This window comes from Rossellomorea sp. YZS02, assembly GCF_033963925.1.
GTDB lineage: Bacteria > Bacillota > Bacilli > Bacillales > Bacillaceae_B > Rossellomorea.
In genome coordinates this window covers 1-114,779 of the sequence record NZ_JAXBLY010000013.1, presented here as the reverse complement: position 1 = coordinate 114,779, position 114,779 = coordinate 1, and the positions used below count along the sequence as shown (strand labels likewise).

At 43.6% G+C, this 114,779-nt stretch carries 119 protein-coding genes and 2 pseudogenes; 73 read left to right on the top strand and 48 right to left on the bottom strand.

Annotated features, from left to right (window positions below; translation table 11 throughout):
* Positions 1-95 precede the first annotated feature (95 nt).
* The 5 genes from SLH55_RS14100 (at position 96) to SLH55_RS14080 (ending at position 3,077) form a co-directional block, all read left to right on the top strand.
* Entirely contained in the window at positions 96-293 is a 198-nt protein-coding gene (locus SLH55_RS14100) for a hypothetical protein (RefSeq protein ID WP_320323743.1), read from the top strand.
* A complete protein-coding gene (locus SLH55_RS14095) occupies positions 290-592 on the top strand; it encodes a hypothetical protein (RefSeq protein ID WP_320323742.1) in 303 nt (100 codons plus the stop codon). Before SLH55_RS14100 ends, SLH55_RS14095 begins: the two co-directional genes overlap by 4 nt.
* The gene (locus SLH55_RS14090) at positions 589-885 is read left to right on the top strand and encodes an RNA polymerase alpha subunit C-terminal domain-containing protein (RefSeq protein ID WP_219167552.1); all 297 of its coding nucleotides are present in this window, start codon (positions 589-591) and stop codon (positions 883-885) included. Before SLH55_RS14095 ends, SLH55_RS14090 begins: the two co-directional genes overlap by 4 nt.
* Before the next feature lie 151 nt (positions 886-1,036).
* Positions 1,037-1,870: a hypothetical protein gene (locus SLH55_RS14085; RefSeq protein ID WP_320323741.1), complete on the top strand. Its 834-nt coding sequence runs from the start codon at positions 1,037-1,039 to the stop codon at positions 1,868-1,870.
* Positions 1,871-1,910: 40 nt separating this feature from the next.
* Entirely contained in the window at positions 1,911-3,077 is a 1,167-nt protein-coding gene (locus SLH55_RS14080; RefSeq protein ID WP_320323740.1) for a hypothetical protein, read from the top strand.
* Positions 3,078-3,141: 64 nt separating this feature from the next.
* Here SLH55_RS14080 and SLH55_RS14075 read toward each other — a convergent pair whose 3' ends face one another.
* A complete protein-coding gene (locus SLH55_RS14075; RefSeq protein ID WP_320323739.1) occupies positions 3,142-3,921 on the bottom strand; it encodes a class I SAM-dependent methyltransferase in 780 nt (259 codons plus the stop codon).
* A 57-nt stretch (positions 3,922-3,978) separates the two neighbouring features.
* Between SLH55_RS14075 and cidR the strand changes: the two genes are divergently transcribed.
* The 3 genes from cidR (at position 3,979) to SLH55_RS14060 (ending at position 5,969) form a co-directional block, all read left to right on the top strand.
* A complete protein-coding gene (cidR, locus tag SLH55_RS14070) occupies positions 3,979-4,872 on the top strand; it encodes a cidABC operon transcriptional activator CidR (RefSeq protein ID WP_219167859.1) in 894 nt (297 codons plus the stop codon).
* 189 nt (positions 4,873-5,061) lie between these two features.
* Entirely contained in the window at positions 5,062-5,598 is a 537-nt protein-coding gene (locus SLH55_RS14065; protein WP_320323738.1) for an acyl-CoA thioesterase, read from the top strand.
* The gene (locus SLH55_RS14060) at positions 5,595-5,969 is read left to right on the top strand and encodes a hypothetical protein (RefSeq protein WP_320323737.1); all 375 of its coding nucleotides are present in this window, start codon (positions 5,595-5,597) and stop codon (positions 5,967-5,969) included. Before SLH55_RS14065 ends, SLH55_RS14060 begins: the two co-directional genes overlap by 4 nt.
* Before the next feature lie 164 nt (positions 5,970-6,133).
* Here the strand turns inward: SLH55_RS14060 and SLH55_RS14055 are convergent, their stop codons facing one another.
* The gene (locus SLH55_RS14055; protein WP_320323736.1) at positions 6,134-7,504 is read right to left on the bottom strand and encodes a PLP-dependent aminotransferase family protein; all 1,371 of its coding nucleotides are present in this window, start codon (positions 7,502-7,504) and stop codon (positions 6,134-6,136) included.
* 143 nt (positions 7,505-7,647) lie between these two features.
* Between SLH55_RS14055 and blaOXA the strand changes: the two genes are divergently transcribed.
* The 5 genes from blaOXA to SLH55_RS14030 all read left to right on the top strand — a co-directional run bounded on the left by blaOXA (position 7,648) and on the right by SLH55_RS14030 (position 9,851).
* Positions 7,648-8,430: a class D beta-lactamase gene (gene blaOXA / locus SLH55_RS14050; RefSeq protein ID WP_320323735.1), complete on the top strand. Its 783-nt coding sequence runs from the start codon at positions 7,648-7,650 to the stop codon at positions 8,428-8,430.
* 233 nt (positions 8,431-8,663) lie between these two features.
* Positions 8,664-8,873, top strand: a complete 210-nt coding sequence (locus tag SLH55_RS14045; RefSeq protein WP_320323734.1) for a hypothetical protein — start codon at positions 8,664-8,666, stop codon at positions 8,871-8,873.
* Between the two features lie 12 nt (positions 8,874-8,885).
* A complete protein-coding gene (locus SLH55_RS14040; protein WP_320323733.1) occupies positions 8,886-9,326 on the top strand; it encodes a GNAT family N-acetyltransferase in 441 nt (146 codons plus the stop codon).
* Between the two features lie 34 nt (positions 9,327-9,360).
* On the top strand, positions 9,361-9,549 hold the full coding sequence (locus SLH55_RS14035; protein WP_320323732.1) for a hypothetical protein: 189 nt from the start codon (positions 9,361-9,363) through the stop codon (positions 9,547-9,549).
* Positions 9,550-9,560: 11 nt separating this feature from the next.
* Entirely contained in the window at positions 9,561-9,851 is a 291-nt protein-coding gene (locus tag SLH55_RS14030) for a phosphatase (protein ID WP_320323731.1), read from the top strand.
* A 24-nt stretch (positions 9,852-9,875) separates the two neighbouring features.
* On the opposite strand, the gene SLH55_RS14025 is transcribed toward SLH55_RS14030, so the two are convergent.
* Entirely contained in the window at positions 9,876-11,069 is a 1,194-nt protein-coding gene (locus tag SLH55_RS14025; RefSeq protein WP_320323730.1) for an MFS transporter, read from the bottom strand.
* Positions 11,070-11,280: 211 nt separating this feature from the next.
* On the opposite strand from SLH55_RS14025, the pseudogene SLH55_RS14020 reads away from it, so the two are divergent.
* Positions 11,281-11,490 (top strand): annotated as a pseudogene (locus SLH55_RS14020) (KGG domain-containing protein); the annotation flags it as partial.
* Between the two features lie 133 nt (positions 11,491-11,623).
* On the opposite strand, the gene SLH55_RS14015 reads toward SLH55_RS14020, so the two are convergent.
* The 5 genes from SLH55_RS14015 to coxB all read right to left on the bottom strand — a co-directional run bounded on the left by SLH55_RS14015 (position 11,624) and on the right by coxB (position 15,838).
* Complete coding sequence (locus tag SLH55_RS14015) at positions 11,624-11,860, bottom strand: hypothetical protein (protein WP_219167539.1); 237 nt, start codon at positions 11,858-11,860, stop codon at positions 11,624-11,626.
* 154 nt (positions 11,861-12,014) lie between these two features.
* A complete protein-coding gene (locus tag SLH55_RS14010; RefSeq protein WP_219167538.1) occupies positions 12,015-12,281 on the bottom strand; it encodes a hypothetical protein in 267 nt (88 codons plus the stop codon).
* Positions 12,282-12,283: 2 nt separating this feature from the next.
* On the bottom strand, positions 12,284-12,868 hold the full coding sequence (locus tag SLH55_RS14005) for a cytochrome c oxidase subunit 3 (protein ID WP_320323729.1): 585 nt from the start codon (positions 12,866-12,868) through the stop codon (positions 12,284-12,286).
* Positions 12,865-14,739, bottom strand: coding sequence for a cytochrome c oxidase subunit I (locus tag SLH55_RS14000; protein ID WP_320323784.1), 1,875 nt, complete (start codon positions 14,737-14,739; stop codon positions 12,865-12,867). Before SLH55_RS14000 ends, SLH55_RS14005 begins: the two co-directional genes overlap by 4 nt.
* A 106-nt stretch (positions 14,740-14,845) precedes the next feature.
* The gene (coxB, locus tag SLH55_RS13995) at positions 14,846-15,838 is read right to left on the bottom strand and encodes a cytochrome c oxidase subunit II (RefSeq protein WP_320323728.1); all 993 of its coding nucleotides are present in this window, start codon (positions 15,836-15,838) and stop codon (positions 14,846-14,848) included.
* A 235-nt stretch (positions 15,839-16,073) separates the two neighbouring features.
* Here coxB and SLH55_RS13990 point away from each other — a divergent pair, with 235 nt between their 5' ends.
* Positions 16,074-16,646, top strand: coding sequence for a CBO0543 family protein (locus tag SLH55_RS13990; RefSeq protein WP_219167535.1), 573 nt, complete (start codon positions 16,074-16,076; stop codon positions 16,644-16,646).
* Positions 16,647-16,720: 74 nt separating this feature from the next.
* Positions 16,721-17,482, top strand: a complete 762-nt coding sequence (locus tag SLH55_RS13985) for a PAS domain S-box protein (protein ID WP_219167534.1) — start codon at positions 16,721-16,723, stop codon at positions 17,480-17,482.
* 52 nt (positions 17,483-17,534) lie between these two features.
* Here SLH55_RS13985 and SLH55_RS13980 read toward each other — a convergent pair whose 3' ends face one another.
* Positions 17,535-17,930: a DUF3243 domain-containing protein gene (locus SLH55_RS13980; RefSeq protein ID WP_374939762.1), complete on the bottom strand. Its 396-nt coding sequence runs from the start codon at positions 17,928-17,930 to the stop codon at positions 17,535-17,537.
* A gap of 66 nt (positions 17,931-17,996) precedes the next feature.
* Here SLH55_RS13980 and SLH55_RS13975 point away from each other — a divergent pair, with 66 nt between their 5' ends.
* From SLH55_RS13975 to SLH55_RS13945, 7 genes are all read left to right on the top strand, one after another.
* Positions 17,997-18,374, top strand: a complete 378-nt coding sequence (locus tag SLH55_RS13975; protein ID WP_320323727.1) for a hypothetical protein — start codon at positions 17,997-17,999, stop codon at positions 18,372-18,374.
* A 72-nt stretch (positions 18,375-18,446) separates the two neighbouring features.
* Positions 18,447-19,328 (top strand): DUF6843 domain-containing protein, encoded by an 882-nt coding sequence (locus tag SLH55_RS13970; RefSeq protein ID WP_320323726.1) that lies wholly within the window; start codon positions 18,447-18,449, stop codon positions 19,326-19,328.
* An 86-nt stretch (positions 19,329-19,414) separates the two neighbouring features.
* Positions 19,415-19,867: a nuclear transport factor 2 family protein gene (locus tag SLH55_RS13965; protein ID WP_219167531.1), complete on the top strand. Its 453-nt coding sequence runs from the start codon at positions 19,415-19,417 to the stop codon at positions 19,865-19,867.
* Positions 19,868-19,911: 44 nt separating this feature from the next.
* Positions 19,912-20,304 carry a DUF5412 domain-containing protein gene (locus tag SLH55_RS13960; protein WP_320323725.1) on the top strand — a complete coding sequence of 131 codons (393 nt, stop codon included), beginning with the start codon at positions 19,912-19,914 and terminating at the stop codon, positions 20,302-20,304.
* A gap of 182 nt (positions 20,305-20,486) precedes the next feature.
* Complete coding sequence (locus SLH55_RS13955; RefSeq protein WP_219167529.1) at positions 20,487-21,167, top strand: diphthine--ammonia ligase; 681 nt, start codon at positions 20,487-20,489, stop codon at positions 21,165-21,167.
* A gap of 64 nt (positions 21,168-21,231) precedes the next feature.
* A complete protein-coding gene (locus tag SLH55_RS13950) occupies positions 21,232-22,080 on the top strand; it encodes a protein phosphatase 2C domain-containing protein (protein ID WP_219167528.1) in 849 nt (282 codons plus the stop codon).
* A gap of 218 nt (positions 22,081-22,298) precedes the next feature.
* Positions 22,299-23,942 carry a CoA-disulfide reductase gene (locus tag SLH55_RS13945; RefSeq protein ID WP_219167527.1) on the top strand — a complete coding sequence of 548 codons (1,644 nt, stop codon included), beginning with the start codon at positions 22,299-22,301 and terminating at the stop codon, positions 23,940-23,942.
* Between the two features lie 183 nt (positions 23,943-24,125).
* Here SLH55_RS13945 and ahpF read toward each other — a convergent pair whose 3' ends face one another.
* Together ahpF and ahpC are read right to left on the bottom strand one after the other, a co-directional pair.
* Complete coding sequence (gene ahpF / locus SLH55_RS13940; RefSeq protein ID WP_320323724.1) at positions 24,126-25,652, bottom strand: alkyl hydroperoxide reductase subunit F; 1,527 nt, start codon at positions 25,650-25,652, stop codon at positions 24,126-24,128.
* 12 nt (positions 25,653-25,664) lie between these two features.
* Positions 25,665-26,228 (bottom strand): alkyl hydroperoxide reductase subunit C, encoded by a 564-nt coding sequence (ahpC, locus tag SLH55_RS13935; protein WP_206855898.1) that lies wholly within the window; start codon positions 26,226-26,228, stop codon positions 25,665-25,667.
* Between the two features lie 139 nt (positions 26,229-26,367).
* On the opposite strand from ahpC, the gene SLH55_RS13930 reads away from it, so the two are divergent.
* Positions 26,368-26,826, top strand: coding sequence for a geobacillin-26 family protein (locus tag SLH55_RS13930; protein WP_320323723.1), 459 nt, complete (start codon positions 26,368-26,370; stop codon positions 26,824-26,826).
* 29 nt (positions 26,827-26,855) lie between these two features.
* A complete protein-coding gene (locus SLH55_RS13925) occupies positions 26,856-27,275 on the top strand; it encodes a DUF3139 domain-containing protein (RefSeq protein ID WP_320323722.1) in 420 nt (139 codons plus the stop codon).
* Positions 27,276-27,320: 45 nt separating this feature from the next.
* On the opposite strand, the gene SLH55_RS13920 is transcribed toward SLH55_RS13925, so the two are convergent.
* The gene (locus SLH55_RS13920; RefSeq protein WP_320323721.1) at positions 27,321-27,785 is read right to left on the bottom strand and encodes a UPF0158 family protein; all 465 of its coding nucleotides are present in this window, start codon (positions 27,783-27,785) and stop codon (positions 27,321-27,323) included.
* Positions 27,786-27,944: 159 nt separating this feature from the next.
* On the opposite strand from SLH55_RS13920, the gene SLH55_RS13915 reads away from it, so the two are divergent.
* The 3 genes from SLH55_RS13915 to SLH55_RS13905 all read left to right on the top strand — a co-directional run bounded on the left by SLH55_RS13915 (position 27,945) and on the right by SLH55_RS13905 (position 30,480).
* Entirely contained in the window at positions 27,945-29,210 is a 1,266-nt protein-coding gene (locus tag SLH55_RS13915) for an MFS transporter (protein ID WP_320323720.1), read from the top strand.
* The gene (locus SLH55_RS13910; RefSeq protein WP_320323719.1) at positions 29,164-29,784 is read left to right on the top strand and encodes a TetR/AcrR family transcriptional regulator; all 621 of its coding nucleotides are present in this window, start codon (positions 29,164-29,166) and stop codon (positions 29,782-29,784) included. The genes SLH55_RS13915 and SLH55_RS13910 overlap by 47 nt, the downstream gene beginning before the upstream one ends.
* A 144-nt stretch (positions 29,785-29,928) precedes the next feature.
* Positions 29,929-30,480, top strand: coding sequence for a DUF3231 family protein (locus SLH55_RS13905; protein ID WP_320323718.1), 552 nt, complete (start codon positions 29,929-29,931; stop codon positions 30,478-30,480).
* A 141-nt stretch (positions 30,481-30,621) separates the two neighbouring features.
* Here SLH55_RS13905 and SLH55_RS13900 read toward each other — a convergent pair whose 3' ends face one another.
* Entirely contained in the window at positions 30,622-31,209 is a 588-nt protein-coding gene (locus SLH55_RS13900) for a TetR/AcrR family transcriptional regulator (protein WP_320323717.1), read from the bottom strand.
* A 142-nt stretch (positions 31,210-31,351) separates the two neighbouring features.
* On the opposite strand from SLH55_RS13900, the gene SLH55_RS13895 reads away from it, so the two are divergent.
* Entirely contained in the window at positions 31,352-32,347 is a 996-nt protein-coding gene (locus SLH55_RS13895; RefSeq protein ID WP_320323716.1) for an acryloyl-CoA reductase, read from the top strand.
* Between the two features lie 41 nt (positions 32,348-32,388).
* Here SLH55_RS13895 and SLH55_RS13890 read toward each other — a convergent pair whose 3' ends face one another.
* Genes SLH55_RS13890 through SLH55_RS13880 form a run of 3 tightly spaced genes read right to left on the bottom strand, consistent with a single transcriptional unit; the run spans position 32,389 to position 36,161 of the window.
* Entirely contained in the window at positions 32,389-33,486 is a 1,098-nt protein-coding gene (locus SLH55_RS13890) for an endospore germination permease (protein WP_320323715.1), read from the bottom strand.
* A gap of 21 nt (positions 33,487-33,507) precedes the next feature.
* A complete protein-coding gene (locus SLH55_RS13885) occupies positions 33,508-34,677 on the bottom strand; it encodes a Ger(x)C family spore germination protein (RefSeq protein ID WP_320323714.1) in 1,170 nt (389 codons plus the stop codon).
* Positions 34,674-36,161 (bottom strand): spore germination protein, encoded by a 1,488-nt coding sequence (locus SLH55_RS13880; RefSeq protein WP_320323713.1) that lies wholly within the window; start codon positions 36,159-36,161, stop codon positions 34,674-34,676. The genes SLH55_RS13885 and SLH55_RS13880 overlap by 4 nt, the downstream gene beginning before the upstream one ends.
* 259 nt (positions 36,162-36,420) lie before the next feature.
* Here SLH55_RS13880 and SLH55_RS13875 point away from each other — a divergent pair, with 259 nt between their 5' ends.
* Positions 36,421-37,434 carry a cyanophycinase gene (locus SLH55_RS13875; protein WP_320323712.1) on the top strand — a complete coding sequence of 338 codons (1,014 nt, stop codon included), beginning with the start codon at positions 36,421-36,423 and terminating at the stop codon, positions 37,432-37,434.
* A gap of 99 nt (positions 37,435-37,533) precedes the next feature.
* Here SLH55_RS13875 and SLH55_RS13870 read toward each other — a convergent pair whose 3' ends face one another.
* Positions 37,534-38,109: a type 1 glutamine amidotransferase family protein gene (locus SLH55_RS13870; RefSeq protein ID WP_320323711.1), complete on the bottom strand. Its 576-nt coding sequence runs from the start codon at positions 38,107-38,109 to the stop codon at positions 37,534-37,536.
* 212 nt (positions 38,110-38,321) lie between these two features.
* Between SLH55_RS13870 and SLH55_RS13865 the strand changes: the two genes are divergently transcribed.
* From SLH55_RS13865 to SLH55_RS13855, 3 genes are read left to right on the top strand one after another with little or no spacing between them, the layout of a single operon-like run.
* Positions 38,322-38,747: a DMT family transporter gene (locus SLH55_RS13865; RefSeq protein WP_320323710.1), complete on the top strand. Its 426-nt coding sequence runs from the start codon at positions 38,322-38,324 to the stop codon at positions 38,745-38,747.
* Positions 38,748-38,762: 15 nt separating this feature from the next.
* A complete protein-coding gene (locus SLH55_RS13860; RefSeq protein ID WP_320323709.1) occupies positions 38,763-39,458 on the top strand; it encodes a Crp/Fnr family transcriptional regulator in 696 nt (231 codons plus the stop codon).
* A 12-nt stretch (positions 39,459-39,470) separates the two neighbouring features.
* On the top strand, positions 39,471-39,947 hold the full coding sequence (locus SLH55_RS13855) for a DMT family transporter (RefSeq protein ID WP_219167512.1): 477 nt from the start codon (positions 39,471-39,473) through the stop codon (positions 39,945-39,947).
* Between the two features lie 331 nt (positions 39,948-40,278).
* On the opposite strand, the gene SLH55_RS13850 is transcribed toward SLH55_RS13855, so the two are convergent.
* The 3 genes from SLH55_RS13850 to SLH55_RS13840 all read right to left on the bottom strand — a co-directional run bounded on the left by SLH55_RS13850 (position 40,279) and on the right by SLH55_RS13840 (position 43,958).
* Positions 40,279-41,055 carry a phosphatidylserine decarboxylase gene (locus tag SLH55_RS13850; RefSeq protein ID WP_320323708.1) on the bottom strand — a complete coding sequence of 259 codons (777 nt, stop codon included), beginning with the start codon at positions 41,053-41,055 and terminating at the stop codon, positions 40,279-40,281.
* A 320-nt stretch (positions 41,056-41,375) separates the two neighbouring features.
* Positions 41,376-43,592, bottom strand: coding sequence for a catalase/peroxidase HPI (gene katG, locus SLH55_RS13845; RefSeq protein WP_320323707.1), 2,217 nt, complete (start codon positions 43,590-43,592; stop codon positions 41,376-41,378).
* A gap of 150 nt (positions 43,593-43,742) precedes the next feature.
* Complete coding sequence (locus tag SLH55_RS13840) at positions 43,743-43,958, bottom strand: hypothetical protein (RefSeq protein WP_257475021.1); 216 nt, start codon at positions 43,956-43,958, stop codon at positions 43,743-43,745.
* A 140-nt stretch (positions 43,959-44,098) separates the two neighbouring features.
* Between SLH55_RS13840 and SLH55_RS13835 the strand changes: the two genes are divergently transcribed.
* From SLH55_RS13835 to SLH55_RS13805, 7 genes are all read left to right on the top strand, one after another.
* Positions 44,099-45,721 (top strand): spore germination protein, encoded by a 1,623-nt coding sequence (locus SLH55_RS13835; protein ID WP_320323706.1) that lies wholly within the window; start codon positions 44,099-44,101, stop codon positions 45,719-45,721.
* Entirely contained in the window at positions 45,711-46,934 is a 1,224-nt protein-coding gene (locus SLH55_RS13830; protein WP_320323705.1) for a Ger(x)C family spore germination protein, read from the top strand. Before SLH55_RS13835 ends, SLH55_RS13830 begins: the two co-directional genes overlap by 11 nt.
* 21 nt (positions 46,935-46,955) lie before the next feature.
* Positions 46,956-48,059, top strand: a complete 1,104-nt coding sequence (locus tag SLH55_RS13825) for a GerAB/ArcD/ProY family transporter (RefSeq protein ID WP_320323704.1) — start codon at positions 46,956-46,958, stop codon at positions 48,057-48,059.
* 178 nt (positions 48,060-48,237) lie between these two features.
* Positions 48,238-49,128 carry a DMT family transporter gene (locus SLH55_RS13820; protein ID WP_320323703.1) on the top strand — a complete coding sequence of 297 codons (891 nt, stop codon included), beginning with the start codon at positions 48,238-48,240 and terminating at the stop codon, positions 49,126-49,128.
* Between the two features lie 232 nt (positions 49,129-49,360).
* The gene (locus tag SLH55_RS13815; RefSeq protein WP_320323702.1) at positions 49,361-50,068 is read left to right on the top strand and encodes a DNA alkylation repair protein; all 708 of its coding nucleotides are present in this window, start codon (positions 49,361-49,363) and stop codon (positions 50,066-50,068) included.
* A gap of 100 nt (positions 50,069-50,168) precedes the next feature.
* Complete coding sequence (locus tag SLH55_RS13810) at positions 50,169-50,546, top strand: YciI family protein (protein ID WP_320323701.1); 378 nt, start codon at positions 50,169-50,171, stop codon at positions 50,544-50,546.
* A complete protein-coding gene (locus tag SLH55_RS13805; protein WP_320323700.1) occupies positions 50,540-51,565 on the top strand; it encodes an aminoglycoside phosphotransferase family protein in 1,026 nt (341 codons plus the stop codon). The genes SLH55_RS13810 and SLH55_RS13805 overlap by 7 nt, the downstream gene beginning before the upstream one ends.
* 21 nt (positions 51,566-51,586) lie before the next feature.
* Here the strand turns inward: SLH55_RS13805 and SLH55_RS13800 are convergent, their stop codons facing one another.
* Positions 51,587-51,784 (bottom strand): hypothetical protein, encoded by a 198-nt coding sequence (locus SLH55_RS13800; protein ID WP_320323699.1) that lies wholly within the window; start codon positions 51,782-51,784, stop codon positions 51,587-51,589.
* 239 nt (positions 51,785-52,023) lie between these two features.
* Here SLH55_RS13800 and SLH55_RS13795 point away from each other — a divergent pair, with 239 nt between their 5' ends.
* Entirely contained in the window at positions 52,024-53,115 is a 1,092-nt protein-coding gene (locus SLH55_RS13795; RefSeq protein ID WP_320323698.1) for a hypothetical protein, read from the top strand.
* A 104-nt stretch (positions 53,116-53,219) separates the two neighbouring features.
* On the opposite strand, the gene SLH55_RS13790 is transcribed toward SLH55_RS13795, so the two are convergent.
* The 5 genes and pseudogenes from SLH55_RS13790 to SLH55_RS13770 form a co-directional block, all read right to left on the bottom strand.
* Positions 53,220-54,302, bottom strand: a complete 1,083-nt coding sequence (locus SLH55_RS13790) for a Ger(x)C family spore germination protein (RefSeq protein WP_320323697.1) — start codon at positions 54,300-54,302, stop codon at positions 53,220-53,222.
* Positions 54,295-55,380: a GerAB/ArcD/ProY family transporter gene (locus SLH55_RS13785; protein WP_320323696.1), complete on the bottom strand. Its 1,086-nt coding sequence runs from the start codon at positions 55,378-55,380 to the stop codon at positions 54,295-54,297. The genes SLH55_RS13790 and SLH55_RS13785 overlap by 8 nt, the downstream gene beginning before the upstream one ends.
* Positions 55,381-55,399: 19 nt before the next feature.
* Positions 55,400-55,585, bottom strand: a complete 186-nt coding sequence (locus tag SLH55_RS13780) for a hypothetical protein (protein WP_320323695.1) — start codon at positions 55,583-55,585, stop codon at positions 55,400-55,402.
* Positions 55,586-55,697: 112 nt separating this feature from the next.
* Positions 55,698-56,864 (bottom strand): annotated as a pseudogene (locus SLH55_RS13775) (spore germination protein); the annotation flags it as partial.
* A 188-nt stretch (positions 56,865-57,052) separates the two neighbouring features.
* Positions 57,053-57,907, bottom strand: coding sequence for a zinc-dependent metalloprotease (locus tag SLH55_RS13770; protein WP_320323694.1), 855 nt, complete (start codon positions 57,905-57,907; stop codon positions 57,053-57,055).
* 345 nt (positions 57,908-58,252) lie between these two features.
* On the opposite strand from SLH55_RS13770, the gene SLH55_RS13765 reads away from it, so the two are divergent.
* On the top strand, positions 58,253-58,699 hold the full coding sequence (locus SLH55_RS13765; RefSeq protein ID WP_320323693.1) for a Gmad2 immunoglobulin-like domain-containing protein: 447 nt from the start codon (positions 58,253-58,255) through the stop codon (positions 58,697-58,699).
* A 474-nt stretch (positions 58,700-59,173) separates the two neighbouring features.
* On the opposite strand, the gene SLH55_RS13760 is transcribed toward SLH55_RS13765, so the two are convergent.
* Positions 59,174-60,007, bottom strand: a complete 834-nt coding sequence (locus tag SLH55_RS13760; protein WP_219167493.1) for a YitT family protein — start codon at positions 60,005-60,007, stop codon at positions 59,174-59,176.
* Positions 60,008-60,169: 162 nt separating this feature from the next.
* Here SLH55_RS13760 and SLH55_RS13755 point away from each other — a divergent pair, with 162 nt between their 5' ends.
* The 3 genes from SLH55_RS13755 (at position 60,170) to SLH55_RS13745 (ending at position 61,818) form a co-directional block, all read left to right on the top strand.
* A complete protein-coding gene (locus tag SLH55_RS13755) occupies positions 60,170-60,655 on the top strand; it encodes an RNA polymerase sigma factor (RefSeq protein ID WP_320323692.1) in 486 nt (161 codons plus the stop codon).
* A complete protein-coding gene (locus SLH55_RS13750) occupies positions 60,652-61,335 on the top strand; it encodes a zf-HC2 domain-containing protein (RefSeq protein ID WP_320323691.1) in 684 nt (227 codons plus the stop codon). The genes SLH55_RS13755 and SLH55_RS13750 overlap by 4 nt, the downstream gene beginning before the upstream one ends.
* A gap of 63 nt (positions 61,336-61,398) precedes the next feature.
* Complete coding sequence (locus SLH55_RS13745; protein ID WP_320323690.1) at positions 61,399-61,818, top strand: RidA family protein; 420 nt, start codon at positions 61,399-61,401, stop codon at positions 61,816-61,818.
* A gap of 260 nt (positions 61,819-62,078) precedes the next feature.
* On the opposite strand, the gene SLH55_RS13740 is transcribed toward SLH55_RS13745, so the two are convergent.
* Together SLH55_RS13740 and SLH55_RS13735 are read right to left on the bottom strand one after the other, a co-directional pair.
* Positions 62,079-63,692, bottom strand: a complete 1,614-nt coding sequence (locus tag SLH55_RS13740) for a glycoside hydrolase family 43 protein (protein WP_320323689.1) — start codon at positions 63,690-63,692, stop codon at positions 62,079-62,081.
* 30 nt (positions 63,693-63,722) lie between these two features.
* The gene (locus SLH55_RS13735) at positions 63,723-64,907 is read right to left on the bottom strand and encodes an ROK family transcriptional regulator (RefSeq protein WP_320323688.1); all 1,185 of its coding nucleotides are present in this window, start codon (positions 64,905-64,907) and stop codon (positions 63,723-63,725) included.
* Positions 64,908-65,064: 157 nt separating this feature from the next.
* Between SLH55_RS13735 and SLH55_RS13730 the strand changes: the two genes are divergently transcribed.
* From SLH55_RS13730 to SLH55_RS13720, 3 genes are all read left to right on the top strand, one after another.
* Positions 65,065-66,363 (top strand): extracellular solute-binding protein, encoded by a 1,299-nt coding sequence (locus tag SLH55_RS13730; protein WP_320323687.1) that lies wholly within the window; start codon positions 65,065-65,067, stop codon positions 66,361-66,363.
* Positions 66,364-66,450: 87 nt separating this feature from the next.
* Positions 66,451-67,329 (top strand): sugar ABC transporter permease, encoded by an 879-nt coding sequence (locus tag SLH55_RS13725; protein ID WP_320323686.1) that lies wholly within the window; start codon positions 66,451-66,453, stop codon positions 67,327-67,329.
* 13 nt (positions 67,330-67,342) lie between these two features.
* Positions 67,343-68,164, top strand: a complete 822-nt coding sequence (locus SLH55_RS13720) for a carbohydrate ABC transporter permease (RefSeq protein WP_320323685.1) — start codon at positions 67,343-67,345, stop codon at positions 68,162-68,164.
* A 38-nt stretch (positions 68,165-68,202) separates the two neighbouring features.
* On the opposite strand, the gene SLH55_RS13715 is transcribed toward SLH55_RS13720, so the two are convergent.
* Complete coding sequence (locus tag SLH55_RS13715; RefSeq protein WP_320323684.1) at positions 68,203-68,817, bottom strand: YesL family protein; 615 nt, start codon at positions 68,815-68,817, stop codon at positions 68,203-68,205.
* Between the two features lie 327 nt (positions 68,818-69,144).
* Between SLH55_RS13715 and xylA the strand changes: the two genes are divergently transcribed.
* From xylA to SLH55_RS13700, 3 genes are all read left to right on the top strand, one after another.
* Positions 69,145-70,470 carry a xylose isomerase gene (xylA, locus tag SLH55_RS13710; protein ID WP_320323683.1) on the top strand — a complete coding sequence of 442 codons (1,326 nt, stop codon included), beginning with the start codon at positions 69,145-69,147 and terminating at the stop codon, positions 70,468-70,470.
* A gap of 25 nt (positions 70,471-70,495) precedes the next feature.
* Positions 70,496-71,995: a xylulokinase gene (gene xylB, locus SLH55_RS13705; protein ID WP_320323682.1), complete on the top strand. Its 1,500-nt coding sequence runs from the start codon at positions 70,496-70,498 to the stop codon at positions 71,993-71,995.
* 89 nt (positions 71,996-72,084) lie between these two features.
* The gene (locus SLH55_RS13700) at positions 72,085-73,068 is read left to right on the top strand and encodes an aldo/keto reductase (RefSeq protein ID WP_320323681.1); all 984 of its coding nucleotides are present in this window, start codon (positions 72,085-72,087) and stop codon (positions 73,066-73,068) included.
* 405 nt (positions 73,069-73,473) lie between these two features.
* Here the strand turns inward: SLH55_RS13700 and SLH55_RS13695 are convergent, their stop codons facing one another.
* Positions 73,474-74,067 carry a YitT family protein gene (locus SLH55_RS13695; RefSeq protein WP_320323680.1) on the bottom strand — a complete coding sequence of 198 codons (594 nt, stop codon included), beginning with the start codon at positions 74,065-74,067 and terminating at the stop codon, positions 73,474-73,476.
* Positions 74,068-74,180: 113 nt separating this feature from the next.
* Here SLH55_RS13695 and SLH55_RS13690 point away from each other — a divergent pair, with 113 nt between their 5' ends.
* The 3 genes from SLH55_RS13690 to SLH55_RS13680 are packed head-to-tail and all read left to right on the top strand — an operon-like array spanning position 74,181 to position 75,810.
* Positions 74,181-74,633: a MarR family winged helix-turn-helix transcriptional regulator gene (locus tag SLH55_RS13690; protein WP_320323679.1), complete on the top strand. Its 453-nt coding sequence runs from the start codon at positions 74,181-74,183 to the stop codon at positions 74,631-74,633.
* A 25-nt stretch (positions 74,634-74,658) separates the two neighbouring features.
* Entirely contained in the window at positions 74,659-75,177 is a 519-nt protein-coding gene (locus SLH55_RS13685; RefSeq protein WP_320323678.1) for a GNAT family N-acetyltransferase, read from the top strand.
* Positions 75,178-75,198: 21 nt separating this feature from the next.
* Positions 75,199-75,810 (top strand): FMN-binding negative transcriptional regulator, encoded by a 612-nt coding sequence (locus tag SLH55_RS13680; protein WP_320323677.1) that lies wholly within the window; start codon positions 75,199-75,201, stop codon positions 75,808-75,810.
* 242 nt (positions 75,811-76,052) lie between these two features.
* Here the strand turns inward: SLH55_RS13680 and SLH55_RS13675 are convergent, their stop codons facing one another.
* Both SLH55_RS13675 and xylE read right to left on the bottom strand, forming a co-directional pair.
* Positions 76,053-77,090, bottom strand: coding sequence for an aldose epimerase family protein (locus SLH55_RS13675; protein WP_320323676.1), 1,038 nt, complete (start codon positions 77,088-77,090; stop codon positions 76,053-76,055).
* Positions 77,091-77,171: 81 nt separating this feature from the next.
* A complete protein-coding gene (gene xylE, locus SLH55_RS13670; RefSeq protein WP_320323783.1) occupies positions 77,172-78,587 on the bottom strand; it encodes a D-xylose transporter XylE in 1,416 nt (471 codons plus the stop codon).
* Positions 78,588-79,111: 524 nt separating this feature from the next.
* On the opposite strand from xylE, the gene SLH55_RS13665 reads away from it, so the two are divergent.
* A complete protein-coding gene (locus SLH55_RS13665) occupies positions 79,112-79,849 on the top strand; it encodes a hypothetical protein (protein ID WP_320323675.1) in 738 nt (245 codons plus the stop codon).
* Positions 79,850-79,963: 114 nt separating this feature from the next.
* Here SLH55_RS13665 and SLH55_RS13660 read toward each other — a convergent pair whose 3' ends face one another.
* Entirely contained in the window at positions 79,964-80,455 is a 492-nt protein-coding gene (locus SLH55_RS13660; RefSeq protein ID WP_320323674.1) for a DinB family protein, read from the bottom strand.
* Positions 80,456-81,006: 551 nt separating this feature from the next.
* Between SLH55_RS13660 and SLH55_RS13655 the strand changes: the two genes are divergently transcribed.
* The 6 genes from SLH55_RS13655 to SLH55_RS13630 all read left to right on the top strand — a co-directional run bounded on the left by SLH55_RS13655 (position 81,007) and on the right by SLH55_RS13630 (position 86,074).
* A complete protein-coding gene (locus SLH55_RS13655) occupies positions 81,007-81,519 on the top strand; it encodes a hypothetical protein (protein WP_219167487.1) in 513 nt (170 codons plus the stop codon).
* 170 nt (positions 81,520-81,689) lie between these two features.
* Complete coding sequence (locus tag SLH55_RS13650; RefSeq protein ID WP_320323673.1) at positions 81,690-82,568, top strand: hypothetical protein; 879 nt, start codon at positions 81,690-81,692, stop codon at positions 82,566-82,568.
* Positions 82,565-83,167 carry an ABC transporter ATP-binding protein gene (locus SLH55_RS13645; RefSeq protein ID WP_320323672.1) on the top strand — a complete coding sequence of 201 codons (603 nt, stop codon included), beginning with the start codon at positions 82,565-82,567 and terminating at the stop codon, positions 83,165-83,167. The genes SLH55_RS13650 and SLH55_RS13645 overlap by 4 nt, the downstream gene beginning before the upstream one ends.
* Complete coding sequence (locus SLH55_RS13640) at positions 83,164-84,357, top strand: hypothetical protein (protein ID WP_320323671.1); 1,194 nt, start codon at positions 83,164-83,166, stop codon at positions 84,355-84,357. The genes SLH55_RS13645 and SLH55_RS13640 overlap by 4 nt, the downstream gene beginning before the upstream one ends.
* 123 nt (positions 84,358-84,480) lie before the next feature.
* The gene (locus SLH55_RS13635; RefSeq protein ID WP_320323670.1) at positions 84,481-85,005 is read left to right on the top strand and encodes a DinB family protein; all 525 of its coding nucleotides are present in this window, start codon (positions 84,481-84,483) and stop codon (positions 85,003-85,005) included.
* A 508-nt stretch (positions 85,006-85,513) separates the two neighbouring features.
* A complete protein-coding gene (locus SLH55_RS13630; RefSeq protein ID WP_320323669.1) occupies positions 85,514-86,074 on the top strand; it encodes a GNAT family N-acetyltransferase in 561 nt (186 codons plus the stop codon).
* Between the two features lie 73 nt (positions 86,075-86,147).
* On the opposite strand, the gene SLH55_RS13625 is transcribed toward SLH55_RS13630, so the two are convergent.
* Positions 86,148-86,561, bottom strand: coding sequence for a MerR family transcriptional regulator (locus SLH55_RS13625; protein WP_219167482.1), 414 nt, complete (start codon positions 86,559-86,561; stop codon positions 86,148-86,150).
* Between the two features lie 209 nt (positions 86,562-86,770).
* Between SLH55_RS13625 and SLH55_RS13620 the strand changes: the two genes are divergently transcribed.
* From SLH55_RS13620 to SLH55_RS13595, 6 genes are all read left to right on the top strand, one after another.
* Positions 86,771-87,811, top strand: coding sequence for an NAD(P)-dependent alcohol dehydrogenase (locus tag SLH55_RS13620; protein WP_320323668.1), 1,041 nt, complete (start codon positions 86,771-86,773; stop codon positions 87,809-87,811).
* A gap of 199 nt (positions 87,812-88,010) precedes the next feature.
* Entirely contained in the window at positions 88,011-89,768 is a 1,758-nt protein-coding gene (dhaK, locus tag SLH55_RS13615; RefSeq protein ID WP_320323667.1) for a dihydroxyacetone kinase subunit DhaK, read from the top strand.
* Between the two features lie 177 nt (positions 89,769-89,945).
* On the top strand, positions 89,946-90,404 hold the full coding sequence (locus SLH55_RS13610) for a VOC family protein (protein ID WP_320323666.1): 459 nt from the start codon (positions 89,946-89,948) through the stop codon (positions 90,402-90,404).
* Between the two features lie 192 nt (positions 90,405-90,596).
* Entirely contained in the window at positions 90,597-91,364 is a 768-nt protein-coding gene (locus tag SLH55_RS13605) for a nucleotidyltransferase domain-containing protein (RefSeq protein ID WP_320323665.1), read from the top strand.
* 226 nt (positions 91,365-91,590) lie between these two features.
* Positions 91,591-92,631 (top strand): thermonuclease family protein, encoded by a 1,041-nt coding sequence (locus tag SLH55_RS13600; protein WP_320323664.1) that lies wholly within the window; start codon positions 91,591-91,593, stop codon positions 92,629-92,631.
* Positions 92,632-92,753: 122 nt separating this feature from the next.
* Positions 92,754-93,242: an LURP-one-related/scramblase family protein gene (locus SLH55_RS13595; RefSeq protein WP_320323663.1), complete on the top strand. Its 489-nt coding sequence runs from the start codon at positions 92,754-92,756 to the stop codon at positions 93,240-93,242.
* A gap of 30 nt (positions 93,243-93,272) precedes the next feature.
* Here SLH55_RS13595 and SLH55_RS13590 read toward each other — a convergent pair whose 3' ends face one another.
* From SLH55_RS13590 to SLH55_RS13560, 7 genes are all read right to left on the bottom strand, one after another.
* Complete coding sequence (locus SLH55_RS13590) at positions 93,273-93,800, bottom strand: hypothetical protein (RefSeq protein ID WP_320323662.1); 528 nt, start codon at positions 93,798-93,800, stop codon at positions 93,273-93,275.
* 85 nt (positions 93,801-93,885) lie between these two features.
* The gene (locus SLH55_RS13585; RefSeq protein WP_219167473.1) at positions 93,886-94,074 is read right to left on the bottom strand and encodes a hypothetical protein; all 189 of its coding nucleotides are present in this window, start codon (positions 94,072-94,074) and stop codon (positions 93,886-93,888) included.
* A gap of 15 nt (positions 94,075-94,089) precedes the next feature.
* Positions 94,090-94,266 (bottom strand): hypothetical protein, encoded by a 177-nt coding sequence (locus tag SLH55_RS13580; protein ID WP_320323661.1) that lies wholly within the window; start codon positions 94,264-94,266, stop codon positions 94,090-94,092.
* 402 nt (positions 94,267-94,668) lie between these two features.
* Positions 94,669-95,142 carry a hypothetical protein gene (locus tag SLH55_RS13575; protein WP_320323660.1) on the bottom strand — a complete coding sequence of 158 codons (474 nt, stop codon included), beginning with the start codon at positions 95,140-95,142 and terminating at the stop codon, positions 94,669-94,671.
* A 78-nt stretch (positions 95,143-95,220) separates the two neighbouring features.
* Positions 95,221-95,394, bottom strand: a complete 174-nt coding sequence (locus SLH55_RS13570; RefSeq protein WP_320323659.1) for a hypothetical protein — start codon at positions 95,392-95,394, stop codon at positions 95,221-95,223.
* Between the two features lie 11 nt (positions 95,395-95,405).
* The gene (locus SLH55_RS13565; RefSeq protein ID WP_320323658.1) at positions 95,406-95,594 is read right to left on the bottom strand and encodes a hypothetical protein; all 189 of its coding nucleotides are present in this window, start codon (positions 95,592-95,594) and stop codon (positions 95,406-95,408) included.
* Between the two features lie 90 nt (positions 95,595-95,684).
* Positions 95,685-96,500: a nuclease-related domain-containing protein gene (locus SLH55_RS13560; RefSeq protein ID WP_320323657.1), complete on the bottom strand. Its 816-nt coding sequence runs from the start codon at positions 96,498-96,500 to the stop codon at positions 95,685-95,687.
* Between the two features lie 94 nt (positions 96,501-96,594).
* On the opposite strand from SLH55_RS13560, the gene SLH55_RS13555 reads away from it, so the two are divergent.
* Positions 96,595-97,620: an HNH endonuclease gene (locus SLH55_RS13555; protein WP_320323656.1), complete on the top strand. Its 1,026-nt coding sequence runs from the start codon at positions 96,595-96,597 to the stop codon at positions 97,618-97,620.
* Between the two features lie 245 nt (positions 97,621-97,865).
* On the opposite strand, the gene SLH55_RS13550 is transcribed toward SLH55_RS13555, so the two are convergent.
* Positions 97,866-98,129 carry a helix-turn-helix transcriptional regulator gene (locus SLH55_RS13550; RefSeq protein WP_320323655.1) on the bottom strand — a complete coding sequence of 88 codons (264 nt, stop codon included), beginning with the start codon at positions 98,127-98,129 and terminating at the stop codon, positions 97,866-97,868.
* Positions 98,130-98,386: 257 nt separating this feature from the next.
* Between SLH55_RS13550 and SLH55_RS13545 the strand changes: the two genes are divergently transcribed.
* Together SLH55_RS13545 and SLH55_RS13540 are read left to right on the top strand one after the other, a co-directional pair.
* Complete coding sequence (locus tag SLH55_RS13545) at positions 98,387-98,710, top strand: nucleoside triphosphate pyrophosphohydrolase (protein WP_320323654.1); 324 nt, start codon at positions 98,387-98,389, stop codon at positions 98,708-98,710.
* A gap of 120 nt (positions 98,711-98,830) precedes the next feature.
* The gene (locus SLH55_RS13540) at positions 98,831-99,208 is read left to right on the top strand and encodes a helix-turn-helix transcriptional regulator (protein ID WP_320323653.1); all 378 of its coding nucleotides are present in this window, start codon (positions 98,831-98,833) and stop codon (positions 99,206-99,208) included.
* A 62-nt stretch (positions 99,209-99,270) separates the two neighbouring features.
* On the opposite strand, the gene SLH55_RS13535 is transcribed toward SLH55_RS13540, so the two are convergent.
* Genes SLH55_RS13535 through dndB form a run of 5 tightly spaced genes read right to left on the bottom strand, consistent with a single transcriptional unit; the run spans position 99,271 to position 105,465 of the window.
* Positions 99,271-100,389, bottom strand: coding sequence for a cysteine desulfurase family protein (locus SLH55_RS13535; RefSeq protein WP_320323652.1), 1,119 nt, complete (start codon positions 100,387-100,389; stop codon positions 99,271-99,273).
* A gap of 14 nt (positions 100,390-100,403) precedes the next feature.
* Entirely contained in the window at positions 100,404-100,775 is a 372-nt protein-coding gene (gene dndE, locus SLH55_RS13530; RefSeq protein WP_320323651.1) for a DNA sulfur modification protein DndE, read from the bottom strand.
* Positions 100,772-102,757 (bottom strand): DNA sulfur modification protein DndD, encoded by a 1,986-nt coding sequence (dndD, locus tag SLH55_RS13525; RefSeq protein WP_320323650.1) that lies wholly within the window; start codon positions 102,755-102,757, stop codon positions 100,772-100,774. Before dndD ends, dndE begins: the two co-directional genes overlap by 4 nt.
* A 19-nt stretch (positions 102,758-102,776) precedes the next feature.
* Positions 102,777-104,366 carry a DNA phosphorothioation system sulfurtransferase DndC gene (dndC, locus tag SLH55_RS13520; RefSeq protein ID WP_320323649.1) on the bottom strand — a complete coding sequence of 530 codons (1,590 nt, stop codon included), beginning with the start codon at positions 104,364-104,366 and terminating at the stop codon, positions 102,777-102,779.
* A 1-nt stretch (position 104,367) separates the two neighbouring features.
* On the bottom strand, positions 104,368-105,465 hold the full coding sequence (gene dndB, locus SLH55_RS13515) for a DNA sulfur modification protein DndB (RefSeq protein ID WP_320323648.1): 1,098 nt from the start codon (positions 105,463-105,465) through the stop codon (positions 104,368-104,370).
* 193 nt (positions 105,466-105,658) lie between these two features.
* Here dndB and dptF point away from each other — a divergent pair, with 193 nt between their 5' ends.
* From dptF to dptH, 3 genes are read left to right on the top strand one after another with little or no spacing between them, the layout of a single operon-like run.
* Positions 105,659-107,947: a DNA phosphorothioation-dependent restriction protein DptF gene (dptF, locus tag SLH55_RS13510; protein WP_320323647.1), complete on the top strand. Its 2,289-nt coding sequence runs from the start codon at positions 105,659-105,661 to the stop codon at positions 107,945-107,947.
* Positions 107,948-107,950: 3 nt separating this feature from the next.
* Entirely contained in the window at positions 107,951-109,354 is a 1,404-nt protein-coding gene (dptG, locus tag SLH55_RS13505; protein ID WP_320323646.1) for a DNA phosphorothioation-dependent restriction protein DptG, read from the top strand.
* Positions 109,335-114,674, top strand: coding sequence for a DNA phosphorothioation-dependent restriction protein DptH (gene dptH, locus SLH55_RS13500; protein WP_320323645.1), 5,340 nt, complete (start codon positions 109,335-109,337; stop codon positions 114,672-114,674). Before dptG ends, dptH begins: the two co-directional genes overlap by 20 nt.
* The last annotated feature ends 105 nt before the right edge of the window (positions 114,675-114,779 follow it).

Genomic DNA, 114,779 nt, shown 5'->3' with positions numbered 1-114,779 from the left:
AGGTGGTACCCTAAAGGTATTCCATTATTATTTATCATGGGAAAGGATTGAAGAATATTGAATATTTTGGAATAATAAAGAGGAGGAGGGATGGTATGAAGATCAATGTCTATCTCATTCGTTTATCCTTTTCCATCATGCTGATCTTTGGTGGGACGCTTTCGATCTATTATTTGAAGTCAGGAGATATTCTTGTATATAACCTAATTGCCACGTGTGCAGGGGTAATCCTTCTTTTGGCTTCGTGGATGTGGAGAATCTCCAATCATAATGAGAAGGGGGAATTGGTATGATCGTTTGGCTGAATGTCGGTAGCCTGCTACTAGGGCTTCTAGCTTGGATGCTTCCACTGGTGGACTTTGTGAAGAAGCAGAGAAATGTGCAAACCCTTGCCGTCATGAGCATGGGCGCATGTGCCCTGTCTTTATCTTTCCAGATATTCTATCACTATCATCTGGTCCAAATCGGGGATTGGTCAGCGATTATGGACATAACAGGCTCCACGGCGTTCGCTTCTGCGGTGCTGATCATCGTAACGATTTTCTTAAATGCTGTGACCCTGATTCGGCATAGGAAAGGGGTAGCAGCATGACATCTAACGGAAACGAGAGAGTATGTGACAACGGACATAGCTATGTGAAGAAGAGTGATTGCCCGACCTGCCCGATTTGTGAAAGGGAACGGAAACCTGACAAAGGATTTCTGTCGATTCTCTCAAGTCCTGCGAGAAGAGCGTTGGAGAATAATGGGATTACGACGCTTGATGAGCTGGCTGGATTCAGTGAGAAAGAGATTCTTGCTTTTCATGGGATGGGGCCTTCTTCCATTCCAAAGCTTAGGAAGGCGCTTGGGGAGAAGGGATTGTCGTTTAAAGATGGGAATTAGAAGAATGTAAACTACATAAAGATTTTTCTTTCTAAACCGATTTTCAAACTGAAAATCGGTTTTTTTTACATGAAAGAAGGTGGAATTACCGACAAAAATAAACAGAAAATGTCGAATAGTGTCTATGGAATAGTTGAAAGGAGGTGACATCATGAACATCAAGCCATTCCTTTTAATCAGTATTTTGATAGGGGCAGCGGCAATCCTGCCGATTCATACATATGCACAGGATCATAGAGGGAGCGACCATCGATCCGAGAAAGCAGAAGTACATACGGATGCAAAAGATAAAGAAATGAAAATGGAAAAAACGATCCCTGATCCTAAAAAGCAGAGTGACCAAGGCAACCTGGTGAAGAATCCTGGTCCACCTCAGGGGATGCCGGCGAAGGCTCACGTGCCCAAAGAGGATAAACGGCCAAAGAAGGCTGTGCCTCCTGGTATCAATCAAAGGGCTGAAGCTCAGAAAAATCGATTTGTGAAAGCAGTAGCAGTGGAAAAAGGGACAGCGGATACAAGAAATGTGAAAAAAGAGAATCCAATCAAGATCACTACTCCCAAAGCCCATTCTGAACCTCTCACTGCCGAAAGATATAGAGTGAAAGAATCAGTTGAGAAGCTGTCATACGGCGTTTCACAGGTGGTAGAGAAAGAGATTGAATCTCTTCCCGAAAAAAAGAAGACAACGCCTCAAATCCCTGTTCAAAAACCGATGCAAAAACCGGATGATCAATCACCGTCCGGGAAACCGGTCGATATTGAGGTTATCCACACCTCATCGAATCGGAACCAGCCTTCTGGAGGGAAAACACAAGATATTCCCGGCACGGGAGCAAGTTCGAGCTTCATTGCAGGGAGCTTCCATTGGGAAACAGGATTGTACCTTGGCAACATCTATCATGACTCTGAAGTGCAGTACTGGTACCATTGGATGAATGCCCCGCCATCACCGCCACCCGAGAAATCTCCTTTTCTTACCGTTTAAATGTACATAAATAACGATAATGAAGAGGAGAAAAATGAACATGAAAAACTCAAACAAATGGATGAAATCACTGGTTGTGACAACAGCATTGTCATTTGGACTTATGTCTGGAGGCACGTTCGCTCAAGCGGCGGGAATGGATAAAGAAAAAGGGGAAGACGTAAAGGCAGAACAAGCCGTCCACTCCCAAAAGACCCATGATAAGGAAGCTCATGTGAAGCCACAGGCTCCTGAACAGTCGAAAGCAGAAGAAAACCAACAAAATGCAGAGAAGCAGCGGGAAGAAGCTAAAGGGCAAGCTGAAGAAAAAGCCAACGAAAAGGCCGATTCTATTAAGCCTGAAGTGAAGCCTAATGTGGAAAAAAAAGCCGACCAACCGGAAAAAGCCGAAAACAGAAGGGTGAATTCACAAGCGAGTGAGCATGCCAGTGAAACAGCTGTACAACATGCAAACACGAACTCAGCGATTTTATCCCCTGCTCCTACAGAAGGATCAGATGAACAGACAGAAGAGCCTGGTGAAGAATCTGAAGTCGTGACTGACTCGAATGAGTCTGATGAGGCAGAATACACATACGGATCAGACTCTGCTTCTACAGCAAATCCTGAAGGTCAGGATTTTTATATCGGGAAGTTAGGATATGGAAGCAAGGTGCAATTCGATACGACCACTGGCGGCGGCATTTACTTCAGTAGTGACAGAGCAGAGGAAGCGACGTACCTTTACGGATACTGGTTCCTTTCCGGAATGCAAACCGCGCCGGACGGAATTTCTCCAATAGAGTGGGGAGAGAATCAGGCGGCCCTTGCTCTGGAGACGTATGAAGCGATGAAAAGTGTTTATGGGACAAAAGTTAAACCTGTCATTTTCATTGATGTCGAGCCTGCTTACACGGGCATGAATAGCTATGATTATGCGAACAATCAATTGATTTACAGTGCATTCATTGATTACCTTTTGAAGAATGGGGAAGGGATCACACCTGGTACGTATTCTTCTCCCTGGAGCTGGGAAGTGTCTATGGGGGAATACTCTCCAAGCACGCCTGGTGCCTATTGGGTTGCCTATTACCCGATGGATATGCCGACAGATCTGACAACGGACAACTTGGAATGGATCGCATTCCCGGGTACCGACGAACAGGCTCAGATTTGGCAATACTACGGGGGACAAGATGACTATAATGTCTCTTGGATGCTTCCTTAATGTAGGAGTTTGGGAGAATACTAGTTTCATAAAAAATCCCGGAGCGTGTCTGCTCCGGGATTTTTTACTTCCTTCCACATATGATCATCCCATGACCGAGAACTTTTTTATTTAATAGAATCCTTGGCAATGGAATGGTGTCTGACAGTTTACAGTCTTGTATGGAGGACACGTTTTTCTTCAAGAAAAGCCCGTTTACATCCCCGAATGTTTTCTCATCCAGAAATAAATCCATAAAGACAAATGTACCGCCGGGCTTTAAGGTTCTCAGCGCCTCCTTGACAACTGCTGTCTTATCGATGGAATCCTTCACTTCATGAAACGTGAGGCAGCTGACCACGACATCGAATTCCCCGTCCTGGAAAGGGAGCTTCGACGCACTTGCTTTCAAAAAATGAATCCGATCTGAAACCCCTTCGATATCAGCGTTCCTTTCGCACTGATCTTTCGAATATTCCCAGTTTTCTCCCCAATAATCAATGCCGGTAAGGGAGGAATGGGGAAACTTCTTCGCGAGTTTGATGATCAGGGATCCGCTTCCTGTCCCGATATCTAGGATGTTCCCCCCGCGATTATCCACTTTCGAGACGATGACATCATGAATCTTCGATTGATAGTTTCCGCCAATTCCCGCAAATTGATAGATAGAATAGGAGAGGATAAAGACGATGTAAAGAAACGGTAACGCAAGCAATCCTGACAAGACGCGTAGGGGAGTCGGGATGGGAAAGAATGTGACCATCAGAAAAAGAAGGGAAATCCCCAGGAAAATAAGAAGTTTATTCATTCGAATCCACGTTTGATACTTTGGTTTGGTTGTCAATCGATTCGCCGTCCTTAACATTTAAAGTGAGTTTGATATGATTATAAAGGAATGACCATTGAAAGAGAAGGTGAACAAGTGGATATCAGGCACTTGAAATATTTTATAGAAGTAACGAGATTCAAGAGTTTCACCCGTGCAGCGGATCATTTGTTTGTGACCCAGCCGACGATCAGTAAGATGATCCGGAACTTGGAGGATGAGCTTGGTGTTGAGCTGTTCGACCGTTCCCGGAAGCAGCTTGTGCTGACGGATGCGGGGCGGGCGATCTTGACTCAGGCTCAGACGATCGATAAGGCGTTCGAGAACGTTCAGCATGAGCTCGATGACCTGATTGGACTGCAACGGGGACATATTCGGATCGGTCTGCCGCCGATCATGGATGCGGGTCAGTTCATCAAGGTGCTTGGGGAATTCCATAAGTTGTATCCAGGCATTACATTCCAGCTCATCGAGAATGGGACGAAGCGGATTGAAGAAGATATCCTTGCCGACCAGCTGGATGTCGGTGTCGGGGTGCTTCCGGCTTCAGAGGAAGACTTTCATCATTTTTCGTTTATGAGAGAAGAACTGAGGATTGTGGTTCCTCGTGGCCACCGGTTGGCGGGGAGGAAACAGGTGAAATTAAAGGAGCTTGAGGACGAGCAGCTCATTCTTTTCAATAAGGATTTTGCCCTGAATGACCGGATCCGTGAGGCGTGTAAGGAAGCGGGGTTTCTTCCGAAAGTGGTATCCGAAAGCTCTCAGTGGGATTTTATCGGGAAAATGATTGAAGCGGAACTTGGGATATCAATCCTGCCATTCAGTGTGTATGAGCAGTTGAAGGAGGATCTGGTCGCGATCCGGGTAGTGAAGCCTGTCATCGAATGGGACCTCGCCATCATCTGGCGAAAAAATCAATACTTGTCGTATGCCACGAAAGAATGGCTGACCTTTACCCAGGAACGATTAATGGGGAGCATTTCCGAGTGAGGAATGCTCTTTTTTTTGTCCCGATTCAGGAAAAATGGGGATTGATACCATTCAATTGTAAGCCGTTGCATAGACAGTGTCTATGGTGGTGATGAGGAACATTCATTTCACTTATTGTGATGACGGGCGTACACTTTGGGTATCAAACGTTTGAAATACCATTTACAAAACAGAAGGGACTTGTTTCTCATGCCAAACAAGAAGCATCCGAAAGAGAGTCTGGTCGTCAGTACGGACCAGGTCATGATCAATGATTTGAACAACTACAACACCCTGTTCGGCGGGGTGTTGATGAAGAAGCTCGATAATAATGCGACGTTATCGGCGAGACGTCATGCACGGGTGAAGGAATGTGTGACGGCATCGACCGATTCTATCGACTTTCTGTATCCGATCCATCAAAGTGATTCCGTATGCGTTGAATCCTTCGTTTCCTATGTTGGAAATAAATCGATGGAAATCTTCTGCAAGGTGATCGCAGAAGACATGATCACAGGGGAAAGGCGGATGGCGGCGACAGCATTCCTGACCTTCGTCGCACTCGATGAAAATAAAAAACCTGTTAAGGTGGCGGAAATCGTACCGGAAACAGAAGAAGAGAGATTCCTGTTCGAATCCGGGAAGGAACGAGCCGAAAGAAGACGGGTCCGCCGCAAGCAAAGCAAAATCCTGAATGACATCATCGGTCTCGAAAAACCTTGGAACATGGGAGGGGAAGCATCATGACCACAATGATTGCAGGAATGAACGAACTCCACGAAGCCAAAAAAGACGTGGAAGCACTGAAACAGGACTACCCGGAACTGAATGAACAGCTCGTCCACGTCACGAGCCTGACGCGACAGCTGCAGCTGAAGTACGGATACATGGGGTCCCTGATACGGGATAAGGAGCTGCCGGATTACGAACCGCAGTTTGTGCGGGACTCGATCCTCTCACTCTATCAGGAAGAGGTACAGAAACTGAAAGCTCATCCGAATATCGTTCAGTTGAAAGACATTATGAAAAAGCACAGACAAATCAGTGACTCGAAGTTGTTCTTATTGATCCTTGGTGCGAAGCCGGAACTGCTGCAGGGATCGACGATTATAAAGTAATCGAGAGTGGAGCCGGAAGAGGGGAGTCTTCCGGCTTTTGATTATGGTTATTGTTAGGAAGTGGCACAAGTTTTCGTGAAAGTGGCACGAGTTCGGGACTGACTTGGCTAAGATTCGTTATATATGACGCCGTTCAAGTCCCACCACAGTCTACATATGGCCGATTACCTCCAAATTACTCCTTTTTTTCTCTCAATCATCATTTCTTGAATGGTTTCTGCCATAAGCGCAACCCCTCCTCCAATCATGTCATCCTCCACATGGGATACACTGAGCCGGAGCTCGTCATGTCTCATGAAAGCCTCTAAATACATGGATTTGGTACTCTGCACGGATACATGTTTCTCCTTTAATCGTTGAATCAGCTCTTCGGCTTTCAATGGAGATGGCAGTCTGACCGTTGAGTAGAAGCCGGATGGTGGGCACGTATAAATCGTCCCATCGGGCATGAGGGTTTGATACGCCTGGCGAAGCATTTCCCCTTTTTTCCTGTACAGCTTCCGAATCTTTTTGATATGGGCAGCAAACATCCCATTTTTCAAATAGATTTCCAGTGCCCCCTGAGTGATGACCGGCGTATGGACGTCTGCTGCAAACTTCGCCTTTGTGAAACGTTCAATCAACTCAAGGGGCAGGACAGCAAGTCCGAGACGGAGACCGGGGAGAAGTGTTTTGGAAAAGCTCTTCGTGTAAATGACCCTTCCATTCGGCTGATAGGCAAACATGGGATCCTGCTTCAAATCTGGATCCAGGTCCCCCATATAATCGTCCTCCAAGATGTATACATCATACCGTTCGGCGAGCTCGACGATTTTCCTTTTTTCTTCATTGGTATAGCCGTGCCCTGTGGGATTATGAAACCGTGAGACTACGTAGAAAAATTTGATGTCTCCTTTTTGAAAAATGGTCTCGAGCTCCTGGAGGTCAGGTCCGTCCCTCCCGATGTCGATACCGGCGCTGGGCTGGTGCTTCAAGGATTCTATGAAACTTGGATGAGCAGGCTGTTCGGTCAGGATGGTTTGTTTTCCATTAGGGAATGGGAGGCGGATCAATAGATGGAGAGCCTGCTGTGATCCTGTTGTCACCGCGATTCGTTCCGGTGTCGTGAACACCTGGAGATCCCGCAGGTGCCGGGCGAGTTCTTCGCGGAGGGAGAAGAGACCGAGAAGTTCGGAGTAGGTGAACATATCTTCTTTGTACCGGTCAATCGCCTGATTCATGCAGTGCTTGTAATCGAGGTAAGGCATGGCGTGCTTATCGGGTCCGGCAGATAAGAAGTCATAGATGGTTTCTCCAGCACCGCGTTGTTTTTTATAAGGAAAATCTTCTACCAAATAATATCCGCTTTTTCTAACGGCATAGATCTTGTGGCCGAACTCCAATTCTTTATATGCTTTGATGACGGTATTCAAGCTGCAGGAGAACGTATCGGCAAGGGATCTGATCGACGGTAAGCGGCTTCCGAGCTTTAGTTCTCCAGACTCGGCCAGCTCCTCGATGTGATGGATGATTTCTTCAAATTTGGCACGGGACATCTTGGTTTCCTCCCATCTGTATGGGTACAGTCAGTGAAAAATGGCGTGTGGTCGTTCCTTTTCTGTCAGTATACTAGAAATCGAGAACGGTGGGCATGGACGATTGGCCTGTCATTCTAGTAAATCAAAAGGAGTGGAATACAATGAAGCGAATTGCAGCACTCGTCATGAGTATAGTTCTGATCGTCATGGGAGGGACATATGCCGACGCCAAAACTAGTGTTCAATCGGAAATCACCGACATGCTGAATGGAAAAGACGCGACCATCGTCATCCGCAATCTGAAGACAGACAAGGAATTCATTTACAACAAGAAGAGAAGCGAGCGGCAGTATACTCCGGAATCAACGTACAAAGTACCACACGCCCTGATTGGATTATCGACGGGTGCCGTCAGGGATGAATATGAGGTGAAACGATGGGACGGAACGGTGAGGGAGTTTCCGGATTGGAACCGGGACCACACCCTCGCATCCGGCATGAGGTACTCCGTCATCTGGTACTACAAGTCCATGGCCCGTGATATCGGGGAAGAGAGGATGCAGGAAAACATTGAAAAGATGGACTATGGGAATGAAGATATCTCTGGTGGCATCGACTCCTTCTGGCTCGACAGCAGTCTGAAAATATCGGCCCGGGAGCAGGCCGACTTTTATGAAGATCTGGTAGAAGAGAGTCTCCCTTATGATATACAGCAGATGAGAACGGTGAAGCGGATCATGATCAATGATGAGCAGGATGACTATATCATCCACGGCAAAACCGGTACCCGGTTGTCGGATTTTGGACTCGGCTGGTACACGGGGTATGTGGAAACCGATAAGGGAGAATGGGTATTCGCCGTCAATCTGGACGGAAGCGGGACAGAAGCCAAGAATCTGACGGTAGAGGTGTTGGAGAAGCTGCACATCATTCCGGAAGAATAAGGAAGAGAGCTTACCTATGGCAGGTAAGCTCTTTTCCTGCTTCTAAAAAAGGATTGAGAAATATCCCATTATTTGAAATAATTAGAAAAAAGTCATCTGGAGGATTCGATATACATGATCTATCTTGTGAATGGCATCTACGACATCCTGAGTGGGGTCGGGATCGTTTTTTTGATTTTGATATCCTTTTTGATTTTTACGATTTTGAAAGAGAAAAAATGAGGTGGATCTTGATGAAACGTTTGTTAGAGAGGCTCATTTACCTTGTCTTTACGATGTTCATCTTCCTCGTGTTGTGGAAGGGGACGGCGTATTTATGGGAGGCTTATGTGCCGTGGAATTTTAAAACCGATATGGCCATGCTGTTTATTGTTACACCAACTCTACTCGGTTTGTCGTTCATTTTATCAAGTCTTGCCTTTCAATATACGAAAGACTCTTAAGGAGGAGCAGAGATGAAAGCAGACATCATTCCCTTCGACCAGCAGTATGCCGAGGAAGTCGTGACCATGTGGCGGGAAAGCAAGGAGCGGGCCATTGGACAGAAGGAAATACATAGTGTGGAAAGCCACCTTTACTTTTTAACCGACATCCTGCCTGAAGAATTCACAATCGAACTGGCCATGGTAGATGGAAAAGTAGCAGGTATGGCCGCATATAATGAAATAGAAATCAGCCAGCTTTACATTCATATAGATTATCAAGGACTCGGAATTGGTCAGATGCTATTGGAGAGAGCGAAGGCGAAGTCCAAAGGGTACCTGACCCTGTATACTTTTGAAGTCAATGAGAACGCCCAGAAATTTTATGAAAAGAACGGATTTGTGGTGATCGGAAGAGGTCACGAAAATGAGGAAAACCTGCCGGATATTCAGTATGAATGGAGGCGGACATAGGAAAATACTTTGTGAAATCGGAGAGGTAAAGGATATGGCTGAACCCACAAATGAAAAGCAAAAGCGAGTTCAAGAAATCTACAAAAAGCGAAAGAGAGAGGAATCTTCGAATCGAATCTGGCCATTGATTCTGATTCTTTTCATGATTCCAGTGGTCATCCTTCTTGTCACGAGCGCTTTATTCGATCTGGGGATTGAACTGCCTGCTTTTTTTGGAAGGTAGGAGAGGTAACGATGAAACCATTATGGATTGGATTAACATGCATATTGATCAGTTCGATTCTGTATGGCTCCACGCTGATAGCGGCAGCAATCTATTCCCAGGTGCTTGGGGGAACGGATGGACTCGGCTGGAGCAGTGAGTACGGAATATTCGGGACGGCCATGCGCGATATTGGGACCGTTCCATTGTTGTTGGCTGTTATAGTTGGGGTCACAGGAACTATGTTGATTGTGATGGACCTGAGAGGGCAGTTCCTGAAGAAAAAGGAGACAGATGCCAGGAATCCCGGAGTGAAAGGATAAGAGGACTTCATGTGAAGTCCTCTTTTATGTGGATCGAGCAGATTCCCTTTTTCCCAATTGCATCGAAATCCCAATCGATATAACAGAAAGACTGACGATCATCCAAACCACACCCGGCCAGTTCCACTGATGATAGAAGCTTCCACTGACGGTCCCGCCCACGCTTGAACCGGCGTAATAGGCGGACAAGTAGAGGGCAGAGGCCTGGGCTTTGTCATGGACGGCAAGGCGTCCGACCCAGCTGCTGGCGATGGAATGGCCGGCGAAGAAACCGTATGTGAAGACGGCAATTCCAATGATTTTTACCCAAAGATTTGGGTGCAGGGTCGTCAGGACGCCTGTCAGCATGATGACGAGGGATAATGGCAGGATGTTCTTTTTTCCATATTGATCGGCGAGCATCCCCATCCAAGTGGAACTGAACGTACCAACGATATAGACGATGAAGATGAAGCCGACGACGGTCTGGCTGAGTGAGTAGGGTGGTGCGATCAGCTCGAAACAGATGTAATTATAGAGAGAGACGAATCCGCCCATCAACAGGAATCCGATGGTGAAGAGGCTGAGTAGTCCCGGCACTTTGAATTGACTGAATAAGGAGCGGGTCAGACTAGTAAGTTTGAAGGCTTGGGGTTCAAAATGGGCTGACCGGGGGAGCAGGACCATAAAGATGATGCTTGAACATAAGCTGATGACCCCGATCCCCATCAGTGCGACGTGCCAGCTGAAATAATCAGTGAGTACGCCGCTGATGATCCGCCCTGACATTCCGCCGATGGAGTTGCCACTGATGTATAGCCCCATGGCCATCCCGAGGCTCTTCCCTTCAATTTCCTCACCCAGATACGCCATGGCGACAGCGGGGAGCCCGGCAAGCGTAATTCCCTGAAGGATCCTGCCGGCGACCAGCATATGAAATCCCGTGGCAAACCCCGTGCAGATGGCGAGGATGGATGAAGTCAGTAACGAAAAGGTCATCACCGATTTCCGGCCATACACGTCCGACAGTGATCCAGCGATCAACAGGCTGATGGCAAGGGCGATGGTGGTGGAGGACTGGCTGAGACTTGAAGTGGCAGGTGAAACATCGAACTCCCGGGCGATTTCCGGCAGCAGCGGTTGCGTTCCCCACAGGATGGCAAACGTGCTGAAGCCCCCTGCAAAGAGGGCAAGGTTCGCGTTCTTGAAAGCGGGAGTTCCCCGCTTGATGTAGTCCATATGGCAAGTCTCCTTCGCACAATATTCGTAACCACATCATACACCTACCGGCACATCACTTCTATTAAAAGGCATCATCCTCGCCAGAGTATAAATTAAATTACAAAAATGTTAAAAACCCCCAAATTTGTTTATCTTTCATATCTCGAGGTATATAACCAATGTACAAACGTACAACACCATTTTACTAAACTTAAGGAGGATTTTATTTATGTCAAACAGTAACAACAGCAACAATAACAACAACGGAAACAAAATGAGTTACGAGGAAGCTGGTCGTAAAGGCGGCGAACAAACAGCGAAGAACCACGACAAAGAATTCTACCAAGAGATCGGTGAAAAAGGTGGAGAAGCAACATCAGAGAATCACAACAAGAAGTTCTATCAGGAAATCGGTGCAAAAGGCGGACAATCCAGTAATTCAGGCGGCTCCAACAGCTCGAATAACTCTAACAACTAAATTCATAGCCGGATGACTTCCGGAAACGAGAAAAGACCTGTCAATGGAAGACGGGTCTTTTCTTCGTGGAATGACCAAACTCCACGGATCTCCTCTAAACGGAAGGATGTTTGAAATCGTGTAACAGAACTTCTAACCTGGCAAGAGCGGAAGGCAGACCCTGATAAGTTTCTACAGAGCCATGCTGGGTAACCACAAAGGATTTGAATTCATGGGAGTAAGAAACCTTTAAGAGGTCGGTATTATGTTCAGAAAATGAATGGGTAATGTCACATTCGGAATAGGTTTGAAGGGTTCTCAAAATGGTGTACAGCTCATTATTTTCTGACATTAGCTACAATCTCCTTTCATAAAAGGGAAGAAACTTGTCTGATTTTGGATAATTTTAGCATATTGGAAAGAATGATGTAAGGGGAGAAAGTCGCGTTTTAGGGGATTGAATGATAGCAGAAATGAAAAAGGGAGCAAGTTCGCTCCCTGTATCTTTAGGTTAAAAGAAATAAATAGAGAAAGGTGAGTCCGCCGACCAGCAGGCCGCTTGACAAGGAGAGCCACTTCCACTTGGTAAGGGGTGCTCTCGTGTTCATTAATACCGTCAACTGAAGGCTGATAGATAAAAAGGCAAGGGATAAGAGTATGAGAAGAATCGATGAAGCCTCAAGCTGTTCCCTCGAAAATTCAACAAGAATAGATCCGGCGATGGCTGAGCCGATAACGACTACATATAGTAAGATAAATCTCGTTTTTTTCACATTTATCCCACCTTTCCATACAGATAGACGAGAGTAAAGATCAACACCCACACGAGATCGACGAAATGCCAATAAAGGGAGAATACAGAAAGTCTCGAAGTTGTTTCCCGGCAGATCCCTTTCATCCGAAAATGTATGAGTAAGATTCCTATCCAGACGACTCCTGCGAAGACGTGAAGACCATGGGTCCCGACCAATAAATAGAAGGAAGACAGAAATGGGCTGGAATCCACTTCGAATCCTTGTTCATAGTAGTGAATGAATTCCCTTGATTCCATCAGTAAAAAGGAGCCGCCAAGTAAAAAGGTCAGGAGTAAAAGGAGAAATGTCTTCCCCATTTTTCCACTGTCACTCGCTTGAAGGCAGGAATAAATCGTAAAGCTGCTTGATAGGAGCAGGACCGTTGATAGCGTGACGCTTTTTAACTCAAGCATCTGAGCGCTTGATGGTCCTTCAGAAATATGGGATTTAAGTGTCAGGTATACTCCAAATAAGGACGCAAAGATCACAACCTCTGCAGCAATAAAAAACCACATGGCCAGCTTCTTATCCTCTTCTTGTTCCATACTGAAAACGTGTGAAGTCATAGGGAACGTTTCCTCCTTTCTGCCCATAATTCTTCAGTTGTATAAACGGTCCATGTGCGCCCGGCCGTGAAAGAACGAAGGATCATCAATCCTGTTACACTGACAAACCCGAACCATTGCAAGAGCTCGACATCAAAGATGAAGCCAAAGGATGAGACGAACAGCACTCCTGCCAGCATCAGGGGCTGAGACGTATGGTTCGATACGAAAATGGCGTCCTCTTCACCTGAGGTTCGGATGGTGCCATCCCCTTTCCGCTTTTCATGCCAAAGTTGATCGATGGTGGTGACAAGGGGCCGCTTTATGAAATTCCCGAGGGGAGGTGGTGACGGGATAGCCCATTCCAAGGTCCGTCCCTCCCAAGGATCCCCTGTGAGATCCCGCTTTCCGTGCCGGTAACTCCAGAAGATATTCCATAGAAAGACCAGTACGGCAAGAGCCATGAGGAAGGCTCCGATTGTACTGATGAGATTCAATGTTCCTAATCCATCGCTTTTTAAATACGTAAATACTCGGCGCGGCATCCCATTCAATCCCATGAGATGCATGGGGAAAAAGGTGATGTGGAACCCGAGGGTAAATAACCAGAAATGCCATTTTCCCCAGGTTTCGTTGAGTAAGAAACCGAACATCTTTGGCCACCAATAATACACTCCGGCAAAGATGCCGAGAATTGTGCCGCCGACGATCACATAATGAAAGTGCCCGACGACAAAGTAACTGTCATGGTACTGATAATCGGCAGGAGCGGAAGACAGCATCACTCCTGTGGCACCTCCGATCAGGAACGTGGGAATGAACGCCAGGGAAAATAACATAGCGGTCTTAAAGCGGATGACTCCTCCCTGAAGCGTAAAGAGCCAGTTGAACACCTTGATGCCTGTTGGAACCGCGATAGACATGGTGGAAAGGGCAAATATAGCATTGGAAATAGGTCCAAGCCCAACGGTGAACATGTGATGGATCCACACCATGAACCCTAGAAAGCCAATTAATACAAGTGCAAACACCATGGCAGGATAGGCAAACAGGTTCCTCCTTGAAAAGGTGGTGATCACATCAGAGAAGATGCCAAACGCAGGCAGGATCAATATGTATACTTCCGGATGACCGAAGATCCAGAATAAATGCTGCCAAATGATGGGGTTCCCTTCCGCTCCGGTAAGAAAAGCCGTTCCGTACACCCGGTCCAGCGTCAAGAGCAGAAGAGCAATAGTCAGCGCAGGAAAGGCAAAGAGTATCAAGATTGATGTGACAAAGGAAGACCAGGTGAATAAGGGCATTCTCATAAAGGTCATACCCGGAGCCCGCTTTCGTATAATCGTCACCAGGAAGTTAATTGCGGACAGGATCGTACCGGCACCGGCGATTTGGAGCCCGATGGCATAATAATCCATACCGGGGCCCGGGGTATACACATCGAGGTTTAAGGGGGCATAGCCCGTCCACCCTGCTGAAGGAGATCCCCCAAGCACGAAGCTGATATTGACCAATGCACCACCGGTGAAAAAGAGCCAGAAGCTTAGCAAATTAAGATATGGAAACGCCAGGTCCCTTGCCCCAATTTGAAGGGGGACAGCGACATTCATGAGCCCGATCAATAAAGGCATAGCCACAAAGAAAATCATCGTCGTACCGTGTGTGGTCATCATCTGGTTATACTTTTCCCCCTGAAAGACCCAGAACTGGTTCTCAGGAAGTGCAAGCTGCAGTCGGATAATGAGAGCATCAAGACCACCACGAAGGAAGAAGGCTCCTCCTGCAGCCAGGTATAGAATGCCGACTTTATGATGATGAGTGGAGGTTGCCCAATCCCACGCCCACTTCCACTTTTTATATCGTGTCAACAAGAACAAGGCAGTCACTGCCATGAGAAAGAGTGAGATGTCTGCTGCAACGATATCGGTGGGGAATACGAATTCCCGTCCGAAAAGGGTATATTTGATATCCATATTCTCCACCTCCTTGAGGGATGATTTATTCTTCTAATTGTGAAAGATACGTGCTTAATGCGTTGAGATCCTCTTCTGTCAAATCAGGGAAAGGTGGCATGTTGACATCCGGCTTGATGGAAGAAGGGTCCCTGATCCACCTCTCCATATTTTCATCGCTGTTCAGAAGGACATTCCCAATTCGCTCTTTATCAGAAATACCGGAAAGATTCGGTCCCTTGCTCCTTTCTGCAGGCGAAATAGCATGACAGGTTAAGCAGTTTGATATGAATAGTTTCTTTCCTTCTTTAGCAGTTGGAGTCAGTTGATCGGCTGCCTCTCCATTCGTTTCTTTCTCAATCCACTTAGTGAACTCCCGATCTCCGACTGCGTGGACCTGAAATCTCATATAGGAATGGGAAGCTCCGCATAGCTCGGCACATTGTCCTTTATATTCCCCTTGTTTGGAGGCATTCAGGGTCAAGGTGTTCGTTTTGCCTGGTATGAGATCTTTTTTTCCTCCCAGTCGCGGCATCCAAAAGGAATGAATGACATCAGCCGAGGTTAATTGGAATGCGACAGGCCGATTCACTGGTATGTAGGCTTCGTTGGTCAGGGTAATGCCTTGCTCGGGATAGTGGACTTCCCACCAGTATTGATGTCCAGTCACCTGGATCACGAGCGGATCTTCACCATTTGCCTTTAATTCTTCAAGGGAAAAGGTTCCCTTGATGGTAGGAATAGCGAGGATCACTAATAAAAGAATCGGTATGACGGTCCACGTCACTTCCAGCTTTTTATTCCCTTTCACATACGGGGGGATAATTTGTCGGCGCTCAGGTGTCTCTCTGTATTTCCAAGTGAAGTACACAAATATAGAAAATACGACAAAAAAGACCAACAGCATGATCACTGTGGATAGCTGAAACAAGTTTAATTGAAGGTCAGCAACGGTCCCTTTAGGGTCGAGGACCTTGAAAGAACTGCAGCCGGTGAGGAAAAGAACGGTCAGTAAGACGCTTAAAGATAGTAATTTCATAAAATCCCCCACATTTTTAGGATATTTCGAATATATGTAGACAATCATCCATGATAGTAAGCCTTTTCATAAGTACACTACCTCTCATCCAGGTTCATTAAACGAAATATTTCGATTATATGAAAGGAGGGGACCTTTGAACCAGATGGAAGAATACATTTTCATGATTGGCAAACACTATCATTCAAGATAACATGCTGAAAATTGAAGGGTATTTTTCAAAAGGGGATAACATATGAAGGAACAATACGATCAAATACAAGAAAAGGTAAAGGAAATCAAACTTCAAAATATCAACTATTGGTTGGATGATTGTTTTCTGTCTCTTCAATGGTGGTTTATCCTCACACTCTTCATCTTGACTTGGGTGGCGTTTATCCGCCTAACAAAAAATGCAGGAAATAAACCTAAACTATTCTTCCTGGGTTTGGTATGGATCATTGTCGCGGCGAATTTGGACGGAATGGGGTATGAGCTTGGGTTATGGGGGTACCCCTGCCAATTGATTCCCCTTCTACCGAAAGCATACGTATTTGATTATGCCTTGATACCAGTCACCTATATGCTGCAATATCAATACTTTCCTAAGGGGAAGGCGTTTTTCTATAGCACTCTCATGATCTCGGGAGGGGCATCCTTTATAGCGGAACCATTCTTTCGCTGGCTCCACATTTACACCATTTATAAATGGGAAGTGTGGTGGTCTTTTATCATCTATTTCATTTTGGCTTATCTGATTAGATGGGTGGTAGAGTATGTGTTCAGAAGCAGAAAAATAGGAGAAGTTTGGGAGAATCAGGGTCAATAAGGAGTTCCTTTTGGATACAACATTCTTGATATCTTATCACTCAACCTGTAACGTAGGTGAAAAGGAGTGATAATGTGAATGTTTTGGTTGCAGAGATAGATTATTTGGAAGTTATGGAATATTCACGGGATCCACTCATTCTCCACACGGACTATAAGGTCCTGTACGTTAATCATGCAGCGGAAGCATTCTTCCGGAGCAACAAAGAAAGTATGATCGGTGGGAGTCCCCTTGATTTATTCCAGGAAACCTCAAAGGCAGCCATCCGTCAGAGAATACAATCAGCTTATGAAGCACCAGCGGATGTCATTGAAGAAAAGGTCTACCGAATGGATGGGACACCTGTAGAGGTCGAATTGTATTGTCATCCAGTGAAAGTGGGGGACAGAAGGGCCATTCAGACCTATATCTGGGATATTACAAAGCGGAAAGAAACGGAGAAGAATCAATTTAAGATGAATGATGAAATCAATGAATTATCCGCGAACCTTGTACCGTTACTTAATGATGTGGCAATTCTTCCATTGAGGGGGAAGATAAGCCAGGAGAAAGCCATGACCTTGCTAGAATTAATCCCCTCTAAAGTAAGGGAACAAGACGTCAATCGCCTGATCATTGATTTCTCCGGTGCTTATGCACTGGATCGCATGGTTATCGATTATCTCTTTAGAATTACCAATGTGTTAACCCTTCTCGGTGTTCGATCAATCATAACCGGTATCAGGCCGGATTTGGCAACGGAAGCAATCGAGGTGGGGATTGATTTATCTGCTATTCCAACGGTGGCTACCGTGAAGGAAGCCTTGACTCAAATCGGTATGACATTACAAGAATAACGTTCTACCATAAAGAAAGCCCCCATAGATGGCTGGGGGCTCGGAACCGTGGTCAGTCGTTTGTTTGATCAGCAAGTTTTACTAACACATGCGCCATATGCTCGCGCTCTTCCTTATTCGCTACATGCCACATCTCATTCAGTATTTTCTGCTCCCGGTTTCGCGGTTCCTCATGCTCCGCTAAATAATCGGCTACGCGCTTAGCACCTTTTGCTAGTGCTTCCTCACTAAGACCCAGCTTCTCTCCCTTATGAACCTGATTCCCTAAATAATTTTTGAAAGAATCAAAATGTTGCATAATCTCTTCCTTTTTGTCTTCATTCATTTGAGCGACGGCCTGTTTTGGATCGTGTGCGATAATGAATTCCTCCTTTAAGTGATTGTAGTAGTGTGTTTCCCTTGTGAGAGGATAGTAAACAATGGATGGCACATTGAAGACAATTTTCAAGAAAACCTTGGAAAATAATTCTTTTTCGGTGTAAAATTACACTATGTTGAAACGAGGAGGAGTCGAATGAAGAAGATATTGTTTTCCATTGTCGGGGTACTTCTTATGTGCGTTTGTCTGTTCTGGTTCACTGATATCCTCAGCTCTACGCTTTCCTTTGGCCCCATCCTAATGGGGGTATTCGTGTCAGTGGTGTGGAATGGATTCTTTGTCAGAGTGTTGATCCGTGAGGGAACCTTATATAAGAGCAGATTATATCCTGTGGCTGTTTATCAGATCTTCTTTTTGCTCCTTGCTGGAATCATGTTCATCGTTTCCTCTGATAAAACGTATAGAGTGGATGCGTGGGATGGGGTGATCCCATATGTAATGCTTGCGTTGGTGGCGTTGATTCATGGGTTTGTGCTGTTGGTAGTAGTGAAGTGGAGCAAGGAGCTTGTTTGATGAAAATCACAAAATATGGTAAGGTTAAAATGTGAATTTATTCACAATCTCTATTTTTTGGAAGTTGGCATGATGAAAAAAGTGAAAGCAGCATGTTATACGAGTCTTACACTTTCTGTGATCATCCTCATCTTTAGTATAGCAGACGGGGGACTCTGGATCTTTCCTATTGTCCTGATGTACGCCCTGGCTGGGAATCTTGCGTATGGAATTCCGGTATCCATCCTTTCTGACTGGCTGACGAAAAGGATGGGAAGGGGACGGATGTTGGCTGCAGGAATCATCCACGCTTCATTCGGGGGACTCACTTATTTGGTCATCGACGGGTTTGCCTGGTTCGCAGTGATCTGTGCTGTGATCTTTTTCTTCGTGGATGAGTGGTTGAAAAGGAAGGATTCATCTGAGGTAGATGGAGACAATAAGCGGTTTTATTTAAAAGCAGGAAGTGTCGTTGTCGTTTTGGCCATTGTCATTGTGGCAGTCAATTGGATACCGGGAAGGAATGAACAACCGGCAGGTAAATACCTCTATCTGATTCCTGAGGGATATGAAGGGACGATTGTTGTGTTCCACGGCGCAGAGGATCGGCCGCCTTTGAAAAATGATGAAGGCTATTCATTGATCCCTGTTGAAGTGGAGAGTCTGCCTACGCTTATGAGAACGGATATTGAGCGATATGGCATATATCGGACGTCTACTCGCGATCGGAGTTATAATCTTAGTCAGAATCGGTATGTGTATGTTGATAATGTGGGAAATCGAACCCCTATGGCAGATGAGTGTATTCATCACAGCGGCGGTGGAAGTATAAGCGGCACTGAGATCTTCTATGATGAAATACAGGTAACGGAAACCTCTTGCGGAGAGCACTTCTCTACATATGGAAACGAACGATTCTCTGCACAGGGCAGGGAAATCGGCAAATATTATGAAGATCAAAGGAAGCTTGACTGAAAAAGTCAGGCTTCTATTTTTGTAGGCATTGAGTTTAGGAGTGGTATTTGAAATAATTGGTAGTATCGAAGTTTAGGAGGTTTATCATGAATGACCAAACAGTGAGAGAGACCCTGGATGCATTTTTACAAGCTTGGGAGAATTCATCCCTAATTGAGTTGGAAAGCTTCATCTCTACGAATTATCAAGCCAGGGAAGTCAGGGATGGAGACATCGCAGAGTTCGGATATGAGGGATCGATAGAGGGCTGGAAACAGGGATTCGAATACGTGAAAGGCAGTCAGGGAGAATGGGAAATCCATGAAGTGGGGGTCATTCCAATGAAAGACCATGAATTCATGGCTGTTCTCTATGCCACCATCAAAATAAACGGCAAACCAATGGAAACCGGCAACCTGTTCTTCGACACCTTCAAAAAAGTAGAAGATGGGTGGAAGTTGGTAAGAAGCTACATCGAGACAGGAGTTAAAGGAGACCTTGTGGGTGGAGCTTTGAGAGGGACGGACCTCAAAATTGGCTTGGGTGAAATGAATCGTTAGGAGATTTGAGGTCCGTCCCTCCAAAGGTGAAAGGAGTACATCTTATGGGAAGCTATACAGGTGTAGAAACGGAAAAGAAGGTTGTTTTTACTGTGTTAGGTATCTTTTTGTTATGTGTATTGGCATTCGGGATCTATGTGGTCTATTGGGCATTTTATGATTTGAACAGGCTGCCGGAAGGGGAGTTTCTGACAGAGGAGTCGTCACCGGATGGGAAGTATACGCTGCGGGCGTACGTAACGAATGGGGGAGCGACGACTTCTTATGCTGTGAGAGGCGAGTTGGTTTATAACGAGAAAGAGTACGAGACGAAAAATATTTACTGGAACTACCGGGAAGAGACGGCCGAGATTTCGTGGACGGATAAGGATACTGTGGTGATTAATGGGGTGTCGTTGGAAGTACCGGGTGAGTCGTTTGATTTCAGACATCAATAGAAGGGTAGGGACAGCAGGCAGTCTGAAACTGAGATGAAATGAAAGAAAACCTTAGCCATAATACAGTCTTAAGGAATCATGGCAAGCCTGGTGCCCTTACAGGCCACTTTTAATGTTTGAGTTATAGGTGTGGGGTTGGAATAATGAAGAGTGAGAATACTCATGAAAAACGGAGGTATCAAATGAAAACAGTCATCGCATACAGTGGTGGTAAAGATTCCACCCTGGCATTATATGAAATTCAAAAAAATCCTGATTACGAGGTGGATTCACTTCTTGTGACCTTAACTGAAGGGTTCGACCGGGTTTCAATCCATGGGGTCCGGTATGAAATGTTGAAGAGGCAGTCGGAATCACTCGGTATTCCACTGCGTGAGGTTTGGATTCCCCAGGATTGCCCGAATGAAGTATATCAGGAACGGATGGAGAAGGCAGTCTCCGGTATGCTGGATGACGGGGTCACGCATATGGTCTTCGGGGATATCCATCTTGCGGATGTACGGGCGTATCGGGAAGAGATGCTTGAAGGGACGGGTATCACACCGATTTTCCCGTTGTGGGGTCGCCCTGTCGCAGAACTGGGACGAGAGTTCATCGAGCTCGGTTTCAAAACCGTCCTCACTTGCATTGATCTGGAGAAGTTGGAACAATCCTTCGCAGGCAGAGTGTATGATGAAGAATTTCTAGCAGACTATCCTGAAAGTTGCGATGTGTGCGGGGAAAATGGGGAGTTTCATACGTTTGTGTTTGACGGACCGAACTTTGAATTTCCGTTAAGATATGAGCTAGGAGAGGAGAGAGTGACGCCGGACATGATGACTGGGCGTGACCGGTTCTTATATCGGGATGTGGTGCCGAAGTGAGTGGCATGGCGACATCCCAATATATTCGTAGATTCGATGATTTAGAAAATAAGGAAGTGTTCATATGAAACTTCATCATGTCACCATCAAGGGGGACGGAACTCTAAATGAGGATGCACTGATAATCAATGAACAGGGCTCCCTGTTCGGGGTCGCAGACGGGGTATCGTCCTTTGTTCCGTTTACCTCAAGCGAAAACCTGACAGGTGGATACATCGCTTCCCACATGGTAAAGGAAGCATTTGAATCCCTTGAAGAAGAAGGGAAAACACTATTTCACACCTTAGTAAAGGTTAATGAAAGTTTACATGAGAAAATGTATACATACGGCATCGACATCAATCGGAAAGAGAAACTTTGGGGTACGGCCGTTGCCGTGATACGGTTGATGGAGAATGGGGTTGAATTCATTCAAACGGGGGACTGTATGATCCTCGCTGTGTATAAGAGCGGTGAAGTCCGTTCCTTGACGAGGCTGCAGGTGGAGCATTTGGAAGAGTACGCCATTGAAATATGGAGGAAGTGCATCCGAAGGGGAGTACGGACTAGGGATGACATCATGCCTCATGTGAAAGAACAGTTAATTGCCAACCGTAAGATGAGTAATACGGTAGAAGGGTACGGTGTCCTGAACGGTGAAGAGGAGGCGGCCGATTATTTCGAATACGGGAAGATCAATAAGGTGGGTTTGACCCATCTGATCCTGATGACGGACGGATTGTTCCTGCCGACGGAATCGATACCCGAAGGAGAATCTTATTGGGAATATACCGCTAACAACATCCTCCGAAAAGGAATCGAGCAATATGCCCAAGACCTTATCACCCTGGAAGAATCAGATCCGGAATGCATCACTTACCCCAGATTCAAAAAAAGCGACGATAAAGCCGGCATCGTGCTGGAATTTTGTTGAGTGACTTTTTAGAGGGACGGACCTCCAAACTAGCCTGAGCTAATCTGTATTCGAGGCGTATGGAGGTTCGTCCCTCAATGTGTCACAGAATATACACATGGGGGTATATTGATTTCCGGAAAAAGAGTCATATAATAAAAGTATAGGAAGTACTTCTACTTAAAACTTAACTTGTGAAATTTTTAACAAACTTTGTTCGGAGAGAGAGGGAAAGGGCCATGAAGAAGAAAATCGTGATTGTAGGTGGGGTTGCCGGAGGAGCCACTGCAGCAGCTAGGCTTCGCCGTATAAGTGAGGAAGATGAGATCATCATGGTGGAAAAGGGAGAATACATTTCTTTTGCTAATTGCGGGCTCCCGTATTATATCGGGGAAGTCATTACGAATCGGGACGCTTTACTGGTTCAAACGGTAGAGGGGATGTCTAAGAAATTCAATCTTGATATTCGGAACCTGAGTGAGGTGGTGGAAATTCACCGTGACCGTAAGACCGTTTCAATTAAGAAAGTGGACACCGGAAAGGTGTATGAAGAAAGCTATGATAAGCTGATTCTTTCTCCAGGTGCTCGTCCGATTGTTCCTCCGTTAGAAGGGTTGACGGAAGCAAAGAAAGTCTTCACTCTGAGAAATATCCCTGATACAGATCGAATCAAAGCATGGGTCGATGAAACGAAACCAGAAGAAGCGGTGATCATCGGCGGAGGATTCATCGGCCTCGAAATGGCAGAGAACCTCCATCATCGTGGAGTTAAAGTGACAGTGGTGGAACTCGGTAATCAGGTAATGGCGCCAATCGATTATGAAATGGCAGCGATCGTCCACCGTGAACTGAAGAATGCAGATGTCGATTTGTACTTAAATGATGGAGTAAAGGCATTTAAGGATAACGGACGTACCATCGTCCTTCAAAGCGGAAAAGAACTGCGGAGTGATCTGACCATTCTGTCTATCGGGGTCAGACCTGAAAACGAACTGGCCGGTAGAGCTGGGTTCACGCTTGGCGAACGCGGAGGCATTGTCGTCAATTCCCATCTTCAAACCGATGACCCTGACATTTATGCCATCGGGGATGCAATCGAAGTGAAGGATTATGTCCAGGGTGTTCCTGCGATGATCCCACTTGCCTGGCCGGCGAATCGCCAGGGACGTCTGGCAGCGGATCATATCAATGGAAAAGCTACGGAGTATAAAGGCAGTCTCGGAACTTCTGTCGCCAAAGTATTCGATTTGACCGTGGCGGCAACTGGGAATAACGAGAAAGTGTTGAAGCGACTCGGAGTAGCGTATGAAGCCGTGCATATTCATCCAAGTTCCAATGCAACATACTATCCAGGAGGAAGCCAACTTTCACTGAAGCTACTATTCCATCCTGAATCTGGTGAGATATTCGGTGCCCAGGCAGTCGGATTCAAGGGAGTAGAGAAACGGATCGACGTTATCGCAACCGCCATTAAAGGAAAGTTGAACGTATGGGATTTGGCCGATCTTGAGCTTGCCTATGCACCTCCTTATTCCTCTGCGAAGGATCCAGTCAATATGGCAGGGTATGTAGCAGGGAATGTTGTTGATCGGGAACTGAGCATCGTCCATCATCATGAGATTGATGACATCCTCAAAAAAGGCGGATATCTCCTGGACGTAAGGGAGCCGGAAGAAATAGAGTGTGGCTTTATCATGGGATCAGTAAATATCCCACTGGGAGAGCTGCGAGATCGGTTGGGCGAACTCCCTGAACAGCAACATATCTACATCAACTGCCAGGTAGGATTAAGAGGTTATCTCGCAACCAAAATCCTGACCAACCACGGGTTCCAAGCCAGCAACCTGAGCGGCGGATACAAAACCTATGTATTAGGGAAATAATATAGGAGGGACGGACCTTCTGTTTCGGTGAAACAGAGGTCCGTCCCTCTCTTTATAATAGTAAATAACAATATAGATATGTTAAAATTTAGTAGATTAATAACGTATTTCAAGAAAAAGGATCGCGAAAACAGAAAGAGGTCTGTCCCTCAAAACGAGGGACGGACCTCCAGTAAAGTCATCTTAGTTCCGAATCAAATAATCAAACGCGCCAAGTGCGGCGGTTGCTCCTGATCCCATGGAGATGATGATTTGGTTGTAGGCACTGTCTGTACAGTCTCCTGCGGCGAATACGCCAGGTACGTTGGTGGCACCGTGTTTGTCGACGATGATTTCACCGAATTTTGTACGTTCCACAAGGTCGCCGAGCCAGTCTGTGTTTGGCACAAGACCGATTTGGACGAATACACCTTGTAGTTCGACGTGCTTCTCTTCAAGAGTTTCACGGTCTTTATAAGTGATACCATTCACTTTATCTGTACCTGTGATCTCCTGTGTTTGAGCGTTCGTGATCACCGTTACGTTCGGCAGGCTGTATAGACGTTTTTGCAGCACGTCGTCGGCTTTTAGCTCAGAGTTGAACTCAAGGACTGTAACGTGCTTGACGATTCCTGCAAGGTCAATGGCTGCTTCGATACCGGAGTTTCCTCCGCCGATGACAGCGACATCTTTCCCTTCGAATAGAGGTCCGTCACAGTGAGGGCAGTAAGCCACTCCTTTGTTCTTGAACTTCTCTTCACCAGGAACGCCGATGTTGCGCCAGCGAGCACCTGTCGAGATGATCAAACTCTTACTCTTCAGGACCGCACCGCTTTCAAGCTCAAGCTCCACAAGGTCTTTCTTCTCGAGGCGCTTGGCACGCTGAAGGTTCATGACATCGATGCCATAGTCCTTCACGTGTTCTTCAAGGCTCGCCACAAGTTTCGGACCTTCCGTCTGCTTCACGCTGATGAAGTTCTCGATGCTCATCGTGTCAAGGACCTGACCGCCGAAGCGTTCAGCGACAATTCCTGTACGAATTCCTTTACGTGCAGCATAAATCGCCGCACTGGAACCAGCAGGTCCGCCACCTACGACAAGGACGTCATAAGGTTCTTTACCCGATAACTCATCGGCACTTGGGCCTTCTACGATCTTAGATAGAATTTCTTCTAACGTCGTACGACCGCCGTTGAAGAATTCCGCATTCAGGTAGACTGCAGGAACAGCCATGACGTTCTTCTGTTCCACTTCTTCCTTGAAGGCAGCTCCGTCGATCATCGTGTGCGTGATGTTCGGGTTCAGGACACTCATGATATTCAGTGCCTGTACGACATCAGGACAGTTATGACAGCTTAGGCTGACATACGTCTCAAAGTGGTGGTCGCCTTTGACGCTCTTGATCTGGTCGATGACGCTTTGGTCCACTTTCGGTGCTCTGCCGCTCACTTGAAGAAGGGCAAGGACCAAGGATGTGAATTCATGCCCAAGAGGGATCCCGGCAAAAGTGATGCCGGTTTCCTCACCAGGACGATTCACGCTGAAGCTTGGTGTTCTTGTCAGTTCTGCTTTTTCCACTGAGATGCGGGATGACATGGATGAAAGCTCTTCAACAAGAGCCAGCATATCCTTTGAGATGTCATCTTCCCCTGCGCTGACTTTCAGGACGATGTCGCCTTCCATCATCTGCAGGTATTGTTCTAATTGTGCTTTAATATCTGCTTCGAGCATGCCTAGCACTCCTTATAATTTACCAACTAAGTCAAGGCTTGGCTTAAGTGTTTCAGAACCTTCCTGCCATTTAGCCGGGCAAACTTCGCCTGGGTTGTTGCGCACATATTGTGCAGCCTTGATTTTGCTAACTAAGATGTCTGCGTCACGGCCGATTCCGCCAGCGTTGATTTCAACTGCTTGGATCACGCCATCTGGATCGATGATGAATGTTCCGCGGTCAGCAAGACCATCTTCTTCATTTAATACGTCGAATCCGCGAGTGATGCGTTGTGACGGGTCACCGATCATCGCGTATTTGATTTTACCGATTTTTTCAGAGCTGTCGTGCCAGCCTTTATGTGTAAAGTGCGTGTCCGTAGAAACAGAATATACCTCTACGCCAAGCTCTTTAAGTGTATCGTAGTTATTTTGAAGGTCTTCAAGTTCTGTCGGGCAAACAAATGTGAAGTCTGCAGGGTAGAAGCAGAAAATGCTCCATTGACCTTTTAGACTTTCGTCTGTAACAGTGATGAACTCACCGTCTTTGAATGCTTCTGCTTTAAATGGTACGACTTGTGAACCGATTAATGACATAGTGTAAATTCCTCCTAAGTATGTGTTTGATTGAGAATCATTAACAGATTGTAATAATTCTAATTCGATATTCATTATTATATATTTACGGTTTTTTGTCAAGGGATAAGCTTCTGTTTTAAAAAAGGGGATGTTGAAGTTGAAAAAAGCAATGGTCATAGTATTCCTGCTTGGTTTGATTCCTATGCAGGTGAATGCTGAGTCAACCGAGGTCATAACAAAAGGAGATGCAGGGGGTTTTTATTATAAAGTTATAAAAGAAGGCAATTCTTTCACCTGGAAAATCGGCGATGAAGATTATAAACAGACGATAAAGGAAAACAGTGAGAATGACCAAAGCTTGGATGATTTTCGGGTAGCCGTCAATGAAGCGGACGGTCATCGATTCACCATGATCATATCGGCCGTTTATTTTGCCATTGTCGTCCTGACAACTTTCATTACATATAAAAAACGCAAGCATATCCCGATGACAGCCATGGTGATTCTTGGCTGTCTTGCTGGCGGAGCGCTATTTGCTGCGATTACAAATTATATTGATATGCAGGCGGCTCTTCAGGATGCAGGGTATTACTATGGGACACTGCTAGCGGAGTAAATTCCATTATGATGAAAGGAGTAGAACAGATGAATAGAAATCGGCTTTCAGCTTTGATCACAATCATCATCGTACTGGCTATCTTTGCTATTCCAGCCGTTTTTTTGTATGTCCTGAACAATGGAAACCCGTACACGAAGTATATTGTGAATCAGCATGTTCCGGATTATTTAAAGGAAAAAAGGATTTCACAGGAAATGATAAAAAAATCGCATTACATAGAACCGAAATACCTGATCAATCGGGAATTCTATCATGGGCATTATATGGTCATTTTCAAAGATGAACCGGACATTACCTATTATTATGGAGTGACGAAGAAAGGAAAGCAGGTAAGGCAATTTTGTGAGAAAGATAAGGTATCATCGGATGTGACCAATATCATTGAAGGTAGCACCAAACATACGGAAAAGAAGTGTGACAGTATGTTTGATAATCGGGAGTCATAAGGTGCAGAGAGGCTCATGGTGATCATGAGCTCTCTTCCAACGTCTTCACTCATACTTCACCCCATGAAACTCACACCAATCCTTCGCTTCCTCCCTGTAGCACTGCTTCCTGAACGCAAACCATTCATTCCTTTTTCCTAACTGATCTACCAGATCCTTAAATCTCCTAAATGCTCCCCGTCCTTGAATGGCTGAGATCAGCCGTTCTTTGTCGGGACCCTCTTCCAGGGAGATGCAGAAGTTTTCCATCATTGGATACTCATTGACCTCATCCCGATCGGGCAGGTCCAGATAGAGGGAAGGATGCTCGAGAATACCCACCGCATTGGCATATTCAGTCAGCTCCCAGTCCTCAAGCCCGTCTATCGGCTCTTCATCTTCCGCTTGACTTAAAATCCCCGTGGACACCGTGACCACCTCCATCGTCTCTAAATGGAGAAAATAGTGAAATCCTTCAAATTGTGATTCCAATTCTTCGGTCAACATATCAAGATTTACTGCGCTAGGCACGTGAATACCTCCGTTCATTGAATGAATAATGAGTAACCATCGTAGGTTAAGTATAACAATTTTTTTATTTTTCTAAAAACGGTTGCAAAATGACATCAGTGTCGATATAATAAAATTAACAAAACGACACTAATGTCATTTTTAAAAGGGGAGATTCACATGGAGAACTCTTTACGTAAAAACAAACCGTTCATCACATTGATGACGGCGCAGGCGATTTCGGGACTTGGGGATTGGTTGAGTATAGTGGCGATCATTACGCTTGTCGGGTTAAAATGGGAAGCAACACCGATGCAGATGTCATTGATCATCTTAAGTCTTGCTTTGCCGATGGCTTTACTTGGACCGGTCACGGGTACAATTGCCGACCGGATGGAGCGGAAGACGCTGATGGTGTTTTCCGATCTGGTGAGGGGTGTATTGATCCTGCTTCTGACCCTCGCCACGAACGTGTGGATGGTGTATGGATGCCTGTTCCTGACGGGGATGTTCTCGTCGGTCTTCATTCCGGCGAAGAACGGGAAGTTGAAGGAACTTGTGCCTGATAAGCAGATCAAAGGGGCCATGTCACTATCTTCCACCATCGATTCGGGTACGAAGGTCATAGGTCCGCTTGTGAGCGGAATTCTCGTATCACTGATCGGAACCTACAACGTCTTCTATCTGGACTCAGCTACCTTCTTCCTATCGGCCATCCTCATCTTCATGCTGCCTAAAGCCGTCAAGGAAGTGGAAGCGGAAGCAGAGAAGAGGGACGGACCTTCCTTCAAGGAAGAAATCAAGGTCGGCTTCACGTTCATTAAGAAAAGTAGTTTCTTATTATATGGACTGTTTTTACTAGGGGTCAGCTTGTTGATCCTGCAGTTATCGGATTCCCAGTTTATCGTCCTGTTACGCCAGTTGACAGACGTTTCGCCCAATCTACTTGGGTACCTGGTAGCAAGTGCAGGTGTCGGGATGCTCTTAACAGGTATTTATCTTTCTAAGAAAACGGACTACAACGCATTTGTCTATATGTGTGTCGGGGTACTTGGAATCGGCATGGGATTTGGATCGATGGGGGTTTTGACCCATTTTGATCTAAACCTGTCGATGGTATGGGTCCCGGCCCTTGGCTTAATGGCAGGGGCATCTGCCGGTCTCGTATTCATCCCGTTCCAGGCAGCGACCCAGGAGAAGACGCCGGTTCATATGACGGGTCGGGTCTTTGGTGTCGTAAATAGCACGACGACAACGGCAACGATCGTCGGGCCGTTGGCAGGAGGAGCCCTTGCGACCATCATCGGAATCATCCCGTCTTTTATTGTGACGGGTTCACTATTAATCGTATTATTCTTTATATCAATCGCAGTTAGAAATAAAGTAGAGGAGGAGACTGATGTCACCGAAAGTCAGTCAGGAACACAAGGAGCAGCGCCGCTCTAACTTATTAAAGGCAGCACGGGAAGTCTTTAGCGAACACGGCTATGAAAATACGACCATGAAGCTCGTCATGGAACGTGCCGGTGTGAGCCGTGGCGGTTTGTACCAATATTTCGAAAACAAAGACGATCTCTTTGAAGCGTTGATCGAATCTGAGCAGGTGGAAGTCATCGAAGGGAGTATAGAGGCCATGCTGAAGCAACAGGGAAGCTATTGGGATGTCTTGCTCATGAGCTTCCTTGGTGAGAGCAAAAAAGCAACGAATGAAATGGATGCCCTTGCTCCTTCCAAACTTGAATACTTCATCACTGGGAGGAACGATGAAAGCAGACAGGAGCATGCAAGGAAACGTTTCTCCCAGGCGTATCAAATGACCATCAACATCATCGAAGAAGGGGTGAAAGCAGGGGAGTTTACACCGAAATTTGACCCAGAGGTGATGGCCAAGGCTATCATCTCCCATATCGACGGAATGGCGATGGACCATGCCATTCTGGATTCTGAGACGATTCAGTTGAAGGAGCAGACGGAGTTATTGATAGGCTATTTGAAGTGGGGATTGGGTGTAGTCGAGTAGAGAGGATTTCGCTGATTAAAGCTGCATAATGGGACAGATACCTCGGACCAATCCAAGTCCGAGGTATCTGTCCCTTTGGGTTTTCTGTATGCCTGACAAATATAGAGGAATAATAGGAGGAACAAGTAATCAGGAGGAACAAAGATGACCCATGTATTCGAAGCCATTTCAGCCATCATGAAGAACTTTACAGATGAAGCGCCCAAACCTCCTCTTCACGTCGGTGAGGTGATGGATCTTTGGACGGCTTTCACTGCCTTTCATGAAGCCCACGCCCTCTATCAGATAGGACTTAACACGACGACGGACAAGGATATGCTTCATGTATTGCAGAACGCACTGGAAGGGAGTTTGGCCGATACGAAAAAGATAGAAAAACTCCTTTTAAAGGAAGGCGTTCCCCTGCCACTGGTCAATCCTGATAAACCCCAATCCGAACAAAGCGCCGTGCCGGAAGGGGTGAAGCTGAACGATGATGAGATCGCCAACCTCATTTCTGCCAAAGTGGCAGCTTCCATCACTTTTTGCGCTCAGGCCATGGCGAAGACCGTCCGGACCGATGTCGGATTGATGTTCTTTTCCATCCAGATCAATCTGATGAAATTCGCTGCGCCGTTAAAGAACCTGATGATTTCGAGGGGATGGCTCCGGATTCCACCGAAGTATAACCCTCCAGGTTCTCCTGGGAGAGAGTAGGCGCCGGATCTGTGCTTTGTGCAAATGTCGGAGGAAATGAAGATCGCTGATATAGTTGAAATTTCGCCGGTGAAAATCAAAAAAAAGTAAGGGGACAGGTACCCCGGCCAAAAAAGGCCACGGTACCTGTCCCCTTGGCTTCTAACGTGACAGAATACGGAGGATAGAGTCATAACACATCTTCCGGTAATCCTTGTGCAATTCATCATCATCCCTCATCAGCCACTGAATCAGGCTGCCGTCGATCATGGCCCTGATGCTTTTGGCGGCTTGTTGGATATCCTCGACTTGAAAGGCATCCTCTTTGATTCCCTGTTGGATGATCTGCTCGCCTATGGACCAGCAGTTTTCATAGAAACGCTGGTTGATTTCTTTGTATCGGTCATCGTTTTTGACCTGTGAAAGAAAGTCCAGGTACACCCGGTAAAAGGTCCGGTTTTCAGAAGGACTGATGAAGACTTGTGAAAGATAGGCGTCCAGTTTCTCCAAGGCAGTGTTTTTTTCCTCTACGGATTCTGCTTCTTTTTCATAAATCCTGGTGGTGATCCATTCAAACAGGTGGGCGAAGACATCGCCTTTATTTTTAAAATAGTAGTTGGTGACCCCTTTACTGACGTCGGCGTAATCGGCGATATCCTGCAGGGTGACGGATTCGTATCCTTTTTCCGATGCAGCTTGAAAGGCGGCCTTTAGTATTTGTTTGCGTCTTTGTTCAGCTTTTTTAGCCATTGTGACATACAACCTCCAGTTGAAACTACACTCATTATACAAAATGCGAGGGTGTTTTTAAACTGGCCGGATAAAATAAATTGACCGGTCAGTATAAAATATACTATGATGAACGTAATTCATTCGAAAGGGGAAGATTCAGATGTCAAATTCATTTAAAGCACTTGTTGTAAATAAAACGGAAGAAGATTTCTCGTTGAACGTTGAATCGCTCACACATGATGATCTGCCGGAAGGGGATGTGACGATCCGCGTCCATTATTCGAGCGTGAATTATAAAGACGGGCTGGCGAGCATTCCGAAGGGGAATATCGTGAAATCCTATCCGTTTGTACCGGGGATCGATCTCGCAGGTGTGGTGACGTCATCAGAAGATTCCCGTTATCAGGAGGGAGACGAGGTGGTCGTGACCAGCTATGAGCTGGGTGTTTCCCATTACGGGGGATACAGCGAATATGCCAGGGTCCCGGCTGAATGGGTCATCCCGCTTCCGGAAGGCTTGACGATGAAAGAAGCGATGACGTTCGGGACGGCAGGATTTACAGCGGCCCTGTCCATCCATCAATTAGAGAAGAACGGATTGTCTCCTGATAACGGGCCCGTATTGGTGACGGGAGCCACGGGCGGAGTCGGGAGCATGGCGGTTTCCATGCTTGCCAAACGGAATTATGACGTTATCGCCAGTACAGGAAAAGAATCGGAACATGATTATTTGAGAGACTTAGGCGCGAAGGAAATCGTTTCACGTGATGACGTAAATCCGGAGAAGATTCGTCCAATCGGGAAACAGCGTTGGGCAGGAGCCATCGATCCGGTCGGCGGTAAGACGCTTGCCGCCGTATTGAGCAACACCCAGTATGGAGGATCTGTTGCGGTCAGTGGGTTGACCGGCGGCGGGGATGTACCGACGACGGTGTTCCCGTTCATCTTAAGGGGCGTTAACTTATTGGGAATTGATTCGGTATATTGTCCGAAAGACCTGAGAGTCAAGCTATGGGAGCGCATGGCGACGGACTTGAAGCCGGATGGACTACAGGACATTCAGCATGAAGTCTCATTTGATGATCTGCCTGAGGCACTGTCGGGAATCCTTGCTGGAAAGGCAAGAGGGAGAACGGTTGTGAAGGTTTCAGAATAAAGGGAAGAGGCTTATCTTTAAAACGGATAAGCCTCTTTTTTTTATGATGCTCTCTTTCTCGTTTTCCAAAACACCACAATCCCCAATAAGAAGGGAATGACGAGTTGAAGCGGGATATGGAGATAGTAGGGGACGAGCTTCAATCCCACGTATAAATGCTCGGCTATGTCTCCGCTTCGATGGAGGGAGAGGAGGTACACGACCGCCATTAAGATGAAGACGTGCCTATTCTTTTGCTTCACCTTGAACAGTTGGCTGAGAACGACCCGTGAAGCGTATATGAATACGGATACTTTGATGAACCCTCCTCCGATCAGAAGGAGGTAGGTGAAGATTTCCATATGCTCAATGATTCCTAAATACGAAACCAATTCCATCGCTTTCACAAATGGAAAGTAATAGGTATTGGCGAAGGGGGCATGAAGGATCCCAATGACCAGTTCCATGGTGATCATAATAATCACGCCGGCAATGACGATGGGCATCCAAACCACCTTTTGTACCTTCTCTTTATTGGCAATGTACGGTAGGAAGACAAGAAATACAACAAGTTCCCCATATGGGAAAGTCAGACCAGTAGGAAAGATCATGTGCCCGAGCGGTTTCCATCCGTGTGAGAAGAGAGGCATGAGGTATCTTACCTGGAATTCTTCTGAAAGGAAACCGAGCAGCCATAATATGACCAGGATCAGTAGAAAAAAGAAGGTCATGATGACAGCGCTTCTGGCAATCGCTTCGATCCCGAGCATCGTACTATAGCCGACAACGAGTAAGAACGGGACGGCGGCAATCCAGTTCGGGGCATCCGGATAAAGGATCTGGGTAGTGAAAAAGGCAAAATCATTCATGACCCTGGCGGCAATGTATAGAAAGTAAAAACTGAAGATGACAGCCAGGATCCTGGCCAAAAGGGAACCGAACCCCGTCTCCAAAAGGGGGACGAATTCCTTCCACGAGCTCTTCTTCAATACAAGAAGATAGAAGTAGAATAAAAGGATCCCGAATCCTACTTCCATGGCAGTCGCCAGGATACTGTCTTCCATGGCGGTAAAGTTCAAACCTACTACGATCGTGCTCCCGGTAAGGAAAAGAAGCATCATGGAACATAACTCAAGTGCGGACATGGATACCTTATTCATGACTTCTGCCCCCTTTCTGGATTATTGTTTGACGTGACCGAATCGAATGAACTCCACATGGACACTTGTGTTCACATTCACCGTCGATAGAAAATCTTTCTCGTTCTTTTTCTTTTTCCAAAGCTTTGGTTCTTGCCGGTATAGGGCATCCTTTAATCCAAGCACGTCTGTCCCATCTTCCTGAGACTTTTTGATGACGGCATCCATATTGGATTTGATCTTTTTTTCCAATTGAGATTGCAGTGTTTTTCGTGAAGCAAGCTTCGTAAGGTCTTTCCCACACCCGATTTGTTCAAGGTTTCCTTTGATCTTTACCTTCAGGCGGAAGGAAACCGGTTGAGTGTCTGCTTTCAGGGAGGAGGAGGTGGAGATGGTTTCAATTGTAAATTCATCGTGTGAATCTGCACATGGTGCCGAGATGTTTACAACCTGATCAACTCCCTTCATAAGGGCCAATGTATTGCTTTCCTCGTTGGTTAAAAAGGAATACAGCTTCTCTCTTTTAAACGTCGCAAATCCTTCTAGGGAAACATGGGAGGCGGGGGAGAAACTCTCAATATTCCCCTTGGACATCCCTTTATCGATATCACCGTGAATCTCCACATATGGGATAATAATGTCCGAAGTCTTGTCTGTTAAGTAGCTTCGAATGCGCTCGGATGAAGAGTTCACAAGATTTCCCCAGACCTGTTTTGAATTTCTCAGCATCGTATTCGTATATAAGGCAGTTAATTTCTCCTGGGGGGTAAACAACTTCAAAAATGATTCTGGACTTTGCCCTTTGATGACGATGGTATTGATGCTCGCCGGAACACGGGGATTGCGCACAAGGAAATCCAGCGTTTCGTTCAAACCCTCCTCTTTCACCAGCCCTTCGCTCAAGGTGACCACTTGCAAGGTGTCAAGAATCGGATCTTTAAGCGTTTCTTTTCTAATTTTTTCAATGGCTTCCGGTATGGTTCTGCCCATTTGGGTATAGGTGAACCCGCCTGTCGGGTCTACGGCATTCTTCTGATTGGCAGAAGGATTGAAGATCTGCAGGGTCACCGCATATTGACCGTCCAATTGATCAATCCCGAGACCGGATACGAGTTCGACCTCATTCAATTGTTTCGTTTTTATATAACTTACGATAATCGATCCCAGCAGGACGAACAAAATGGTGATGAGACGTAACTTGGATAGATTCACGAACCATTCTCCTTTTTCGACTGATCTTCCATCTGCTCCTCCTTATGAAATACAGGAACGGTTTGGTTGATTTCAGGTATCGGTTTCCGGATGAAGACATCCTTCTTCATGTCCCTGCGCGAATAGGGTGAGACCGGGGCAAGATACGGGACCGAGAACGATCTCAGGTAGCAGAGATGAACCAAAAGCATTAACGTGAATAAAGCGATTCCGTATAATCCAAGCAATGCTCCGATCAAGATCAAGCTGATCTTAATGATCCTGACGGAATAGTTCAAGGAGGCAATCGGGATGATGCTTGAAAAGATGAACGAAATACTGATGATCACCAGGGTGATGGGCTGTACGAGCTGTGCTTCCACAGATGCCTGGCCGAAAACGATGGCACCAAAGAGAGAGATGGTGATGACGAGATTCTGTGGGAGACGGCTTGATCCCTCATAGATGGCATCGGTCAAGGTCAATACAAGAAGTGTTTCAAAAACGGTGGGAAACGGTACGGATTGCTGTTGGGCCGTGAATCCCACCAATAAATTCACCGGCAAGAGACCTTTGTGGAAGGTCGTGAAGGCCACATACAAGCCGGGTATGTAAAGAGATAACCAGAAGAAAATAAACCGCAATGGCCGCACATATTTCGTGGCTTCGCTGCTTAAATAATAATCATCGGGCGACTGGAAGAACTGGATGAGCACAGCCGGTGCAATCAGAACGAACGGGGTTCCGTCCACAACGATGCACACCCTCCCCTCCAAAACCTCCGCAGCCGCTACATCCGGTCTATCAGAATTCAAGACTAAAGGGAAAAGGGATTTAGACTCTTTCGTCAAATACTCGGTAATATAATTCGAACCGATGACCGAATCATAGGGCATTTCGTTCAGCTTCTCTTTGATACTCGATAAAATCTCTGTATCCACCAGATTCTCCAGGTAAACAAGGGTGACAGACGTATTCGTGATCTTCCCGTAGGTTTCGGTATGAGCCTGGAGCGTTGGGTTTTTAATGTATTTCCTGATGAGGGCCACATTTCCGCTGCGGCTCTCCGTAAAGCCGACATCTGGCCCCTGGACAGTACGCTGTCCCTTTGGATTGGAGAGGGATCGCTCCTCCCACTTGGCTGTATCCGCTGAAAGAACATCTGACTCGCCATCAAACAGGATGATGGTGGATCCATTCACGAGCTTATCGATGACCTTGGCCATGTCTTCGACGACCTCGATATCAGAGATTTGAAGAACCTCTTGGATGATAAAAGGGAAGAACGGTTCGTCTTCATCAGGCATCGGTTTTTGCAGCAAAGGTTCGATGATATGCTCCTGAATGGACATGGTATCCACAATGTTTTCTATGTAAAGGAGGCAGGCAGAAAGATGGCTGCCGGGTAACTTCAAATAACGGGTTTTGACATCCGAGCTTTCTCCGAAGGATGCAAGGATCCCTGAGACTCTTTCTGCTAAATGGCCTGATTGGTTCTGATTCATTGCGCTCACCCTTTTGGTAGTGTCAATAGGATAGTATGCGCTGAAGAGGGGGATGTCATTCTTGTAATTGGAGGAATATGGGTGAGTGTTTGAAGGAGCCTTTATGGTTCTTTTGTGGGTTTATCAAGATAAGAGAAAAAACCAATAAGAACCAATTAATTTCAAATTATTCGTATTATTCAGTTATTTAATGGTTTTTCGGAATTGGCATGGAATTTGCAAGTAAGGTAGGTGATTTGATAAAAAGGAGGACGAACATGTGAAAAAATGGATTGCCGGATGGTTGGTCATCGTTTTATGGGGAAGCATCGTGGTGTCGGCAGGAGCGGCAAGAAGCAGCTATACGTATTACCCTTATGGTAGCGAAGGGGACGTGACGACTCAGACGACGTATGGTGTGAACCTGATGGGAGGCTCTACGGATGTAGATGAGGCGATGAAATGGATGGCGGAGAAAGCCAATGGAGGAGACTTCGTTATCCTCAGAACATCAGGCAGTGACGGATATAATCAGTACTTATATGATTTAGCCGCAGACAACGGGGCACCCCTCAATTCAGTGGAAACCATCTTGTTAAAAAGTCGGAACGCCTCGTATGACAGCTTCGTGCTGAATAAAGTGAAGAATGCGGAAGCGGTTTTCTTTGCAGGTGGAGATCAGTTTTTGTATGTTGACTATATTGAAGGGACTCCATTGGAGGATGCATTGAATGCGAGGATTCAGAAAGGGATCCCTATCGGCGGGACTTCTGCAGGACTTGCGATTCAGGGAGAATTTGTGTATGACGCTGCCAATGGAACTGTCTATTCGGACGAAGCGTTGGCCGATCCCTACAATCGTTATATGACGTTTTCAAGGAACTTCCTCAAGAATCGCTACTTGGATCACACCATCACGGATAGTCACTTCGAGCAACGGGACAGGATGGGGCGCCTGGTCGGGTTCTTATCACGGAATCTGTTGGACGGATGGACCACTGAAGCGAAGGGAATTGCCGTAAACGAGCAGACGGCTCTGTTGATCGAAGCGGATGGATCAGCGAGAGTAGCCGTACAGCCTGGAGGGACAAATCAATCAGTCTATCTGGCAAAAGCTTCTTCACAGCCGAGCCAAGTATCACCTCTTTTCATCAGCGACATTGACGTAATCAAGCTGAATAACGGAGATACGATTGATATGACTGATTGGACGAATCACACCGGTTTTTCCTATGTATTAGATGCAGTCAATGGGGTGTTGAACTCATCCACCGGGTCAGTTTACGGGAACTAGATAGAAGAAGGGAGGGACGGACCTATAGGTTTCTGTCCCTCAATTTTTGTGTGAAATGAACAAGTAGCCAGGGGACCTGTCCCTCTGGCTACTTTCTATTTAGCTAGGAACAGAGCCCTTTTTAAAATGTTCATACCAATTCTGTATGCCCTTCTCGTCACCAACATTCAATTCCAGCAAAATGTTTCTGGAGAATTCAAGTGCAGCCGTTCCATTTGCTGTGACGAGTCCGTTATCACGAACGGATGGTGTGGTTATGTAGTGCTCCTCGCCTCGATACTCCGGGGCTCCTTCTTTTAGATAAGGAAGGGAATTTCCTGTATGCTTATGGTGATCAAGGAATCCGTTCATGCCAAGGAATGTCGTGGCGTCACAAATGGCGGCGACGGAGATGTTTTTATCGAAACATTCCTTCACAAGCTTCTGGATCTTCTGATTCTTCTCTTCTCGCCACGTGGTTCCGCCAGGCATAATCAGCATATGGAAGTCTGGAAGAACATCATCCATGCTGTAGTCGGGAAGTACCTTCAATCCACCCATGGAAACCTTGGGATCCTTATCAATGGCAACTGTTTGAACCTCGTAGCCCGTCCACGATTTGTTCAGCTCCGCGGTTACATAGCTTGCTTCCCAATCGGCAAAGCCGTCGGTTAGAAAGACCAACACTTTTTTCATATGTATCTCCTCCTTGTTACATTTTACCATATTGGTGTGGGGGGATTTGGGTTCGCTGATAAATTAAAAATTACGCTGAAAAATGATTTCTACGCCAACAAATCCACATGAAAACGCATACCCTATCTCCCATTCGTGCACCCTTAGGACATATGTCCTTTCACAAATCCCCGACCTCCTATTTAATAGAACAAAGAATAGGAGGATGAACGATGAAAGGTGCTTTATTTGCTCTGTTTGGGGGTCTTTGCATTACGATGCAGGGGATTTTCAATGCACGGATGAGTGACGCGATCGGCGGGTGGCATACGACTTCGATGGTCCACCTGGTGGCATTTATCATTTCAATGACGATATACTCGAAAGTAAGAGATGGAAAAGGGAAGAGCTTCAGGCAGGTGCCGTTCCTGTACTTGATCGGAGGCACATTCGGGGTAATCGTGGTATTTTCAGAACTGACAGCGATTCACAGCATCGGGCCGGCAGCTGCGATCGCGATCCTTCTTGTGGCGCAAATCGGAACGGCATTCCTCATTGAATCACGTGGCTGGTTCGGGGAAAAGAAGATTCCGGTGACGAAGAGGCAGGCAGTCGGACTCACGATGATGCTGGCAGGAGTGATCCTGTTTCAATTGTAAAAAAGGAGTATGAAGATGAAAGAAATCCAAGATGCTCAACCAGACCGTTATATTAATCAATTCGAGCTGGCCGATTTATTTCCGGCCGACTTTAGAAAAAATATTAAAATGTATTCGTTTGAAAAAGGAGATGTCCTTTTTTCCACAGGGGAAGAGCTCGACGAACTATATTTCCTCCTGGAGGGGAAAATCAAAATCTTCACCCATACACCTGAAGGAAAGCTGTTGATCAACCGGTTCAAGCGGCCCCTTGCCCTGATCGGGGATGTGGAATATTCGAAGGGGACACCGGTCTTGAACTCGGTGGAGGCAGTCACGGATGGGGTGTTCCTATCCTTATCATTCGAGGACTTGGCAAAACTCGAGAAGTGTCACCCAGCGATCATGCGCTTTCTGTTTGATACCGTGGCACACAAATTTTATACGGAAATGCATATCACGAGTATGCACATGCTGTACCCAGTCGAAGTGCGCCTTGCAAGCTACTTGCTGTCGATTTCTGAGGCGGGGGAAGGGACCATGTTCCACCAGGAAATGCATACGTCCAATCTCATGGAGCTCGCCGAATGGATCGGCACGAGCTACCGTCACCTGAACAGGGTGTTGAAGAAAATGGCGACGGATGACCTCATCGAGAGGGTCAACGGCTCCATCACCATCAAGGATCTGGATAAACTCAGCATCCTTGCGAAAGGAAACATCTATGAATAAGGAGGAATCCATATGTTCGGAATCGGATTAGCCATCATCGCAGGAATCCTCATCAGCCTGCAAAACGTATTCAACGCACGTGTCAGTGAAAAAACAGGACCGTGGGCGACGACAAGCCTGGTCCTTGGTCTCGGTCTCGTCTGTTCACTGCCGGTTTTTTATAGTATGGAAGATAAAAGTTTGTTTGATTTCAGCGGTGTCAATCCTGTCTTTCTTTTCAGCGGGGTGTTCGGTGTCGGCATCGTGTTCTTCCTCATGAGGGGCGTCACGCTGATCGGACCTGCTTATGCGATCTCCATTGCGCTTATTTCGCAGATTACGATCGCGTTCATCGTCAACACAGGAGGCTGGTTCGGGTTTGAACCATCTGCGTTGTCCTGGGAGAAGATTCTTGGGATTGCATTGTTGATTGGCGGAGTGCTTGTGTATAAGTTGGAGAAGCGAGTGGAAGTGCAAGAGGAAGACGTACGGGAGAGTATCGGGGCGTAATGCCCCGGTTATATTGGTTGGGAGATCAGGTTAATCACCTAGAGTAGATAAATAGACGGAAAAATTCCGCTTAAGTACTAATGAACATTAAAAAATGGGTGAAATAGACGGAGAGATTCCGTCTATTGACTTAAAAAGAAGTGAGATGACTGGTTTTTTCTTGCGTAAGCGGAAAAATTCCGCTTATTTACCTCCAAAACAAGCTCTACTCTATATATAACCGGAAAACCTCCGCTTATCTAAAAGCCTATTTAATAAAGAAACTCGCCGAATGTACTTCGGCGAGTTTACTTTTTTATAGTCACCCTTAAGAAGAGCAGGGGTCTCTTATTTATGAATGCCACTTACCAATTTCCTCACCCATCTTCACCGGTCCTTTATCCCGCGTGAAGCCGAACTTCCCTTTCGGCACACAAAGGACGACCGTCGAGCCGAATGAGAAGTATCCATAAGGATCTCCCCGATGAACGACGTCAGCTGTGTTTGTCCGGACAATCGAGTTCACATTCAACGCTCCGACCATCACATGGGCAAGCGGCGATCCGGCCACATCGAAGCGGGAGACGAGGCGGTAGTTTCGTGTGAGGGGACGGAGACCGTGCTTCAGTCCAAGTTCGTTCACGGGATCGGCATGTCTCCCGAGTGTGTAGACTTCCTCAACCCGTGCATCGATCGGCACGTGAACCCGGTGGTAATCAGTCGGGCTCAGGTAAAAGATGAGAACCTGTCCGCCTGCGTACGCTGCAGCTTTCTCTTTAGACCCGAGCAGTTCTTCCACCGTATAATCCTGCCCTTTGACCATGAATGTACTCTCCGGGGTCAAATCGTCGACGACGGAGAGATAGGCGTCGCATGGGCTGACGAATGCGTCGGGAGAATCAGCGACCGGTCGTGCATCCGGCTTCAGTTCCCGTGTGAAAACATCATGAAGTGTACCGTACTCCCGGAGTCCGCGGGTCGCTTCTTCCATGTTCAACTTATAGACTTTGGCAAAAGAGGCGATAAAAGGTTTACTTACTTTTGATTGGGCGAACCTCCGCAATCCTTTTGCGATGACTGGATGGCCGTTCAGTTCGAATACTTTTCTGTAAAATTTGGTTCTGATCATGAGTGGTCACGTCCTTTAGGCGATATATAAACCGTCTGTTTGATTTGTTGATAATAATGGAGGCAGATGGATTTGTCAATGAGTTTGTGGAAGGGAAAGGCTGTATAAAGTCTGAAGAGGGCATAGATTGTCTGGTTTAGCTGCAGTCACAAAATAGGTCCGGTTATGAGCTGTTATGAACCGGAGTTCTGATTATTCATCCTCAAATAATATGATTTAGCGTAAATCGACTATTATCAATTGTTAAATCCCACGTGTCGAATCTTCTTTAATCTACATAAAAAAAGCCCCTTCCATCGAGGAAGAGGCCAACTTACAGTCTATCTCAAATCAAACCGATCCGCATCCATCACCTTCACCCACGCGGCAACGAAGTCACGGACGAATTTCTCCTTGTTATCATCCTGCGCATACACTTCAGCCAAGGCACGAAGTACAGAATTCGAACCGAATACAAGATCAAAGCGGGTAGCCGTTCTCACGACTTCACCGGTCGTCCGGTCGTGGCCTTCATATTGATTGAAGCCCGCCGGTTTCCACTCGATGCCCATGTCGAGGAGGTTGACGAAGAAGTCGTTCGTCAATGCACCGACACGGTCCGTGAAGACGCCGTGCTTCGAATCGCCATGGTTTGCGCCTAAGGAACGCATGCCGCCAATCAAAACAGTCATTTCAGGGGCAGTCAGGCCGAGAAGCTGTGATTTATCCACGAGCATTTCTTCCGGGCTGACGGCGTATTCCTGCTTCTGATAATTGCGGAATCCGTCTGAGACCGGCTCCAGTACACCAAAGTTCTCAGCATCTGTCTGTTCGGCCGTTGCATCACCGCGGCCAGGTGAGAATGGAACGGTTACGTCGAAGCCTGCATCACGGGCGGCTTTTTCGACACCTGCGTTTCCACCTAATACGATGAGGTCGGCCAGGCTCACGTTTTTATCCAGCTTGCTTTGAAGGTCTTGGTAGACACCAAGGACTTTTTCAAGTTGAGCCGGTTCATTTACTTCCCAATCTTTCTGAGGGGACAGGCGGATGCGTGCACCGTTCGCCCCACCGCGCATGTCTGAACCTCGGTAGGTGCTTGCGGATGCCCAGGCCGTTTTCACGAGCTCGCTCACCGTTAAGCCGGTCTCGAGGATTTTTTCCTTCAATGAAGCTACTTCACTATCAGACAAGTCATAATCCACCGCCGGTACCGGATCCTGCCAGATCAAGTCTTCCTGCGGCACTTCAGGACCCCAGTATCTTGCTTTTGGTCCCATGTCGCGGTGAAGGAGCTTGAACCAGGCGCGTGAGAACGCGTCGGCAAATTCGTCCGGATTCTCATGGAAGTGACGGGAAATCTTTTCATAATCAGGATCCATGCGGAGCGCCATGTCCGCCGTCGTCATCATCGTTTTCACTTTGATGGATGGATCTTCGGCGTCAGGAGCCATATGTTCTTCCGTCATGCCAACGGGAGCCCATTGGGAGGCACCAGCCGCACTCTTCGTTTTTTCCCATTCATAGCCGAATAGCAGGTCGAAGTATCCGTTGTCCCATTTCGTCGGATTCGTCGTCCAGGCACCATCGACACCGCTTGAAATCGTGTCGCGGCCTTTTCCGCTTCCATATGAACTGATCCAGCCGAATCCCTGGTTTTCAATATCCGCCGCTTCCGGGTCGTCGCCGACAAGTTCAGCGTCACCGGCTCCGTGGGCTTTCCCGAATGTGTGACCGCCTGCGACCAGTGCAACGGTTTCATAGTCATTCATCCCCATGCGTCCGAATGTGTCACGGATATCCCGGGCACTTCCCAGTGGATCGGGTTCGCCGTTCGGTCCTTCAGGATTTACATAGATGAGCCCCATTTGGACGGCAGCGAGTGGATTCTCAAGTTCACGATCGCCTGAGTATCGGTTGTCGGCAAGCCATTCCTTCTCATTTCCCCAATACACGTCTTCTTCAGGATGCCAGATGTCTTCGCGACCGGCACCGAATCCGAACGTCTTCAAGCCCATGGATTCAAGGGCGACGTTCCCTGTCAGCACAAGCAGGTCAGCCCATGAAATCATGTTACCGTATTTTTGCTTGATCGGCCATAACAGGCGGCGGGCTTTATCAAGGTTGACGTTGTCCGGCCAACTGTTAAGTGGCGCAAAGCGCTGTGCACCTGACGAGCCGCCTCCGCGTCCGTCGGTTTCACGGTATGTACCTGCCGCGTGCCATGACATGCGGATGAAGAAGGGACCGTAATGACCGTAGTCGGCCGGCCACCAATCCTGACTGTCTGTCATCAGGTTGTGAAGATCCTGCTTCAGGGCATCGTAATCAAGCTTTGCGAATTCTTCCTTATAATTGAAGTCTTCTCCCATCGGGTTTGACTTCCGGTCATGCTGGCGAAGGATGCTGAGGTTAAGCATATTCGGCCACCAGTGTTTGTTCGTGGTTCCCCCAGGGGCTGTCGTCGTCGTGATGGCACTATCCTTGTGATGAGTGAACGGACATTCTCCTGATGCAGCGGAGTGATCCTTTTGATCAGGGCGATTCTCTTTTTCCATTACGATTCACCTTCCTGTTTTGAAAAATAGGGTGAAGCAACTATCACATTAATAGTGTGATAATTATAATAATTCTTAATTATTATTATAGAAGATTAGAATCTGAATGGAAAGCCTGAAGCTTGGAGAATGTTAACAGTTCAGAAATTCTCAATTACTCGCCTTTCTTTTTTTGAAATATTGGATTCCTATGTTCACTATCAAAAGGAGCAGAAGAAAGTAAAGCACGAATAATTCTGCCACTTCCATCACCCGAAACGGACTTATGGCATTATGCCATGCTTCCCTCATCGTGTATCCCTGAAAAAGGTCAAGGCCCAGGGAAAAAGCGATCATTGATCCCAGCATCAATAAAGTAATACCCATGATTTTCACTCTGAATCACACTCCTCCTCTTAGGTTCCTCCCTGTTAGCCAGGTTCATACGGCCACACGTTGTTAAAAATTACATAATTCCCCCTCTTATGGTTAAAGTAATAAAAAATAAGAGAAAGGTGTTGCAATCTATGCCTTCTTTCTTTAAGGATCGTAAATCAAAAAAGAGCCGAAAGAATGATGTTGAAAGTAATTCCTCGGAACCATCTCCAGACCATCTCCACGTTTCGTTACAAGACAATCTAAACTTCATCCGAAATAAAACAGGAAACAGTCCGGACGTCATTATCCGACGACTGAAAATGGGGAAGGATTCCGAAATTGAAACGGCCGTTGTCTATATAGAAGGTATCGTTAATAATCAGTCGATTCAGGAGTTCTTGCTTCAGTCCATGATGAAGGATGAACATAAAGAAGAACTAAATGAGAGCGATGCGTTGGAACTGATTACGGAAGATATGATGACAGTGGGGAATGTGTCTTCCATTGATACTTGGGAAAGCTTGTTTGCATCGCTAATGGCAGGTGACACCATTGTCCTGATCGGGGGAATAGGGAAGGCTTTGAGTGCCTGTACGAAAGGGGGCGAAACCCGCTCCATTTCAGAATCAACGACTCAAGTCGTGGTGCGCGGTCCAAAGGGAGGCTTTATTGAATCAATTGATACGAACACCGCCATGGTCCGCCGTATCATTAAGACACCTGATTTGTGGATGGAATCTTTTAAGGTGGGACGCGTCACGAAAACAGATGTGACGCTTATGTACATACACGGGATCGCCAATGATCAGGTGGTGGAAGAGGTCCGCCGGCGAATCAACAAAATCGATATCGACAGCATTTTGGAATCAGGCTATGTCGAACAACTGATTGAAGATCAGACGATGACGCCATTTCCAACGATCTTTAACACGGAACGACCGGATGTGGTGGCGGGAAATCTGTTTGAAGGACGGATTGCCATCTTTGTGGATGGAACGCCGTTTGTCCTGATAGCCCCTGCGTTGTTCATTCAGTTCTTTCAGTCAGCAGAGGACTACTACGCGCGCTTTGACATTGCGACATCAATCCGCCTGCTGAGGATCTTGATGTTTACGATTTCCCTGATAGCCCCTGCGACCTTTGTTGCGGTCACCACCTTCCATCAGGAAATGGTACCGACGATGCTTATCGTCGCCATTGCTGCCCAAAGGGAATCCGTTCCGTTCCCTGCATTCGTGGAAGCCCTCCTGATGGAAATCACATTTGAAATCCTGAGGGAAGCAGGGATCCGCTTGCCGAAAGCCATTGGATCCGCCGTCTCGATTGTCGGCGCCCTCGTTATTGGACAGGCTGCGGTTCAAGCAAGCATCGTGTCGCCTGCGATGGTTATTGTCGTATCAATGACCGCCATTGCAAGCTTTGCGACCCCGTCTTTTGATATGGCGATTTCTGCCCGCTTGATCCGGTTTCTTTTCATGATCGGGGCAGCGACTTTCGGATTCTACGGAATCATCTTAATCTTCCTGTTCATGGTGGTTCATTTATGCGGTCTACGTTCCTTTGGTGTTCCTTATATGGCGCCATTTGCCCCGTTTATTCCGGTGAACAATAAAGATACGTTTGTACGTTTACCATGGTGGAGCTTAAGACAGAGGCCGCGACTGATCAGCGCCAACACGATCCGGGAGGGGGCTGGGCAGGGCCCTTCGACGCCTTCCTCCCGTGGAATGATAAACAGGGACGCAGAAAAAGGTGACCGCAATGGTTCGTAAAAAGACGCTGTGTTTCCTGATCATAATCATTCCCTTTTTCCTGAATGGCTGTTGGAGCAAGAAGGAGTTAACCGATCTTGCCATCGTGGCCGCCATGGGGGTGGATAAAACCGAGGAGGGTAAATATTCGATGACCCTGCAGATCATTAATCCCGGTAACGTGGCAGGAGGCATGCGCGGAGGCGGAGTCGGATCACAAAGCCCGCCTGTTACCATCTATAAGGCAACCGGGGATAACCTGGTTGAAGCAAGCAGGCGCGCTTCAAGTAAAATTTCTCGCAGACTCTATTATGCCCATGCCAATCTGGTCGTCGTCGGGGAAGGGCTTGCAAGGGAAGAAGGCGTTGCGACCATCATCGATGCCATCGACCGGGATCATGAATTCCGGATTACGACGACCATGGTCATCGCAAATCACTCTACGGCGGAAGATTTGTTGCGGGCATTGACCCCAGTGGATAAAATCCCGGCAAACAAAGTGTTGAAGACATTGGAATTTTCAGAGCAGAAATGGGGGCAGACGTTGAAGACGTCGATCCAAGATGTGATGAAAGGCTTGCAATCATCCGATGGGGCAACCGTCGTATCAGGATTTCGGCTTATGGGGGACCCGAAGCATGCGAGCCAACTGGATAACATTCAGGAAAGTGAGCCTGAATCGACATTGGAAGCCAGTGGGATCGCCCTTTTGAAAAAAGGGAAATTAGTGGATTGGTCATATGGAAAAACGGCAAGGGGAACCGTCTGGATCCTGGATAAAATAAAGGCTACAGACATTAACATTGATTGGAAAGGAAAGAAGGATGCAGTCGCCTATCAAGCCGACCGGCAAAAAACAAACGTTTCAGGGAAAATGAAGGACGGTAAACCACATATCACCATCCATACAAGTGTGGAAGGAACGATCGGCGGAATCGATGTGGCGGAAGATATCACAAATGAAAAGGTCATTTCTGAGATGGAGAAAAAGGTGCAGAAAGAAATTAAGAGTGAAATAGAGAAAGCGGTTCAACAGGCTAAAACCAATCAAGCCGATTTCTTTGGGTTTGACGGAGTGATCCGGCGTTCAAGACCGGATGATTGGGAAAAACTAAAAGCGATGTGGAACGAGGTCTATTTCCCGGAATTACAGGTGGACGTTACGGTGGAAGCTTATATCCGCCGTGCCGGCCTCAGAAATAAATCTTTTCTGTCAAGTTTGGAAGGAGAATAAGACGAAGGAGGGACGTGTAACGTGGAAAAAGCCAAAATCAGTGCCATTCAGCTCTTTGTCTTGATGGTCCTGTTTGAACTCGGTAGTGCACTACTCGTCCCTCTTGCCATCGATGCAAAGCAGGACGCATGGCTGGCCATCCTGATCGGGATGCTGGTCAGCTTCGTGCTTTTACTCGTGTACCATAAGCTTTATATGTATTATCCCGATCTGCTGCCGACGGAGTACATGCAGAAGATTCTCGGGAAGGGGGCAGGGACGATCCTTGCATTCCTGTATCTGTTCTTCTTTATGTATGATGCTTCAAGGGTTCTGCGGGATTTTGGCGAAATGCTCTTAACGTTTGCGTATCCGGAAACGCCGTTATTCATCGCCAATGCGCTGTTGATGCTGGTCATCATCTACACGGTCCGAAAGGGAATCGAAGTCATTGCCCGTTCAGGGGAACTGCTCTTTATGCTCATGTTCCTGCTTTCGGTCGTCGGATTCATCCTGATTGTCGTGTCCGGGCTGATTGACTTTAAGAACTTGCAGCCGGTACTTGAAGAAGGGCTTGCACCGGTCCTCAAAGTGGTGTTTACTCAAACCTTGTATTTTCCTTTCACAGAAGTCATCGTCCTTACTATGGTACTGCCGTATTTGAATAATCCAAAGAAGGCGAAAATGACCATGTTCTGTGCAACAGGGTTAAGCGGAATCAATCTGATTCTCACGATGCTCATCAATATCAGTGTCCTGGGTGTGGATCTTACAGCCCGCTCACAATTTCCGCTTCTCAGTACGGTCCAGTCGATCCAGGTGGCTGATTTTCTGGAGCGCCTGGATGTCTTTTTCATGCTTGGTCTGATAATCGGTATCTTCTTTAAGATCAGCATCTTATTCTATGCGGCGGTTATCGGCACTTCAAGCTTGTTTAAAGTGCAATCTCCATCCCGCCTCGCCTATCCATTGGGGCTGATTGTTCTGTTTATGTCGATGGCGATTGCAAGGAATTTTCAGGAACATATTCATGAAGGATTGAAGGTGGTCATGTACGTGCTGCATCTTCCGCTACTTGTTGGGATCCCGATTGTGCTGCTGATGATTGCATTTGTGAAAAATAGAAAAAATCATAAGAGCAGTTAAGATGTTATTTTCAGATCATATCTTGACCTGGAAATGTGTGTTTCTTATACTAAAAGATAGTTCATACTAAAACCTTAACGGAAGTGGATTTTTGTAGAGTGAACGCTCTATTTTCGCCACACAATCGATTGAATGATCGATTGTGTGGCTTTTTATTTGAAAAGAAGGAGGCTGGAAAATGAAAGCTTGGCATTATGCGTTCCTTGTCTTTTTGGGTGGATGCTGTTATGGGATATTATCGACTTTTGTGAAATTGGCTTATTCAGCCGGTTTTTCAGTAACAGAGGTAACGGGTGGACAGTTTTTATTTGGCACTATCCTTATATGGCTTCTGGTCTTGTTCACTAGGAAGAAACGTATTTCTCTCAATCAAGCTTTTAAATTGACAGTATCTGGAGTTCCTCTTGGATTGACAGGAGTATTGTATTATCAAGCGTTAGAAACACTGAACGCTTCTCTTGCCATTATTTTCTTATTTCAATTTGTTTGGATCGGTACGTTGATGGAGTGGTTTCTATATAAGAAGAAACCAACTAAAGAAAAAATAGTCTCGATCATCATTCTCCTGATTGGCTCACTATTAGCGTCTGGTGCCCTCTTACAAGGGAATGTGTCATTCACGGTGGAAGGAGCAGTGTGGGGAGGGCTGGCCGCTATTTCTTTCGCGACGTTTCTGTCCCTCAGCAGCTCTGTTGGGAAAGAGATTCCACCCGTCTTAAAAAGTGCCATCCTCTCGACGGGTGGCTTACTGGTCGTATTTATTCTATTTCCGCCTGTGTTCCTATTGGATATTCCTACTTTAACGGGTGTGATGCGGTATGGTGTCATACTTGGGGTGTTTGGTGTAGCGCTACCACCACTTCTATTCTCAATCGGAATGCCCAAAGTGGGACCAGGACTTGGCACAATCTTAACGGCATCCGAACTTCCGGTGGCTGTACTGATGTCCTTTCTCGTGCTTCATGAAGAGGTCCGTGCACTGCAATGGATTGGCGTCGGAATCATACTTTGTGGGATTGTCATCGGGAATAGTAAGATGAAACATAGAGTTCAGGCTTCAGGCGAATAACTGAAAAGGTCCGTCCCTCGATACGGTTTGAGGGACGGACCTTTTAATCATAAAAGAGTCTCTTATGGAAGCTCTTTTTTTATCATGAAAAGGAAAAGGCCTTTTGAGGTAGAATAGGTATATTAAGACAGTAAACATTATATGAACTAAATAGAGAAGACAATATGAAATACGAAGATATGCTCCGATCAATGCTGTTTTATTGTAATTTTAAGATAAGGAAGTGAATAGGATGGATCTGGAAACCGTCATGAGTGAGCTCGAAGCCCTCGGCAAGGAACGAAGTAAGAAAATGTACATATCGAATGGCGCACATGAGCCGGTGTTCGGTGTCGCAACAGGTGCCATGAAGCCCATCGCGAAGAAAATCAAGAAGGATCAGGCACTTGCGGAGGAATTATACGCAACAGGGAATTACGATGCCATGTACTTTGCCGGCATCATCGCCGATCCGAAAGAGATGACCGAGGCGGACTTTGAACGCTGGATCGAAGCAGCCTACTTCTATATGCTGTCGGACTACGTGGTGGCTGTCACGCTATCAGAATCTGATATCGCTCAAGAAGTGGCCGATAAATGGATCGAGAGCGGGGAAGAACTGAAGATGTCAGCGGGGTGGAGCTGCTACTGCTGGCTGCTGGGGAACCGGAAGGACGAAGCGTTTTCCGAAACGAAACTTGCCGGAATGCTTCAGAAAGTGAAAGACACCATTCATGACGCACCAGAGCGGACGAAATCTTCGATGAATAACTTCGTCACGACCGTAGGCGTTTCCTATGTGCCCCTTCATGAACAAGCGCTCCAGACGGCGAAGGAAATCGGTCCGGTTGAAATGGTACGGGAAGGGAAGAAGAACAGTGTCCTGAAGGCGGCCGAAGATATTGAGAAGCAGATGGAGAAGGGACGGATCGGGTTTAAGAGGAAGTATGTGAGGTGTTAGGAGAGGGACGGACCTGCTTGTTCGGTAAAGCAGGTCCGTTTTTTTTATAAAGGGCAATGGTACTGAATGTAGAATGGTATAAAGAAAAGGAGGCTATCTCATGAAATTCTTATGCGTCGGCTACTACAATGCGGAGAAAATGGATAGAAAACCAAAGGAAGAGATCGATGCGATCATGGCCAAATGCGGACCCCATCTTGACGCCTTTTTCAAGTCAGGTCAAGTGATGGTAGACGCGGGCGTCGAAAAGGGTGTGAAACAGTTGCGGAGAAGCGGCGGGCAGGTGGTGGTGGAGGACACCCATGAAAGGGCAGAAAAGATCGGCAGTGTGTTCATCATCGAGGCAGAGGAACTGGAAGATGCGATACGGGTAGCGTCCCTGCATCCATCGGTTCAAGTGGACGAGGGGGAGGGGTTTGGGTGGAGACTTGAGGTTCATCCCGTTCATTCGTATAAGGGGGAAATGGATGAATGTTAAAGCAACCTGAACTTGAGGATGAGAAAATCATCGATGGACTAAAGAAACATTATGATCTGGATATAGAAGTGGTGAACTTCCTGCCCATCGGACACGATCCCCAGGCAGCCGTCTATCGGGTGGAAGGGGAAAATGGAGACGTCTTTTTCCTTAAATTGATTAGAGGATTCTTCAACGAATCAGGAGTCAGGATCACTCATCATCTCGCCTCTGAAGGAATAGATGAGGTCATCCCGCCCATCCCCACAACAACACATGAAGTGGTCGCTCAGCATGAAGGGTTTCACTGGATCCTTTCCTCTTTTGTTGAAGGGGAAACAGGTTTCGAGACGGGCTTGTCGACTGAACAGTCCAACCGTTTTGGTCACATCCTGAAATCGATTCACTCTGTTCAGGTTCCTCCCGACCTTCAAGAACAACTTCACCAAGAGGACTTTTCGGGTCCGTGGTGCAGAAAGGTAAGGGAACTGGATCGGGAAATGGATATTGATGTTCCACGTGACAGAGTGGCCAAGAAGCTTATCGATTTCTGGAAAAGAAAACGCAGTGACATCCTGATACTTGTGGAACGGACGGAGGAACTTGGACAGAGGCTGAAGGGGACGGATTCAAGGGGATTTGTGCTGTGTCACGGGGATATTCATCCGGGTAATGTGATGATCGATGAGAATGCAAGACTCTATGTTGTCGACTGGGACGATCCGGTCATGGCACCGGTCGAAAGGGATTTGATGTTCCCCGGAGTCGGACTGGGCCTGTGCTTCAAGGATGAGCGTCCTGAACACATTGACCTCTTCTACAAGGGATATGGAGAAATTGAATTGGACCCGGTCCTTCTCGCGTATTACCGAAATGAGAGGGTCGTAGCGGATATTGCGTCCTATGGAATACAACTATTGGATGAAAAAGAAAACCTTAAAGACCGTGAAAATGGATTGCGGTTATTGATGGGGCAGTTTGAAGCAGGGTATGAGGTGGATGTTGCGGGGAAGACGTTTGAAGTGTTGGATCGAGTTTGATAGAAGAGTCATAGAAGCGGTCTATGACTCTTGTTTTTTGTAGAAAAAACAGGTGATTCCAACCAGGAAAACCAAAAAAATTAAAGCGTAGAGGTACCATCCCATAAAGTTGAAAGAGCCATCTGACATATACCGAGCTGCTTCTTCAATCGCCTTCACCACGGCAAAGGTGAGAATGGCGAGACAGGATAGTACTAGGCCGGTTCGTTTAAGTTCCATATTTTTTTCTCCTTTTAGACGTGTAATTTCCTACGGGCGATCTCATCTCCTATGTATCATTCTATTCTTTACCATTATATTACATCAGTGGAACAAGAGGAATATTATGGGTGAAAAACCGTGCATTGAACATGGTATATCAATAAAAGGAGGAATGCGACATAGGTTTTCGTTTATTTTTCATGACTCGTCCATACCTCTCCCAATCACCCGAATAGAATGGTGTAGAGGTGAAAATGATGAAAAAATTTAATGCTGGTGATTTAATACCAAAGCTTAGAAGAGGGGGAGCAATCAATCCGAATTCTGTTCCCCTTCCTCCGCAAGGCTGTGATTTCTATCCTTTTACTTGTGAAGGTCCTCCGGGGCCGCCGGGACCACAGGGACCACAGGGGGTTCCAGGTGTTGCAGGACCTAAGGGAGAACAGGGACCCCAAGGTGAACAAGGGCCGGGAGTCTTTGAATGGGGCGAACTGGTGATTTGGGCAGATTCAAATGCAACCGGTCCGGGGGATGGAACCCCATCGGATCCGTACACGTCGCTCCAGGCAGCCATTGATGCCGGAACGAATAGTGCAGAGGCCGTTGAATCCGGGATGAGGGCGAGGATCATGGTTCTCATCGCTGCAAACTCTGCCTTTAACGAAGATGTGGTCATCCCGCCTGCTCGCCATGTTCAAATGTTGGGAGTCGGACCATGGGAGCTCGGCGATTCGAGTCAAGCCGATTTTGCTTCATCCGTTGCAAGAAGCATCACCATTCAGACCAGTCGAACGGCCGAACAGGCGTACACGTCGCAAGGACCGGAATTTGTGGCCAGTCCCGTGACCGTAGTGGGGACCATCAACAACGGGACTTCGGTCAGCACCAGTTCCAATTACACAGACGGAGCGATGATCAGTGGGGATATCGCCTTTCAAAATGTGGACGAAGTCGATCCGGTTACCGCCGTTGATTTTCAACTGTTAAATGCAAGAGTAGTAGGAGAAATCCGTCAGGCAGGCCACATGGGAGATGTGAACGCTTATCTTTACGGTACCCGGATCAACCGCATGGTTCATGATGGATTAAGGATTCAGCGGATGGTCGACTCCCGCGCAGACGGTGAAATAGCTGTTGCCGCCTATAATCATATTAACGCCACCTGGTTCCGGGGCAACGTCACGATTCCTGAGGTGGGAAGCGATTTACCGCCAATCGGGATATACAATAGTGATTTCGATAGCATCGAATGGACAGGGCCATTAAGAGTAGATGGAGCTTCGAACTACTATTTTGTAACCAATGAAAATGCATTAACAGGGACGAAGACGGTGATGTTTGAACCTTAATCGTTTAAACGATTGTGTGGGCCATCGTCGTATAAGCATGTCAAGAGAAGCAATCCACCATAAAGTGAAGATTGCTTCTCTTTTTTCAAATATTTTATATGCCTTTAGTCGACGGTCCCTGTTTGTTGGATATTGATTTTTGCCTTAACGGAAACCGGTACGGTTGGATAATACGCTTCCCACTGTTTTTTATTAAATTTGCGATATTGTTCCTTATATTTTGCACCTAACCCTAATGGATCCACATTATGTTCCTTAAATTGTGTGATGATTTTGTTGGATTTTTCTTCTATTTGTTTCTCGATCTTCCCTTTGTATTTCTTTTTATCAAAAGCCTGCCTTTTTCCCTTTGAAGGAGCATATTCCAATAGTCTGGTTTTCATTTTCAGATTAATAGTAAACTCCGGTTTTCCCTGGACGATGTTGACGGTATATGTTGGCTTTGATTCCAGCGTTTCGAGAACCACTTTGTCCCCATTTTCAAACGTATACCCTTGGATCCCATCGTTTTTATCTTTATCCACCAATGTTTTGAAACTATATACATCTTCCATCGGTATGGATGTAATAAATTTATCATAGCGAAAAAAGGCCATTCCCGTGATTTTGATGTTGCCATTTACATTGTTCATTATTGGTAGATAAGGATCCTGTCCGATTTGATGCAATTGAAATAAAAACGTCTGTAAATTGGTATGCGGGAGCTGCCCTGATTCCATGTTATGATCCAATAATTCTTGAAGATAAATGGAGATATTCTCATTCTGCAGTTTATTTGAATTTAATAAGTCATTCGCACTCCCGTCCACAATGGCTACTTGAACAATACTTCCGATGGAGGGGTCACGATTCAGCGTATCTACAAAATCATTGATCCCCTTTTCCGCGAGAGTTCTCCCGTAAAGAGCAAATCGTAGCTGACCACTGACTAAGCTCAATCGTGTTTCATTATTTAAGTTAGTCCGAATTTCTTTACTGGTTTGTCCTATGGAAGAGCGAACTTCAGAATGTGACATGTCTTTTCTAATAATAGGAAATACAATCGTTCCCAATACCTCTCCATCGTCAGCCGAGTCATAGCTGACGCCCTGCAGCATACCAATCTCATTGACAATCTTAGTTGGGAGCATGGAGCAGCCTGATAAAAGTAAAATGAACATTATCGAAAGGGCAGTACGTTTAACCACGTTGATTCCCCCTTTTAAACAAGGTGAAATAAATCAAAAGCAGAGGGATATAAATATAAAAGATATAGAGATTCATCTGCGTTACAGATGTATTAATCATCTCCTTGACCGTTTCATTTGAAAATTGGCAAATCACTACACTAACCAAGCTTGTGATCAGCAGGGCATACTTCTGTTTCATATTGAAAATCTTCTTGAACCCCCTGCTTGAGCTCCATAACAGGAGCGCAATCAGAGCCGTCACAATGATTAAATACATGGAGATATACAAATATTCAAATCTCTCCAAATAAGAGAATTTAATGATCTTGGTAATCGAAAGCTCCGGCCAAATCGTTGTCTTTAACTGTTCTTCACTGTAATAGGTTAAAGAAACGATGCAGGAAAGGGTGTAGAGCAGTGTGGTAAAAAGGACACCGAGATGAGCAAACTTTTTGGATTTATCAGGGTTTCTGATGAACGGGTAGAACATTAATAACGTCTCAGTACCAGCAATGGTGTACATTGAATTTTTAACGGCGTCCAGCATATCCATGAGCGAGTGATTCATGACAGGCAAGAGGTTTGAAAAGTGAGCCACTTTCAATGGGTAGTAATACAGGATGATGATCAGGATTTGTGGATAGATAAATGAATGAAAAGACACGCCGGCAACGACTCGGAATCCTCCTGAAATGCAATAATAAACCAAAACCATGATCAGTGTGGAAATGAGCCACGTAGGCAATACAGGAAACATCCATACTTGAATGATCTCGATGAATGCCAGCAGGACCGATATGCTGGCTAAAGCATAGTAAATCATAATGAAGAGACTTAAACATTTCCCAGTGATCTTCCCAAAGGCGGCAGTATGTACGTCAATGATATCCCCATCCACTTTTTTTAACAGTGTATACATCACCCAAATGAAAACCTGGACCAGGCAACCTGCCACCAGGACACTAATCCAAGCATCATGTCCAGCTTTCATTGTGATCGTTCGTTGAAAACTTAGAATGCCTACACCGACCTGGGAACTATATATGATAAAAAAGACTAAATATGGAGACACTTGGTGCCTGATATTTACATTCAAACGTCATCACCCTATAACATTATTCATAAAAATCATTCAACGGCTCTGGAGCCTTCTTACTATCCACCAATTTCTTCTTCTTTTGTGGTCTTACACTTTGGGGATTCTCTTTCTGCATAGAAAAAGGTAGTCTGATCCACAAATCTTGAAGTGCGGTTTTTCGTAAAGGGTATAAGCTTAAATATGGGCGGCCAAGTGACGTCAACCTGATTAAATGGATGATGGCAAAAATCAAGCATACAAAAAATACCCAATAAACCCATCCACGCCGCAAAGAAAATGACTGGAAATTTGATGAAGCGGATGGTGTTACTAAATTTATATACTGGTGATGTGTATGAAGCCAATGTGCCAAGCCCTACGAAAATCAGCAAGACATTACTGGTAAGCCCAGCTTCCACAACAGCTTGCCCTATGACAATCCCCCCTACAACACCAAGTGATTGCCCGATCTTCAGGGGTAAACGAATCCCTGCTTCCTTCACCATTTCAATCATGATTTCTAAAAACAGGGCCTCCAGAAACGGTGGGAAAGGGACAGTCGCTCTTGACCCTACCAGGGGCTCCAATAAACGGGCGGGTATTAATTCGTAATGAAAGGTCATGATGGCCACATACATCGGTGTAATGAAAAAAGAGATGAAAATGGCCGAAAACCTCAGCAATCGAAAGAAATTGGCGATGATCCAGGAATAACTATAATCTTCGAGTGCGACAAAGGATTCCATGTACGTGATTGGTAGAATCACCAGGTTTGGTGATCCGTCAACCACTATGATGATTTTCCCTTCCGTAAGCCCAGCTGCTACCCGGTCCGGTCTTTCCGTTGAGATGGACTGGGGAAACAATGAATGTGAATTATCCTCAATCATCGCGGAGATATAGGCACTGTCCTGGATATGATCATATTGAATATCTGTGATCCTCTGGACGACGGTGTTGACATTTTCCTTATCGGCGATCCCATTCACATACAAGACAGCCACTTTGGTACTCGATAATTTCCCGACCTCCATTTCCTTGACGGTCAGGTCTGAAATGGGCAATCTTTTGCGAATCAGATTGATATTTGTATCAATTTCTTCTATAAATCCAGCCTTCGGACCTAATGCAGAGTCTTCCAGTATGGGGATTCCAATATCACGAAATTTATTGTTGGCGATATTCACTAACAAACATTCATCATCATGGGAGTGAACTTGAATCGCCATATATCCGTTCATAAGGTTCTCGATGATCTCATCCCGATCACTCGTAAGAATAGTTTCTTGAATGGGGATGATGCTCTTTAACTCTCTTAACGAACTCTGTTTCTGAATGTAGGGAAGAACATCTTTATGTAAGGTATCTGAAGAAACAAGTGTACGATAATAGGAAATCCAAAAAGGTTCTCCATCAGTCAAGGAAGTGTGATAATGGATAAAGTCATTTGAGTCAGAAAGAACTTCAACCCAGTCTTGATGGTTGCTATCGCCACTCTTCATCTTCATGGCCCCCTTTCACCGATTCTGTTTATTGTGTGTGGAATTGGCGAATTTATGCAGGGGTATGGTCATATGAGAAGGGTGCTGATACTTGACGGTCGTGGATACGGGAAGTATACGGTAATGAATAAAAAAACTCCCCACAGAGTCTGTGAGGAGGACAAATTCAATCAGTTCCCGAACCACGTTTAATGTGCTTGAATTTGGTTGTCGTGCTCTTGATCCCAGTAGTCTACTTGATAGGAATAATCATAGTTCATGATGCATTTGATGCCGCTTCCCTGGGCGTCGTGACCGGCTCCATAGTTGTGGGAGAATTCATGCTGGGCTGCGTGCCATGTGTTTTCGGCTCCCTGGTCAAGGTTGACGCTGATGGCACTTCCGTTAGGTGCTGAAGGGTACACGTATGCAATGCCGCCAGAGTTGAAGTTCACATCACGTGTGAAGCCTGCAACAAAGTCATAGCCATTGCCGTTCCAGTCACGGTCAAGGTCCTGCAGGATTTCAGAAGCATTGTTTCCGTTCGAATCCCACTCTGCAAAGGCTTTGATTTCAAAGTCGATACCGTGATCACGGGTGAAGCCGTCGTCCGCTTTCTCTATGATATTGGTCGTAAGGGTCTGCCAATCCGGATGTGCGGCGCGATACTCTTCATCGACTGCAACGAGTACTGTAACGGTGCGGTCTGTTGCTGCAGGTGGCTCAGTCGTTCCGCCGCCGGATCCGCCTCCTCCTAACCAGTCAAACAGACCGAATAACTCTTCAGATGATGGATTTTTCTCTTTTGACTTTTTAATCGACCTTTCTTTGATTTTCTTTCCTTTTTCATCAAGGATGTCTGCTACCGTGCTGTTCTCAACTTGAGAAGGAGTATCGAACGTCTGCTTCCCCTTCGTTTTCGATTTAGGCAATGCATGTCCGATTTCAACCGTGTTTCCTTGTGAATCGATGATTGTTGCCTCAGTCGTCGATGCACTGGATGCACCAGGCAGAAATACCATGGATAAAGCAAGAGATAATGTAAGTAGTCCGGTTTTCTTCATGGGTTGATCCTCCTGATATGTAGTAGCCTCGGCCGGGCATCTATTAATCTATCATAAAAAATACCCAGTATCCTGAGGGTTTTTGTAAAGATTCTCACGATAATCCGAGCAGAAAGTCTCATTTTTTGTTAAAAAGGTGTAAATGGATGGATTGAAAATGGGAGAAGCATGGAGATGGTCATACGAGTGTATGCAGGCAATAATGGATTTCGCCCGACGAAAATGAACTACCGACAAGAGAATAATATATTCAGGAACCGAATATTAGTTTATTATATTCGCTATAAACTAGCCCTTTAAAAGGATGTTTACCCATCCCATTATGGTGAAAAGGGGTGCAGATTGATGAAGAAACTGGCTTTTATCATCATTTTTTTTATGATTGGCGGCTTTGTTGCTTATACTCAACAATCAAAAGAAGAAACCGGAAAACCGAATGTCACTGAAACAAAACAAGAAAATTCACCAACGGAAAGTGAGTCTGAGACAGAGGTTCCAGGGGATATGGTTTATGAGAATGAGGCATTTAAAGATGTGGCGGTCACTCAGTCTGAGGATGAAGTAATGGTCACTGGGAAGGCACGAGTGTTTGAAGGGGTATTTCAATATGCTCTTTATGCTGGAGAAAACGAAATGGAAACAAGCAACTACCAAACAGATGGAGCCCCTGCCTGGGGTGAATTCACGATTACGTTTAAAAATGAATCAGTCACAAGGGTTGAATTGTTTTACTACTCAGCAAAAGATGGATCGAAAATGGGTTCGCTGGAAATTCCGATTTCAATGGAGTAGGTAAGGTCAGAATGAAGAAGTGTTGGATGACCTATCGATTGACTACTGTACTAGAGGGGGCGCACTTGTAGGTCGGGTGAATAGACGGAAAAATTCCGGTTAATTCGTCATCATAGATTAAGAGAGGCTGAAATAGACGGAAAGATTCCGCCTATTTACTCAAAAGAACAAAAAAGGGGTGATTTTTCTGGCCATAACCGGAAAAATTCCCCTTATTTACCCCGAAACAAGCTCCATTCTGAATGTAATCGGAATATCTCCGCTTATTTTCCTTTTGCAGGTTTTTTTTCATAGGCAATCATCTTGTTTAAACGATTGTGATGGACCATTTCATAAGTATCATAAAGAAACTCGCCAATATGGCGAGCTCTCTTTTTTTAGTTGATTCGAGACATGTACTTTGACGTAACGATACAGACCCTTTCCATCCAGATCCAGCGAGGGTGCCAAGGGACCTGTCCCCGTGGTACAAGCTTACGTCTTTGGAAACGTAAATCCTTCCCCGAACACATCTCGCACATCATGTACAACAACGAATGCCTTCTCATCGATCTGCTGGATCATTTTCTTCAGTAAGAAGAGCTCCTGCTTATTGATGACGACATATAGAATATCTTTGGACGCCTTTGAATAGTGGCCTCTTGCGTTGATGACGGTGACGCCACGGTCCATTTCGGCGCTCACTTTCTCCGCGATGGCATCGGTATCCTGAGAAATGATCGTAACCGCTTTACGTGTATCGAATCCATCAATCAGATAATCTAAGATCTTCGTGCTGATATAGATGGAGATACCGGTGTACATTGTATTCTCGACTCCGATGACGAACGAGGAACCGAGCACAACGAGGATATCGAACACGAACATGGTCGTACTGACAGCCCAGCCGAATTGTTGATTGAGCATGCGGGCAATGATCGTTGACCCACCCGTCGTCCCGCCTGAACGCAGCACAAGGCCAAGGCCGATCCCGATGAACACACCGGCAAACACCGTGCCGAGCATAATGTCGACGGAATTTCCCATCCCTTCCGTCAATTGGATGAAGAGGGAGGTAAAGAAGATGGCTAGCATGGTGTACCATGTCACCCGTTTATTTAAGACCTTATACCCGATCGCGAGGAGGATCCCGTTCATGACGAAGTTGGTGATACCCGGCGACCAGTCCAATACATAATAGAGGGTCATGGAAATCCCGGTCACGCCGCCTTCCCCAAGCTCATTCGGGATGGCAAACAAATTGACCCCGAGGGCAAAGAATAAGGAGCCAATAATAATCAATGTTATTTCTTTTACAGTTGTATTCATATCATCACTCCGTTCTCGTTGAATACTAGGATACTATAGCACATGGGGAGCCGGGGGGACAGGTCCGTTGGTTCTTTTTTGAGAGAAGGGACCTGACTCGGTGGTACTTTTTTGTAACAATATGACTTCACCATAGTCTTACATAGGAAGGGAGGCAGGCGGGTGACAGAGTTTGAAAGGATTTATGAGCAATACTTCCGTGAAGTGTACGCGTTTGTACTCTCCCTGAGCCGGGATGAGAAGCTGGCGGAAGAAATCACTCAGGAGACGTTTTTTAAAGCATTGAAAGGGATGGACGGATTCAAGGGGCAGTGCAAGATGAGCGTGTGGCTCTGCCAAATCGCCAAGAATACCTACTTCACCCATCATTCCAGAGAGAAGAGACATGCGACGGAAGAGTTGCAGGATCTCCCTGGTGACATCGTCATCGAAAAGCTGATGGAACAGAAAGAAGAAGCCTTCCGCGTGCACAAAGCCCTGCATACCTTAGCCGACCCTTACAAGGAAGTGTTCACCCTGCGGATTTTCGGGGAGCTCTCCTTCAGGGAGATCAGTGAGCTGTTCGGAAAGACGGAGAGCTGGGGGCGTGTCACGTATTACCGGGCCAAGCAAAAATTACAGGACGTATTGAAGGAGGACGGAAGATGAGGGACGTACCGTGTGAAATCATCGAAGATCTGATGCCGCTGGTCGTGGACGACGTATGCAGTGAGGAGAGCCGGGAGATGGTAGAAGAGCATCTTGCCCACTGCAAACAGTGCCAACTGAAATGGGAGCGGATGAAAGCGGATCTTCCCATTCCGGAAAAAAAGAATGTAGATGCTACTGCGGATGACCGCGTGATCAAAGGAATGGCCTCCACGTGGAAAAAGGGAAAAAAGAAATCGTTTCTGAAAGGCGTCTTCCTCTCATCCCTGTCCATAGCGGTCCTGGTTCTCGCATATGCCGGCTTATTTGAATGGCAGATCACAAGCGTACCGGTAGACAATGCGGAAATCAGTGATGTCGGTAAAACGGAAGACGGGAAGATTATGTATCACCTGAACATAGATGATGGGTACAGCGTCAATACATTGAAGTACAGCATGGACGATAACGGGAATTTCTACATTACGGCGAAGCGCCCGGTTGTGAAGGAGAAAGCAAAGCACCTATCCACTCTCGAAAGGGGATATGATTTCATCGATGTCCCTGACCAGGAAAGCATGCGAGGCCAGAAGATCAAGGCCATCTATTTCGGAACACAGAAGGACCGAAAGCTGATCTGGAAAAAAGGAATGGACCTGCCGGATGCGAGTGAAGAGGCAAAAGAAAGTTTTGGATTTTAATAGAAGGAATGGTGTCTGCCAGAATAGAACTTCTAAGGGATGTCAAAATCCGGAGGAAATCAGATGACCCAAAACATTAGCTTTATTCGTTCCAACCAATTAGCTGAGGTCGATTACGCCTACGCATCACGAGTCCCTTCAGACATGGATCTCCTGTTTTTGGCGGGGGCCTGTCCGCTTAATGAAGAGGGGAAAGTCCCTTATGTCAATGACTACGAACGGCAGGCAAAGCTGTGTGTAGAGAATATGAAGGCAGTGCTGAAGGAGAGCGGCGCCTCCCTGAAGGACGTCGTATACACACGGGTCCTTGTGGCATCCCACAATCAGGCGGACTTAGTGACGGCTTGGGAGTCGATCAGGGAAGAGTTCGGCGATCATGATGTGCCGAGTACATTGTCGGGAGTGACGGTGCTTGGGTATACGGATCAATTGGTGGAAATTGAAGCGATCGCGGCGGTGGAGAAACGTACACATGAAACCTAATCTAGTATTGAAATCGATTAGGGGATAGGACCGTATACTATTCTAAACGGAACAGTTCCACAGATATTAATCTTCATTCTTGTCCATATTTTGAAAATCATATGCACAGGAGATAATACTGAGGGAGCGATGAATAAACTCTTTTTCCAAAATAAGAGGCTGTTGTAGCCAAAGAAAAATCCGAACGATCATTCGATATTCTGTGAGGAAAATCGAATTCGTTCGGATTTTTCGTGCTTATAAAACAAAAAAAGTGGTTTTTATTGATTTTCTTCCTTATAGACAAAATAATCGAAATCAGCATACAGCTTCTGTCCGGAAGTATCCTGACACTGCATTCCCACGAAAGCTCCGGTGAAGAATCCACCACCCTGGATGTAATCGTCTGATAGTTTGTGAGAATCCAATGTAACAGGGATTTTTGTCCAGTTCTCTTCGTCGAAGGAATAGGAATATTCATAGATGGTAGTGCTTACATTTACACGTAAGTAGACATATTCTACCTCTTCCGGGATGACAATTGGCTTATCTTTCAGCGGCTGAGTGAATGTGAAGTTGTCACAGACGGTCAGGTCGAGTATCCGGCCGTGTTCTTCATGCCAGCTGATTTGCAGGGCAGACCAGTTTTGCGTATTGTAGTAGTTTACGAGTCCGGCTGCCTGCTGGAAAGTGTCCGGGTTAAAGGCAACCTTGGTTTCGGCAGTGAAGTTGAAATGCTGCCAGCGCCTTGCGATATGGGCCTGTGTGAATTTAGAAGATAACGATTCTCTGCCATATAGACGGAGGTGGCCGGGGTTATCCTTTAATGAAACGATGTCCTCACCCAATGGGATACGCAGGGATTGGAAGTGAAGATTCAGAGAGTCGCTGTTAAAGTCATCCTTCTCCTCAACATCTCTCTCCCATGAAACTTCTTCAATAGCAGGGCCTTGGATTTCTACGGACGGCTGGTTGCCTCCTGTGACATAAGGCCAATCATTCTTCCACTCGAGACGCTGGATGGCGGTTTCCCGGCCGAGTGGACAAAAGCCCCGTGGGTCAAGCATTGGTTTATTTTCCTGAGGCAGCGGGCGTCCTGTTAAATGGACGAGGAACCATTCGTCCGTATGGGTGTGAACGATGGAAGCGTGCCCGGCTTTTTGCAACGGGTTTCTTGGATACGGGAACGACGTGATCAATGGGTTGTCAGGATGCACTTCATATGGTCCCCATAGATCTTTCGAGCGGGCGATGGTGGCCTGATGGTCGTATTTCGTTCCGCCTTCCGCTGTGAGAAGGTAGTAATAGCCGTTTATTTTGTACAGATGAGGGGCTTCTGTCAGCTTGATATCCGTCCCTTTAAAGATAATTTCCTTTTTGCCGATCAGCTTTCGTTCACTTACACTGTATTCTTGCATGACGATTCCGTAGAAGTTGTGATGGCCAACACGGTGATCCCATAGCATATTGACAAGATACTTCCTTCCATCTTCATCATGGAATAATGACGGATCAAATCCTGAGCTGTTTAAATGGATCGGTTCAGACCACTCTCCATCAATGGTGTCACATGTCACGAGGTAATTATGGCTGTCCTTCCATTGTCCTTCGACGACTTTTACATCGGTGTAGATCAGCCAGAACCTCCCATCGTGATATGAGAGGGCAGGTGCCCAGATTCCACCTGAATCGGGGTTGCCCATCATATTCAATTGACTGAGGCGGTTCAGGGGGCGAGAGACGAGTCGCCAATTTTTTAAGTCCTTTGAATGGTAGATGCCGACTCCCGGGAACCATTCGAAGGTAGAAACGGCAATGTAATAATCCTCTCCTGCACGGCAAATACTCGGGTCAGGATTGAAGCCTGGTAAAATAGGGTTTTGAATCGTTGTCATTGTTCTGCACCTCTCCTATAAAAAATGGATTTACACTTCCTGGATATCGATGGTCAAGAAATTTTCACTTGCATAAGCAGCCACTCCCAATGCGGTGGCATGAGTGGATAACTGCGAGAAATCGATGCTCAAATCTTTCTGGTGCGTAAACAGGGTCTGACCCAGTTTCTTCTTAATAGGGTCTTCAAGCCATTTAGAGGAAGGAGCAAGGCGGTTTCCAATGATCACTTGTTCAGGATTGAAGATATTGATGATGTTATTGATCCCGATTCCAAGATATCCTCCAATTCCTTCAAATACACGAATGACATTTGCATCCCCGTTTTCTGCAAGTTCATTCAGGCTTTCAAGAGAAAGCGTCTGTCCGTTTTCTGACTGGATTCCCTGATCTACAGCAGATTGGACGAGTGCTTTTTCCGAAGCATATAATTCCCAGCATCCCTGGTTCCCGCATCGGCATTTCGGACCATCGACTTCAATAGTCATATGGCCAAGTTCTCCGGAAAAACCGTTATTGCCTTTATACAGCTGACCATTCAAGATAAGCCCGACGCCGATTCCAATCCCGACACTGACATAAATGATATTGCTGGAATCTTTACCGGCACCGAATTTCTTCTCACCGTAAGCCCCCGCGTTTGCTTCGTTCTCGATCTGGACGGGAACATTATATTTGGCTTCCATTGTCTTTCTAAGATTGATATTCTTCCAATTTAAATTAGGAGCGAGGAGGATCTCTCCATCAGTGCTGACGGTACCCGGTACCCCGATTCCAATCCCTACCAATCCATAGGGGCTGGCAGGCATGGATTCAATCAAAGAATCGACAATGGCAAACAGTTCGTCTTTTATTTCTTCATATGTTAACTCTTGAAATTTAATCAGTTTTTCATTGCTGATATTGCCCTGCAGGTCGGTCAGGATTCCGAGGATATAGTTCACACCTATATCGACACCTATGGAGTAACCGGCTACATGATTGAATAGCAGCATGACGGGTCTTCTTCCGCCGCTTGAAACTCCGGGACCGGACTCGAGGATCAGGTTTTCGTTAAGGAGCTCACTTACCTGGGAGGAGACCGTTCCTTTGTTCAGACCCGTTTTATTGGCAATGTCTGCTCTTGAAATAGGGGTGAATTCCTGAATGGTTTGTAAAACCAATGACTTGTTTCCTTTTTTGACGACATGCTGGTTATAGGTTTGTGACAGTTTCATTTGGAAGCTCCATTCTTTCTCAATTTTTCCTTTAGTGTACCATTATCTCATTCTATTATAAACTTAGTTTATCCACTAGACAAACATTGTTTTCGATGGTAATCTAAAATCAGTAACATATCTGGTTTCAAAAAAACGAATATTGGGGGTATTTAGTTTGAGAAATAAGAAAGCGGTTACAACCATCTTCACTCTTTTTTCCTCTCTGTTATTGATCACCGGCTGTTCCGGATCAGATGAGAAAGCCAATGGATCCGGAGATGAGAAAACAATTGAATTCATGCATCTTTGGCCTGAAGGAAGCTCGAAGCAGCACAATGAAATTGTAAAAGAAATCATCAAGGATTATGAAAGTGATCATCCCGATGTGAAAGTGGACCTTGAAGTACTGAGCAATGAGCAGTACAAGGATAAGCTTAAAGTACTATCCACTTCTAATGAATTACCGGATGTGGGGATGACGTGGGCTGCAGGATTCCTCGATCCTTATGTAAGCGGTAAGAAATTTGCACCTTTAGATGATTTGCTTGAAGGGGATCTAAAGGACAAATTCGTTTCAGGTACGGCAGAAGCGTATGAGGTAGATGGAAGTACATACGGGCTGCCACTTGAATTGAACATTGCCACAGTTTTCTACAACAAAGCGATTTTCGATAAATATAACTTAGAAGCTCCGAAAACATATGAAGAATTTGAAAATGTCGTAAAAACCTTGAAGAAAAATGATGTGTCGCCAATCGCTCTTGGAAACAAGGATCGCTGGACCGGATCGTTATGGTATATGTACTTGGCGGACAGGATTGGCGGTGGGGACGTCTTGACGAATGCGATCAACCGATCTGGTTCGTTCGAAGACCCTGCCCTTGTTTCAGCTGCGGAAAAAGTACAGGATTTAGTTGATATGAATGCTTTCGTCAAAGGATTCAATGGTCTGTCAGATGAAGAAGCGAAGAGCATGTTTATGAACGAACAGGCTGCCATGTACTTGATTGCGACGTGGGATCTGCCAAACTATACAACCAATGAAAGTGTTCCCCAGGAGTTCAGGGACTCTGTCGGATACTTCAACTTCCCGACGGTTGATGGAAACGGGGATATGAATAGCTTCGTAGGAGGTCCAGGGGTAGGGCTTTTCGTTGCGGAAGACTCAGATGTGAAGGAAGAAGCGAAAGAATTTGCCTCCTTCTTCGTAAAGGAATGGGGAGAGAAGTCGGTGACTGATGCCGGGGTAATCCCTGCTACGAAGATCGATGCTGAATCATTGGATCTTCCGGATATGTATGTAGACGTTTTGAATGATCTAAATAATGCCAGCAACATTACCTTATTTGCTGACGTTCAGATGAGCGCAGATGTTGCACAGGTTCACTTGGACATGATTCAATCACTCTTTGGGAAAGAAGTGACACCGGAGGAATTTGCAAAAGAACATGAAAAGGCACTTTCGAAAGAATAATAGAGTTTCGTAGGGTCAATGAAAGAAAAGGACATACCCGTAAGCTGGATTGTCCTTTTCTATTTTTAACATATGGGGTTGAATATTATGAATAAAGTAATGTCTAACAAGTGGATTATCGCCTGTTACGTTCTCCCTGCACTCCTTTTGATCGGTGTATTCATTTTCATCCCATTAATCCTGACTGCATACTACGGTTTGATGGACTGGGATGGCATCGGGAAGATGGAGTTCATAGGGTTAGATAATTACCTCCAAGCGATTCAGGACGATAAGTTCTGGGATAGTGCACTTCATTCCTTCTTACTTGCTGTATTTTCAACACTTAGTCTGATTATTTATCTGGCAATCTCGTTAATATTGGCTTCAAAAATAAAGGGTGCTGACCTTCTAAGGAAGATCTATTTGATTCCGATGTTGCTGTCTTCCGTTGCGATCGCCCAGCTATGGATCAAAGTGTTCAACCCGTCGAACGGTATGTTGAATAGTATATTGATGGCGATTGGAGTGGATGATCCGCCAGCCTGGCTTGCAGAACCATCCGTTGTATTGTATGCCATCTTCATCCCGATTCTATGGCAGTATGCGGGATTCTATATTTTGATATACTATGCGGCTTTGAAGAATATCCCGGAATCCCTGGTGGAGGCGGCAAAAATTGATGGGGCCACTCCTCTTCAAATCGCCTATAAAATCAAGCTGCCTTTAATCATGGGAGTCGTGAAAGTGACCATCGTGCTTGCGGTTGTCGGATCACTGAAATACTTTGATCTGATTTATGTCATGACCGGCGGCGGGCCGAATGGTGCCAGTGAGGTAATGGCTTCTTATATGTATAAACTGGCTTTTTCAAGTAATGACTTTGGATACGGAAGCGCCATCGGGTTCCTGCTGTTGATCATCACCTTAATCGTGACCGTCATCGTCCGTAAAGTCACTGCGACCAAAGAAGAAATTCAATATTAAAGGGGGTTAGACCATGAAGCGTGCGGGTTACTTTATTCTCTATCTTTGTTTAGCCATCGTCGCAGTCTTTCAGATATTTCCAGTCATCTGGCTGTTCCTATTTTCATTAAAGGATAATCAAGATATCTTCTCGAAGTCTCCTTTTTCCCTTCCTTCTGAATTCAAATGGGAGAACTATGCAAAGGTATGGGAAGGCGGAATCGGGATCTACTTCTGGAATAGTATCTGGATTACAGGTGCAGCCATCATCTTGACCGTATTGTTTGCGAGCATGGCGACATTCGTCATAACCAGGATGCAGTGGAAGCTGAATAAACTGGTATTGGGATTATTCATGGTTGGGTTGATGATTCCGATTCATTCAGCCATCATTCCCTTATTCAGCATGTTCTTGAATGTGAATTTAATTGATAATCCATGGTCGATTGTCATTACGTATACGGCTTATAATCTGCCGATCACGATGATGATTCTGCTTGGATTCTACTATACGTTACCTAGAGAAATAGAAGAGGCAGCTATTATGGACGGATGCTCGGTTCATCGGATGTTCTTCAAAATCATCCTGCCGATGACGATTCCGATCATGTCGACGACAGTGATTATCAACATGATCTACAATTGGAATGAGTTTGTCTTTGTAAACACATTTATCAGCTCTGACGAATACAAAACCCTCACCGTCGGGATCCAGAATTTTATCGGGCAATACATGACCGACTGGGGAGCCATTGGTGCCACGCTTATTATCAGTGTGCTGCCGATCCTGCTTGCATTCCTCTTCTTCAGCAATAAAGTGGTGGAAGGGATTTCTTCAAGTGCGGTAAAGGGATAATGAATAAAAAAATCACTTCGGGAGAGAAGTGATTTTTTTTATGCCTGTTTCTCCTGAATCCGGTTGAAGGCATGCAGGCTAAGCCAAGTCGTAATAAAGGCATAAGCACTGCCTCCGAAAATAAAGGCGAGAGCCGGTACCAGGTACATAATAAAGAAAAGGGCACCGAGACAAAGCAGCATCAACAGCGTATGGAGTGGATGAATCAGCATGATCAGAAACGATTGTTTGATGAGTTGCCTTACCCTCAAATCGAAATGCACAAAGGCCGGTAACAGATAAAAGCAGAAGAATAGAAAGATCAGCATAAAGGCGAATAGCGGAATATGGGTCCAAGTAAACAGTGTACGAAGGTCCATTTGGATATACCAGATATCGATGCCGATCAGGAATACGGTCGCAATGATGACGATGCCTAAGCGGTTGCTTTTCCAGAATTCTCTTTTGAAATAGGTCAGGAAGGCGCTGAATACCGGTTCCTCTGTATTTCCTCTTAACCAATCCCGCACAATCGCGAACATGGCCACAGTAGAAGGGAAGAAGCCGAACAGGATGCCTCCTGCCAAGGTAAAGAGTACCCATAAAAGATTGATGAATGCGAAACGTGTGATCCATTCAAATATGCTGTAGATCGCACTGTTTAACGTGTTCATGGACATAGTCACCTCCATCGATGAGTAAGTTGTATGCGCAATCATGAACTATTATACGGTATCCTGGCTTGTTTGACAGTAGTTTAGAAAAACTTAGTTTATTCAATAGACAAACTAACACTATGTTGCTATAATGACCTTGTAAGCATTTACATTACTTAATGGTGCAGGCGGCCAATCGGTTCGTCAGCATATAAAGAACCTGTTATAAAAGCTGATCACCTTGCGAGTGGCAGTAAGGAAAGTCCGATTCATGACCGCTCATCCGGATGGGCGGTGAGCCGGAAGTTGAAACACTTCATTATAAAATTTTAGGAGGAACGATCAATGGCTTACTTTAAGAACATCGACAAAATTAACTACGAAGGTTCAACATCAACCAATCCATTTGCGTTTAAATTTTATAATCCAAAGGAAGAAATCGGTGGCAAAACAATGGAGGAAATCCTGCGTTTTGGTGTAGCTTACTGGCATACCTTCACGATGGACGGTTCCGATCCATTCGGAAGCGGTACAATGATCCGCTCATGGGATCAATATACGGGAATGGATTTAGCAAAGGCGCGCGTAGAAGCGGCTTTCGAATTCTTTGAAAAGCTTGATGTCCCATTCTTCTGTTTCCATGATGTCGATATTGCCCCGGAAGGAAGCAGCTTAAGAGAAACCAACCAAAATCTTGATACAATCGTAAGTATGATAAAGGACTACATGAAAGACAGCAAAACGAAATTACTTTGGAACACGGCAAACAATTTCACGCATCCACGCTTTATCCATGGTGCTGCGACATCCAATAGTGCAGACATCTTCGCCTACTCTGCAGCCAAAGTGAAGAAAGGCTTGGAAGTCGGGAAGGAATTAGGCGCAGAAAACTATGTATTCTGGGGCGGACGTGAAGGGTACGAAACCCTTCTTAATACAGACATGAAGCTTGAGATGGATAATCTGGGACGCTTCCTTCATATGGCTGTTGATTATGCGAAGGAAATCGGCTTTGATGCACAATTCCTCATCGAGCCAAAACCGAAAGAGCCAACGACTCACCAGTATGATTTCGATGTGGCGACAGGCTTTGCGTTCCTTCAGAATTACGGGCTGCAGGATCATTTCAAGTTCAATATTGAAGCCAATCACGCGACATTGGCGGGACATACATTCGAACATGAACTGCGCTATGCACGTGTGAACAACATGCTGGGTTCAGTGGATGCCAATCAGGGTGATCCGTTACTTGGCTGGGATACAGACGAATTTCCTACAGACTTGTATTCTACGACTCTTGCCATGTATGAAATTCTTAAAAATGGTGGCCTTGGACGCGGAGGATTGAACTTCGATGCGAAAGTGAGAAGAGGTTCTTTCGAGCCTGAGGATTTATTCCACGCGCATATCGCCGGTATGGACAGTTTCGCAGTCGGGCTCAAGGTTGCTCAGAAGCTGATCGATGATAATGTCCTTGATGGTGTGGTTGAAAATCGTTATAAGAGCTACACAGAAGGCATCGGTCTTGACATCGTGGAAGGAAATTCAGACTTCAAGAAGCTTGAGGAGCATGCGCTGGGCTTAACAGAAGTGAAGCACCAATCAGGCCGTCTAGAGAAAATCAAGGCAACGATCAATCAATATTTACTGAAAGCATACGCTGGAGAATAAGGTGTAACGTAGAAGAGGTGAAGTGATGAAATACGTAATCGGCGTTGATCTTGGAACAAGTGCAGTGAAAATCCTTCTCGTGAATCAAATCGGGGAAGTCGTTCAGGAGGTTTCAAAGGAATACGAACTAATCCATGAACGAACGGGTTTCAGCGAGCAGGATCCGAAAGCGTGGGTCGATCAGACCGTTTCTGGATTGTCTGATCTCCTTCAAGGCTTTCAAGGCGAACCGGAAGATATTGAGGGCATCAGCTTTTCAGGTCAAATGCATGGACTTGTACTCCTTGATGAGAACAACGAAGTGCTGCGCAATGCCATCCTCTGGAACGATACAAGAACGACAGCCCAATGCAGACAAATATACGATGTGATTGGTGAAGAACGCTTGCTCTCGATTACGAAAAACCCTGCATTGGAAGGCTTTACGCTTCCGAAGCTCCTTTGGGTGAAAGAGCATGAGCCGGAAATCTATGAGAAGGCGAAAGCTTTTGTGCTGCCAAAGGATTATCTCCGCTTCAAGTTGACAGGGAAGCTGCATATGGACTATTCCGATGCTGCTGGAACGCTGCTGCTGGATGTCGGGGATAAAGTATGGAGCAAAGAAATCTGCAACCTTCTGGGAATTGACCCTGCTCTTTGTCCGCCCCTGGTTGATTCCTATGAACAGACGGGGAGCATAAGCCCTGAAATCGCTGAAGCGACTGGTTTATCCACCTCTACCCGGGTATTTGCCGGGGGAGCGGATAATGCGTGCGGTGCAATCGGTTCAGGCATATTAGAAGAAGGCAAGACTCTATGCAGCATCGGGACCTCCGGTGTAGTGCTATCCTATGAATCTGGCAATGACAAGGATTTCGAAGGGAAGGTTCATTACTTTAATCACGGAGCCCCTGAAGCTTATTATACGATGGGTGTCACTCTTGCAGCAGGTTACAGCCTGAGCTGGTTCAGGAATGTGTTCGCCAAGGATGAAAGCTTCGAAGAGTTGGTGAGGGAGGCAGGGACCGTACCTCCCGGGTCAAATGGTTTACTGTTTACCCCGTATGTAGCGGGGGAACGAACCCCTCATGCAGATGCTGCGATTCGGGCAAGCTTTATCGGAATGGACAGCTCCCATGAACGAAAGGACTTTGTACGGGCAGTCATGGAAGGGATCACCTTTTCATTGAATGAATCCTTGGCGATCTTTCGCTGCAGCGGCAAGCAGATCGATACGATTGTATCCACTGGAGGCGGGACGAAGAATGAAGACTGGCTGCAAATGCAGGCGGATATCTTCAACGCCAGAATCGTGAAGCTCTCGAGTGAGCAGGGGCCGGGAATGGGAGCGGCGATGCTGGCAGCCTATGGATGCGGCTGGTTTGATTCCCTGAAGGAATGTGCCAATGAGTTTCTGAAAGTAGAGAGAGAGTTCATGCCGAATGAGGCAAACGTAGAGATATATAAGGAATTGTTCCATCTCTATCAGGACGTATACGGGCAAACTAAGATGTTGAATGAAAGACTTGTAAGCTATCGAAAATAATACCGACAGATGATCAGGCTGCTTCAGAAGAGAGAATCCATTGCTTCTATAGGCAGCCTTTCTCGTCTGTAGGGAAGGAGAGGAAAGCATTGAACTATCATCAGCTGGGTAACACCGCTCTGAACATAAGTGAATTAAGCTTTGGGACTTGGGCCATCGGGGGTGCCTGGGGGAAGCTTGATGACAAGGAAGCACTAAAGGCACTGGACAAGGCGATGGATGCAGGGGTGAACTTCTTTGATACGGCAGATGTATATGGAGACGGTCATAGTGAAGAACTGCTTGCGAAAGCGACTAAAGGAAAGCAATCCTCGATCCAGATCGCGACGAAATTTTGCCGCAGTGCCGATATCCATGACCCAGAGAACTATTCAATGGAAAACGTGCGGGCATTCTGTGAAAACAGCTTAAGAAGACTGGACAGGGAAGCAATCGATCTGTACCAGATACATTGTCCACCGATGGAAATCCTAAAGGAAGGCAGCGTATTCGAGGTACTGGAACGGCTGAAGGAAGAAGGCAAAATCCGTTACTACGGTGTGAGTGTTGAAACAGTAGAAGAAGGCATCTTCTGTCTCGAGCATACAAAGGCAAGCTCCCTGCAGGTCATCTTCAATCTGTTAAGACAAAAACCGCTTGAAAAACTGTTCCCGATGGCAATGGACAATAACGTCGGGATTCTTGCCCGTATACCGTTGGCAAGCGGACTGTTAACAGGTAAGTTTACAAAAGACTCGACCTTCGAAAGCGATGATCACCGCAGTTTCAACCGCAATGGGGAAGCGTTCAATGTCGGGGAAACCTTTGGTGGATTGGACTTCCAAAAAGGGGTCGAACTGAGTGATGAACTGAACTGGATCGAAAAGGGGAGAGGCAACCGAACGAGAGCTGCGATCAAATGGATCCTTCAGCAGGAAGGGGTCTCGAGTGTTATTCCCGGTTTCAGAAGTGTCAAGCAGGTGGAGGATACTCTTGAGGCACTGAAGGCAAAGGAGTTCAGTCAAGAGGAACTGCAGACATTGAAAGGTTTTTACGAAAAAGAGGTTCACGCCCATATTCGGGGAGCTTATTAATAGAACCTTCAGCTAAAGGTAAGGGGTTCCGTTCAGGGAGAGAAAATAGCAAATAACAATATAAATTGCAGGCTAATTCGCATATGAATTAGACCTGCTTTATTTATTGGTATATCAATGTTTTCATTCGATTTAGTGGTGAATTAGCACCTCAAATAGCACCTTAATTAACAAGCGTACAATAATGAGTGTACAGCTGAAATACTGGGTGCTAATTAGGGTGCTAAATGACATGTCAATTCGCTACCTCTTCTTGCGGAAATGAGTCTTTGGCGAGGATTTGTGTGATGCAATTGTAAATAATGGATATTCCATTAACGGGCAGGTTAGTTGAAGACTCAGTTTCGAGATAACTCAGAAAAAAGCACTCTATATTGATGCATTCTTTTGTTGACGTACTAGGATTTAAGACGTTTGCTCCAGTACCTTTTTAGTAAATGACATAAAGTAGTTCAGGATTAGACCACTTAAGCAGACGATTAATAAAGTTCCAATGCCAATTGGTCCTTTAAAAATCATGGCCAATATTAAAAATATTAGGTAAATGATTGATCTCGATAAAAATATATTTGTTCTAGTTAATTCATGTATGATTAACGTTAGTCGGTCAACCGGAATTGGTGCAATATTTGTGTGTAGATATATGGCAGTACCCAAGCCTATAACAATTAAGCCGAGTCCAAAGTAAACAACTTTGCTGTAAAATAGCTCGGGTGTGTGCAAATTTTCTAATAAAAAGAGCCACATATCGATACTAATCCCCGTTATGAATGCTGTTAACAACCCCAAAACTTCTGGTTTTTGTCTTTTTAAAAGCGAATTACAGCCTATTAATATTACAGCAATAATTATTTCCCAAGTACCTACCGTAAAACCCACGTGGATAGACAGTCCTACCAAAAGGGCGTCAAAAGGGGAAGTCCCAAGGTCAGATTGTATCGTGAAGGAAATGCCGAGGGTTAATAGCAAGATTCCTAATACATAAATGAAAAGTTTCACATTCATCTACCTCTTTATCGATATTTTTTGTTGCAAATACAACAAAGTTAAGTTAGGTTAAGTATATGATGATAAATGTTGTATTTGCAACAAAAATTGCTAAGGGGGTCAATATGAAGGAAATCCTACGTGAAATTGGAATGATAGCGAGGGCGTTAGATTCAATAAGTAATATAGAATTCAAAGAATATGACCTCACGAGAGGACAGTATCTATATCTTGTGAGAATCTGTGAAAGTCCAGGCATCATTCAAGAGAAAGTAGCTGAGCTAATAAAAGTAGATCGTACCACTGCAGCCCGCTCGATTAAGAAACTTGAAATGAATGGCTTTATTGTTAAGAAAGAAGATGAACATAACAAAAAAATTAAAAAGCTTTATCCAACCGAGAAAGGGAATAACATTTTTCCTTTTATAAAAAGAGAAAATGACCATTCTAACACCGTTGCCTTAGAGGGGTTATCGGAAGAAGAAATAGAAAACCTTTTCGTCCTTCTTAAAAGAGTAAAGGGAAATATAGAAAAAGACTGGGAATTTGTTAAAAAAGGAAACAAGAGAAGTTATTGAATATAGAGAGGAGCGAAAGGTTTAAATGAATATTAAGATGACCAAATGTACAGTGGAAGATTCACGAAAACTTCAGGAAATTGGTTATGAAACATTTAAAGAGACGTTTGAGGATCAGAATTCTCAAGAAAATATGAAAGCTTATTTGGAAGCAGCTTTTAATATAAAACAAGTAGAAAAAGAGTTATCTAATCCTTTATCACATTTCTTTTTTGTTTCTATAAATGATGTGGTTGCTGGATATTTAAAGGTTAATTCAGGGGATGCCCAGTCTGAAGAAATGGATGATGACTCCCTAGAGATCGAACGGATTTATATTATTAATAAATTTCAAAAGAATGGACTTGGTAAATACCTGTTCAATATGGCTATGGATGTTGCTATGGAACAGAACAAAAAGAAAATCTGGCTTGGCGTATGGGAAAAAAATGAAAATGCTATTTCTTTCTATAAGAAATTGGGTTTTGTTCAAACGGGAGCACATTCTTTTTATATGGGGGACGAAGAACAAACGGACTTGATAATGGTTAAAAAACTCCAATAATAATTAAAGAGGTGAAGGAGCATGTATATTCCAAAGCATTTTAAAGTCACAGACTTCGTTGAAATCAAAGACTTCATTCAGAGAAACTCTTTTGGAACGATTGTAACGACAGAAGAAGGAAAACCTATAGCGACTCACTTACCTTTGGAGTTACATACACATGGGGATGACTATTATCTAACTGGACATTTCGCTTATGCGAATCCACAGTGGAAAACTTTCGGCGATGATCCTGTTCTTGTTATGTATCAAGGCCCTCATGCTTATATTTCATCTTCGTGGTACAAGTCTGAAAATGTGCCGACATGGAATTATCAGGCAGTCCATGTATATGGAACGGCTAGTATTATGAGTGAACAAGAATTGAACGAAGACCTGAAGGCTCTATTGCTAAAGTATGAACAACACCGTGAAAATGGAGCGTTATGGGAGAAGTTCTCTCCAAAAACCAAAAACCAAACGAAAGGTATTGTTGGATTTAAAGTAAAAGTACTAGAAGTTCAAGCAGCCTATAAATTGAGTCAAAACCGAAGTGAGGAAGACTATGACAACATTATTGATAAACTAAATAAGGAGAAAGATTTAAACTCTCAACAATTAGCTGAAGTGATGAACAATAGAAAAACGAAGTGATTCATTCTCCATATATCCTTTATGAAAGATGTTTTTATCTTGAATTCGAGTATTAAACTAACGGGGGCTTTAACAAAATAAGAAGGTAATATAGATATAAAAACCCAGAGTCAATTTAGCTCTGGGTTTTTTACTGTTAAATATAGTGTTGTTTACGTTACTTTTTCTGCTGCTAATTTGGATGTGATTTAAGGTTTTCTCTCACTAAACGGAATCCCTTAAGCTAAAGGCTGGAGGTTTTATTATTTATCAGTTGAAAATGTAAATACAGTCCGCTGCTGATAGCGTTCATTTGGCTGCAGGACGACAGGAGGCAGGCCCTCATGATGGAGAGAGGCCGGCGGGGATTGTGTTTCAAAGCAGACACCCATGTGCTTTTTCGACGTTCCTCCATGAAGCTCCAGTCCTTTTTGGAGGTTATTCGCCGTGTACATGACCATGCCGGGTTGATCGGTCTTGATGGTCAGCACACGGCCGCTCATTTGTTCTTTCACTGTGACACTTTCTGACCTGCTGTGGTCAAACAGGAAGTAATGATCGTAGCCATGACCGGCTATGTCGTTTTGTTCCGTCCGCTCCGTTATACCGTCGCTCAGTAGGCGTCCCTTACGGAAATCAAATGGGGTATCGGCTGCATCCATCGCGGTCCCAGTCGGGATCAACTCCTCATCGAGCTCAAGAAATCGGTGGCTGTCGATGGTGACGTGGTGATGATGAATCGTCCTTTTTCCATTCCCGCTTAAATTAAAGTAAGCATGATTGGTTAAGGTAAGGGGAGTGGGCTGATCTGTCACTCCCTTATACTCGAGGATCAATTCATTTTCATTTGTTAACAGGTATGTGACAGACACATCCACCGTGCCGGGATATCCGCCTTCATCGTCTTTACGTGAATAGGAGAGAACCACCCCGACCCGGTCCTCATACTGTATGGGTTCTGAGTTCCAAAGAACCTGATGAAATCCATTTGAGCCTCCGTGTAAATGATTATCGCCATCGTTTGCTTCAAGCCTATAGACATTTTCGTCCAATTCGAAAGCAGCACCCTGGATCCTGCCGGCAACAGGGCCGATCAATGCTCCGAAAAAATTCGGATTTGTCTCGTATTCCTCAACCTGCTTATAGCCAATAATCACATTTTCAACGGTACCGTCCCGATCAGGCACCTTCACCCTTGTGATGATTCCCCCGTAGTTTAATAGACTGACAGCCATTCCATGATCATTCCGCAGGGTATATTCCTTCCAACCCCGTTGAAGATCCTTTATGTCGATTTTCATGTTTTCACCTCATATGTATAGTATTCTCTTCATTTAGCAAAAGAGGCATCTGCCTCTCAACAGATGCCACGTCATTCGTATTTACATCGCCTTGGATTTTGATGCAGAAGGCACTTTCCACAGGTCTTCCATTTGTTCAAGGGATTTTCCTTTGGTTTCAGGTACGAACTTCCACACAAAGATGGCGGAAAGAACACTCATCAAACCGTATATCCCGTACGTCATCCCGCCGCTGTATTCCATCATCATCGGGTACGTGGAAGAGACGAGGTAATTCGCTGCCCACTGTGCTGCCACCGCAATGGCGACTGCCTGCCCGCGGATGCGGTTCGGGAAGATTTCTGAGATCAATACCCAGCAAATTGGGCCCCAGGACATCATGAAGGAAGCCGTGTACACAATGATAAAGATTAACGTGCTGATGCCGATGATATTCGAGAACGCAAGCCCCGCGACACCGAACATCCCAATCGCCATCCCAATCGAACCGATGATCATGAGTGGTTTACGTCCCCAGCGATCAACCGTCATGATAGCAATCACGGTAAAGATGACATTGATCAAGCCCATGACGATCGTCTGCATCATGGAAGCATCCTTAGCTGCCCCCATACTTTCAAAGATTCGGGGTGCATAATAAAGAGCTACATTAATCCCGACAAACTGCTGGAATACAGAAAGGAGAATGCCGATGATGATGACGGTCTTCCCATAAGCGAAGGTGGAGAGCTTTTCAGTCGATACATTTACCGATTGCTTAATTTCCTTCAGAATGGACTTGGCAGACGCGGATCCGTTGATCTTCGTTAGAATGGCCAATGCGCTTTCATCCTTGTTCTTTAAGGAGAGGTAACGAGGCGTTTCCGGAACAAAGAAAAGGAAGGTGCAGAACAAAATGGCCGGAATGGCTTCTGAAGCAAACATGTATCTCCAGCCGATATCGTTAATCCAATCGAGGGGCTGTCCTTTGGCAATTCCCCAGTTGACAAAGTAAACGACAAGCATCCCGAATATGATCGCAAACTGATTAAATGAAACGAGGCGCCCACGAATCCCTGCCGGTGCGATTTCCCCGATATACATCGGTACGATGGCAGAAGCAAGACCAACCCCGATTCCGCCAATGATCCGGTAAAGGTTAAAGGCAAGCAATAATCCCATCGTCGGTTCTCCTGCAGAGAAGAAGAGGAACTCTGGATAAGCAGACCCTAAAGCAGATAATAAGAAGAGGATCGAAGCAATGATCAAAGACTTCTTACGTCCGAATCGTGATGAAAAATAGCCTGAGATCACTCCCCCGATGATACACCCGATCAACGCACTGGAAATCGTCGCGCCGTGAATGAATGAGCTTAAGCCGAGACCATCAATCAAATAAGCCTGAATCGATTTCTCAGCTCCTGATATGACAGCCGTATCATACCCGAACAGGAGACCCCCGAGGGTGGCTACTAATGTAATAGAAAAAATGTAAAGTGAACTTTTTTGTTTTGGCATCATGTGTTGAGGCAGCTCCCATTTTGTGTATCATGCATACGACAACGCTTACATTTTCTGTATTAAAAAAATAAAGCGTTTTCAAATATGAGCATAATAGAGGGCACTGCCGTTATTCCCCCCTTACCTTTTGTTTTATTAGTATAGTAATAGTTTCATTATTATTCTGAATTATAGCAGAAGTTAATTAGTTTGTCTAATGGATGAACGAAGTTTTGTATTTGGTTTTTAAGCCTTATCAGTGAACCGAAAAAGTCGATGGGAAATCATCTCAATAAATTGAAAGTAAGCCACAGGGACAGGTCCTGTGGCTTTTTTTATGAAAGTTGAACATCCACATTTGTCAATGAAAAAACCATTTATTAACAATTACGTCACAAAATGATATCAAATTAGAAAATAAAGTAAATAACGCTATTCTTCATACAAGGAATCCCTTACGTTTAAGGTAGTACATGTACATAAGGATAGAAATGATAGATTTACGGTTCCAGATGAATTCACTCACCTAAAGGAGGAAATCCATGGACACTCAACTGATCATCTCACTTGTCATCCTGATCATACTTGCCGACATCGGCGCCATCATCCTGTTTATCAAATATAAAAAAGGACATATGGAGAAAAATCCATTCCTCACCATCCTTAAGAAAGAAGCGATCGTGTTTTACTATGCGTTGTTCCGTTGGAAAGTGAAGCCTGCGGAAGGAAGGTATGCTTTTCACAAAGGCTCAAACTACTTCTGGCTCTTCATCGCCCTTCTTCATGAACAGGTGATCGAAGCGTTTGCCTTTCACTATTATTTAAAGGACGTGGATCCACTCCGGGCGGATATCCTCGTCGTCCTGCATATCTACAGCATTCTTTATATGCTCGGGGACTATAATCTCGTCCGCAACTCACCGATTATGTTCAAAGGTCGTCAGGTGCTGATGAACGTCGGCGTGCGAAGATCCCTTCATTTTCAGCTGGAAGATGTCGCTTCCATCCAGCCGGCGAGGACACAATATGCCAAAAGCGGCGGCATCATTCATGAGAAGAATGTGTTTCATGTCGCTATGCTGCCGAGGGTGTTCACCCGCGTATTCGGGATGATCGATGAGTTGAGGTATGAAATCATCTTCAAGGAACCGATTGAGGCGAGAGGGTATTTCGGGCAGAGGAAAGTGGTAGAGAAGGCATTAATTTATATGGAAAATGCTGAGCCGTTTATTCAGGAACTGCGGAAAAGGGTGTTGGAGGAGGGTGAGGCATTGGCATAAGGGAAGCATGGGGACGGTTCTCTTGCTTCTTTTTCTTAGGAAATGGAAGCAGAAGAACCGTCCCCGTGTACACAACAAAAAAACAGCCGGCCCTCGCCGGCTGTTTTTCACTCATTACTTCGCGTTCATCGCTTCCATTTCTTCCTTACTCGGACCATACACACCAGGGACTTTCAAGTCAGCCTGACGCATTAACACCGTCAATTGTCCACGATGATGAGCCTGATGCTGAATTAACAGGCGGAATACGGCTTGGACCGGCATTTCCATTCCAAAGAGATTCACCATTTCGTTCATTTTCTCGTCGGACACCTGTTCAGAAACAGCTTCTACGAGGCGGTCGCTGACGAGTTTGTACGTTTCGCTGATTTCGGCAGCAGACGTCGGTGCGTCCTTGCGAAGATCCGGTACTTCGAATGTGATGCCAACCTGAGCCGGGAAGTAGTATGTAGCTCCCGTGATGTGCCAGGCTACGCTTCCGATGCTGTACAGATCAGGTGTCACTTCTTGTTTCAGTGATTCGTCTGTCAGTGCATCCATTACCTTTTGGGTGACAGCGGCTTCTTGTTTCCATTCTTGTAGAAAATCGTTTTTGGATGTGAACATGGTTATTCCTCCTTTAATGTGATCACCATCATTGTAGCACGTGGAGGGTGCATTGGCTCCTTTTAGGGACTGATCATTTCTACCTGTTTTCCAATGTCATATGGAAAAGCCGAGGGGACAGTACCTTGGCTCTTTTTTCATATTTTAGTCAGACCTTTCAATAAGATCGATACTGGTTGCGAAATAAAATTTCATATATTGTAATTCGTGGTTAACGGTAACTGAAACTGTGGTCCACAAAGAAACTTCTTAGAAGAGTTTTCATTCTATATTAAAGGTAAAAATAAACAATAATAGAAAAATAGTCCTATTTTTATCTGTATTCCTACAAGAATAAACCAAATGAACTAATATATGGTAAGATAATTTTCGAATCGATTCAACGTAATACTCATGAGGAAATACTTGTTTCTTACATCATTCGATCATAAACATAATAGATAATGCTAGTACAAACGTGCAAGTAGTTTAAGAGACCATACTTACCGACATCACGTTCCTTACACCATGATCCTAAAAAAATAATAGGTTGTTTCAGAAGGAGAATTGGGATGAAAAAGTTTAAGAAGATTATGATGGGTATCACAGTGGCGATTTGTGCATTTGGTTTTACAATCAGTTCGGCAAGTGCAGCATCAGATTCTAATTATGTTTCGACACCATATGGTAAGCTTACATCGAATGCATGGAGATCAGGTCTGACCTCAAGTGGGAATACGTATCAGTTTACGTATCAAACGTCTGCTGTTTATTCTGGCAGCAACTCGGTTGATTGGATTAAAACGACATGGGAGGCATGTGCATCCTTACGAAACAGCGCTTCGATGTCGATCGGGATTTCGGCTGACGGTGTCAATGCCGGTTCAAGCAGTTCATGGCAAAACGTTTGTCAAAGTGCTTATTGGCAGAATTCAAACGGTGCAAAAGGGGCCTATTCTGAAACAAGAAATGCGGTTATCAAACCTAGTGCGGATTATAGAAGCGGCACCGTTTCTATCCAAAATGAAGCAAAAGTGAAGATCAAAAACGATGCAAGATCATGGTCTGTAAACGCTTCTGTATAAGAGTTCTTGAAACATTCAATGCTGATTCCTTCAAACGATGAGACAGTCGTTTGAAGGAGTCTTCAATCATATTATGAAAACGAAGGTAGGAGTATAGTTTGTAACGGTTGGTCATTGGGGCATTACCCATACCATACATGCTAACTCCTTCTTTTTATGGAGATGATGACATGAGAATGCTTTTATTTCTAGGATTTAGTTTACTGTTATTCATGAGTGGGTGTGATCAGAAGGCTGGAGTGAAATCCGAGGCCATTGGCTGTTCAGGTGAAGATTGCAAGCTTGTGTATGATGGCGTTCAGTATCTTACATATGATGAAAAAGGAAAAACAAGCACCGGGAAGATTGATTCAACGGAAAACGAGTTTCAATACAGACTTCCGGGGAATGATCAGTACGTGACAAGCGGCAACTCCATAACGAATGATTTTTCTATTTTGAAAAAAGAAAATGATCGTCTGGAGCCCGTTTATGAACATGACAATGACAAAGAAGCCATATTCCCAGTGGCAGTGGTGGATAAGGCGTACATCTTCACCGTCATGGAATATTCCGGCGAAGAGCAGGTGTTCAAGGGTCTTTTCAAGTTGACGGATAAACATAAGCTTGAAAAACTAAAAACCGAGGATAACGACATGACCAAAAAGATCTTTGGAGTGGGCATCTCTTCTAATGATCAGTTCTTCGTCCTTCTGAGCGAAGATGGAAAGCAGAATCTGTATCACACCGACCTTTCTCTGTCTTCATTTGAGTTGGTGGCAGAAGATGTGTCGCAAAATCTGAGCGCACATGAAGGAGATGTCTGTTACGTAAAAGACAAGACATTCTTCTGCGGAGATCAGAAGATCAAGGAATTAGAGGATGGTACGGTATTTGCATGGGCGGTTGATGATTATATTCTGGAAGTGAATGATACAGGTAAGTTTGAAGTGAGAGACTTCAAGGACCAAAAGCTTCTACAATCTGGTAATCAATTCATCGGTTTTGATAAGAGTTCATCCAAGCTTACCATCTACAGCCAAGGCAACGTGACGGAGTTGGAGAAATGAGCCCAATACTAACGCTTGAGAAGATCAATAAGAGCTACCGACATCAAATTCTTTCAAATCTGGACTTTACGTTCCGTGATAATGGCTTCTACGCGATCTACGGGGCAAGCGGCAGTGGAAAGTCTACTTTGCTGAATATCATTGCCGGGTTTGAAACTCCAGATAGTGGATCGATTCATAAGACGTTCAACAACCTGGAATATGTCATGCAGGAACATATGCTCCTAACGAATATCACGGTGAAGGAAAATCTATACCTTAAGCTCAACATCACCGATCATTCTGTGAATGATTATGATGACATCATCATGACCACGTGCAGAAAGTTGAGTATCGATGGCCTCGTTGATGAAAAGGTTTCGTTTCTTTCAGGGGGAGAGAAGCAACGGGTATCCATCGCCCGGGCGTTGTTAAGTGCGCCAGAAATCATTTTATTGGATGAACCGACTGCAAGTATTGATTATGAAGTCAAAGAAGATCTATTAATTCTGCTTCTGGAACTCTCCAAGGAGAGGCTAATCATTGTCTCGACACATGATCCTGTCGTGAAAGACTACGCGGATACAACGCTGTCACTAGAAAGAGGGACATTTCAATGAACACTGCATTCGTTGTGAAAATGCTTAGGAAGAAGACCCACCATTTTCTTGCGATTTCCATACTTATCATGGTCATTTCCTTGAGTATGTTAAATTTCATGGTATCGTATATTTTCAATCAGTATCAAATGATCAATAAAGACTTCACGAACAACAATAATGTGAAAGTCATCCATGTGACGGGGAAAGGCATGGGGGATACGACCACCCAAATATCATTGGAAGATTCACGTGATATCAACAAACTGCTGAAAGAGAAGGATCTGGCGGACAAAGCCAAAGCCTATCCGGTTTATACGCTGCCAACCATTTATCATGATTCAATGGATACGGCGTATTCCCTGATTGGAATCAATGAGGAACTGGCATCGCTTGTAAGTGAAGGATGCACCTTGAAGGATGGACGGATTTGTGTAGGAGATAAGAAAGACGGCAAGATTGCCCTCAATGTCCCTATAATAGAAGAAAAAGACGGTGGCTTCTCCTCCACTGAAACCGTTGACCTCGATATGACAGCGGAAAAAGGGGCGACCAATGAGAATGCCATCTTCATTCATTCCATTCCAAAAAACAACCAGGCCTATGTGAACGAAAAAGAGGCCGAAAAGCTGACAAAAATCATGTACCAAAAATCTCAGAACAGCCCAGAATACATCAAAGAATCTCAATTGAGCAACCTGGTTGTCTATGTGAGTGACATTAAAGATGTCGACACCGTCGGGGAACTGCTAAAAGAACAAAATTATTTTACCAGCTATACCTTTAACAGCTTTGAAAACTTCTCAATAAATATCAGTACCAATCAGATGATCCTCCTTATACTATGTGTGTTCCTGGTGATAGCATCCATCGTGACGGCGATCCTGTTGATGATCAATTTCCTTCGGATTCAAAAGAAGGAAATCGCGATCCTTAAATTGATAGGGTATAAGAATGAGATGGTCGTCACCATTTATACGAGACTACTTACCATCCTGTTTCGTAACATCTTCTTTTATACACTGATCATCTACTTACTCAATTATTTCTTTAAGCTGATTCCGGTTAGCCTCCCGTTTCTCGGAATGATTGTCCTTTTGGATACTTTCATCCTGTTGATTACACTGGCGTTCGTGTATTTCTTTGGTATTAAGAAGATTTGTCGAATGGATACGATTGAATTGTTGAAGAAGGGGAAGGAATTTGAATAAGAGAATGCCGAGCAAGGGGAGGATTCCCTTGCTTCTTTCTTATTTTAGAAACACTATCACCCGGATCTTGATTGCAGTATGATGAATGATAAGAGCTCTAATCAAAAAAGAGGAGGGAAGCGGATGAACTTCACACTACAGGAAGCCATTGAAATCTTGGAAAGAACGCCGGTCACTCTGGAAACGTTCCTGATCGGTCTGTCAGAAGGGTGGCTTGTATGCAATGAAGGGGATGAGACCTGGAATGCGGTCCAAGTAGTCGATCATCTCATTGAAGGGGAGAAACTGAATTGGATTCCGAGGTTAAAGATGATTCTTCAAGAAGGGGAAGGAATGGTATTTCCTGAATTTAACCGTCATTCGCATCTGGAAGCTAATGCATCAGGAAGTCTTAAAGAAAAATTAAAGGATTTTGCTTTTCTCCGAAATGAAAATATCAACGAATTAAATGAGTTGTTAGCTCTCTACGAAAATGCCCTTGATCGAACGGGATCGCATCCTGCATTCGGTAAAGTGACGGCCAGGCAGCTCATCTCTACTTGGGTGGTTCATGACTTGACGCATCTGTCGCAAATCGTGAGGGTATTCTCCAAACGGTATGGGGAAGATGTTGGGCCTTGGAAGGAGTATTTGGGTGTATTACATTAGGAGTAGTGAAGCAAAGGGAGGCCATGTGCCGAAATGACAGATGTTGTAGTATCATGATTGTCGGTTTAGTAAGTTTGGCGAGTTTCTTTAATAGGAATACAACTATTGTCCATTCCTTTATGGAAGAACCAGTAAAAGGAATATAAGCGGAGTTTTTCCGGTTATTTTCAGTATGGAACTTGTTTTGGAAGTACATAAGCGGAGGTTTTCCGCTTATGTACAGAAAAATCACCTATTTTTGTGTTTTTAGCTGAAATAGGCGGAATCTTTCCGTCTATTTCAGCTTTTTTTAATAGTCATTATGAATTAAGCGGAATTTTTCCGTCTATTTTATCAGGTCTGGTGCTTAACCTGATTTCCCAACCGATAAGTGCGTCCCCATTTACACCTATATACGGGAATATGGAAGCAGCAGAACCGTCCCTGTGCACCTAGTGAAGGATTTTCTAAGTAAGATGAAGAATAGAGTAAGAGTGATTGATACGAATGGAATGAAGCAGGTGAAGAAATGATTCATTATTCTGGTACACCAACGTTAGAAACGGATCGATTAGTTCTGAGGAAGCTGGAACTTTCAGATGCTCAAAGTGTCTATGACCATTGGCTTTCCGATGATCGCGTGATGGATAATCTGATTAAGGGAGCACACAAGTCGGTAGAGGAAACTAATAAGAGGGTAATGGAGATCGTGAGTCAGTATGATACGAAAGAGTTCTGTTATTGGGGAATCGAACTGAAATCAAGTGGTGATTTGATTGGAGCGATTGATCTTTTCCACTTTGATTCTATGACGGAGAACTGTGAAGTGGGATATACAATCGGTTATGAATGGTGGAACAAGGGGTATGGAACCGAGGCACTGAGTGCTGTCATTGAATTTGGGTTTAGAACGATGAACATTCATAAGATATCAGCAGCTCATAATACGGATAACCCGGCCTCCGGAAAGATTATGCGTAAAGTGGGGATGAAACAGGAAGGGACCATTAAACATATGATCCGCAATGCCAAGAATCAGTATAAGGACTGTGTGGTCTATGGGCTTCTTCAGGAAGATTATGTTAATTGAAGCATAGGGAAGGTTCTCATGCTTCTTTTTTATTGTTTAGAAGCATGAGAAAGTGCCGTCCTTCATTTGAAACTTATGGATGCCTTATCTCGATTTTCTTATTCTTATGAACGTCCTCCGTCCCAGCCTCCACTGCGGTCTTATAATAGCTGCATTTATGATTAATAACCTCCATCGTTTGCTGGAGCTCTTTAATCTTTGCTTCCACAGTTGCTTTTCTTTCTAAAAACATATTGTATCGAATCTGCAGGGTGTCATCGCCTTCTGCACACCAGTCGATGAAATGTTTGATTTCCTTGATCGGCATTCCGGTGGATTTCAGGCACTCGATGATGTGCAGGGCGGAGATATCCGATTCTTTAAATCGTCTGGTGCCATTTTCAGTTCGTTCAACAAAAGGCAAGAGACCTTCCTTGTCGTAGTATCGCAAAGTATAGATTGAGAGATTCAGTTCTCTTGCCACTTCACCAATGGAATACGTCTTCATGTTTGCGCTCCTTTTCCGTCATCTAGACGTCGAGTTAACTCTATGTTTGTAGGGAATCGTAGCACGGTGATCCCCTTCTGTCAAAGCAAAACAAATGAGCATATCGAGCAAGGGTTATCTCTTGACCTAGAGTTCACTATAGGGTTTACCATGGATGTAACAAGAGTTCATTTTCTCTTGAAAGCATCTATTACAGGAGGTTTTTATTCATGGTAATTGCTAAAGCACGAGCTGTTGACGGTCCTGACAAATCTTTCAGAGAGGCTGAAATCGAGAGGCGCGATCTGGATCTGCATGATGTTCTAATTGAGATCAAATATGCAGGGATCTGCCATTCCGATATCCATACGGCACACGGTGAATGGGGAGAAGTGAAATATCCACTCGTACCCGGACACGAGATTGCGGGATTCGTCACGGAGGTCGGTTCTGAGGTGACGAAATACAAAGTCGGCGACCGGGTAGGAGTAGGATGTATGGTTGGTTCCTGCGGCGAATGTAAGAACTGCCGTGAAGGGGAGGAGCAGTACTGCCTAAAAGGAAACATCCCTACCTACGCAGGCGTGGACAAATATGGTGAGTTGACTCAAGGTGGTTATTCAACCCATATCGTCGTAGAGGAAGATTTCGTCCTGAAGATCCCTGACAACATCGAGCTTGACGCTGCGGCACCTCTATTATGTGCGGGGATTACGACCTTTTCTCCATTGAACCATTGGAATGCAGGCCCAGGAAAGAAAGTGGCCGTTGTCGGCATGGGTGGACTTGGTCATATGGCGGTCAAGATCGCACATGCCATGGGAGCTGAAGTAACGGTCCTTTCCCGTACGTTAAATAAGAAGGAAGATGGATTGGAATTCGGAGCAGAAGCTTATTATGCCACCACTGAGTCTGAGACATTTGAGAAACTTGCCGGTACGTTCGATCTGATCATTAACACAGTTAGTGCCAAGATTGATATCAGTGCATATCTATCACTGTTGACGCTTGATGGGGCAATGGTCAATGTGGGAGCACCTGCAGAGCCACTGGAAGTCAATGTGTTCTCATTGATCGGTCACCGTCGTTCCTTTGCCGGTTCCTTGATCGGAGGTATCCGTGAGACTCAGGAAATGCTCGATTTCTGCGGGGAACACGGAATCGTGCCTTCCATTGAAGTGATTTCTGCGGATTATATTGATGAAGCGTATGAGCGGGTATTGGGTTCTGATGTGAAGTATCGATTTGTGATTGATACTAGTACGATTTAATTAGAATGAAGCAAGGGGACGGTTCCCTTGCTTCTTTTTGTTATTTTGAGAAAACATTCCTATACTTCCATCAGGTTTTCATCCACCCCAAAAACGGATATAGAATAGAGAAAGCCAATTGTGCATAAGTTGATATGCCTTGTTTTAACGAGGACAGTGAAATCATGTAAGAAACACTAAACTGGAGGAGGAAATACTAATGAAGAAAGTCATGAACAAACCTGAAAATCTGATCGAAGAAATGTGCAATGGAATGGCCATGGCTCATCCAGAGCTCGAGTTTATGAAAAAGTATAAAGTTATGAAGAAAAAGGACTTAGATGAAAACAAGGTCACCTTGATCAGCGGCGGAGGAAGCGGACATGAACCTGCCCATGCCGGACTGGTGGGAAAAGGAATGCTCGATGCTGCCGTGTGCGGAGACGTGTTTGCTTCACCTTCGCAGATCCAGGTGTATCAGGCAATCAAGGCAACGGCCGGTAAAAAGGGAGCCCTGCTCGTCATTAAGAATTACAGCGGGGATATCATGAATTTTAAAAATGCGGCTCACATGGCTTCAGAGGATGGAATCCCGGTGGAATATGTCAAAGTCGATGATGATATTGCCGTGGAAGACAGCCTTTATACTGTGGGGCGACGTGGTGTTGCGGGGACCGTGTTGGTACATAAAATAGCGGGAGCGGCTGCTGAAGAAGGCAGAAGCTTGAAGGAAGTCAAAGCCGTGGCGGAGAAGGCTGCCGAGAATGTCCGAAGTATCGGCTTTGCCCTGACGTCCTGCACGGTACCGGCCAGTGGGTCTCCGACGTTCGAACTTGCTGACGACGAGATTGAATATGGTGTCGGGATCCACGGTGAACCGGGAACAAGACGGGAAAAAATGGCGTCGGCTGACGAATTGGCAGAGCGGATGGTCAACGACCTTCTGAAGGATCTGAAGATGGAAGAAGGGGCTTCTTCTGATGTGGCGATTCTCGTAAATGGATTTGGAGGGACACCGCTTCAGGAGCTCTACCTTATTAACAATAGCGTTACCCGAATTCTGTCAGAAAAAAAGATTGCGATCAATCGTGCTTTCGTTGGCAACTACATGACCAGCCTTGATATGGCAGGTGTTTCCCTGACCGTGATGAAGCTGGACGAAGAGTTGAAAACATTGCTGTCAAAGGAAAGTACAGCGCCTGCGTTCCGAGTCGACGGACCGGTGCCGGGTGTGGAGTACATCGACCTCGAGGAGGATGAGGAAGCGAAACCCGTCTCCTTCGAAGTGGAAACATCGGAAGAACACGCTGTGATTAAAAATGATAGAGCAACACTTGAAAACATCATCTACCTGGTGGATAAAATGAGCGACACCATCATTAAAAATGAGAAACCATTCTGTGAATTGGATTCCCATGCAGGAGACGGGGATTTCGGAATGAGCGTCTCGAAGGGCTTCAAGCAATTGAAACGGGAGTGGAAAGACATCCTGAGACAAGAGAATCTGACGATCGGAAGCTTCCTGGATGCAAGCTCCATGGTCATCATGGAATATTGCGGTGGTGCATCCGGTCCAATATGGGGATCTGCCTTCCGGGCTGCAGGGAAAGCGGCAGAGGAACGAATGGAACTGACTGTGGAAGAATTCGCGGATATGCTGCAGGCCGCTGTGAAAGGAATCCAGGATACTGGCGAACGATCCTTCGGAAGGGGAGCAGAGGTTGGCGACAAAACCCTTGTGGATGCCCTCGTTCCATGTGCCGATTCCTGGTCCCGAAGTGCCGCAGACGGTGATGACTTCAAGACCGCCTTCCAAAAAGGAGCGGACGCTGCTGTTGAAGGAGCGGAAAAAACCAAGGATATCGTTGCACGTATGGGACGTGCGGGTACGGTAGGGGAACGAAGTATGGGGCATCCGGATGCTGGTGCGTATGCTCTGGGTGTTATTTTTACGGAGTTATCGGAGAGTTTGAAGTAATGAGTAAAGGAAGCAGGGGGGGTCCCTTGCTTCTTTTTTCTATGAGGTGGAAGCAGCTGAATCGTTCCTATGCTTTCACCTTACTTTTTCAATCAAAAGTCTTAAAGATCATTCGAACGAATACCTGAGCCACTTTTCTTTGAAGAGTACTAAGATGGAGAAAAAGGAGGTACCATCATGATTAAAGGATTATATGAAGCACATTTACCTGTAAGTGATAGGAAGCAGTCCATCGATTTCTATCAGAAGCTCGGTTTGGAACTGGCGTATGAGAGTGAGAAGGTTTCCTTTGTCTGGATTGAGAAAGGGAAGAGTTGGCTTGGGTTGTGGGAGGCGGATCAAGTGAATATTCCGTATCATGCTTCCATCCGGCATATCGCCTTTCATGTTGAACCGGAGGATATGATAGAGGCGAAGGCATGGTTAAAAGAGAGAGGAGTCGAGGTGCGGGAAGCGTTCGGATTTTCACCGGAACGGCAGCCAATCGTCTTACCAAACAATCCCCAGGCACACGCTTGTCTGTATTTTGATGCCCCCGACGGAAATTCCCTTGAATTCATCGCTCCATTGCGATTGGATCATGAAGAAGCGTTTGAGATGATGACGCTTGAGGAGTGGATGAATCGGGAGAAGTGAGGCGCGGGGCGGTTCCCGTATTTCTTTTTTCTTTGGTGGAAGCAGCAGAACTGTCCCCCAGCTTCTCTTTTATATCGACTAAAGCATAGGTAATCGTGAATAAACAGTTATTCTTCAACGGAATGGCTGTTTTTTTATGCCAAAATTGGTACAATGGCGTAATATCCATTTTTTACATAGGGGGACATGGGCATGAGACAAGAAAAAGCGGTTGAGAAGGTATTGGAGAGTCTGAAAAAAGATCACAGTGTCCGGAGTGTGTTCCTGAAAGGATCCATGGGGCGGAAGGAACACGATGAACACTCGGATGTCGACCTGTACTGCCTGGTTGCAGAAGGGGAGGAAAAGGAATTCCTGACACGGCGCCTCGATCATCTGAAGGCGTATAAGGACCTTATCTTCTACGATGACATCTTCATCATCGCACCGCAGATCATTGCCATTTATGAAGACTGGCTGCATATCGATCTTTTCACGGTAACGGAGAAGACGTTTCAGGAGAAGGATTTCTTTACGGTGTTATATGATCCGGACGATCTGATGGAAAAATATCAATCTACTCAAAATCTCTCACTATCAAAGGAACAATTCATCGAAAACGTGCTGGATGCGCCATGGTTCCTGTTTCAGCATGAGAAAGCAGCGGCGAGAGGGAATGATACGTGGGCGGTGGAAATGCTGCGGCATTGTATGAGGAATGTGACAACCATTTTGCTTTCCCGGTATGCGAGGGAGCGGGCAGTTCTTGGGTTGAAAACGATTCATAGGGATTTGCCTCAGGACTTGCAAGATCAGGTGGTGGAGATTTATGAGAAAATGACGCCGTCCCGTCATGGGGAAGCGGCGAGGAAGATTGCGAGTTTATTGGAAAGTGAGTTTGATTGGATTTGCGGAGAGCTCGGTGAGGATGAAGTTTCTTCGTTTATGGAGTTGATGATTGGGAGAGTGTTAGGACGTTAGGAGCCAAGGGACCTGTCCCCCTGGCTTCGTTTGCAATAAAAATAGAGCAGAAGCGCCGCAGCTTCTGCTCATTTTTTAGCTTGCATAGAAAAACCTTCACTAAATCGCGATATTATCTGATAAATAAGCGATTTTTATAATACAATTAACATACAAATCTGTTAAAATGGTGCAGTCATTCAGACAGGATTGACAAACTTAATGAAAAATATGATGAGGTGCTGAAATGAAGGGATTACCTATGATCTTAGCTGCCATTGCCATCGTTTTCACCTTGTTCATGGCGATGATAACGCCAGCAGCATGGGTTGGATTATTGATCGTGGTGTTAGGTTTATACCAAACTGTTCAAAAGAGAAAAGGCAGAAGGGCGTTTTCAAGCGGGCTGATCACGATTGGAATTCTAGGTGTCATGATCGGGGGCTGTTCAGCTCCATCAGATCAAGTGGATACAGCAGCTACTGAAAAGGCTGAGAAAGAAGCCGATCAACAGGCGAAGGCAGACGAAGAAAAGAAAGCGGAAGAAGCGAAGAAAGCCAAGGAAGAAGAAAAGGAAAAAGCGGAAGTTGAGCAAGAGCAACAGGAGCTTGCCTACACTTCCGGACTGGAAGAAGTACTGGTTACCCGAGTGGTAGACGGTGATACAGTCGAATTAAAGGATGGAAGAAAAGTACGATTGATCGGCGTCAACACCCCTGAGTCCACAACGAGAACAGAAGAATACGGAAAAGAGGCAAGTAATTACACGACCGAAAAGTTGGAAGGCAAAACGGTCTGGCTCCAAAAAGATGTGTCCGAAACGGACCGGTACAACCGTTCTCTGCGCCTGATCTGGCTTGAAATCCCTAAGGATGACATGGACGAAGAAGAAATCCGGACGAAGATGTTTAATGCAGACCTCGTGTTAAATGGATATGCTGAGCCGTCCACCTACAACCCGGATGTCAAATACAGCGACTACTTCGTGAAATTTGCCCGGGAAGCAAGAGAGAACGAAACGGGCCTGTGGGCTTACGGTGAAAATGGAACGACCAAAGGGGACCTGGATTCTAATAAAGAAAAGAAAACAACGACAGCATCCACACCGAAATCCAGTTCCAGCACGAGCACTGCCACAACAGAAGAACCGGCAGCTGCCCCGCAACAAGAATTCTATCAAAATTGTACCGAACTGAGAAAAGTCTATCCGGATGGAGTCCCTTCCGATCATCCTGCATATGCATCGAAACATGATCGGGATAAAGACGGCTGGGCGTGTGAGAGATAAAGAGAGTAAGAGCCATTCCTTTCGTGAAGGGATGGCTTTTTTTATGTGCAACAGTGAAAACTTGGAACTTCACCCCGTCTCATTCGTATATAAAGGAAAGAAGTAAAATGGAGGGTAATAGGATGAAACAGCTATACATTAAACAAAAAGTGTTCAGTCTCAGCGAGAAATTTACGGTAAAGGACCAGGACGAGAAGGACGCCTATTATGTCGAGGGAAGCTTTATGAAAGTTCCGAAGACATTCTCCATCATGAATCAGGACAGGGAAGAAGTCGCCCTGATCACCAAAAAGGTACTGAGCTTTCTGCCGACGTTCTTTGTTGAAGTGAATGGTGAAGAGGTCGTGACGATCAAGAAGGAATTGTCCTTCCTGAAAGCCAAGTATTCCATTGATGCGGCAGGCATTGAAGTAGAGGGAAACTGGATGGATATGAACTTTCACGTGCTGCACAAGGGAAGAGTCGTAGGCGAAGTGGGGAAGGAATGGTTCAGTTGGGGTGACAGCTACAGGGTACAGATCCTGGAGGAAGAGTTGGAGTCGGTGATCCTGGCCCTTGTGATTGCTATTGATTGTGTGAAGGCGGATCAGTCTAATACGGCGACGTTTTAAAGAAGCACGGGAACCGTCCCCGTGCTTCCTTCAAAGGTTAAACATCTTTTGAAATGTCTCCATCGTTTCTTCCTGCTCTTTTCGCGAACTTACAGGAGCGGTATCTTTACCGAATTTATTTAGTAGGGCATTGTAACGGTTAAGCATTGTCATTTGTTGCAGGGCCATATGAGTATGAATCGTGCGGACATTTTCAGCTTTCATTCGTAACGCAGAGTTGAAATTATTGTTCGCCATCGATTTGGCACTAGTGGCCAGTTCTTTTAGGATATTCTCCTGACTCATGCCTATACTGTTTTGTTGGCAGTTAAATGAAACAGGTTCCCATTTATGGAGATCCTCAATACTAATCGTTTCATTTTGAACAGGATCCATAAGGGCAATCATGACTTTCACATGGTTTTGCATCATCATGTACTGTTCCGTGGCGGCCTGCTTGATTTCCGAGTCTTGAATGGTACATATATACGAGGCTAACTTATCCAGTTCTGCTTTATGAACGGGCAGGTGTTCAGCCATTAAACTCAAATCGATCATCTTAAGAATCATTCTGGTCATTCCTCCTCCCCTTCATATGTATTCATAGGGGTTGGAATAGTGACCTATGGAAGAAGAAGCACCGGGACGTTTCCCGTGCTTCCTCTTAGCTTTCACCCTTATTCTTCGAAAATATGTATCTAGCATTAATGTAAAATAAAGTACCAAAGAAAAACAAAGCGGTAATCAGCCAGCTCGCAATCGCCCAATACTCTCCATTTAATAGATATCCACTGATAAACGTCACACATACCATCATGGCCATCACCACATACATGCCGATTATGTATTTCATTTCAGACACACCTTTCTAGATTGTCGTAAACCACCAAGCAAAAAGCATGATGCTCGTTACACCCCATGCCGTCGTTCCAAGTATAAACCAAATCGTTGGTTCCATTCTATGATTTCTTTTTCTTTTTAATAAAGCAAGTACACTAAAACCGATGATAAAGAAACTAACGGCAGTCCAAAGTAAGAAGTTCATTGTTGTTTCTCTCCTTTCTGTTGAAAATATGATCTGTTAGGAAAACAGAAGACAATCTCGTTATAAGTTGAAAGCAATTTCAAGAAACTTTTTAATATAACTTACTCCAAAAGAGAACAGCGATTCTACCCAGAATCGCTGTGTTTTATTTACCCTCGTCATCAGCCCCAAATAATAAAGTAAAAGAGGACAGAATTAACGATAAATTGAACAGTAGATGTAGAGATTCCTACACCCTTTAAATTTGAACCCCCAGCGAATAGTACTATCACTAAGATCAGTGCAGATACCGTAAGCACCGTCAAATGGATTTGAGGTGACAATTTTTTACAACTCCTAATCTAATTAGTCACCGTATATTTGGCTAGTGTAAAAGTGTTACGCATTATCTCTGGCATCAAATCATTTACCCAGCCATTCATTCAATTCCTTAACAGTATCATCCTCATTCTTCTTCATAACATCCATACTCCTTGCTTCTTCAACAAGTGGAATCAAATGGTTTATTCTTTCTTCATCCACATCATCAGGATCTACATCTGACACGAAATCCTGCATACGATCATAAAGCTCTAGAAGATGGTCCTTCTGGTATTCCTCTATGACAATCTTATTCAAACTCGTATAAGCAATCACTCTATGATTACTCGCATCATACTGATCGATCATACCTCGTGTGTAATCAGACGAAGTGTCATCGTTCAGTAAGCTTTTCAAGATCAACTCGAACTGAAGCATAGTGGTGGTATGGTGGTTCTCGAAGATTAACAGATTGTGTTCCTGAACATTTTCGGTGCTGGTGGTTGTTTTGTCGCTGCAAGAGGTGAGCAGAAAGATGAGTGACAAGGCGGTTATCCATTTTACTGTTCCTTTCAAATGATTTCCCTCCTCATTTCCATTTCTTTTCATAAAATATGACTGTACGTGTAGATTGGGAACATCATAGCCTTTCTATTACTGATCAAACAAATCCTCATCCCCCTCAATTTCTTTCATTCCATGCTTTTCTTCAAAAAACGTCCCGATAAGAGATCGATTAATCCCATGTCGAACAGCTCGCCAAATAATAGAATACAAGATTGCTCCGGCTACGATCAGCCCGACAAAAGCTAAGAAGATGACTTCCATTACATTCACTCCTATTGTTCTTCATCCTCAAGTGCCGGTATGATCTGTTCAACAATCGCATCATCCAGATCTTCTATTCGCACTTCAAGAGTACTGATTAAGTGATTTTGCTCGGTGAGTAATACGTTCTGTCTGAAGATGACGATGGCCATGATGATTAATGTGATGAGTAGTAGTGTGGTTTGAATTTTTTGGAACATTTGTTTCTCTTTTCCATGTTGGTGTTGTATGTATAGTTATCACAGTGGGAGTGGGGGATTCTGTAGTCTTGTTACTTTAAAATGTTAGAGTTACTTCACACTCTTCTGATGTTCGTAGCAATAAATCTTCCCTTGAAATCTATGATGTTGTAAACAATACGACATAACTTTATCAGAAACCGGGTTATGGCAAACAACACAATTAGGTCGAGGGCTGTTCTTTTGGTCATTTAATGCTCTTGTATGTTCTTCTCTAACGGTTAGGTCAGGGATATTGGCATTTAGAAAGGTTCGATGAATGGACGAAATATCACTCTCACTTAAAAGTGGTTCTTTATGCTGCATCTTCAACACCGATACTTTCCGATGAATAAACTCCGACAACTCAATGTCATACACAATCAATTCATTAGAAGCGATCTTACGATAATCCGAATCCACTTTAAAAGTAGATCGCTTTGTAAAAGAAACCATGGAGACAAACCATTCATGGTACTTCTTATCAATTAATGAAGAAAGTGCTTTAATGTGCCCATAGTTTTGTACAAAAGGGTTCATCATTTTGAACTTCCCATTGACCAGCCACGTACTTCGATCTTTCCCGCCATAGATGGTACCTTGATAGTTTTTCGTTTCAATAGTAAAGATTGCGTATGGAGTGATCACCACATGGTCAATTTGTGAATAGCCGGACTTCGCTTTTGGATTGGATATAAGGAGATCGCTTAGGTGGCGGTACGTCTTAGGCAGTTGATCTAGTTGGATATCAATTTTGTATTCTCCCAGTTCTCCTTTTCTTACAGCGATTTGTTCATTGGTTCTTTTTGGTTTTGGTGATGAAGTAATAGTAGCTTGTTTTGGTTTAGACTCACTCTTCTTCTTTAAAATGTTTAAAAATAATAGCATGAATTTCTCCTTGATGGTTTGATATACTTAGTATCGTACATATTTATGGAAATTTTAACCGCTATTAAGTTCAGAATAATTAAGGAGGCAACCAATGCCCACTCCCATCACTATCAGCAAAAATGATCAACTATTATATGAAGCTACTAATATTCAAGAAGCTGCAGGCTACCTTGCTGATTATCTCAATATAAAGAAGTCAAAATGCTATGATCCAATCGAGAGGGGATATGTTTATAATATTCCCTACCATTTCGAAGGAAACGAATATCGTTTTATAGCGCCACCAGAGATTGCTGCTAATCGTCGCCAGGAGTTAGAAGAAAGGGACCATAAGAATGCCCGCCGTATCTGGTTGGTACCGGCGAATCCAAACGAATATGACTTGGAAAGGGCATTCGTCCAATTTGAAAACCTTGACTGGAAACGTTCATTCAACTATGAAAATGGTGATATCTTATTTTTGTATGTTTCAGGGAGTGTCAAAAAGGTCAGGTATAAGGTGGAAGTAATAGAGGGATTGGTTCAAACGGATGATACGATCTATGATCAGTCGTTCTGGGTAGATCAAGAGAAGTATGATCAATCCATTGGTGGAGACAAGACGCGTGTCCGCTTGGTGGATGTGGTTGATACGGATGGCTTATCACTTTATCGATTAAGGGAGCATGGGTTGAAAGGCAAAATCCAGGGCTCCATGAAACTTACCGGTGAGCTCCTTGACTACATTATGTCATACTTTCAAAAGGATTTATCAACTGAGGTTTATCCTGACGAAGTGCCGGAAATGTGGGAAGGGGAACAGAGAACGATTACGATTAATTCATATGAACGCAATCCACTTGCGCGCAAGCAATGCATAGATCATTATGGTGCCGAGTGCCAGGTATGTAAGATGAACTTCAAAAATACTTATGGGGAAGTGGGGAGAGAGTTCATCCACGTACACCATATTACACCTCTACACGAAATTCAAAAGGATTATCAGGTGAATCCGATAGAGGATCTTATACCTGTGTGTCCGAATTGTCATGCGATGCTTCATAGGAAAGAGAATGGAGTGTATTTAACGGTAGAGGTATTGAAAGAGCGTCTTAAAATGAAAGTAAGCACTCTATAAAAAAATAAGAAAGCCGTAGCTTACTCCCGACGTAAGTTGCGGCTTTCTCTCTTAGCTAACTTAATAACTTCCTTTACAACCGAACCTCTATATATAGAAGTCCTTCTATTATCATCTGTAAAATATATCTTCCCATAACTATGTTCTCGGGTAAAGCCCACAATCATGAAATTGTATGTTTGCTTCCCTTTTAATAGAATGAATTCTTGTTTCTCGATGGTAATCCCCCCATTTAAACTACCAAGTTAATCCTCTTTGAGTTTCTTTTCTTTTTCTATTTTACCAATTTCCTGAAAAATTCTGTCGATACTAATTCCTGTATTATTATGTATGCTATTCAGTGTGAGTGCACTTGGTATTCTTTTTCCGCGTTCAATCATCCCGTAGCCTTCCTCTGACATGTGAATCGTCCAGGCAAACTCTGCCTGTGTCATTCCACGTTCATATCTTCCCCGTTTCAATAGTTGTCCCAGTGTCTTCGCAAAAGGCTTATTTTCTTCTTTTACCAAAGAATTCTCCCCTTTTTAAACCCATTATCAAATCGGGGGGAATCACACACGACGAACAGGTAGTTGGATTATTGAAAAATATGTAAAAAACTAATGAATTATTTTTGCCTCCGTTCATTTTCGTATGAATCACTTATGAAGATGACTAAAAGGTGAATGAAAAAAGTAAGAAATGGACTGGAGGTACGATCTTCGCGTAATGAACTACTTAATAAAATGTTAAAATATAGATAATACAATCAATAGGAGGTCACAACATGCCGACCTACAACAAGTTAGTACGGGATAAAATCCCAAAAATCATTGAAAATAAAGGTAAGGAATTTTCAACAAAGATCCTCAACGATGAAGACTACATAAAGTACTTAAAAGAAAAAGCTTATGAGGAACTTGATGAATACTGTGTGGCGGAAACGGATGGAGAAGCTGTGGAAGAGCTTGCTGATCTCTTGGAGGTTGTCAGGTCTTTGTCTAAGCAGCATGGATCTACTATTGAAGAAGTAGAAGCAGTACGGAAAGATAAGGCTGAGAAACGTGGGGGATTCCAGGAGAAGGTGTTCCTGATTGAGGTAAAAGATTAATTCATTTGAGGGTTCAAATTGTGTAGTGCCCCATTAATAGACCTATTTTCAGAGAGATAGAGAAAAGAATTCATTCGTGAATAGAACATGAAGTAAAAGAAGTTCACTGAGAGTAAAGGGTTGTCAGAAACACTGAGGGGGAGAGAAATGGAGACTATAGGAGCTAGATTGAAAGAAATAAGAGAAAAAAGTGACCTAACTCTAGATGAGTTTGCAAATAAGATAAATCTGACTAAAGGAATTATTTGGAGTTATGAGCTTGGAAAAAAAGAACCTAGCATTAATCACTTAAAGAGAATAGCAGAATTTTTTAACATTTCTTTGGAATTTCTAATTTATGGAGTCGAGGAGAAAATTGGCATAAATCTAAATGAAGAATTAATAAAGGACCAATTCTTTATAACTGTGGACGAAATAGAAGTGAGTCAAGATGAACTTCTTGAAGTGATTGCATATATAAAAGCTAAGAGGATAGTGAAGAAAGAACTAATGAAGTAATAGGCAAAATATTAAGAGCCAATTCAATTAATTTTTGAAAGGCTCTTAATATTTTGGACTTCCTAAAGGGATTTAAAGACTAATAAGTCATCTTCAATAATTAGGTGTGACAAAGAAAACCGAATAGTATTCCTAACCTCATCAATCGTCAAACCAATCGCAGCAAGTACATGACTAGGTTTACTCGAACTACAAGCAGATCCTGTAGATACAGCCATAACCGGTGAAAGTTTCTTAACAAGGATCTCATTGTTCAATCCCTTAAATTGCACACTCAAGATTCCAGGGATTTTATCTTTTTTATCGTTATTAAAAGAAATAACAGTCTTAAATTTTTCTAAAAGTATATCTCTTAGTGTTTCTTCTAATCGATTCAATTTATTGATATTCTCTTGTAGAGATTGATAAGCTAGTTCTGCTGCTTTTCCCATCCCAACAATATTATGGACAGCAAGTGTACCACTTCTGATGCCTTGTTCCTGTCCACCGCCATGAATAAGAGGGGTTAAAGGAGTAGAAATACTATACTCATCTCGTCTGATGTAGGCAACTCCAGTTCCTTTAGGTCCGTGAAACTTATGAGCTGAGCAAGACAAGAAAGATATACCAGGGTAGTTCTCAAGATTAAGATCAACTTTACCTATAACTTGAGTAGCATCTGTATGAAATAATACCCCTTTATCAACGCAAAATTCTGAGATTGTTTTAATCGGGTTTAATGACCCAAGTTCATTATTTCCCCACATAATAGATACAAGTATAGTATCCTCTCTCAGAGCTTCTTCTAAATCTTCACAAGAGACCCGTCCATAACCATCAACATCAAGATAAGTTATTTCGAATCCTTTCTGTTCTAAATATTCACACGTATCTAGAACGGAAGGGTGTTCGGTTTTTGAGGTAATAATGTGTTTGCCCTTTGACCGATAATAATCTGCAACGCCTTTTAAAACCATGTTATTAGTCTCAGTCGAACCACTAGTGAAAGTTAATTCTTCCGGCTTACTTCCTAATAGTAACGCAACATTATTTCTGGCATTTTCAACAGCGTCTTTTGCATTTACGGCAAAAGAATAGTACTTACTTGAGGGGTTACCAAATTCCTCAAGTAAGTACGGAAGCATAGCCTCTTTAACTTCTGGTAAGAGAGGAGTAGTGGCACTGTTATCTAGATATAACATATGGATTAACCCCTTTATGCATCTATTTTAAATAAATTATTTAGCAATTTATCATAGTTACCTGCATGGCGATATTCATTTTCAAGTAGTTTAATTCCGCGCTCTAAATGTGCATTAAAATAGTCAGGGAAATATTCTTCATCAGTTAGATTTTGTTGAGCATGCTGGCGAATGATTGCTTTGAAGACATAATCATGTTCTCCAGTCATAGCATTACGATGAATATCTACACCACTTTTATCCTGGACCATTTCAGGAACTTCAGGAATACTTAGAGATAAACCTACCGCAATTCTAGATAATATATTCCAAGTTAGCCCCGTAGAGGATTGAAGGGTCTTTAAGATCTCTCCAGTGTTCTTGGACGTTTTTATTCTAAAATTCATTGGTTAACCTCCATTCCTTTAAAAGAAAAGTAATCATTTAGTATAGTTGTCTCTTTGTTGTTTACATCGAAGTCGAGTGTATATTCCTTAGCCGTATAGTTGTGCAGTAGATTATAGGTTGATTCATCGATCTCTGAATCAGTTGAGAGTACAATCGCTTGTCGGCCACAATTCGGAATATAATGAGTTAGTATACTTTGTTTATGTGAGCGATCCAGTCTACCTAGTAATGTATCAAATATGAAAGGTACATTTCTGCCCGAACATTTAAAAATTGCCCAGATGATCGATAATAACAGTATTTCTTTTTCTCCCGCAGAGAGGGTGGATTTCTCCATTGCTTCATTATTTTGGTCATAGAGACTTACTTCAAAAGTGGATGAATCAATTTTAATAGAAGCAATATAATTACGTTTTCTCATTAATTTATTCAGCATACGTAATGCTTCCATTTGAACTTCTTGCAATTTCTTTTGTAGTTGAAGCTTCCTGAATTTTTGACTTAACGAGATAATCTTTTGAGATTCAACGAATGAGTTTCTACTCTTTTCTTGATCTCTAAACTTGAATTCAATTGTTTCTATAGAAGAATTCACTTTATCTAGTTGAGTCTGTAATTCTACTAAGGCATTTTGCGATGCTTCAATCTCCTGATTAATTGAGTGGAGTTGACTATTGTATTTTTCCATGTCAGAAACCATTCCACTAAACTCAGATGAAGAATCATTAATTTTAAGTTTTCCTCTTAATTCTTGAATTTCTTTAAGTTTAGCTTTATTTTCATCAATCACGCTAATGTAAGAATCCAATTTATTAGTTTGAACTTCTTGAAAAATGTTTTCAACCTGGTTTCCTTCAGAGAATGATGCACCATGAATAAGACCAGTTGATTCAGAAGGATTCACGGTTGAGAGAACTTCTTGTCTAAGAACATTTTCTAAATTCTCATTTGGTGTAAGTTCCAGCTGCTTAAGAATACTCTTAATTTTATCACTTGTTAATTTCTCGTCTAAAGAAGAGAACAGTTGGAATTTTTCTTCGTTTATTAATTGTTCCCGCGTTTCTTTTACAAGATCTTTAGCCAAGTAGAATGGAAGAGTGCTAGCTACAAAATTCTTTAGAAGCTCCTGGTTTTGCTTCCTGTCATTTTCTAATCCTACTATGCTTTGATTAATGCTTTCTCTTTGATCTCGAACTAATCCGCCATGGATTTCAAAATCACTTTTAATTCTTTCATAATCCTCTTCGACCGTTTGTCGCTGTAGAGAGAGGTCGTCTATCTTTTTTTGAAATTCCATTATGTTATTTTGGTAACTACTCTTTGTTTCTTTTAAGTTAATTAGTTCTTTTTCTTGGTCATTTAAAGAAGCTATACGTGCACTTTGTTGACTGTACTGATCTAAATCTTTCTCCATTACTTCAAATAAGTCTAGGTTAAAGAGAACATTGGTCAGTTTCTCAATATAACTTGATAGGAGATTGTTATTAATAATTCTAGAGATTTCTTCTCCGTCAAATAAGCATAGATCTAACAAGTGAGGAGGCATAATTTCTTTTAATTTTGATTGAAAGACTTCTCTTTCGTAGTCATTTAAAAATTTCCCATCTTGCAGTACATCAAGCGATTCTTTAACATTTTCGTTTTGGTAACGCCAAGATCTGTAAAGGGAATATTCTTTTTTGGTAAGGTCGTCAATGACTTCAAAATCTATTTTTAAACGGAAATTGTTTTCATTATTCATTTTTGCTGAATAGTTCAGTAGTGAATCTACCTTTTTTAAGTACTCTTTATTCTCTGTTTTATAACCAAATGCAAATGAACCGAATAGCCCCATCTTAATGGAATTTAATAATGTTGTCTTTCCAGCTCCATTTTCCCCACCAATCAGTACCGTGTTTTTGCTGGAAGAAGTTGATAGGTCAATGGTGTGCATTCCTCGGTAAGGACCAATGTTTGTAAGATGAATTTTTTTAAGATACATAGTTTATCTCCTTGAAATCTTATAAGTGTAAATAATCTTGTTTTAGTACTTTTGACATTTCTTCCATTAAGCCTCGCCTAACCTTTAATCCAGAAAAGTCTTTTTCAACAAATAACAGCTTTTTAATGACTTTAATGTCCACTTTATATTCATCGCAGAGTAATTCAAGGTCAGATATTTGATCACTGTTAAATAAAGGACGATCATCAATTTCCCACTCTAGGTCATGACCAATGGCAGATTTAAAGATTTGAGGAACATGATCTTCCCAATCCCCATTTTTATACCAGATCTTACGAATGGCTTTTAATTCTTCTTCTTTAATAAGTTCGTAGTTAGGATCTTCTGGATGCTGTAATTGTTTTTGTGTTTTTAACAGTCTTTCTAGTATTTCTCTTCTAGCTTTCATTGTAAAAGGTCCAAGCCCAAGTTGGGCATACTTTTCTTCATTAGAGTCTTCATCAATATAGGTCACAAGAATATTATGTCCTTGCTCTGTACTTAGGTCGATATCATGTTCTGATAGATACGTTTTTAAGTTATCTCTTTCTACAATGATATAGTTCTCATCATTGATTTCAACGAATTCTTTCGGTCTACTACCTTTTTTAGGAATGTGATGATATTCTTTCCCATCAATCACCTCCACATGAATATCGCGAAAATAGATTTGACCATGTTTTCGATATTTCATTCTCATCGTACGATCATCTCTAATAGAAGATAACCAGTTTCTAAAGTTTAATAACGGCTTCATCCAGTCATGCCCAGTTTGAATAAATCCAGAAAGTGCTTTATCTTCATTTACCACTGTACATACCCAGCAACCAAAGCGACTATTACCACAAGAACCTGCTGTATCTTTAACCGTCTTATCTACGACTAATGGACATTCTCCACTGCTTGAGTCTTGATAAAGTCTATGTAGCTCATAGTTGTCGTCTCCCCATGGAGAAGGGTTATTCAATAGGTAATCCCACACATCATCTAAATCAAATGCTTTAATTGGTGCGTATACATATGCATTCGATAAAGTTGAGTGACGCATCAGAACTTTTCCCTCAACAGTATGGGAACGAATGACATTGGCTCTTGTAGCACTTTCGTCTTCTCGTACGCCTAACACCATGATGACTTCACCAAAAGAGTTTACTTTATCTGTAATAAATTGATTGGCCGGATCAATTTTTAATCGATCCGTACACCAACGAAATTGCTGGTTCGGAGATGGATAACCTTTTCCAATAATGTTATACCAGAAAGATTGCTCCGCAACTGGTTTTACTTTGTGTGTTTCAATTGGTAAACCTAAGTCTAATGCTTTTTCCTGCACTTTCCGTAATGTCTGATTAATCGATTGAATAATCAGAGGTGTCTCTACAAGAGTATCTGACGAGATCACATATATTTTTTTGTGAAGCTTCTCTGGTGGTAATTCTTTTAATGCTTCAAATACAAGTTGTACGACTACTGTTGAGTCTTTTCCTCCGCTATATCCAACTACCCATGGTCTGTCATCGGATAGGTATACGTCAATAATTTGTTCTTTTGCTTTATCTATGACTGTTTTTTCTTCAGTTAAGAGACTTGAAATAATTCCCTCGCTCATTTTAATGATCCCCTTGCTTAAATTTATTCTCTATGTTCATCTCGTGTTCAAGAAGTGGCAATCCTAGTAAGGTCTTAATTTTATTTGTAGTTAGTTGGATGGTATGGTTGTTCTTTTGGATTCTGCCATTCTGGTTAAACGCTCTTCCTAACCAAAACTCTGTGTTTGCACGATTCCAGTCTATTGAAGACAACTTTTGTAAATGTTTTTTCCAATCTTCGGTATGGAACTCCCTTAGATATTTACCTAACACTCCAATAGCTTCAATGAAAACTCCGTGACCAACGATAAAGTTTGCTCTTAAATCTCTAGGAGAAAGCTTTTTGTTTAAAACATCGTTCCATTCAACAATACTTTCTGTGAGGGTTTGCCAGAATTCGAACAAGAATTGTTTATCATCATCAGAAATAGAATCGCCTTTCGTTTTTCCTAGAAGCTTAAGATTTGTATTAAAAACATGATTTAGAGCTAAAATCTTAGGTGAATTCTTAGAAAGAGATACTCTTTCTCGGTCTGTATATCGTTTCAACAATGGAATTTCTTTAACAATTTCTTTTGTCACGAGTGCCAGTTTATCACGGTGATCATACAAAATACCAATAGAAGAAGTCGTATTTACAGCATGGCGATTTAGGTCGGAGAAGATTTGTTGTGATTTTGTTAATCCCTCATCATGAAAGAACACAACGGAAATGGTCTCAGACCCTATTTCAGGTGATATTTTTAATGCTTCTTCTATAGCGGCACGCCGATGCTGTCCATCATTGATTAAAAAGCGCGCATCTAAAGCAACTCGTAATTGGCCAAGATCTTTTGAAGAAGGGTCCTGTCCAAAAGGAACAAATTCCAACTCTCCATCAATAGAGGCTGTTAAAGAAGAAAATACATAATCACGATTATTTTCTACAATATAATTTGTAATCTCAGGAATTCTGGTTTTATTAAGAATCCTTTGAGCCCTATGTTCTGGTGGGATCTCGTCCTCATCAAATAAGAAAATCTTAGGGATAATTCTTAATGGACACATTGCTACATAATATTCCTTATCTGCCTGAATCCCCTTAATTGCAGGGAAAGTATAACTAAATGCCGCATCCATGTGTACAACCTCCATTTTACGTACGTAATTTTATGATATTATTATATACCTTTATTAAGTGATCTTCAATTAAATACGAACCTTTATTCGTATATTTAATAAAACATTTTCTGGAAAGTAAGGTGGGATATCAATTTTTTGTCAGTTGTATGTTAAAATTGTTACAAAAGAGACACTTCGGAGATGATGAGAAATGAGTACAGATGAACAATTTTTCCTGAGTTTTATAGATGAGATCAATCCTGTTGCAGCTCAAAATGCAAAGAAAATGGAAGAACTTCTTTTTGAAGATGCCAGTAGCTCCATTGTAAAAGGTAGATTATTTGCAGAAGCGGTATTAAACGAGGTTTTTAAGATTGAAGAGATTGAAGCTCCTTATGTAAATTCGCTTTATGATAAAATTTCATATTTAACTCGTGGAGGATACATCGAGAGGGAAGTTCAACAATCGTTTGATACGATTCGGTTATCAGGTAATAAAGCCGCTCATGATGGTGGATTTAACGATATAACAGTAGCTTTCAAATTACATAAAGAAATGTACAATATTGCGGTTTGGTTTGTTGAGGTATATTCAGTAAAACAAATCAAAATACCACTATATGAAACTCCTAAACCTCCAAAAAAGGAAGCAAATATTGAAGATCTTGTTCAGAAAAAAATCATGCAATTATTAGGTTCTAATGGATTTCCAAAATTAGTGCCAGGAGAAGAACAAGAAGAAAAGCAGCCTACTACTCCTTTTAGTGTAAAGGAAAATAGTTTGTTTGATGAGAAGATTGGAGAAGGAGAGAGCTATCTATTAAGAAAGCTAAAACGGCTACAGGACTCCTCACAGGAAGCGATTGAGAACGCAAATCAATTCAGTCGTTTTAAGAATTATATGCATGTGGATCGGAAGATTCAGTTAGATTTTGAACATATTTTAGAAGGGAGAAATGGCCTATCAAACGGGAACTTAATTTTGTTATGTGGAAGTGTGGGGGATGGTAAGTCTCACTTACTAGCATATCTTAAGGAAAATAAACCTCACCTTATTGATGCATATACCATTTATAATGATGCAACTGAAAGCTTTTCTCCAGGGAAAAATGCGATGGAAACACTGGAAGAAGTTTTGAAGAGCTTCTCTGATCAATATATAGAGGATACCAGTGAGAAAGTAATACTAGCCATTAACATGGGGGTTCTTCACAACTTTATCCATACTAAGCATAACGAATACTCTTATCAAAAGCTAAGAGATTTGGTAGAGGAGAGTGAATTGTTCTCACCAAATATTACTACACATTACTCCAGTGGTAATTTCGATTTGCTAAGCTTTGGTGACTACCATCCATATGAATTAACAAAAGATGGTCCAACTTCGAGCTTTTATTTTACTTTAATGGAAAAAATCTTCTCTAATCATGAAGAAAACCCCTTTTACAGAGCTCTTGTAGAAGATGAGAAGAGAGAATTTAATACTATGGCACACGAGAATTACAGAATGTTGCAGAATGAATTTGTACAGAAACAAATTGTAAATCTCTTAATCGAAGCCATTGTAAAATACAAATTAGTTATCTCAGCACGGGCATTTTTAAATTTCATTGCAGATATCATTATTCCAGATGATGTTCGCACAACAGCCATTATGTCTGAATTTGAGGTGCTTAAAAATGCTGTTCCTACTCTACTTTTTAATAGGAAAGAGAGATCTGTCATTCTGAAAGCATTAAGTTATGGAGACCCGATTCATAAGAGGTCTATTTATATAGATCAAATTGTCATTGATCTTAACACCCTAAGCGATTGGGGGAATTTAATTGAAGACAATATAGTTTCTGAAACAGCAGCAAAATGGTTAAAACCACTGGCTCAGGAAACAAACCTAACTAACTATTCCTTTGATTTGTTTTTCAAGACATTTATTCGAATCGCATCACTAACAAATAAGCAATTTGCGGCTAAATTGACGGATCCAATGTACACTTCTTTTATGAAATATCTTTATTATTTTAATGTAGGAGAAAAAGCACAGATTATCAATTTTTATGGGGAAATAAAATCGGCCATTTTCAATTGGAAAGGGTCGCCCAAGAGAGAGTATATCTATCTTAATAAGCCAGATGAGAAGTTCAGAATTGCTCAAAAGCTTGTACTGAGACCTACTGTTACTCATATTAAGCAAAGTACAGAGGATGTTCTATACTCTTTTAAATCTTCTATCTTAATGGGTTACCATAAGGGTGATCATGAGACAAAAGAATTTTTAGATATAGACTTTCCCTTATATGAATTAATGATGAAAGTGGAAGATGGGTATCGCCCAAATAAAAAAGATATAGAAGACGCAATCAAGTTTGTAGAGTTTATAGAGAAATTAATGGTCTTTGGAGAGAAAAGAAATGAGCTACTAATTCATTACCCAAATGACAAGAAATTCTACAAAATTAAGAAAGATGATTTTGAGCGTTTCGTCTTTGAAAGGGAGAAATAAGAGATGAGTCATCTTTATATTGAACATTTAAATAAACATTTAATCAAAAAAAACAAGCATGATGTAGGAGAAGTCCTTGATGTTTTGCCCTTCTTAACTAAGAGGACGGGGGCCATTAAGGGGAATTTTAATCAGGTTCTCGGTGAGTTTGTTCGCTTTAACTCATCTTTGGAATTAGACTCCCATGCGTATTCTGAAATTGAAACGTTTACGACCGATGAACAAAACAAATATAGTGAGCATATTGCAAGTAAAGTAGAATTTCTAGATGATAGCGATGCTCCTTATGATTTCGTTCGCTTTTTAAATCAACATCTGTCTAATGAAGATGAGATTAAACCTATTCACCCATATTTATTTAATTACATCCCTAATGAACGGTTTGAAGGGGAATTTAAGAAATATGCACAATTCTTGAGTGAGACACTTGCATTAGAAAATAATGAGATCAAAGAAATCTTTATGAATAAAAAATCAGAAGACATTTTGACTGAGTTAGTACTAAGTCAATTGGATGGTCTTAAAGAAGCAAAAGGGAAAAGAAGACAATATCAACAGCTAATTGCCCCTTTAGTGAAGTGTTACCAAGAAGATTTAATCTTTCTCAGTAAGCATAAGGATTATTTCTTAGCATCGTTTCCTTTGTTGACTCATTTCTATACATTAATGTATGCAATGCAACTATTGTTTAAGTTTGAGCAATTCACTAATGCAAATTTTGATGAAGTCACTCCTTTATACTTTGCATTAGAGTGGGAAGCAATTAGTAAACGGAGAAGTGCAGCAGACGAAATATTAGGATATAAGTTTATTAAAGAAAATGCCAAGAAATTGTTCCCGCATATCCACACGATTTCTCATTTAAGTCACAATGTTTTTCAGGAAGACAAGGAAGATCGTTTGAATTTTATTCCTTACAGTACTCTATACGAAAGAATAAAAAATAAAGGTGTGAGTTTTGAACAGGAATTTCTACTCGAACTAAAGGAATGGATCAATTTATATAAAAAGCTACCGTTTACAAACATAACCATTGAAGATAACTCAGAAACCCTGCCAGAAGCATTTAAGGTGTTATTTGCGTGTCTCCAAAAGGGAACGAGTAGTAGTGTAGCTGATAAATTCGGTAAGAATATTGAAGACCTTGCTTCCGACCAGTTCGTTAAGAGTAGGGGAAGTATAGGAAATGTATTAAATATCAAACATGAATTCTTGCTATTGATTACAGCTGTATCTGTCAAAGACAAAAGAATACCTTTAAATGAACTATTCCATGAATTTGAAAAGAGAGGAATAGCACTGGATCGTTATTCTAAAAAAGAAGTGATGAACCTATTCGATAACTTGAATATTATCGATAAAAAAAGTGATAGTGGTGATGCTCAGTATGTCAAACCAATTTTATAATTACATCGTTTCTACGTTAATTGATTACTTTAAAACAACCGTTGTTAAACCCGGAAATAGATATTACCTACAATTAGATAATCAAAAGGAACTAAGTCATTTAATAAGTTCTTTGAGAGAGATTACTAATATCCAAACTTTCTCGTACCAGCATAATCAAGGAGACAAATATGAAACTTTCTCTATACCATTTAATGGTGTGAAATTGGTTATTGCCCATACCTCTAAAAATGTTTCCCCTGATTTTTTAGTTACATTAAGAAATCTAGTTGGTGAGCAAAAGGGAGGGTGGAACCAAACCGCGCTTCTTAGTGTAGTAACTGAGCAACTGGACTCTATCCAGGGAGGAAGTAGTGATCTTCAAAAAGAGGGGATGCCTCTTCATATTAATTCCATCTTCTCTAATCTAAAAATTAAAATAGAGAATAGCGGACTTGAAAAGGTTGATCAGATTATTTTACAAGACAATTTAGATAACCTCATTAAAGAACAGTCATTTCAGCAAATTACTCTCTTCGACTTTGAAGACATTTTTAATACATTAGAGAGAGGCTCTATTGAAGACCAAGAATATCATAAGTTTGGCATATTCAAAGATGACGATTTAGCAACCTTTAAAGGGAAAGATCAGAAAAATAGGCTAAATGAAAATCGTGAACTTTTTGATTTTGTCAGAAGGTATCATGATCTAGGTTTAGGGGATGAAGAGTTAGAGAAAAGGTTTTCTCCAAAAGGAGTTAAAGAATTAAAGGACTCTGAATGGATAAATCTATCCTATTCACAAGTTCATAAAGCTCATGAGGACTATAAAAGAAGTATTGGAACGAAAAAAGTCGATTTACAAACAATTAAAGTAAATGAAAAGCTGAATATATGGAATAAACCCCATAAAGAATCGTCTGCAGGAAAGAGAAAAAGACACTTAATAATTTTTAACCCTGACCAACTGCCTGAAATTAAGGTGCAGGCAAATTTTCAGTTTGCGGGTGATATAAAGAGTCTATCAAACGAGTATCTTACCGTTCAAAATCAATTCAAATCTTCTTGTTCTGCTGACGTAAAAAAGAACAATATTGAAGTAAGCATTAGAGTTGAAAAAAATAATGTAACCTTTACAAGGTTCACTTACAAACATGATAAAAAAGCTGGATTAGGTGCTGATTTCCTAATAGCTGTAGTGCCTTTAGAGCCTATCAATTTAGATAAGTTTAAATCCAATTATACGATAGACCCTATTCAAAAAGTTATTGGTCTCCAGTATGAGGGAGATCAAGTCGTCCTAGGTCAAGGATTTGATAAACAGACTATAGAAGTAGAAAAACATGATCAATCGGTCAACATTTCAGAAGATAATCAAGTGACAATTAAGCCACTTCCAGAAGCATTTAATGATGAAGATGAGCTGAAAATAAACTTATCATTTGGCGAAGTCCATGTACCAGTCTTACTTAAAAACGAATTACAGGAATCCATGCCTATAAATGGTCAGAGACTTTGGAGGCTTATTAGGGAAAAAGGTCAGGATATACAGTGGATAAAAGAAAATAATAGACTAGTTCTTGAGAACAGTGAATTTTATATGCACTCAGAATATAAACAGTATTTTCATTGGGAAGATACTTGGGTTGAAGAAGGTATGAAATTCGCTAAATTTGATTCCGATCAGCTTTTACAAGAAGATCTTAAATTAAGTGACGACCTTAGAGAAGCCTATAGTAGGTTTATTACGTATTTTAAAACCTGGAATTCAATCCCTAGCTTGTCTTATGTTACTCCTGATTATGAGACAAGGGCGAAAGAATTTCTTTCAGCCTATGTGAACGAGATTAAAGATTTCAGAAATGGAACTCCAGCTGGAAAAAAGGGAATGGATCTATTTAAACTAGGTATGGTTCAATCAAATGAAATGGTTTACTTAACACCATTTCACCCACTAATGGTTGCTTTTAAACTAAAGTTTTATGACTTATTGGAGTCAAAAGAAGTAGATAACAGTATACTTAACCGTCTCCATCCGGATGCGCTGCTCCCTTATATATATGATGAAGATGAAAAATTATATAAATCAGAACATCAACAGGCTGCTTTAGAATGGTTAACCTTTAAATTAGTTCAAAATGTATCTGTTTCAGATGCAAATCAATTTTTAGCTAAAGTAGTTAGTGACAAGATGTCTCAATTTAAAGAGCATTTCTCATATTTATTTATTGAACAATCACTTGCTCCGTTACAGCTGAATATTATTAACATCGTAAATGATCATGAAGTATTGAAGGGTATTCTTCAATGGATGGTAAATGTAATTGAAAAAGAAGGAATCGATTATTTAAAACCTATTGAAGTTACTCTATATAGAAAAGATGAAACAGAATCAGCATTTGATCTTTTTGCCCGTACAGATTCAGTGGATGCAGTTGTAGAATTATTTGATATTAAGATAAAACGTAATGACTATGATAAAGAGGATGTACTAAGAAAAATCAGAGAAAAGCTGTTCTTTTATAAGAAAAGTGATACTACTGATTATAAATACGCTCACATTTCTTTTTTCAAGATGAAGGCTCAGGAGAAATTCGCTGTTCAACCTATGCGTGACATGGATTCAGGCGTGGCAATTGAAGGCTTATACTCAAGTGTACCTTCCATGAAAGATGAAGAAAACTATAAGAGTGGATTTGGCGTGAAGTCTTATACGATTGAGGAAGATAACTATCTAACCTTAACTTCCTATTTTGTGAATGAGCTTGCTGCGAATTTAAGGAATAGTGGAAACGACAGCTATCGAAAAGGCGAAGCGATCTTCTCGAGGACTACGACAACGGATGAGGAAGATTTAGAAAAAATCTTCAAATCTTCTTATTGGGTAACGTTTGTAGATCCTACCATTGATCTGGAGTATTTTAATCAATATGATGGAAACCTAGTGGTTATTCACTACAGTGACCAGTACTCATCATCGAGTAGATATGATGCCATTACAGTAACAGATAAGTCTAACCAGTACTTTGCAGTCATTAAGGAGTTCCTTAAACAAAAAGAAGTGGAAGGGACAGATCAAAATGTGTTAAGTACGATTAAAGCATTCAATACCTTTAACGGTGAATGGTTACTTCGAATCATTGGTAGCAAGGGACATTATGATCGGGAGAAGTTAAGTATTATATCAGCTATTAAATTCTCTGTTTCTTACCTAGACCATCCTAATATACTTTGGGTCCCTATTTCTCTAGAAGAAGTATTAAGGGTTGCGGGAGCGGTGAGTCTAAATAAGACTGAAGGAGTGTTTACTGCTAAGAATTTAGGAGTGAAAGGTAGCCACAGTGATGACCTTCTCCTAATTGGTTTAGAAAATAACAATAATGATTTGGCTCTTCATTTCTATCCTGTAGAAGTCAAGATTGGAATTAATAGTGGGACTGTTTTAGAAAAGGCAAGAATCCAAGTTGAGAAAACAAAGAAACTTTTATTAGAGACACTTACTGGTGAAGTAGGTGATACATTTACAGGGAAGTTTTACCGAAACTTCTTTGCGCAATTACTCATCTCTAACTCTAAGAAATTAGAACAAAGTGAATTTTGGAATGATAAAGGCTATTTCTTATCCAGTGAAATAAAAGAAAAATTATTAAAAGATCAATATACTGTATCTACAAAGCTTGATGAATTTATAGGTGAAGGCGCTATCCTCTCATTCCAGAAGAATGTTTATCACCGAAGTGCTGTAGTTGATTCTAATGTTCTTCTTTTAAATCTAACTGAAAAAGATGGATATGAAGGTCTGATTCGTCCGATTAAAGATTTACGAGATTGGATTCAAGATAAGGAAAATGATTTTGTTAAGGAAGACATGCTATCCACTAGATATTCATATTCTATTTCAACTTCATCCTCACCTGAAAGTACGAGTGAACCCGTAGCATTGGTTGATGGTAAAGGTGAGTATGAAGTAGTACCGGAGGCTATCACCAAAGAAATCGATGGAGCTAGCGTTGAACGCAAAGAACAGTCTGAGGAAGTACAGGAAGACTCTTCAAACGATTTAGTAGAAAAAAGTCCAGAAGATTCAACAGCTGAGTTAGATCAAGGTGAATCAACTGTTCCTGGATACGAAGTTGAGTCTGAAGACCAAGAGAACGCTTCAAATGTAGAATCCACAAAGGAATCTCTTGATGAAGATAAGCCTCGTTCGTCCGTAGATTTAGAAGATGCGAGAATACTTATAGGTAAACCAGAGAATTCTAACCGAAAAATCTACTGGGAATATGGAAATAATGGCTTAGCCAATAGACACTTATTGATTTCCGGTAAATCTGGTCAGGGTAAAACGTACTTTATGCAATGTTTGTTACTTGAAAAATCAAAGCTTGGTATTCCAAGCATCGTTATAGACTACACTGAAGGATTCTTACCTAACCAACTTGAGCCAGAATTTGTGGATTTCTTAGGGGATAAACTTAAACACAAAATTGTGTATAGTGAGAAGCTTCCTATCAATCCGTTCGAGAAAAATGTTCGAGACATTGGTGGAATTCAGTTACCTGAGTCGAATACTGATGTAGCAGAACGAATTAAGAGTGTTTTTTCTTCTGTATATAAGACATTAGGTATTCAGCAACAAAATGCCATTTATGAAGCTATATTAAATGGGTTAGATCGATATGATGAAGGAATGAGCCTCGTCAAACTTAAAGAATTACTTGAAGAAGATGGTAGTAGCTATGCCAAAACAGCTTTGTCTCAAATTAGACCATTGATTGATCGTAATCCATTTAATAATGATAATTCATTAAAATGGAATGACATTATCAAAAGTGATGGAGAAGTTCATATTATCCAGTTGACTGGATTCCCAAGAGATGTGCAATTAATGATTACAGAGTTTATACTTTGGGATTTGTGGAATTACTCTGTTCGCTATGGTAATAAAAATCAACCAATGCCTGTCATTATGGATGAAGCCCAAAACTTAGATCATACTGAAAAATCACCTTCAGCACGGATTCTTACGGAGGGAAGGAAGTTCGGATGGTCTGCATGGTACGCTACTCAATTCCTGAAGTCCCAGCTTGATGCAGGTGAGTTAGCAAGACTTCAAAATGCAACTCAGAAGGTATATTTCTCACCACCTGAGCAAGAGCTATCTAACATTGCTAGTAGCTTGTCTAAAGATCCGCATGAGAAAAAACAGTGGGAGAATGCTCTTTCATCCTTGAAAAAGGGACAGTGCATTGTTCATGGTCCAGTGGAGAAAGAGAACGGTGAACTCTCAAATCCTACAATTAATGTAGTAAACATCATGTCTTTAAACGAACGAATTTAATACTATAAAAAAGAGGCTGGGACAAAACTAGTCTCTAATAGAAAAAAAGGTGAATTTGAGCGTGCTCAAATTCACCTTTTTTAATTTTCTTGCGTAAATTCTTCT

Excerpts from the sequence above, each read along its gene's own strand:
- SLH55_RS13960 (WP_320323725.1), top strand. The coding sequence starts at position 19,912 with ATGGGAAGCTATACAGGTGTAGAAACGGAAAAGAAGGTTGTTTTTACT.
- dndD (WP_320323650.1), bottom strand. The coding sequence starts at position 102,757 with ATGTATCTTAAAAAAATTCATCTTACAAACATTGGTCCTTACCGAGGA.
- SLH55_RS13740 (WP_320323689.1), bottom strand. The coding sequence starts at position 63,692 with ATGACAACGATTCAAAACCCTATTTTACCAGGCTTCAATCCTGACCCG.
- SLH55_RS13570 (WP_320323659.1), bottom strand. The coding sequence starts at position 95,394 with ATGGAAGTCATCTTCTTAGCTTTTGTCGGGCTGATCGTAGCCGGAGCA.
- SLH55_RS13900 (WP_320323717.1), bottom strand. The coding sequence starts at position 31,209 with ATGGCTAAAAAAGCTGAACAAAGACGCAAACAAATACTAAAGGCCGCC.
- SLH55_RS13595 (WP_320323663.1), top strand. The coding sequence starts at position 92,754 with ATGAAACAGCTATACATTAAACAAAAAGTGTTCAGTCTCAGCGAGAAA.
- SLH55_RS13925 (WP_320323722.1), top strand. The coding sequence starts at position 26,856 with ATGAATAGAAATCGGCTTTCAGCTTTGATCACAATCATCATCGTACTG.
- SLH55_RS13720 (WP_320323685.1), top strand. The coding sequence starts at position 67,343 with ATGAAGCGTGCGGGTTACTTTATTCTCTATCTTTGTTTAGCCATCGTC.
- SLH55_RS13965 (WP_219167531.1), top strand. The coding sequence starts at position 19,415 with ATGAATGACCAAACAGTGAGAGAGACCCTGGATGCATTTTTACAAGCT.
- SLH55_RS13660 (WP_320323674.1), bottom strand. The coding sequence starts at position 80,455 with ATGTTCACATCCAAAAACGATTTTCTACAAGAATGGAAACAAGAAGCC.
- SLH55_RS13600 (WP_320323664.1), top strand. The coding sequence starts at position 91,591 with ATGAAGGGATTACCTATGATCTTAGCTGCCATTGCCATCGTTTTCACC.
- SLH55_RS13950 (WP_219167528.1), top strand. The coding sequence starts at position 21,232 with ATGAAACTTCATCATGTCACCATCAAGGGGGACGGAACTCTAAATGAG.
- dndC (WP_320323649.1), bottom strand. The coding sequence starts at position 104,366 with ATGAGCGAGGGAATTATTTCAAGTCTCTTAACTGAAGAAAAAACAGTC.
- SLH55_RS14085 (WP_320323741.1), top strand. The coding sequence starts at position 1,037 with ATGAACATCAAGCCATTCCTTTTAATCAGTATTTTGATAGGGGCAGCG.
- SLH55_RS13545 (WP_320323654.1), top strand. The coding sequence starts at position 98,387 with ATGCCGACCTACAACAAGTTAGTACGGGATAAAATCCCAAAAATCATT.
- SLH55_RS14100 (WP_320323743.1), top strand. The coding sequence starts at position 96 with ATGAAGATCAATGTCTATCTCATTCGTTTATCCTTTTCCATCATGCTG.
- SLH55_RS14045 (WP_320323734.1), top strand. The coding sequence starts at position 8,664 with ATGAAACGTTTGTTAGAGAGGCTCATTTACCTTGTCTTTACGATGTTC.
- SLH55_RS13665 (WP_320323675.1), top strand. The coding sequence starts at position 79,112 with ATGGACACTCAACTGATCATCTCACTTGTCATCCTGATCATACTTGCC.
- dhaK (WP_320323667.1), top strand. The coding sequence starts at position 88,011 with ATGAAGAAAGTCATGAACAAACCTGAAAATCTGATCGAAGAAATGTGC.
- SLH55_RS13855 (WP_219167512.1), top strand. The coding sequence starts at position 39,471 with ATGTTCGGAATCGGATTAGCCATCATCGCAGGAATCCTCATCAGCCTG.
- SLH55_RS13955 (WP_219167529.1), top strand. The coding sequence starts at position 20,487 with ATGAAAACAGTCATCGCATACAGTGGTGGTAAAGATTCCACCCTGGCA.
- SLH55_RS13690 (WP_320323679.1), top strand. The coding sequence starts at position 74,181 with ATGAAGGAAATCCTACGTGAAATTGGAATGATAGCGAGGGCGTTAGAT.
- dndB (WP_320323648.1), bottom strand. The coding sequence starts at position 105,465 with ATGGATGCGGCATTTAGTTATACTTTCCCTGCAATTAAGGGGATTCAG.
- SLH55_RS13750 (WP_320323691.1), top strand. The coding sequence starts at position 60,652 with ATGAGGGACGTACCGTGTGAAATCATCGAAGATCTGATGCCGCTGGTC.
- coxB (WP_320323728.1), bottom strand. The coding sequence starts at position 15,838 with ATGAAATTACTATCTTTAAGCGTCTTACTGACCGTTCTTTTCCTCACC.
- SLH55_RS14055 (WP_320323736.1), bottom strand. The coding sequence starts at position 7,504 with ATGTCCCGTGCCAAATTTGAAGAAATCATCCATCACATCGAGGAGCTG.
- SLH55_RS13735 (WP_320323688.1), bottom strand. The coding sequence starts at position 64,907 with ATGAAACTGTCACAAACCTATAACCAGCATGTCGTCAAAAAAGGAAAC.
- SLH55_RS13815 (WP_320323702.1), top strand. The coding sequence starts at position 49,361 with ATGGATCTGGAAACCGTCATGAGTGAGCTCGAAGCCCTCGGCAAGGAA.
- SLH55_RS13850 (WP_320323708.1), bottom strand. The coding sequence starts at position 41,055 with ATGATCAGAACCAAATTTTACAGAAAAGTATTCGAACTGAACGGCCAT.
- SLH55_RS13640 (WP_320323671.1), top strand. The coding sequence starts at position 83,164 with ATGAACACTGCATTCGTTGTGAAAATGCTTAGGAAGAAGACCCACCAT.
- SLH55_RS14075 (WP_320323739.1), bottom strand. The coding sequence starts at position 3,921 with ATGTTAAGGACGGCGAATCGATTGACAACCAAACCAAAGTATCAAACG.
- SLH55_RS13805 (WP_320323700.1), top strand. The coding sequence starts at position 50,540 with ATGTTAAAGCAACCTGAACTTGAGGATGAGAAAATCATCGATGGACTA.
- SLH55_RS14000 (WP_320323784.1), bottom strand. The coding sequence starts at position 14,739 with ATGGCAGTGACTGCCTTGTTCTTGTTGACACGATATAAAAAGTGGAAG.
- ahpF (WP_320323724.1), bottom strand. The coding sequence starts at position 25,652 with ATGCTCGAAGCAGATATTAAAGCACAATTAGAACAATACCTGCAGATG.
- SLH55_RS13765 (WP_320323693.1), top strand. The coding sequence starts at position 58,253 with ATGAAGAAACTGGCTTTTATCATCATTTTTTTTATGATTGGCGGCTTT.
- SLH55_RS13565 (WP_320323658.1), bottom strand. The coding sequence starts at position 95,594 with ATGTTCCAAAAAATTCAAACCACACTACTACTCATCACATTAATCATC.
- SLH55_RS13535 (WP_320323652.1), bottom strand. The coding sequence starts at position 100,389 with ATGTTATATCTAGATAACAGTGCCACTACTCCTCTCTTACCAGAAGTT.
- SLH55_RS13610 (WP_320323666.1), top strand. The coding sequence starts at position 89,946 with ATGATTAAAGGATTATATGAAGCACATTTACCTGTAAGTGATAGGAAG.
- katG (WP_320323707.1), bottom strand. The coding sequence starts at position 43,592 with ATGGAAAAAGAGAATCGCCCTGATCAAAAGGATCACTCCGCTGCATCA.
- SLH55_RS13635 (WP_320323670.1), top strand. The coding sequence starts at position 84,481 with ATGAACTTCACACTACAGGAAGCCATTGAAATCTTGGAAAGAACGCCG.
- SLH55_RS13760 (WP_219167493.1), bottom strand. The coding sequence starts at position 60,007 with ATGAATACAACTGTAAAAGAAATAACATTGATTATTATTGGCTCCTTA.
- SLH55_RS14060 (WP_320323737.1), top strand. The coding sequence starts at position 5,595 with ATGACCACAATGATTGCAGGAATGAACGAACTCCACGAAGCCAAAAAA.
- SLH55_RS13820 (WP_320323703.1), top strand. The coding sequence starts at position 48,238 with ATGAAAGCTTGGCATTATGCGTTCCTTGTCTTTTTGGGTGGATGCTGT.
- SLH55_RS13880 (WP_320323713.1), bottom strand. The coding sequence starts at position 36,161 with ATGAATCAGAACCAATCAGGCCATTTAGCAGAAAGAGTCTCAGGGATC.
- SLH55_RS13645 (WP_320323672.1), top strand. The coding sequence starts at position 82,565 with ATGAGCCCAATACTAACGCTTGAGAAGATCAATAAGAGCTACCGACAT.
- SLH55_RS14090 (WP_219167552.1), top strand. The coding sequence starts at position 589 with ATGACATCTAACGGAAACGAGAGAGTATGTGACAACGGACATAGCTAT.
- SLH55_RS14025 (WP_320323730.1), bottom strand. The coding sequence starts at position 11,069 with ATGGACTACATCAAGCGGGGAACTCCCGCTTTCAAGAACGCGAACCTT.
- SLH55_RS13945 (WP_219167527.1), top strand. The coding sequence starts at position 22,299 with ATGAAGAAGAAAATCGTGATTGTAGGTGGGGTTGCCGGAGGAGCCACT.
- SLH55_RS14095 (WP_320323742.1), top strand. The coding sequence starts at position 290 with ATGATCGTTTGGCTGAATGTCGGTAGCCTGCTACTAGGGCTTCTAGCT.
- SLH55_RS13555 (WP_320323656.1), top strand. The coding sequence starts at position 96,595 with ATGCCCACTCCCATCACTATCAGCAAAAATGATCAACTATTATATGAA.
- xylB (WP_320323682.1), top strand. The coding sequence starts at position 70,496 with ATGAAATACGTAATCGGCGTTGATCTTGGAACAAGTGCAGTGAAAATC.
- SLH55_RS13605 (WP_320323665.1), top strand. The coding sequence starts at position 90,597 with ATGAGACAAGAAAAAGCGGTTGAGAAGGTATTGGAGAGTCTGAAAAAA.
- SLH55_RS13810 (WP_320323701.1), top strand. The coding sequence starts at position 50,169 with ATGAAATTCTTATGCGTCGGCTACTACAATGCGGAGAAAATGGATAGA.
- dptF (WP_320323647.1), top strand. The coding sequence starts at position 105,659 with ATGAGTACAGATGAACAATTTTTCCTGAGTTTTATAGATGAGATCAAT.
- xylA (WP_320323683.1), top strand. The coding sequence starts at position 69,145 with ATGGCTTACTTTAAGAACATCGACAAAATTAACTACGAAGGTTCAACA.
- xylE (WP_320323783.1), bottom strand. The coding sequence starts at position 78,587 with ATGCCAAAACAAAAAAGTTCACTTTACATTTTTTCTATTACATTAGTA.
- SLH55_RS13970 (WP_320323726.1), top strand. The coding sequence starts at position 18,447 with ATGAAAAAAGTGAAAGCAGCATGTTATACGAGTCTTACACTTTCTGTG.
- SLH55_RS13990 (WP_219167535.1), top strand. The coding sequence starts at position 16,074 with ATGAAGGAACAATACGATCAAATACAAGAAAAGGTAAAGGAAATCAAA.
- blaOXA (WP_320323735.1), top strand. The coding sequence starts at position 7,648 with ATGAAGCGAATTGCAGCACTCGTCATGAGTATAGTTCTGATCGTCATG.
- SLH55_RS14015 (WP_219167539.1), bottom strand. The coding sequence starts at position 11,860 with ATGTCAGAAAATAATGAGCTGTACACCATTTTGAGAACCCTTCAAACC.
- SLH55_RS13975 (WP_320323727.1), top strand. The coding sequence starts at position 17,997 with ATGAAGAAGATATTGTTTTCCATTGTCGGGGTACTTCTTATGTGCGTT.
- SLH55_RS13905 (WP_320323718.1), top strand. The coding sequence starts at position 29,929 with ATGACCCATGTATTCGAAGCCATTTCAGCCATCATGAAGAACTTTACA.
- SLH55_RS14040 (WP_320323733.1), top strand. The coding sequence starts at position 8,886 with ATGAAAGCAGACATCATTCCCTTCGACCAGCAGTATGCCGAGGAAGTC.
- SLH55_RS13830 (WP_320323705.1), top strand. The coding sequence starts at position 45,711 with ATGGTTCGTAAAAAGACGCTGTGTTTCCTGATCATAATCATTCCCTTT.
- SLH55_RS13585 (WP_219167473.1), bottom strand. The coding sequence starts at position 94,074 with ATGAAATACATAATCGGCATGTATGTGGTGATGGCCATGATGGTATGT.
- SLH55_RS13895 (WP_320323716.1), top strand. The coding sequence starts at position 31,352 with ATGTCAAATTCATTTAAAGCACTTGTTGTAAATAAAACGGAAGAAGAT.
- SLH55_RS13910 (WP_320323719.1), top strand. The coding sequence starts at position 29,164 with ATGTCACCGAAAGTCAGTCAGGAACACAAGGAGCAGCGCCGCTCTAAC.
- SLH55_RS13715 (WP_320323684.1), bottom strand. The coding sequence starts at position 68,817 with ATGAACACGTTAAACAGTGCGATCTACAGCATATTTGAATGGATCACA.
- SLH55_RS13590 (WP_320323662.1), bottom strand. The coding sequence starts at position 93,800 with ATGACCAGAATGATTCTTAAGATGATCGATTTGAGTTTAATGGCTGAA.
- SLH55_RS13915 (WP_320323720.1), top strand. The coding sequence starts at position 27,945 with ATGGAGAACTCTTTACGTAAAAACAAACCGTTCATCACATTGATGACG.
- SLH55_RS13860 (WP_320323709.1), top strand. The coding sequence starts at position 38,763 with ATGAAAGAAATCCAAGATGCTCAACCAGACCGTTATATTAATCAATTC.
- SLH55_RS13630 (WP_320323669.1), top strand. The coding sequence starts at position 85,514 with ATGATTCATTATTCTGGTACACCAACGTTAGAAACGGATCGATTAGTT.
- SLH55_RS13675 (WP_320323676.1), bottom strand. The coding sequence starts at position 77,090 with ATGAAAATCGACATAAAGGATCTTCAACGGGGTTGGAAGGAATATACC.
- SLH55_RS13625 (WP_219167482.1), bottom strand. The coding sequence starts at position 86,561 with ATGAAGACGTATTCCATTGGTGAAGTGGCAAGAGAACTGAATCTCTCA.
- SLH55_RS13745 (WP_320323690.1), top strand. The coding sequence starts at position 61,399 with ATGACCCAAAACATTAGCTTTATTCGTTCCAACCAATTAGCTGAGGTC.
- SLH55_RS14030 (WP_320323731.1), top strand. The coding sequence starts at position 9,561 with ATGAAACCATTATGGATTGGATTAACATGCATATTGATCAGTTCGATT.
- dndE (WP_320323651.1), bottom strand. The coding sequence starts at position 100,775 with ATGAATTTTAGAATAAAAACGTCCAAGAACACTGGAGAGATCTTAAAG.
- SLH55_RS13870 (WP_320323711.1), bottom strand. The coding sequence starts at position 38,109 with ATGAAAAAAGTGTTGGTCTTTCTAACCGACGGCTTTGCCGATTGGGAA.
- ahpC (WP_206855898.1), bottom strand. The coding sequence starts at position 26,228 with ATGTCATTAATCGGTTCACAAGTCGTACCATTTAAAGCAGAAGCATTC.
- SLH55_RS13725 (WP_320323686.1), top strand. The coding sequence starts at position 66,451 with ATGAATAAAGTAATGTCTAACAAGTGGATTATCGCCTGTTACGTTCTC.
- SLH55_RS13840 (WP_257475021.1), bottom strand. The coding sequence starts at position 43,958 with ATGGGTATTACTTTATTGATGCTGGGATCAATGATCGCTTTTTCCCTG.
- dptG (WP_320323646.1), top strand. The coding sequence starts at position 107,951 with ATGAGTCATCTTTATATTGAACATTTAAATAAACATTTAATCAAAAAA.
- SLH55_RS13770 (WP_320323694.1), bottom strand. The coding sequence starts at position 57,907 with ATGAAGAAAACCGGACTACTTACATTATCTCTTGCTTTATCCATGGTA.
- SLH55_RS14035 (WP_320323732.1), top strand. The coding sequence starts at position 9,361 with ATGGCTGAACCCACAAATGAAAAGCAAAAGCGAGTTCAAGAAATCTAC.
- SLH55_RS13795 (WP_320323698.1), top strand. The coding sequence starts at position 52,024 with ATGAAAAAATTTAATGCTGGTGATTTAATACCAAAGCTTAGAAGAGGG.
- SLH55_RS13680 (WP_320323677.1), top strand. The coding sequence starts at position 75,199 with ATGTATATTCCAAAGCATTTTAAAGTCACAGACTTCGTTGAAATCAAA.
- SLH55_RS14005 (WP_320323729.1), bottom strand. The coding sequence starts at position 12,868 with ATGACTTCACACGTTTTCAGTATGGAACAAGAAGAGGATAAGAAGCTG.
- SLH55_RS13560 (WP_320323657.1), bottom strand. The coding sequence starts at position 96,500 with ATGCTATTATTTTTAAACATTTTAAAGAAGAAGAGTGAGTCTAAACCA.
- SLH55_RS13890 (WP_320323715.1), bottom strand. The coding sequence starts at position 33,486 with ATGAATAAGGTATCCATGTCCGCACTTGAGTTATGTTCCATGATGCTT.
- SLH55_RS13865 (WP_320323710.1), top strand. The coding sequence starts at position 38,322 with ATGAAAGGTGCTTTATTTGCTCTGTTTGGGGGTCTTTGCATTACGATG.
- SLH55_RS13685 (WP_320323678.1), top strand. The coding sequence starts at position 74,659 with ATGAATATTAAGATGACCAAATGTACAGTGGAAGATTCACGAAAACTT.
- SLH55_RS13620 (WP_320323668.1), top strand. The coding sequence starts at position 86,771 with ATGGTAATTGCTAAAGCACGAGCTGTTGACGGTCCTGACAAATCTTTC.
- SLH55_RS13835 (WP_320323706.1), top strand. The coding sequence starts at position 44,099 with ATGCCTTCTTTCTTTAAGGATCGTAAATCAAAAAAGAGCCGAAAGAAT.
- SLH55_RS13580 (WP_320323661.1), bottom strand. The coding sequence starts at position 94,266 with ATGAACTTCTTACTTTGGACTGCCGTTAGTTTCTTTATCATCGGTTTT.
- SLH55_RS14065 (WP_320323738.1), top strand. The coding sequence starts at position 5,062 with ATGCCAAACAAGAAGCATCCGAAAGAGAGTCTGGTCGTCAGTACGGAC.
- SLH55_RS13650 (WP_320323673.1), top strand. The coding sequence starts at position 81,690 with ATGAGAATGCTTTTATTTCTAGGATTTAGTTTACTGTTATTCATGAGT.
- SLH55_RS14080 (WP_320323740.1), top strand. The coding sequence starts at position 1,911 with ATGAAAAACTCAAACAAATGGATGAAATCACTGGTTGTGACAACAGCA.
- SLH55_RS13800 (WP_320323699.1), bottom strand. The coding sequence starts at position 51,784 with ATGGAACTTAAACGAACCGGCCTAGTACTATCCTGTCTCGCCATTCTC.
- SLH55_RS13655 (WP_219167487.1), top strand. The coding sequence starts at position 81,007 with ATGAAAAAGTTTAAGAAGATTATGATGGGTATCACAGTGGCGATTTGT.
- dptH (WP_320323645.1), top strand. The coding sequence starts at position 109,335 with ATGTCAAACCAATTTTATAATTACATCGTTTCTACGTTAATTGATTAC.